The 115343-nt window shown below is 29.7% G+C and carries 112 protein-coding genes and 3 pseudogenes (2 of these 115 only partly in view); 39 read left to right on the top strand and 76 right to left on the bottom strand.

From position 1 onward, the window contains the following. On the top strand, positions 1 to 942 hold the 3' portion of the coding sequence (gene ftsW, locus FBF15_RS04315; protein WP_002853553.1) for a putative lipid II flippase FtsW. Its footprint begins 222 nt before the window's first position; 942 of the gene's 1164 nt are visible here — the last part of the coding sequence; its start codon lies off the left edge, out of view; it ends in the stop codon at positions 940 to 942. Then, positions 939 to 1967 carry an undecaprenyldiphospho-muramoylpentapeptide beta-N-acetylglucosaminyltransferase gene (gene murG, locus FBF15_RS04310; RefSeq protein WP_002852970.1) on the top strand — a complete coding sequence of 343 codons (1029 nt, stop codon included), beginning with the start codon at positions 939 to 941 and terminating at the stop codon, positions 1965 to 1967. The genes ftsW and murG overlap by 4 nt, the downstream gene beginning before the upstream one ends. On the opposite strand, the pseudogene FBF15_RS09430 reads toward murG, so the two are convergent. The 25 genes and pseudogenes from FBF15_RS09430 to ileS all read right to left on the bottom strand — a co-directional run bounded on the left by FBF15_RS09430 (position 1938) and on the right by ileS (position 30342). Next, positions 1938 to 3093: pseudogene (locus tag FBF15_RS09430) on the bottom strand (CynX/NimT family MFS transporter). The gene murG and the pseudogene FBF15_RS09430 sit on opposite strands and share 30 nt — an antisense overlap. Positions 3094 to 3100: 7 nt before the next feature. Beyond that, positions 3101 to 3952 carry an ATP-binding protein gene (locus tag FBF15_RS04290; RefSeq protein WP_002918514.1) on the bottom strand — a complete coding sequence of 284 codons (852 nt, stop codon included), beginning with the start codon at positions 3950 to 3952 and terminating at the stop codon, positions 3101 to 3103. Between the two features lie 62 nt (positions 3953 to 4014). After that, complete coding sequence (locus FBF15_RS04285; protein WP_002852985.1) at positions 4015 to 4905, bottom strand: AraC family transcriptional regulator; 891 nt, start codon at positions 4903 to 4905, stop codon at positions 4015 to 4017. After that, the gene (locus tag FBF15_RS04280; protein ID WP_002852949.1) at positions 4902 to 5507 is read right to left on the bottom strand and encodes a thiamine phosphate synthase; all 606 of its coding nucleotides are present in this window, start codon (positions 5505 to 5507) and stop codon (positions 4902 to 4904) included. Before FBF15_RS04280 ends, FBF15_RS04285 begins: the two co-directional genes overlap by 4 nt. Next, on the bottom strand, positions 5497 to 6642 hold the full coding sequence (thiH, locus tag FBF15_RS04275) for a 2-iminoacetate synthase ThiH (protein ID WP_002852974.1): 1146 nt from the start codon (positions 6640 to 6642) through the stop codon (positions 5497 to 5499). Before thiH ends, FBF15_RS04280 begins: the two co-directional genes overlap by 11 nt. Positions 6643 to 6644: 2 nt before the next feature. Then, entirely contained in the window at positions 6645 to 7421 is a 777-nt protein-coding gene (locus FBF15_RS04270; protein WP_020247017.1) for a thiazole synthase, read from the bottom strand. Positions 7422 to 7423: 2 nt separating this feature from the next. Then, positions 7424 to 8227, bottom strand: coding sequence for a thiamine biosynthesis protein ThiF (gene thiF / locus FBF15_RS04265; protein WP_014516791.1), 804 nt, complete (start codon positions 8225 to 8227; stop codon positions 7424 to 7426). Then, the gene (gene thiS / locus FBF15_RS04260; RefSeq protein WP_002853007.1) at positions 8224 to 8415 is read right to left on the bottom strand and encodes a sulfur carrier protein ThiS; all 192 of its coding nucleotides are present in this window, start codon (positions 8413 to 8415) and stop codon (positions 8224 to 8226) included. Before thiS ends, thiF begins: the two co-directional genes overlap by 4 nt. Then, the gene (locus FBF15_RS04255) at positions 8412 to 9854 is read right to left on the bottom strand and encodes a restriction endonuclease subunit S (protein WP_052803904.1); all 1443 of its coding nucleotides are present in this window, start codon (positions 9852 to 9854) and stop codon (positions 8412 to 8414) included. The genes thiS and FBF15_RS04255 overlap by 4 nt, the downstream gene beginning before the upstream one ends. A gap of 127 nt (positions 9855 to 9981) precedes the next feature. Continuing rightward, on the bottom strand, positions 9982 to 10485 hold the full coding sequence (locus FBF15_RS04250) for a hypothetical protein (protein ID WP_165434582.1): 504 nt from the start codon (positions 10483 to 10485) through the stop codon (positions 9982 to 9984). Beyond that, entirely contained in the window at positions 10485 to 11210 is a 726-nt protein-coding gene (locus tag FBF15_RS04245) for a DUF3800 domain-containing protein (RefSeq protein WP_070299285.1), read from the bottom strand. Before FBF15_RS04245 ends, FBF15_RS04250 begins: the two co-directional genes overlap by 1 nt. A gap of 4 nt (positions 11211 to 11214) precedes the next feature. Beyond that, the gene (locus tag FBF15_RS04240; protein ID WP_052803907.1) at positions 11215 to 13278 is read right to left on the bottom strand and encodes an N-6 DNA methylase; all 2064 of its coding nucleotides are present in this window, start codon (positions 13276 to 13278) and stop codon (positions 11215 to 11217) included. A gap of 9 nt (positions 13279 to 13287) precedes the next feature. After that, positions 13288 to 14385: a succinyl-diaminopimelate desuccinylase gene (gene dapE, locus FBF15_RS04235; protein ID WP_002871776.1), complete on the bottom strand. Its 1098-nt coding sequence runs from the start codon at positions 14383 to 14385 to the stop codon at positions 13288 to 13290. A gap of 3 nt (positions 14386 to 14388) precedes the next feature. After that, positions 14389 to 14988, bottom strand: a complete 600-nt coding sequence (locus FBF15_RS04230; protein ID WP_002779102.1) for a LysE family translocator — start codon at positions 14986 to 14988, stop codon at positions 14389 to 14391. Continuing rightward, positions 14981 to 15682: an NAD-dependent deacetylase gene (locus FBF15_RS04225; RefSeq protein ID WP_002864286.1), complete on the bottom strand. Its 702-nt coding sequence runs from the start codon at positions 15680 to 15682 to the stop codon at positions 14981 to 14983. Before FBF15_RS04225 ends, FBF15_RS04230 begins: the two co-directional genes overlap by 8 nt. Positions 15683 to 15724: 42 nt before the next feature. Beyond that, entirely contained in the window at positions 15725 to 19744 is a 4020-nt protein-coding gene (locus FBF15_RS04220; RefSeq protein ID WP_038401399.1) for an N-6 DNA methylase, read from the bottom strand. Positions 19745 to 19752: 8 nt separating this feature from the next. Further along, the gene (locus FBF15_RS04215; RefSeq protein ID WP_165434581.1) at positions 19753 to 21963 is read right to left on the bottom strand and encodes an endonuclease MutS2; all 2211 of its coding nucleotides are present in this window, start codon (positions 21961 to 21963) and stop codon (positions 19753 to 19755) included. Next, positions 21953 to 22303 carry a hypothetical protein gene (locus FBF15_RS04210; RefSeq protein ID WP_002783335.1) on the bottom strand — a complete coding sequence of 117 codons (351 nt, stop codon included), beginning with the start codon at positions 22301 to 22303 and terminating at the stop codon, positions 21953 to 21955. Before FBF15_RS04210 ends, FBF15_RS04215 begins: the two co-directional genes overlap by 11 nt. Next, positions 22296 to 23594: a UDP-N-acetylmuramate--L-alanine ligase gene (gene murC, locus FBF15_RS04205; RefSeq protein WP_072233184.1), complete on the bottom strand. Its 1299-nt coding sequence runs from the start codon at positions 23592 to 23594 to the stop codon at positions 22296 to 22298. The genes FBF15_RS04210 and murC overlap by 8 nt, the downstream gene beginning before the upstream one ends. A 120-nt stretch (positions 23595 to 23714) precedes the next feature. Then, positions 23715 to 24497, bottom strand: coding sequence for a carbon-nitrogen hydrolase family protein (locus tag FBF15_RS04200; protein ID WP_002888304.1), 783 nt, complete (start codon positions 24495 to 24497; stop codon positions 23715 to 23717). After that, the gene (xseB, locus tag FBF15_RS04195; protein ID WP_002853034.1) at positions 24490 to 24663 is read right to left on the bottom strand and encodes an exodeoxyribonuclease VII small subunit; all 174 of its coding nucleotides are present in this window, start codon (positions 24661 to 24663) and stop codon (positions 24490 to 24492) included. Before xseB ends, FBF15_RS04200 begins: the two co-directional genes overlap by 8 nt. After that, positions 24660 to 26117 carry an IMP dehydrogenase gene (guaB, locus tag FBF15_RS04190; RefSeq protein WP_002856408.1) on the bottom strand — a complete coding sequence of 486 codons (1458 nt, stop codon included), beginning with the start codon at positions 26115 to 26117 and terminating at the stop codon, positions 24660 to 24662. The genes xseB and guaB overlap by 4 nt, the downstream gene beginning before the upstream one ends. Before the next feature lie 9 nt (positions 26118 to 26126). Further along, positions 26127 to 27488 (bottom strand): Asp-tRNA(Asn)/Glu-tRNA(Gln) amidotransferase subunit GatA, encoded by a 1362-nt coding sequence (gene gatA, locus FBF15_RS04185; protein ID WP_038817165.1) that lies wholly within the window; start codon positions 27486 to 27488, stop codon positions 26127 to 26129. Then, positions 27485 to 27595: a membrane protein gene (locus tag FBF15_RS04180; RefSeq protein ID WP_002869114.1), complete on the bottom strand. Its 111-nt coding sequence runs from the start codon at positions 27593 to 27595 to the stop codon at positions 27485 to 27487. Before FBF15_RS04180 ends, gatA begins: the two co-directional genes overlap by 4 nt. Beyond that, a complete protein-coding gene (gene ileS, locus FBF15_RS04175; RefSeq protein WP_038817164.1) occupies positions 27589 to 30342 on the bottom strand; it encodes an isoleucine--tRNA ligase in 2754 nt (917 codons plus the stop codon). Before ileS ends, FBF15_RS04180 begins: the two co-directional genes overlap by 7 nt. 98 nt (positions 30343 to 30440) lie before the next feature. On the opposite strand from ileS, the gene FBF15_RS04170 reads away from it, so the two are divergent. The 10 genes from FBF15_RS04170 (at position 30441) to rpsR (ending at position 37171) form a co-directional block, all read left to right on the top strand. Further along, a complete protein-coding gene (locus FBF15_RS04170) occupies positions 30441 to 31529 on the top strand; it encodes a CinA family protein (RefSeq protein WP_002867182.1) in 1089 nt (362 codons plus the stop codon). A gap of 11 nt (positions 31530 to 31540) precedes the next feature. After that, positions 31541 to 31966: a GNAT family N-acetyltransferase gene (locus FBF15_RS04165; protein ID WP_002777060.1), complete on the top strand. Its 426-nt coding sequence runs from the start codon at positions 31541 to 31543 to the stop codon at positions 31964 to 31966. Between the two features lie 63 nt (positions 31967 to 32029). Further along, positions 32030 to 32650: an NAD(P)H-dependent oxidoreductase gene (locus FBF15_RS04160; protein WP_002852938.1), complete on the top strand. Its 621-nt coding sequence runs from the start codon at positions 32030 to 32032 to the stop codon at positions 32648 to 32650. Beyond that, positions 32650 to 33255 (top strand): NAD(P)H-dependent oxidoreductase, encoded by a 606-nt coding sequence (locus FBF15_RS04155; RefSeq protein ID WP_002867183.1) that lies wholly within the window; start codon positions 32650 to 32652, stop codon positions 33253 to 33255. The genes FBF15_RS04160 and FBF15_RS04155 overlap by 1 nt, the downstream gene beginning before the upstream one ends. A gap of 125 nt (positions 33256 to 33380) precedes the next feature. Next, positions 33381 to 33917, top strand: a complete 537-nt coding sequence (gene pgsA, locus FBF15_RS04150; protein ID WP_002853053.1) for a CDP-diacylglycerol--glycerol-3-phosphate 3-phosphatidyltransferase — start codon at positions 33381 to 33383, stop codon at positions 33915 to 33917. Next, on the top strand, positions 33914 to 35020 hold the full coding sequence (gene rseP, locus FBF15_RS04145) for an RIP metalloprotease RseP (protein ID WP_002867184.1): 1107 nt from the start codon (positions 33914 to 33916) through the stop codon (positions 35018 to 35020). The genes pgsA and rseP overlap by 4 nt, the downstream gene beginning before the upstream one ends. Next, the gene (locus FBF15_RS04140) at positions 35013 to 35879 is read left to right on the top strand and encodes a VirK family antimicrobial peptide resistance protein (protein ID WP_165434580.1); all 867 of its coding nucleotides are present in this window, start codon (positions 35013 to 35015) and stop codon (positions 35877 to 35879) included. Before rseP ends, FBF15_RS04140 begins: the two co-directional genes overlap by 8 nt. An 86-nt stretch (positions 35880 to 35965) precedes the next feature. Then, on the top strand, positions 35966 to 36343 hold the full coding sequence (rpsF, locus tag FBF15_RS04135) for a 30S ribosomal protein S6 (protein WP_002853062.1): 378 nt from the start codon (positions 35966 to 35968) through the stop codon (positions 36341 to 36343). Between the two features lie 8 nt (positions 36344 to 36351). After that, the gene (locus FBF15_RS04130; RefSeq protein ID WP_032591511.1) at positions 36352 to 36900 is read left to right on the top strand and encodes a single-stranded DNA-binding protein; all 549 of its coding nucleotides are present in this window, start codon (positions 36352 to 36354) and stop codon (positions 36898 to 36900) included. A gap of 10 nt (positions 36901 to 36910) precedes the next feature. Continuing rightward, positions 36911 to 37171, top strand: a complete 261-nt coding sequence (rpsR, locus tag FBF15_RS04125; protein WP_002853032.1) for a 30S ribosomal protein S18 — start codon at positions 36911 to 36913, stop codon at positions 37169 to 37171. 59 nt (positions 37172 to 37230) lie between these two features. Here rpsR and lon read toward each other — a convergent pair whose 3' ends face one another. Further along, complete coding sequence (lon, locus tag FBF15_RS04120) at positions 37231 to 39606, bottom strand: endopeptidase La (RefSeq protein ID WP_002885146.1); 2376 nt, start codon at positions 39604 to 39606, stop codon at positions 37231 to 37233. A 16-nt stretch (positions 39607 to 39622) separates the two neighbouring features. Continuing rightward, entirely contained in the window at positions 39623 to 40270 is a 648-nt protein-coding gene (locus FBF15_RS04115) for an outer membrane protein assembly factor BamD (protein ID WP_012006727.1), read from the bottom strand. A gap of 160 nt (positions 40271 to 40430) precedes the next feature. Between FBF15_RS04115 and fliW the strand changes: the two genes are divergently transcribed. The 5 genes from fliW to FBF15_RS04090 are packed head-to-tail and all read left to right on the top strand — an operon-like array spanning position 40431 to position 42958. Continuing rightward, a complete protein-coding gene (gene fliW, locus FBF15_RS04110) occupies positions 40431 to 40820 on the top strand; it encodes a flagellar assembly protein FliW (RefSeq protein ID WP_002852982.1) in 390 nt (129 codons plus the stop codon). Then, complete coding sequence (locus FBF15_RS04105; RefSeq protein WP_165434579.1) at positions 40820 to 41551, top strand: pyrroline-5-carboxylate reductase; 732 nt, start codon at positions 40820 to 40822, stop codon at positions 41549 to 41551. The genes fliW and FBF15_RS04105 overlap by 1 nt, the downstream gene beginning before the upstream one ends. Next, the gene (locus FBF15_RS04100; protein WP_002853046.1) at positions 41548 to 41850 is read left to right on the top strand and encodes a type II secretion system protein; all 303 of its coding nucleotides are present in this window, start codon (positions 41548 to 41550) and stop codon (positions 41848 to 41850) included. The genes FBF15_RS04105 and FBF15_RS04100 overlap by 4 nt, the downstream gene beginning before the upstream one ends. After that, positions 41847 to 42509 carry a hypothetical protein gene (locus FBF15_RS04095; protein ID WP_165434578.1) on the top strand — a complete coding sequence of 221 codons (663 nt, stop codon included), beginning with the start codon at positions 41847 to 41849 and terminating at the stop codon, positions 42507 to 42509. The genes FBF15_RS04100 and FBF15_RS04095 overlap by 4 nt, the downstream gene beginning before the upstream one ends. After that, entirely contained in the window at positions 42506 to 42958 is a 453-nt protein-coding gene (locus tag FBF15_RS04090) for a hypothetical protein (RefSeq protein WP_011989916.1), read from the top strand. Before FBF15_RS04095 ends, FBF15_RS04090 begins: the two co-directional genes overlap by 4 nt. Here the strand turns inward: FBF15_RS04090 and FBF15_RS04085 are convergent. From FBF15_RS04085 to yajC, 15 genes are read right to left on the bottom strand one after another with little or no spacing between them, the layout of a single operon-like run. Beyond that, positions 42955 to 43584, bottom strand: a complete 630-nt coding sequence (locus tag FBF15_RS04085; protein WP_002859147.1) for a uroporphyrinogen-III synthase — start codon at positions 43582 to 43584, stop codon at positions 42955 to 42957. The genes FBF15_RS04090 and FBF15_RS04085 overlap by 4 nt on opposite strands. Next, a complete protein-coding gene (thiE, locus tag FBF15_RS04080; protein WP_002852670.1) occupies positions 43562 to 44194 on the bottom strand; it encodes a thiamine phosphate synthase in 633 nt (210 codons plus the stop codon). The genes FBF15_RS04085 and thiE overlap by 23 nt, the downstream gene beginning before the upstream one ends. Then, complete coding sequence (thiD, locus tag FBF15_RS04075) at positions 44184 to 44996, bottom strand: bifunctional hydroxymethylpyrimidine kinase/phosphomethylpyrimidine kinase (RefSeq protein WP_165434577.1); 813 nt, start codon at positions 44994 to 44996, stop codon at positions 44184 to 44186. The genes thiE and thiD overlap by 11 nt, the downstream gene beginning before the upstream one ends. After that, positions 44993 to 45679 (bottom strand): endonuclease III domain-containing protein, encoded by a 687-nt coding sequence (locus FBF15_RS04070; RefSeq protein ID WP_165434576.1) that lies wholly within the window; start codon positions 45677 to 45679, stop codon positions 44993 to 44995. The genes thiD and FBF15_RS04070 overlap by 4 nt, the downstream gene beginning before the upstream one ends. Beyond that, entirely contained in the window at positions 45676 to 46437 is a 762-nt protein-coding gene (locus FBF15_RS04065; RefSeq protein ID WP_002852748.1) for an ATP-binding protein, read from the bottom strand. Before FBF15_RS04065 ends, FBF15_RS04070 begins: the two co-directional genes overlap by 4 nt. A 1-nt stretch (position 46438) precedes the next feature. Further along, positions 46439 to 49375 (bottom strand): DEAD/DEAH box helicase, encoded by a 2937-nt coding sequence (locus tag FBF15_RS04060; RefSeq protein WP_052803911.1) that lies wholly within the window; start codon positions 49373 to 49375, stop codon positions 46439 to 46441. Then, entirely contained in the window at positions 49375 to 49770 is a 396-nt protein-coding gene (locus tag FBF15_RS04055; protein ID WP_002868630.1) for a polymer-forming cytoskeletal protein, read from the bottom strand. Before FBF15_RS04055 ends, FBF15_RS04060 begins: the two co-directional genes overlap by 1 nt. Then, entirely contained in the window at positions 49707 to 50609 is a 903-nt protein-coding gene (locus FBF15_RS04050) for a M23 family metallopeptidase (RefSeq protein WP_002880806.1), read from the bottom strand. Before FBF15_RS04050 ends, FBF15_RS04055 begins: the two co-directional genes overlap by 64 nt. Next, positions 50596 to 51780 carry a folylpolyglutamate synthase/dihydrofolate synthase family protein gene (locus FBF15_RS04045; RefSeq protein WP_074485579.1) on the bottom strand — a complete coding sequence of 395 codons (1185 nt, stop codon included), beginning with the start codon at positions 51778 to 51780 and terminating at the stop codon, positions 50596 to 50598. The genes FBF15_RS04050 and FBF15_RS04045 overlap by 14 nt, the downstream gene beginning before the upstream one ends. Beyond that, positions 51746 to 53143, bottom strand: coding sequence for a hypothetical protein (locus FBF15_RS04040; RefSeq protein ID WP_002856019.1), 1398 nt, complete (start codon positions 53141 to 53143; stop codon positions 51746 to 51748). Before FBF15_RS04040 ends, FBF15_RS04045 begins: the two co-directional genes overlap by 35 nt. Then, positions 53127 to 53639: an LPS assembly lipoprotein LptE gene (gene lptE, locus FBF15_RS04035; RefSeq protein WP_002852685.1), complete on the bottom strand. Its 513-nt coding sequence runs from the start codon at positions 53637 to 53639 to the stop codon at positions 53127 to 53129. The genes FBF15_RS04040 and lptE overlap by 17 nt, the downstream gene beginning before the upstream one ends. Next, positions 53636 to 56065 (bottom strand): leucine--tRNA ligase, encoded by a 2430-nt coding sequence (gene leuS / locus FBF15_RS04030; RefSeq protein WP_002852890.1) that lies wholly within the window; start codon positions 56063 to 56065, stop codon positions 53636 to 53638. The genes lptE and leuS overlap by 4 nt, the downstream gene beginning before the upstream one ends. Before the next feature lie 9 nt (positions 56066 to 56074). Continuing rightward, the gene (gene secF, locus FBF15_RS04025) at positions 56075 to 57046 is read right to left on the bottom strand and encodes a protein translocase subunit SecF (RefSeq protein WP_002882593.1); all 972 of its coding nucleotides are present in this window, start codon (positions 57044 to 57046) and stop codon (positions 56075 to 56077) included. Then, on the bottom strand, positions 57046 to 58626 hold the full coding sequence (gene secD, locus FBF15_RS04020) for a protein translocase subunit SecD (protein WP_165434575.1): 1581 nt from the start codon (positions 58624 to 58626) through the stop codon (positions 57046 to 57048). The genes secF and secD overlap by 1 nt, the downstream gene beginning before the upstream one ends. Continuing rightward, positions 58619 to 58891 (bottom strand): preprotein translocase subunit YajC, encoded by a 273-nt coding sequence (gene yajC / locus FBF15_RS04015; RefSeq protein ID WP_002786346.1) that lies wholly within the window; start codon positions 58889 to 58891, stop codon positions 58619 to 58621. Before yajC ends, secD begins: the two co-directional genes overlap by 8 nt. Here yajC and FBF15_RS04010 point away from each other — a divergent pair. Then, a complete protein-coding gene (locus tag FBF15_RS04010; RefSeq protein WP_002852744.1) occupies positions 58864 to 60189 on the top strand; it encodes an apolipoprotein N-acyltransferase in 1326 nt (441 codons plus the stop codon). The two genes, yajC and FBF15_RS04010, sit on opposite strands and share 28 nt — an antisense overlap. A 236-nt stretch (positions 60190 to 60425) precedes the next feature. Here FBF15_RS04010 and metK read toward each other — a convergent pair whose 3' ends face one another. Then, positions 60426 to 61622: a methionine adenosyltransferase gene (gene metK / locus FBF15_RS04005; RefSeq protein WP_002852836.1), complete on the bottom strand. Its 1197-nt coding sequence runs from the start codon at positions 61620 to 61622 to the stop codon at positions 60426 to 60428. A gap of 139 nt (positions 61623 to 61761) precedes the next feature. On the opposite strand from metK, the gene sstT reads away from it, so the two are divergent. Genes sstT through aat form a run of 13 tightly spaced genes read left to right on the top strand, consistent with a single transcriptional unit; the run spans position 61762 to position 74010 of the window. Beyond that, positions 61762 to 62985: a serine/threonine transporter SstT gene (gene sstT, locus FBF15_RS04000; protein WP_038816575.1), complete on the top strand. Its 1224-nt coding sequence runs from the start codon at positions 61762 to 61764 to the stop codon at positions 62983 to 62985. Positions 62986 to 62994: 9 nt separating this feature from the next. After that, on the top strand, positions 62995 to 63882 hold the full coding sequence (locus FBF15_RS03995; RefSeq protein WP_165434574.1) for an aspartate carbamoyltransferase catalytic subunit: 888 nt from the start codon (positions 62995 to 62997) through the stop codon (positions 63880 to 63882). 3 nt (positions 63883 to 63885) lie between these two features. Then, on the top strand, positions 63886 to 65607 hold the full coding sequence (locus tag FBF15_RS03990) for a M3 family oligoendopeptidase (RefSeq protein WP_002888328.1): 1722 nt from the start codon (positions 63886 to 63888) through the stop codon (positions 65605 to 65607). Continuing rightward, positions 65601 to 66038: a hypothetical protein gene (locus FBF15_RS03985; RefSeq protein WP_002872542.1), complete on the top strand. Its 438-nt coding sequence runs from the start codon at positions 65601 to 65603 to the stop codon at positions 66036 to 66038. Before FBF15_RS03990 ends, FBF15_RS03985 begins: the two co-directional genes overlap by 7 nt. Then, a complete protein-coding gene (locus FBF15_RS03980) occupies positions 66035 to 68110 on the top strand; it encodes a 3'-5' exonuclease (protein WP_165434573.1) in 2076 nt (691 codons plus the stop codon). Before FBF15_RS03985 ends, FBF15_RS03980 begins: the two co-directional genes overlap by 4 nt. Next, entirely contained in the window at positions 68107 to 68925 is an 819-nt protein-coding gene (truB, locus tag FBF15_RS03975) for a tRNA pseudouridine(55) synthase TruB (protein ID WP_038816578.1), read from the top strand. Before FBF15_RS03980 ends, truB begins: the two co-directional genes overlap by 4 nt. Further along, a complete protein-coding gene (csrA, locus tag FBF15_RS03970; RefSeq protein WP_002852854.1) occupies positions 68919 to 69146 on the top strand; it encodes a carbon storage regulator CsrA in 228 nt (75 codons plus the stop codon). The genes truB and csrA overlap by 7 nt, the downstream gene beginning before the upstream one ends. After that, positions 69143 to 69910 (top strand): 4-(cytidine 5'-diphospho)-2-C-methyl-D-erythritol kinase, encoded by a 768-nt coding sequence (locus tag FBF15_RS03965; RefSeq protein WP_002860206.1) that lies wholly within the window; start codon positions 69143 to 69145, stop codon positions 69908 to 69910. The genes csrA and FBF15_RS03965 overlap by 4 nt, the downstream gene beginning before the upstream one ends. Further along, positions 69907 to 70359: an SsrA-binding protein SmpB gene (gene smpB, locus FBF15_RS03960; protein WP_038816579.1), complete on the top strand. Its 453-nt coding sequence runs from the start codon at positions 69907 to 69909 to the stop codon at positions 70357 to 70359. The genes FBF15_RS03965 and smpB overlap by 4 nt, the downstream gene beginning before the upstream one ends. 10 nt (positions 70360 to 70369) lie before the next feature. Then, entirely contained in the window at positions 70370 to 70972 is a 603-nt protein-coding gene (locus FBF15_RS03955) for a TlpA disulfide reductase family protein (protein ID WP_002860208.1), read from the top strand. Then, complete coding sequence (locus FBF15_RS03950) at positions 70972 to 71262, top strand: ATP-dependent Clp protease adaptor ClpS (RefSeq protein WP_002860209.1); 291 nt, start codon at positions 70972 to 70974, stop codon at positions 71260 to 71262. Before FBF15_RS03955 ends, FBF15_RS03950 begins: the two co-directional genes overlap by 1 nt. After that, on the top strand, positions 71259 to 73388 hold the full coding sequence (locus FBF15_RS03945) for an AAA family ATPase (protein WP_016818198.1): 2130 nt from the start codon (positions 71259 to 71261) through the stop codon (positions 73386 to 73388). Before FBF15_RS03950 ends, FBF15_RS03945 begins: the two co-directional genes overlap by 4 nt. Further along, complete coding sequence (gene aat, locus FBF15_RS03940) at positions 73363 to 74010, top strand: leucyl/phenylalanyl-tRNA--protein transferase (RefSeq protein WP_002853966.1); 648 nt, start codon at positions 73363 to 73365, stop codon at positions 74008 to 74010. Before FBF15_RS03945 ends, aat begins: the two co-directional genes overlap by 26 nt. 22 nt (positions 74011 to 74032) lie before the next feature. On the opposite strand, the gene cetZ is transcribed toward aat, so the two are convergent. The 3 genes from cetZ to FBF15_RS03925 form a co-directional block, all read right to left on the bottom strand. Then, the gene (cetZ, locus tag FBF15_RS03935) at positions 74033 to 75322 is read right to left on the bottom strand and encodes an energy taxis response protein CetZ (protein WP_002882925.1); all 1290 of its coding nucleotides are present in this window, start codon (positions 75320 to 75322) and stop codon (positions 74033 to 74035) included. A gap of 81 nt (positions 75323 to 75403) precedes the next feature. Beyond that, positions 75404 to 76030, bottom strand: a complete 627-nt coding sequence (locus tag FBF15_RS03930) for a MarC family protein (RefSeq protein ID WP_072233188.1) — start codon at positions 76028 to 76030, stop codon at positions 75404 to 75406. Positions 76031 to 76044: 14 nt separating this feature from the next. Continuing rightward, positions 76045 to 76404 carry a methionine-R-sulfoxide reductase gene (locus tag FBF15_RS03925; protein WP_002826104.1) on the bottom strand — a complete coding sequence of 120 codons (360 nt, stop codon included), beginning with the start codon at positions 76402 to 76404 and terminating at the stop codon, positions 76045 to 76047. 89 nt (positions 76405 to 76493) lie between these two features. On the opposite strand from FBF15_RS03925, the gene FBF15_RS03920 reads away from it, so the two are divergent. Then, complete coding sequence (locus tag FBF15_RS03920; protein WP_002870128.1) at positions 76494 to 77291, top strand: ferritin-like domain-containing protein; 798 nt, start codon at positions 76494 to 76496, stop codon at positions 77289 to 77291. Here the strand turns inward: FBF15_RS03920 and pssA are convergent. From pssA to FBF15_RS03825, 19 genes are all read right to left on the bottom strand, one after another. Beyond that, the gene (pssA, locus tag FBF15_RS03915; protein ID WP_002859122.1) at positions 77282 to 78010 is read right to left on the bottom strand and encodes a CDP-diacylglycerol--serine O-phosphatidyltransferase; all 729 of its coding nucleotides are present in this window, start codon (positions 78008 to 78010) and stop codon (positions 77282 to 77284) included. The genes FBF15_RS03920 and pssA overlap by 10 nt on opposite strands. Before the next feature lie 9 nt (positions 78011 to 78019). After that, a complete protein-coding gene (locus FBF15_RS03910) occupies positions 78020 to 78637 on the bottom strand; it encodes a phosphatidylserine decarboxylase (protein ID WP_002866132.1) in 618 nt (205 codons plus the stop codon). Continuing rightward, positions 78634 to 80571, bottom strand: coding sequence for an ATP-dependent zinc metalloprotease FtsH (gene ftsH / locus FBF15_RS03905; RefSeq protein ID WP_002882927.1), 1938 nt, complete (start codon positions 80569 to 80571; stop codon positions 78634 to 78636). Before ftsH ends, FBF15_RS03910 begins: the two co-directional genes overlap by 4 nt. 3 nt (positions 80572 to 80574) lie before the next feature. Next, on the bottom strand, positions 80575 to 81420 hold the full coding sequence (locus FBF15_RS03900; protein ID WP_002852657.1) for a 50S ribosomal protein L11 methyltransferase: 846 nt from the start codon (positions 81418 to 81420) through the stop codon (positions 80575 to 80577). A 22-nt stretch (positions 81421 to 81442) separates the two neighbouring features. Next, entirely contained in the window at positions 81443 to 81835 is a 393-nt protein-coding gene (locus tag FBF15_RS03895) for a chemotaxis response regulator CheY (RefSeq protein ID WP_002866134.1), read from the bottom strand. 112 nt (positions 81836 to 81947) lie between these two features. Then, positions 81948 to 82841, bottom strand: coding sequence for a PDC sensor domain-containing protein (locus FBF15_RS03890; RefSeq protein ID WP_002852871.1), 894 nt, complete (start codon positions 82839 to 82841; stop codon positions 81948 to 81950). Next, on the bottom strand, positions 82841 to 84613 hold the full coding sequence (gene pglF / locus FBF15_RS03885; protein ID WP_038817084.1) for a UDP-N-acetylglucosamine 4,6-dehydratase (configuration-retaining): 1773 nt from the start codon (positions 84611 to 84613) through the stop codon (positions 82841 to 82843). The genes FBF15_RS03890 and pglF overlap by 1 nt, the downstream gene beginning before the upstream one ends. Before the next feature lies 1 nt (position 84614). Beyond that, positions 84615 to 85775 carry a UDP-N-acetylbacillosamine transaminase gene (gene pglE, locus FBF15_RS03880; RefSeq protein WP_038817083.1) on the bottom strand — a complete coding sequence of 387 codons (1161 nt, stop codon included), beginning with the start codon at positions 85773 to 85775 and terminating at the stop codon, positions 84615 to 84617. A gap of 95 nt (positions 85776 to 85870) precedes the next feature. Further along, a complete protein-coding gene (locus tag FBF15_RS03875) occupies positions 85871 to 86497 on the bottom strand; it encodes a hypothetical protein (protein ID WP_237973765.1) in 627 nt (208 codons plus the stop codon). Beyond that, positions 86481 to 87068: a UDP-N-acetylbacillosamine N-acetyltransferase gene (pglD, locus tag FBF15_RS03870; protein WP_038817082.1), complete on the bottom strand. Its 588-nt coding sequence runs from the start codon at positions 87066 to 87068 to the stop codon at positions 86481 to 86483. Before pglD ends, FBF15_RS03875 begins: the two co-directional genes overlap by 17 nt. After that, positions 87055 to 87657, bottom strand: a complete 603-nt coding sequence (gene pglC, locus FBF15_RS03865; RefSeq protein WP_038817081.1) for an undecaprenyl phosphate N,N'-diacetylbacillosamine 1-phosphate transferase — start codon at positions 87655 to 87657, stop codon at positions 87055 to 87057. Before pglC ends, pglD begins: the two co-directional genes overlap by 14 nt. Beyond that, on the bottom strand, positions 87650 to 88780 hold the full coding sequence (gene pglA / locus FBF15_RS03860; protein ID WP_032586283.1) for a N,N'-diacetylbacillosaminyl-diphospho-undecaprenol alpha-1,3-N-acetylgalactosaminyltransferase: 1131 nt from the start codon (positions 88778 to 88780) through the stop codon (positions 87650 to 87652). Before pglA ends, pglC begins: the two co-directional genes overlap by 8 nt. A gap of 9 nt (positions 88781 to 88789) precedes the next feature. Then, positions 88790 to 90931, bottom strand: coding sequence for an undecaprenyl-diphosphooligosaccharide--protein glycotransferase (pglB, locus tag FBF15_RS03855; protein WP_038817080.1), 2142 nt, complete (start codon positions 90929 to 90931; stop codon positions 88790 to 88792). Positions 90932 to 90934: 3 nt separating this feature from the next. Continuing rightward, positions 90935 to 92032 carry an N-acetylgalactosamine-N,N'-diacetylbacillosaminyl-diphospho-undecaprenol 4-alpha-N-acetylgalactosaminyltransferase gene (gene pglJ, locus FBF15_RS03850; RefSeq protein WP_002852870.1) on the bottom strand — a complete coding sequence of 366 codons (1098 nt, stop codon included), beginning with the start codon at positions 92030 to 92032 and terminating at the stop codon, positions 90935 to 90937. Next, positions 92020 to 92949, bottom strand: a complete 930-nt coding sequence (gene pglI, locus FBF15_RS03845) for a GalNAc(5)-diNAcBac-PP-undecaprenol beta-1,3-glucosyltransferase (protein WP_002852770.1) — start codon at positions 92947 to 92949, stop codon at positions 92020 to 92022. The genes pglJ and pglI overlap by 13 nt, the downstream gene beginning before the upstream one ends. Further along, positions 92942 to 94021: a GalNAc-alpha-(1->4)-GalNAc-alpha-(1->3)-diNAcBac-PP-undecaprenol alpha-1,4-N-acetyl-D-galactosaminyltransferase gene (pglH, locus tag FBF15_RS03840; protein WP_072233186.1), complete on the bottom strand. Its 1080-nt coding sequence runs from the start codon at positions 94019 to 94021 to the stop codon at positions 92942 to 92944. Before pglH ends, pglI begins: the two co-directional genes overlap by 8 nt. Beyond that, positions 94018 to 95712 carry an ABC-type lipopolysaccharide transporter PglK gene (gene pglK, locus FBF15_RS03835; RefSeq protein ID WP_165434572.1) on the bottom strand — a complete coding sequence of 565 codons (1695 nt, stop codon included), beginning with the start codon at positions 95710 to 95712 and terminating at the stop codon, positions 94018 to 94020. Before pglK ends, pglH begins: the two co-directional genes overlap by 4 nt. Further along, the gene (gene galE / locus FBF15_RS03830) at positions 95706 to 96692 is read right to left on the bottom strand and encodes a UDP-glucose 4-epimerase GalE (protein WP_052775086.1); all 987 of its coding nucleotides are present in this window, start codon (positions 96690 to 96692) and stop codon (positions 95706 to 95708) included. Before galE ends, pglK begins: the two co-directional genes overlap by 7 nt. 57 nt (positions 96693 to 96749) lie before the next feature. After that, positions 96750 to 97544, bottom strand: coding sequence for a 3'-5' exonuclease (locus FBF15_RS03825; protein ID WP_165434571.1), 795 nt, complete (start codon positions 97542 to 97544; stop codon positions 96750 to 96752). 65 nt (positions 97545 to 97609) lie between these two features. Here FBF15_RS03825 and waaC point away from each other — a divergent pair, with 65 nt between their 5' ends. Genes waaC through FBF15_RS03800 form a run of 5 tightly spaced genes read left to right on the top strand, consistent with a single transcriptional unit; the run spans position 97610 to position 103380 of the window. Then, positions 97610 to 98638, top strand: coding sequence for a lipopolysaccharide heptosyltransferase I (gene waaC, locus FBF15_RS03820; RefSeq protein WP_165434570.1), 1029 nt, complete (start codon positions 97610 to 97612; stop codon positions 98636 to 98638). Beyond that, positions 98628 to 99515 carry a lipid A biosynthesis lauroyl acyltransferase HtrB gene (htrB, locus tag FBF15_RS03815; RefSeq protein WP_165434569.1) on the top strand — a complete coding sequence of 296 codons (888 nt, stop codon included), beginning with the start codon at positions 98628 to 98630 and terminating at the stop codon, positions 99513 to 99515. The genes waaC and htrB overlap by 11 nt, the downstream gene beginning before the upstream one ends. Further along, positions 99512 to 101062, top strand: coding sequence for a glycosyltransferase (locus tag FBF15_RS03810; RefSeq protein WP_165434568.1), 1551 nt, complete (start codon positions 99512 to 99514; stop codon positions 101060 to 101062). Before htrB ends, FBF15_RS03810 begins: the two co-directional genes overlap by 4 nt. A gap of 3 nt (positions 101063 to 101065) precedes the next feature. After that, the gene (locus FBF15_RS03805) at positions 101066 to 102244 is read left to right on the top strand and encodes a glycosyltransferase family 9 protein (RefSeq protein WP_052817115.1); all 1179 of its coding nucleotides are present in this window, start codon (positions 101066 to 101068) and stop codon (positions 102242 to 102244) included. Continuing rightward, positions 102241 to 103380, top strand: coding sequence for a glycosyltransferase family 4 protein (locus FBF15_RS03800; protein ID WP_165434567.1), 1140 nt, complete (start codon positions 102241 to 102243; stop codon positions 103378 to 103380). The genes FBF15_RS03805 and FBF15_RS03800 overlap by 4 nt, the downstream gene beginning before the upstream one ends. Here the strand turns inward: FBF15_RS03800 and FBF15_RS03795 are convergent. The 4 genes from FBF15_RS03795 to FBF15_RS03780 all read right to left on the bottom strand — a co-directional run bounded on the left by FBF15_RS03795 (position 103377) and on the right by FBF15_RS03780 (position 107759). Continuing rightward, a complete protein-coding gene (locus FBF15_RS03795) occupies positions 103377 to 104576 on the bottom strand; it encodes a glycosyltransferase family 8 protein (RefSeq protein WP_052817118.1) in 1200 nt (399 codons plus the stop codon). The two genes, FBF15_RS03800 and FBF15_RS03795, sit on opposite strands and share 4 nt — an antisense overlap. Further along, positions 104569 to 105720: a glycosyltransferase family 8 protein gene (locus FBF15_RS03790; RefSeq protein ID WP_032591573.1), complete on the bottom strand. Its 1152-nt coding sequence runs from the start codon at positions 105718 to 105720 to the stop codon at positions 104569 to 104571. The genes FBF15_RS03795 and FBF15_RS03790 overlap by 8 nt, the downstream gene beginning before the upstream one ends. A gap of 12 nt (positions 105721 to 105732) precedes the next feature. Beyond that, a complete protein-coding gene (locus FBF15_RS03785; protein WP_240694097.1) occupies positions 105733 to 106548 on the bottom strand; it encodes an FkbM family methyltransferase in 816 nt (271 codons plus the stop codon). Between the two features lie 395 nt (positions 106549 to 106943). Further along, complete coding sequence (locus tag FBF15_RS03780) at positions 106944 to 107759, bottom strand: glycosyltransferase family 2 protein (protein WP_165434566.1); 816 nt, start codon at positions 107757 to 107759, stop codon at positions 106944 to 106946. A 58-nt stretch (positions 107760 to 107817) separates the two neighbouring features. On the opposite strand from FBF15_RS03780, the gene FBF15_RS03775 reads away from it, so the two are divergent. Then, positions 107818 to 108768, top strand: a complete 951-nt coding sequence (locus FBF15_RS03775) for a glycosyltransferase family 9 protein (protein WP_165434565.1) — start codon at positions 107818 to 107820, stop codon at positions 108766 to 108768. Here the strand turns inward: FBF15_RS03775 and FBF15_RS03770 are convergent. The 5 genes and pseudogenes from FBF15_RS03770 to gmhB form a co-directional block, all read right to left on the bottom strand. Beyond that, a pseudogene (locus FBF15_RS03770) lies at positions 108754 to 109516 on the bottom strand (glycosyltransferase family 25 protein). The gene FBF15_RS03775 and the pseudogene FBF15_RS03770 sit on opposite strands and share 15 nt — an antisense overlap. Next, entirely contained in the window at positions 109516 to 110076 is a 561-nt protein-coding gene (gmhA, locus tag FBF15_RS03765; RefSeq protein ID WP_023890815.1) for a D-sedoheptulose 7-phosphate isomerase, read from the bottom strand. Before gmhA ends, FBF15_RS03770 begins: the two are co-directional and overlap by 1 nt. Then, positions 110073 to 111458, bottom strand: coding sequence for a D-glycero-beta-D-manno-heptose-7-phosphate kinase (gene rfaE1, locus FBF15_RS03760; protein WP_165434564.1), 1386 nt, complete (start codon positions 111456 to 111458; stop codon positions 110073 to 110075). Before rfaE1 ends, gmhA begins: the two co-directional genes overlap by 4 nt. Next, positions 111451 to 112404 (bottom strand): ADP-glyceromanno-heptose 6-epimerase, encoded by a 954-nt coding sequence (gene rfaD / locus FBF15_RS03755; RefSeq protein ID WP_002872242.1) that lies wholly within the window; start codon positions 112402 to 112404, stop codon positions 111451 to 111453. The genes rfaE1 and rfaD overlap by 8 nt, the downstream gene beginning before the upstream one ends. Then, positions 112405 to 112966, bottom strand: a pseudogene (gene gmhB / locus FBF15_RS03750) (D-glycero-alpha-D-manno-heptose-1,7-bisphosphate 7-phosphatase). Between the two features lie 80 nt (positions 112967 to 113046). Between gmhB and FBF15_RS03745 the strand changes: the two are divergent. Next, entirely contained in the window at positions 113047 to 113349 is a 303-nt protein-coding gene (locus tag FBF15_RS03745; protein WP_002852762.1) for a cytochrome c, read from the top strand. 22 nt (positions 113350 to 113371) lie between these two features. Here FBF15_RS03745 and ccoS read toward each other — a convergent pair whose 3' ends face one another. Next, positions 113372 to 113578, bottom strand: coding sequence for a cbb3-type cytochrome oxidase assembly protein CcoS (gene ccoS, locus FBF15_RS03740; RefSeq protein ID WP_002852798.1), 207 nt, complete (start codon positions 113576 to 113578; stop codon positions 113372 to 113374). Further along, positions 113575 to 115343, bottom strand: the 3' portion of a protein-coding gene (locus FBF15_RS03735) for a heavy metal translocating P-type ATPase (RefSeq protein WP_072233205.1). It continues 589 nt past the right edge of the window; the window shows 1769 of its 2358 coding nt (coding positions 590–2358); its start codon lies beyond the right edge, outside the window; it ends in the stop codon at positions 113575 to 113577. The genes ccoS and FBF15_RS03735 overlap by 4 nt, the downstream gene beginning before the upstream one ends.

The raw sequence follows: 115343 nt of genomic DNA, 5'->3' as shown, positions 1-115343 counted from the left end.
ATTTTGATTATTTCTTTTATCTTTATCATCATTTTGCCATTTTTACCTTCTGCATTAGCAACAGCTAGCGGAGGAGCTAAACGCTGGATACGCTTAGGCCCACTCTCTATCTCTCCTGTGGAATTTTTTAAAATAGGATTGATTTATTTTTTAGCATGGAGCTATACAAGGCGTATTGATGATAGTAAAAAAGCTATCAGACACGAGGCTTTAATTCTTCTGCCTTATTGTATCTTAGCTTCTATAGTTATAGGATATATTTATATCACTCAAAACGATTTAGGACAAAGTGTAATTTCTTTCTTTTTGATTCTAGCTTTAGCTTTTTTTGCAGGAGCTAGTAAAAGACTTTTTGCTTTTGGAACTTTAATCATTATGATGATAGGTATAATGGTAATTTTTAGTAACCAAAGAAGAATTCAAAGAATCGCTTCTTGGTGGGGGAATATACAAGATGCTTTTTTACCTATGCTTCCTGATTGGCTGGCAAATGCTTTAAGAGTAAGTAGCAACAGCGAGCCTTATCAAATTTCACACTCTTTAAATGCTATAGCCCATGGAGGAATGTTTGGCGAAGGCCTAGGACTTGGAACTTTTAAATTAGGCTTTTTAAGTGAAGTGCATACTGACTTTGTTCTTTCAGGAATTACTGAAGAAATAGGACTTTTAGGTCTTGGGGTTATTTGCTATATTTATCTTTGGATGATTTTAAGAATTTTTAGAATTGCAGGAAGATGTGAAGCTAAACAAGATTTTATTTTTTGTTCAGGCATAGCCTTACTTTTACTTTTTTCTTTCTTTATGAATGCTTTTGGTATTATTTCTCTTACTCCACTAAAAGGTGTAGCGGTTCCACTTTTAAGCTATGGAGGAAGTTCAATGTGGGCAATTTGCATAGGCATAGGATATGTATTAATGATTTCAAAAAAGGTTAAATTATGACAATAGCTTTAACAGGTGGTGGAACTGGAGGACATTTGGCCATAGTGCGTTGCTTATTAGAAAGTGCGATTAAAAAAAATATAGAATGTGTATACATAGGCAGTCAAAATGGTCAAGATAAAGCTTGGTTTGAAAATGAAGTACGCTTTAAGGAAAAATTTTTTTTAAGCTCTAAAGGAGTGGTTAATCAAAGCAAATTTGACAAAATCAGTTCTTTACTCCACACCTTAAAACTCTCCAAAGATTGTAGAGAAATTTTTAAAAAATACCACATCCAAGCCGTTTTTAGTGTAGGTGGATACAGTGCAGCTCCTGCATCTTTTGCGGCTTTATTCTCACATTTGCCTCTTTTTATACATGAACAAAATTCAAAAAGCGGCTCTTTAAATATGCTTTTAAAACCTTTCGCTACAAAATTTTTTAGCGCCTTTGAAAAAGAAATTAGCCCTTATCCTGTAGCAGATAAATTTTTTGATAATGCTAGGATTCGCAAAGAATTAAAAAATATTATTTTCTTAGGAGGATCACAAGGAGCTAGCTTTATAAACGAACTAGCTTTAAATTTAGCACCAAAACTTCAAGAACAAAATATCAAAATCATCCATCAATGTGGAAAAAATGATTTTGAAAAGTGCAAAAAACATTATCAAAGCTTAAATATCCAAGCTGATATTTTTGATTTTAGTTTAAATTTGGAAGAAAAAATGAAAAATGCAGATCTAGCTATATCAAGAGCAGGTGCAAGTACTCTTTTTGAACTTTGTGCTAATACTTTGCCCACTATTTTTATACCTTATCCTTATGCAGCTAAAAATCATCAATACTTTAATGCTAAATTTTTACAAGATCAAGCTTTATGTCAAATTTTTATGCAAAACTCTATTAATCTTGATGAATTTTTTAAGTCAATATTAAAACTAAATCTAGAAAATATTTCTACAAGATTGCAAAATATAACCCAAAAAAATGGCGCAGATATGCTAATCCAAAAAGCTTTATTTGATAATTTGACTTTTATAAGATAAATATCCAAAGATATTTACTAAAATTCCAACAAAAACTAACATCAAAATAGCAAATGAAAAATTTTCAAATTTGTCATGCAAAAAACCTATAATCCATTGTCCTTGTGCTGCAATTAAATATCCAAAACCCTGAGCTAAAGCAGAAAGTCTCGCTGCTATTTGAGCATTAGAGCTTTTTTGTGCAATAAAAAGCAACGCAATGCCAAAAACTCCACCCCATGGAAAACCCATGATAAAAGCACTGATAATAATAGAAATTTTACTATCAAAAATAAAGAGCATACCAAAAGCGATCACATACATACTGCACAAACCTGCTATGTAAAAAGTATGTAAATTTTGTCTTAATTTTCCTAAAAGTAAAGGGCCAAAAAGAGACACTGGAGCTGCAACAAGTTGAGCAAATAAAACCATACTTGTAGAAAATTCTTTATCAAATCCTTTTTCTACAACAATTTGAACATACCAAAAAAACAAAGAATAAGCTAAAAAACTTTGAAATCCCATAAAAAGAGTAATTTTCCAAGTTGTTAAATTTATAAAAAGATTGATTTTTTTATGAGCTTTTTTCTTAAATACGAAAAAATCTACCATTTTTAGCTTGAGGATAGTAAACTACTAAAGCTACAAAAGAAAAAATAGCCCAGAAAAACATAGCTCCAGCTAAATCAAATACACTAAGCAAAGGTATAGCTAAAGCAATACCCATAATCGAAGAAATACTCAAAACAAGACTATAAATTCCCATTATACTTGCCATTTTTTTTGGAAATTTTTCTTTAATAAAACTAGGAAGTAAAACATTTGCAATTGCTATACCACAGCCCATTGCTAACATTCCTAAAAATAAGCCATATACACCAAAATAAGAACGAATAATTTCGCCTAAAAAAATTAAAAAAATTCCAAAAACAATAGCACGAATAGGAGAAAAATACCCCACAATAAAAGAAATACTTCCAAAAGCTATCAAAGGAAGACTTGTAAGTATGCCTGCTACGGTTGAGTTTAAATAATACTTATCTTTAATAATATCAATAATAGGCCCCACTGCAGTAATTGGGGCTCTAAGATTAAAAGCTACAATAATAACATTAATCCAAAATATCTTTTTAAAAGAAGCCATAAAAGCCTTATTTGTTAAGTTCTACTTTGAATATTTTACCTTCTGCCATCTTAGGAATCCATAAAATATTACCTTCAATAAATATATCTGCAGGACCTTTCATCAAAGGAAGTTCAAGTTTTACAGATTTAACATTATCTAAATTATAAATATATCCATTTAGATTATTTCCCCAAGAACTTACCAATAAACCATCTTTATAAGGAACTATTCCATCATAAGATTCTTTTTCATTTTTAATTATACTGAGTTCTTTTGTATTTAAATCATAAGCCATTACAACACCGCCACTTACACCATCAGGATGATAACCAGCTATAAAAAGCTTATGTTTTTTTCTATCTAGATATAACCCATTTGGACCGCCAAATTTTGCTAAATCAAGTTTTAATAATTCATCATATTGCTTAGTTTTTAAATCAACCTTTAAAATAAGCCCTGTGCCAGTATCGCTAACCAAAAGCGTATTGTCGTCTAATTTTTCTATGTCATTTAAAAAGATTGCACCTTTAATAGGTAAATTAAAAATTTCTTTTTTAGTTTTAAGATCAAAACCACGTAAAACATCGATATCTACCACATAAAGAGTTTTTCCAATCTCCATCATGCCTTTTGGTGCATTAAGATGGGTTAAAAATTTATATTCTAGCACTTTGCCATTTTTATCAAGCTTAGAAATAAATCCATCATTATCTTTCGCCAAAGGTTCAAGTTTTTCTCCTACATTAGATACATAAACATAGTTTTTATCTACAAAAATACTTTCAGGGCTTTTAAAACCATCAAATTCTTGATATTTTAATTCACTTGCACCAAGCAAACTTCCAAGAAGCGCTAAACTTAAAACATATTTTTTCATATTTTCTCCTTTATTTAAAAATATTTTCATTGAATTATATTTATTTAGATAAAAAAAATGTGCTAGTTTTTTGATAAAAAATACAAGTTTTTTGTTTTTTGATATTGCTTAGGAGTTTGCTCATATTTCTCTTTAAATCTTTCAATAAACCAAGCTACCGAAGAAAAAGCGCACTCATTAGCTATTTCATTGATATTTTTTTTAGAAAATTTAAGTAAAATCTTTGCTTTTTGCAACCTTTTTTCATCTAACCATTTTTTAGGACTTTGTCCAAAACATTTCTTAAATTCTTTAGAAAAAGTTGCTAAATCTAATTTCGCAAAATTAGACATTTCATTTACGCTTAAAAATTCTCTACCACAATACTCAAAAAGCTGGGAAAGATCAAGGCGAAATTCTTTTAAAATTCCTGATAAAAAACTAATAAAATAAATATTCTTATTTAAAAGCAAATGTAAAAAAATCTCTTCAAATTTCAAACTCACTATAGGATCTAAAATTTGCGTATTTTCTTCAAAATGCGGTGAAAAACTTTCCAAAATTCCTTGCAAAATCTTATCATTTTTTACCCAAAAAATTTCATAGTTTTGAAACTTTTGATCTAGTTTAAAAAAATCTTTATACTTATAAATAAGCTCAATTAAAAATGCATTGTCAAAAAAAAATAAATAAGCTTCATAAACTCCTTTACTAAGTCCTACATTGCTTAAAGTATAGCTCCCAGCTTTTAAAAACAAAGTTTCATAAGAGTTAATCTTATAATCTTTTGATGCAGTGTGTAAAATTTTATATCCTTTGCGAACAAAAGTTAAAAGATGACTTCCTACATTAACAAAAGTAGAATGCGAAGTATCCGTTTGTGTATATTTAGCAAAAGTGCAAGATTTAATTTTTTTATAATTGACACCTTTTAATTGCTTTAAATCTTCTGGTAAAGAAAGAATTTTATTCATCGTAAATTTTGCCTACATTCTAAAAGATACTTTTTAAGATCTTTTTCTTTCATTAAAATTTCACGCATGCAAACACCTACTACATTTATATCTTTAAAATTTTCTATATTTTGAGCATTGATACCGCCTATAGCATAAAGTGGAATTTGACTAAATTCAAGCAAGGATTTTAAAAAATCAATCCCTTTAGGTTCTAAACCCATCTTGCAAGAACTTTCAAAAATATGCCCTACAAAAGCATAATTTACCTTATAGCTCATCGCCTCTAAAAGCTCTTCTTTGCTATGGACTGAAGTACCAAGTATATGAAAATATTTTGTTAATTTAGGTTCTTTTCTTAGCAAAGAAAGCGGTGCGTGAAAATAACGATGTCCCAATTTTAAACACTCCCTATCAAAAAAATGCAAAAAACAAGTCACTTTTTGCTTTGCGCAAATGCTTAAAACTTCTTTTGCTAAGTCATAATACTCAAATTCGCTTAAATCTTTTTCTCTTAAAACTATAGCATCTACCTTAGCCTTAGCAAGTTTTTCAATCTGCTTTAAAAAGTCTATTTCTACACATTTTCTATCGCTTATGGCGATGATTTTTTTATCCCACATAGATACTATCGCTCATCACAGCTTGTAAATTGGATCTTTTAAGCATAGCTAAAATTTCATCTACGCTTCTATCATCTGAAATTTCAAACTGCTCATCACCCTTTTTCTCACCCTTATGCTCACCTATACCCACACTCACTCCTGCACTCATTTTAGTAGCACCAAGCTTGATAACCTCATCTCTAAAACCTATTCTTTCACGACTTGAAATGGTAATGCCCGCAAAAGGCAAAAAGAGTCTATAAGCACAAAGTACTTGCAAAAGGCGTTTTTCACTTACATCTTTAGGATGGATTTTGGCATTATTGATAATAGGTCTTAAACGCGGCACTGAAATAGAAATTTCAGCATGCGAATAAGCTTGTTGTAAAAAATGTGCATGAAGCGCCGTAGCAAGAGCGTCTTTTCTAAAATCATCTATACCCAAAAGTGCCGCAAAAGCCACTCCACGCATACCCGCTTTTAAAGCTCTTTCTTGAGCATTAAAGCGATAAGGAAAAATGCGTTTTTCACCAGCTAAATGAATTTTAGAATATTTTAGAGGATTGTAAGTTTCTTGAAAAACAGTCACATAATCACAACCCTTTTCATGCAAAATTTTATATTCATCTTCATTCATAGGATAAATTTCAACGCCCACAACCTTAAAATACTCTCTAGCTATTTTACAAGCATTTGCTATATATTCTACACTTGCAAACTCCCTGCCCTCGCCTGTTAGCATTAAAATTTCTTCTAAACCACTTTTAGCAATGGCTTGCATTTCTTCGTGAATTTCAGCTTCATTTAGCTTAGCTCTTGCGATTTTATTACCTTTTTGAAAACCACAATAAACACATTTAGAATTACAATAATTTGACAAATAAAGTGGGGTAAAAAGAGAGATAGAATTTCCAAAATATTTTTGCTTGACTTTAGCGGATTTAAAGGCTAATTCTTCTATGAAATCTTCTGCTGCACTTGAAAGCAAGGCTTTTAAATGCTCTATGCTTAAATGTGTTTGATTTAAAGCATTTTTAACATCTTTAGCGCTAAATTGACTCTCATCATAGCTTTGAACTTGACTTAAAACCTTATTTAAAATTTCGCTTTTTATTTCCTGCATGTGAGGTAAATACTGCATATAATCTTGCATAATCAATCCCTTAAAAAGCCTGTTAATGGAGAACTTGCTTTAGCTTTACTCACACTTGCCAAACCTGCCAAAAAAGCCGCTCTTCCCGCATTTACTGCCAAAGAAAAAGCTTTAGCCATCAAGGCTATATCTTTAGCTTCAGCTATGGCTGTATTTACCATCACCGCACTTACTCCCATTTGCATAGCTTCACAAGCTTGTGAAGGACTTCCAATACCCGCATCTACAATGATAGGCAAATCAATTTCATTAAGCAAAATTTGTATAAATTCCTTAGCACATAAGCCTTTATTGCTCCCAATAGGTGCTGCTAAAGGCATGATAGCCGCAGCTCCTGCATCACGCATAGCTTTAGCTGCGTAAAGATCAGCATGCATGTAAGGTAGAGGTGTAAAACCCTCTTTAGCTAAAAGCTCGCAAGCTTTAATCGTTTCATAATTATCAGGCAGCAAATACCTACTATCACTTATCACTTCTATCTTGATAAGTTCTCCACAACCAAGCTCTTTTGAAAGCCTTGCAATGCGTAAGGCTTCTTCAGCGTTTCTTGCGCCTGAAGTGTTGGGTAAAAGTGTGATATTTTTAGGGATATAATCAAGTATATTAGCAATTTCCCCTGTATTTGCACGGCGTAAGGCTAGAGTGATAATCTGTGTTTTAGCTTCTTCTATAGCTGATTTTATAAGCTCTAGCGAATATTTTCCAGAACCTAAAATAAATCTTGAATCAAACTCGTATTTGCCTATTTTTAATTTATCGTTTTTTAAATTTTCTTGCATTTTTACTCCTTATTTGCTAAAAGCTCTAAAACAAGGTTACTTTGATGTCCTGCGCAAATATTTACCCTTGGCGCCATAAGTCCATTTCCTAGCTTAGCACCATTTACCAAATCCCCACACACATAGAAATTTTTAGCAATTTTTCTTGTTTGTATGCTGTTGCTATCACCATAGCCCGCAAGCCCTGAAGCACAGATTAAAACACTATCTTTGTAAAATCTATGAAAATTTTGCGCTATCATCGCTTTTGCGATAGCACTATCAAAGGCTTCACAAACTATATCTATATCTTTAAACAAAGATTTTAAATTATCCTCATCGATTTTTAAGGTACAAATTTCAACGCTGATATAAGGATTAATTTCGCTAATTTGCTCTTTTAAAGCTTCGGTTTTAAACTTGCCCAAATCACTTACACGATAAGCCTGACGATTTAAATTACTAGGCTCAATCACATCAAAATCAATCAACTTTAAATACCCCACTCCACTTCTTGCCAAATTTATCGCTATATGTGATCCAAGTCCGCCTAAACCACACACCGCCACGCGCCCATTTTTAAGTTTATCGTGAAGCTTTGGTGTATGTCTTGCCCTCATCATAGCATCTAGTGCGTCTTTTGGAGGTAAAGTATTTTTTTCTATACAAAAAAGCTCATCATTTTCATTTAAAGCGATATTCTCTTTTGTTGCAAAACCATTGATAATCCATACATCATTTTCATTTTTGCTGATATTTTCAAAAAATTCCAAACTTGTTTTAAAGTCTGTATCAAGTTCTTTGCCATTGAATTTTACTCTCATCATCCACCTCCTACAAAACTTACGATTTCAGCTTTATCGTTTTCTTTTAAAATCAAATTTTCAAATTCACTCTTAGGTATAATCTCTCCATTTAATTCCAAGGCGATAAGTTCTATTTTCAAGCCTTTTTCTTTGATAAAATCCATAAATTTAAGCTCTTTTAACTCAAGCTTTTGTCCATTGATAATCATATTTTTCCTTGTATTTGCTCTTCTACTTTAATTTTTGCATTATCTAATAATTGTTTAGATTTTTTCCTTAAATTAAAGCTTTCTTGTATATATTTTGCAATTTTTTCTTGAGTTGTAGAATCTATTTTAGGGATAAGGATATTTTGCATATCTATTGAAGAAAGATTTGTTTGAACCCCACCTGTACCAATTCTCTCAAATTGCATTTTACAAATAAAAGAATTTAAAAGCAATACCAAAACATCACTATTAAAATTTTTAATCGAAATTTTTAAAATCCTTTGATTAACCATAGCTGATATATCATCTCTAACCACACAAGACAAACCAATGCTACCAGACATAGAAATTAAAATATCACCTTTTTTTATTTTATCTTTAGGGCTTAAATTATAAGCTTCATTTTTAAGATAGATAACATTGCTTAAATCTAGCGTAGCATTTTTTATATTATTAATCCTAATTAATACAAGCTCTCCAACATCTTGGTAGTCATCACTTGAAAATGCAAAACCACTTGAAATATCATTAACTAAATCTTTTAAATTACAAAAGCCATCTTTATAACTTCTAATCATCTTTTCTATGTCTTCATATTTACTTTGATAATATTCAGAATCCAATCTTCCTGTTTTTAGAAAAGATTCTTTTAATGTGTGTATAGAGATATTTGGTGAGTTTGTAGGATTATTTGTTTTAGAATCTAGCAAACTTTGCAATGGATTCTTTGGATCAAGTCCTAACTCAAGGTATAAAGTTTCCTCTGCTTTTTTATATAACTCCTTACTTTCTTCTAATGCCTTATGAGAATCTTTTACCAAATTTTGAATTTCTAACTGAAATTTCATAGGGAAAATGGGAATTTTAATTTCTTTTAATTCTTCAGGATTTACATTTGTTTGATTAATTGATGGTCTAGCCCTTCTTCTTATCTCTTTTTTACCAATATGCGTATTTAAAAAAACTGTAAGATACTCTGGCAACAGAATTTCCTTATTGCAAACAAGCCTTACTAAATATGAAGCAAAAACAAAGTTTTCTCTATTGTTATAAAAAATTCCTGTTCTGCCCACAAACTCATAGGAATTTGTTCTATTAAACAAAACATCTCCATAATTTAACCTAAAAGTTTGCAATTCATTTTTATCAATTAAAGCATATTTTTTGACTTCAAAATTACAAAGCATATTATCAATGTCATTCATTCTATAAATAGGGACACCATCGCCCCCTTCATTCATATTTATTGAAATACCATATTGAGATTTTAATAAACATTCTCCTATTTTTTTATAGTTCAACTTATTGTTATAGATAAGCTTCATTGTCCAAAAACTATCATCTATGCGAAAATCTATATTTTTTTTCACTTCACTAAGCTTTAATACACTTACTTCTAAATGTGGATATTTTTCCTGCAAAGTTTGGTTTAGATTCATTTTATTCCTTTTTTTTTATTTCAATCTAAGTAAAAAATATTTATAATTATAAAGCTCAACTACCGGTGGTAGAAAGAGATGGCTAGCTTTTATGCTTCTTGCAGATGCCTAAATCTGCACCAAACCCCTAAAACCATTCGCAATTCTTTAGCTCTATATCATTTCCGTTTATATAATTTCTATATCTTTTTTCATAAATATTTTTATTATATCCTTTATCTATATAGAAACTTGTCACTAAAAATGAACTACTTCTGCCTAGCTTTTGTAAAATAACCATAAAATTATGGTTATGTAACCACAAATAAAAACGGATTGCCCGTTTCTCTTTATAATAAAAAGCTTTAATTTCGGGATGAGTATGATTGATAATAATTTGTTTAATCCAATTTATTCTGCAAGCTCTTTGGCTATCAAACTCCCTTGTTTTATTTTGTTTGTTTTCTCGTGTTGTGATATGCCAAAATATCTTTTCTTTCCCCTTATGCTTCTTATGTGATTGCGGATCTATATAAATACAACCTGCTAAATACAATGGAGCCTCAATAAAGTCTTGTTTGAAAATTTTATAAGCTAAGTCAAATTTTTCATTTTCACATTTACAAGTGCTAAAATCCAAGAGATGATACATTATTGTTCACCTTTACCCAATTGAATCCTAAAAATATTACATTTATTTTCCCAAGGTGGCGTTCCTGCATCCAATTCAATATTTGCCAATGTTTCAATTTTATTTATAATATAATTTTTTATTTCACTTACATGCTCTATATCATTTCTTGCTTTGTATGAAATAGCACCTATTAACAAATCCACAAGTTGAACAATATTTGATTCATGTGATTGAATTGTAAAAATTTTTATATTTACTGATTGTTTAAATTTATTAAACAAAACTTTTTCCAATCCTTTTATTTTATCTCCACTCTTCGTATCTTTATAATCAAGATATATTTTTATTTTTGTATCAATATCTATTAAATTATGCAATACTTGATAATACATTTTATAATAAAATAAATCATGATCTCCTTGATTGTAAATATCATGTTGCAGAATGGTTTTATTTGGAATTAATACAGCTTTAAACCACATATATACAGAAGAAAAAAAGAATTCTAATAATTCATCATAAAAACCTTTTTGACTTAAATTTAGTTTTGTCCATTTAATTTCTTTATTATATTTATATTTATGCTTTAAATATTTAATTGTTTTATTAATTTTAATAATTTCAGATGATGGAACTTTAAGCGCTCCTAATACCATAACCCTTGAACACAAAGTTGGATTATCTTTGTAAAATAAATGATTGCTTTCATCGCAAAAAATTTTAAATTCTTTCATATTATCCATTCACTTATTCTTTCCAAAAACTCAAATTTTCTGCTTTTGCAAATTCAATAAAAGCTTCAGCTATGCCATCTTTTTGCAAGTCTTTATATTTTTCTACATTTAATCTATATTCTTGTATTCTTTTGTCAAACTCTTCTTGGCTTTCATCTTTTTGTTTTATAGGCTCATCTCCTTCTAAATGCGGATGAAATAAATCATGTTTTACTACTAAATGATCATGAGAATCTAAAAGTGGGTAATAAATCTTTTCGCCTGAATTATCTTTGCTAGGCTCATTCATAGTAGCAAAGAAGATATTATAGTCCTCACACTTTGGACATAATTTATCATCCCATTTTTGTAAAAATAAAACACTTGTTTTTGTCCCCGTGTGTGGTTTAAAGACATTTCCATGAAGTCCTACAACCGCTAAGATTCTAGCTTTTTGTGCGATAAATTCTCTTATATATTTATCGCTTGAATTATTAAAACGCCCTTGTGGTAATACAATAGCCATTCTGCCACCAGGACGCAACATATCTAAATTTCGTTCGATAAATAAAATATCTCTTCCTACCTTACTTTGAGGTTTGCCATTTTCTTTTTTGCCTAGCTCATATCTAGCTAAAATTCTACTCTCTTTTATATCTCCTGCAAAAGGCGGATTTGCCATTAAAACATCAAAATTAAAATCCCTATTTTGATTTTTAGTTACTCTTAAATTTTTTAAGCGTTTAAAACCTTCAAAATACACATCTTGCCAATCTTCATCATCTTTTACCCACTCATCCCATCTATCAAAGTCAATGGAATTTAAATACAAAACATTTGTATGCCCATCACCTGCAATTAGATTAAGCATTTTTGATACGCGCACACTCTTTTCATCAAAATCTATACCAAACACTTTTTCTTTTACATAATCTTGACACTCAGAAATCTTTTCTTGGGCTGTAAAGAGATGACTTGCTTCTATGCCTCTTTCTTTATAAATTGAACGCCACACATAAAAACAAGTATGTATCGGAAATCCACAACTTCCACTTGCAGTATCTATCATACTTTCATCTTTTTTGGGATTTAGCATTTTTACACACATATCTATTACATAACGCGGAGTAAAATATTGCCCTTTTTCACCTTTTGAGGATTTATTCACTAGATATTCAAAAGCATCATCAATCACTTCTAAATTTGAGTTAAATAACTTTACATTTTGCAATGATGATACACATACACTTAGGTGCGAAGGAGAAAGTTTAATTTTCTCATCATTATTAAATACACCTTCCCATTTTTTCTTTGCTTTATCAAAGAGTTTTTCTATTTTTTGCTTAAGTTCAGAATCAGACTCTCCATAATTTCTAAACTCTAAGCTCTTTGTTCTATCTCTTGCACCCTCTAGCTCATCAAAAAGTTTTATAAATATAAGCTTAAAACATTCTTCAAATACATCAACTCCAGCATTTGCCAACACCTCATCTTCCATTTCTGTAACTAAATTCTTTAAACTTCGCTTTTGACTTTTTAAAATATCTTCTTTAATCAAATCATCAAAGGTAAATTTTACTTTCAACAGATCCGGTAATGTCTGGTTTGATGCAGGAATATTTGGAATAGATTCAAAATAATTTGGATCTTTTCTATGATAATAGCTAATTTCTTTACCATTGCACCACACAGCCATAGTTGCACCTGTAGCATTACAATAACTTTTTAATTGTTCTTTACCATCTTTCAACTTTGGCTTTTTTACTTCTATAATGATGTATGGGACTGTGATTTGGATTTTATCCATTATCACAATATCAGCCCTTTTTACTTCGCGTCCAAAATGTACACCAAATTCAATTTTTATCATATCTTTAGGATAGTTATATTCATTTAAAAGCTTATCGATATAAAGCTGACGCACAATTTCTTCTGGCGTAAGTTTAATTTCTTTATCGCGGATAAGGCAATTAGTATAGTATATAATTTGGTTATTTTTGTTTGTTTTAGCTATAATTTTAGTTTCCAATTCAGCAATAGCTTTTTTACCAAATAGATCTAGCTTGTAATCACTATCTTTTAAAATTTCCTCAATCATCCTAAACCTTTAAAAATTTTCTATCAAGTCTTTAAAAACAAGACAAAGTTTTTCAAATTCTTCTATACTTACCCTTTCATCAATAGCGTGAATTCTATCATTACAAACCCCAAATTCTACTACCTTTACACCGTATTTTGCAAAATACCTTGCATCACTTGTACCGCCTTTGGTATTAAGCTCTGGCACTTCATGAGTGATTTTTTGAACACTTTCATTCATTTTTTGAACGATTTTATTGTCGATATTTGTCAAAAAAGCTTCGCTTGATTGTTTTAGCTCTAACTCATAGTTTAAACCATGACAAATTTTTTCTACATAACTTTTTACATCTTCTAAGCTTGTATCAGGGGAATTGCGAACATTAAACATAAGTTTTAAATCATTTGGAGTAACATTACACACCCCCATACCTCCACGAATATCAGTTATAACGATTTTTGAAGGACTAAATTCAGCACTTCCAGGATCAAGATCAAAACCCGCTAAAAGCTTTAACACTGGTGCAAAATCATGCACAGGATTGATACATTTTTCAGGATAAGCAACATGCCCTTGTTTTCCACGGATTAAAAGTTTTCCATTGATAGAACCACGACGCCCTATTTTAATACTATCGCCGATTTTTTTAACACAGGTTGGCTCTGCAACCACAGCATAATCAGGTAGCATATCTCTTTCTTGCATCCATTCTAAAACAGCCTTAGTTCCATATATAGCTTCGCCTTCTTCATCACTTGTTAAAATAAGACTAAGTCTAGCTCCTTTAAAATCCGCATTCTTTACCGCATCTACAAAGGCTGCTACTCCGCTTTTCATATCTTGAGCACCCCTTGCATAGATAAAGCCTTCTTTTTCCATAGGCACAAAAGCATTATTACTCCAACCCTCGCCTGCAGGCACCACATCTACATGCCCACCAAAAGCTAAATGCTCGCCTTCATCTTTAAATTTTTTAGTGAGTAAAAGGTTTTTAATGCCTTCTTTTTCTATAAAAAAAGCTTCAAAATCACTCAGTTCCATAGCGATGAAATTTAAAGCTCCATCATCATTTGGCGTAACAGATTTAAATTTTAAAAGTTCGATTAAAAATTCTTTTGCATTCATTTTTTATCCTAAGAAAGTTTTATATAATAAATTAAGAGCAAAATACTCTATAATTATAGCTGAAATTATATTGATTATAAAAACAACTTTTGCACTAAAAACATGACTATATCTTGCCACCACAAAGGCTAAAGCACTTACCCAAAAAAGTATAGCCACAACAAGCCCTAAAGTCATCAAATAAGCATGATCGCTGCTTAAAACCACACTTGCAGCACTAAGCCAAAATCCTATCACAAAAGGATTTGAACCATTTAAAAAAGCTCCTTTAATATAACTTTTCAAAAGACTTTCTTTAAATTCTTTATGCTCTAAATTTAAGCTTTCTTTCTTTTTTCTTAGCATCAAATACGCCATATAAGTTAAAAAACAAAAACCAAAAATCGCCAAAAAACGCATAAAAATGACATTGTCTAAGAAATTTAAAAGCCCAAATTGAAGCAAAAAAAGATAAAGCATATCTATACTAAATGCTCCAAGTCCTACAGCTATGGAATTTTTAAAAGCTTTTAGTGCATAAGTTAAAATCAAAATATTTACAGGTCCAAAAGGCACACTCACTCCAAAGCCCAAAAAAACTCCACTTAAAAAAGAATCAAACATTACCATCTTTCATAAAATTTTCTATATCAAGTGCGATTTTATCAATAGCGCTTATAATATCTTCTATATAGATTTTATCAAAATATCGCTCTAAATTCACATCTTTTTCATAAATATTTAAAATACTTTTTTCACACATTGAAGCATACTGCCCCACAGGCAAAACCGCCCCACTTGTGCCTATGCTAATAAATAATGAAGTTTGATGAAGTAAAGAATAAAGCGTAGCATAAGCAGGAGCTTGCTCTTCAAACATGACTATATTGTGTCTTAAATCCTTACTTTTGCATTTTGGGCATTGTTTATCTGTGAATTTTTCATAGCCTATATTAAAAATTCCTTCACATTTTAGGCAACGAAGTTCGGGCAAAAAGCCATGCAAATGTACTACATCTTTACACCCTGCACGCTCTAGCAAATCATCTACATTTTGCGTGATGACAAAAAGGTTTTTACCCCATTTTTCTTTTAACTGTGCGATTTTTTCATGGGCGTGATTTGGCTTTACATTTTGAAGTTGTGCCCTTCTTGCATCGTAAAAATCAAGTACTTTTTTAGGATTTTTTCTAAAACCTGTTGCAGAGCAAACCTCCATCACATCGTATTCTTCCCAAAGTCCATCATTATCTCTAAAAGTTTTAAGCCCACTTGGAGCAGACAAACCCGCTCCGCTTAATATCATAATGTTTTTCATCGCTAAACCTTATAAAATTTACAAAGTTTAGCGAAAAATGCTTTAAGAAAATAAATATTTTTGCAAGATTTTTTCTTTTTCTTTTTCTAAAAATTCTAATTTAAGATTAAGAAGATCAATTTGTTGTTCTACTAATTCAATGTTTTGAACAATTTTTTCTTGAATTTCTAACGGTGGGAGTGGGATTGTAAGATTTTCATAAAAACTTATAGGAACTCTTTTGTGTCCACTTGCTCCAGTCATAGCAAGAGCTGCTTTTTCTCTTATATTTTGTTGATTTAGATTATAGAATAAGAAACTACTATCAAGCCCTGTTTTTGCTCTAAAAATATGAAATTCTGTGCTACCAAAACCTATGTTATTTGTTAGATTTTTTGCGATAGCACATTTACCATTTTCCATGCAAGGAGTAATTTTTGCAATCAAAATATCATTTTCTATAAAATATGTGTAGCCTTTTCTTACTTCGTTTAATGACCTATCTATCTTACTTTGAATATAACCCTTATCTGAAACGCTAGCCATTTCTATAAATGAGACAAGCATATTTTCATCAAGTTTTGATATTTCTTTTTTGCTAGGATTAAGTTCCATATATTGTTCATTCTTTAAAGAAATTCTCTTCCAGCCATCTTTTGGTGGAGTTGAGAGAGTTTGTAAAAGCTCTTGTATAGTTTTAGAAAAGTTTTTAAAAGCATTAAAATCTTGCTTTCTTTCCTTGCTTTGAGTTTCTTCAACTAATACTTCAGAATGACTGATTTGTTCTTCAATTAGCGAAAGCAAAAGATTAAAATCAAGCTTAGATTCTAATTTTTGCAAATTTTCTAAAATAGAATTTAGTTCATATTCTTGATTGTCCTCTATAATACCAGATTTTTGAAGCATTGCTTTGATTAGCTTTTGATACTCTTTTATACTCAAGCTTAAAGTATTATGCTGCTCTTCTATCTTTTCACACTCTGCTACGATTTGTTTTTGAATTTCAAGCGGTGGAAGTGGGATTTTAAAACTATAAAAAATATTAGTATCAAACTGTGGATACTGTTGTCCTTGTTTATATAGTTTTTGTCCGCAAATTTCTAATAAAATATACAAAAAATCAAAAATAATCTTGCTTTTATCTTTAACACTCAAAATATGATTATTTGCTGAAACAAATTTACCTTTATGTTTTTTAATATTTGCATATCTTGCCACTCCTAAAGTAATTACTTCACCTTCGTTTATAAATTGTCCAGCTGTTTTTTCATCTGTCCACCATTCGTAGTTTTTAGAACTTGGTAAAAGTTTTACATTTCCACTGTTTAAATTCATTTTTTCGATTTCTGTCGCACTAGCTTGATTTCTAATTTTATTTAAATCACACACTTCCCCTAATCTCACCAACTCATACTTAGAATTCTTAAAAGGATTTAACTCATCTCTTGATTTTACGTTTAAACTTATAGCTTTATTAAATTCCACTTTTTCAAAATCCATCATATCAATAAGCCTCGCTTTACTAGCATAGCCTTGCAAATCTTTTGGTATATCGCTAAGAGTTTTTAAAAATGCTTTACAAATTAAAGTATTAAGCTTAGTTTCATTTTGCGGATTGCCTCTTTCAAAAAGTGGGCTCAAATAAGGCTCGTGCAATTCTTTTAAACCTTCATCACCTTTTCTATTACTCCACTCATAACCTAAAAATTTCTTTTGTTCTTTTATATCACTTGGAGATTTTATGATTAAAACTTCTTGATTAAGACTTAGACAAAAATAAAGCAATTTATCCTTTTCTATTGCTTGAGTATAAGCTAAAAAGGCTTTATCTTCTAAATCTTGCTTATCTTTACTTTCTTTATAAATTTTAGATTCTTTAAGTTTTTTATAATCACTTGTTTGCCTAAATGCATTGCGATAATCTTTAAAGGCTTCTAGCTCTGCAAGTTTAGAATCTAAGTTTCCATTTAAAAAATTGCTATAAAGCTCTTTATCAAATTTTCTAAAATCACAATACGCACTTAGATAATTTTGATAAAAGTTTTCATTGTCTTTTAAATTTTCAGCTTCTATGCGTTCTTTAATCAAACTATAATCTTGAGAAATAAGATGATTTTCTTGTTTAAAAGTTTCTTTTTTGCGTAAAAATAAAATAATCGTATTTGTCCCTGTTGCTCCAAATGTTTGATTACCTAGCTCTACAATGGCAATAAAATCAAAATTTTGAAATAATATTTCTCTTGTATTTTTATAAATAGAATCTTTATTTAAAATAGAACTTGGTAAGATAATAGCAGCTTTAGCATTATCATTTAAAATTTGATTTGCTCGCTCACAAAAAAAGCATTCGATAGAATTATTTGTTTCTATGTTTATATCATCGTTAAAAAGTTTATAGGTATTCTTAGATTTATCACTTAAAGTTTCTAAAAATCCTTTTACAGAATAAGGCGGATTTGCTATAAGCAAATCAAAACTATTTGATTCTATTTGTGGTTTTGCTTTTTCTCCTTCTAAATTATTTGTATTTGCTAATTCAAAAGAAGCAAGTGCATCAGCGTATAAAATATTGATTTCATTTTGTCCATACATTGCACTTGATACCTTAGAAACCTTACTTAAGCGATACTCTTTTTCAATACCATAAATATTTTTATAATGCTCTTTAAGCTCATCTTCTGTTAGATAACGCTTAAGCTCATTGGCATAGGTGTTTAAAAAATGTCCAGCACCACAAGCATAATCAATCACCCTTAAAGCTTTAGAGTTTTTGCTTAACATTTCTTGAAGCGGTAAAGAATACATAATAAATTCACAAATTTGAATAGGGGTAAAAAACTGCCCTTCATCTTGCTTCATACCTTTTTGCAAAAAAAGTTCAAAAAGATTGCCTAAAAATTGATTTGTAGAGTTTTGGGTAAGCTTGTAATTTGCAAAAAGCTCTACTATTTCTTTTAATACAAGTGCATTTTTTAAGAATAATTCTTTATTATGCACTTCTAAAAATGCAAAATCATTATTTGAATAAAATTTTAATTCTTTGATGTAATTTTGCATTACTTCTTTTAAAGTTTTTATCTTTAATTGCTTAAAGTCTTTTTCTATATCTTCATTAGATACAAAGGTAATTTTCTCTCCTAAGAATTCTTTCATAGCTTCTTTATAAAGCCACATTAATCTATCTTGCATATTTGCATAAGTATCTGCCATTACACCAAAATATCCAAATTTGAGATTGTTTTTATTAAAAGTTTCATCATAAATTTTGCAAAGAAAAATATTTACAAGTTTATCAAAGGCATTTTCCTTGCCTGATATATTATGCTTGCGTAAAATTTTTGCAAATTCGTGATATTTACCTTCTTCTTTAAGTTCCTTAAGATTATCAAAAGTTGGAGTAATTTCTAAAATTTTATAAGCATTGACATTTTCTTCAAAAATACCTTGTTTAAAATATTGCAGTTCATAACTTTCTTTCCAAGTTTTAAAAAGTTCTATATTGTTATTAGATTTTTTATAAGAATTTTGTAATTCCTTTTCTTTTAGATATTCTTCGTTATCGTAAGCTTGTATGATGTAATTTTTATATTCTAACTTATCGCTAAAATCACTTGTATAAAGACAAAGATATTTTACACCTTTTTCTTGCTGAAAATAAGAAAAAAGCTGCCCGCCATCTTCTTGCATTCTATTCCATTCTTTTATAAATTCACTATTTTTAGAATCTGTGGTTTTACATTCTATAATCAAATAAGGATTGTTTTCATTATCCTTTACTAAAATATCAGCCTTACCACCTTTTTTATCCCTGCCAAGATTCCATTTTGGCTCTAACTCTAAATATTCAGCCTTGTAACCTTTTTCTAAAAGTCTATGCACACATTCAAAAACTACAAAATTTTCAGGGTGTGAAAAATTAGAAGTAGTTTTATCGTGAATTTTTATTTCTTTTGGGTAATTAATACTTTGGTTTTTATAATCTATTAAAAGTGTGTAATTATTGATTGTTTTTACATAATTTTCATTTTTATTTTTAAAGCCTAAGTTTTCTAGAACTTGTTTTAAATTATCTTTTGTAATCATTTATTTCCTTATAATCTCACCACCTTAGCACCAAAGCCACCTTGATTGATCGGTGCGTCATTAAAGCCCTTGACACTTTTGTGAGTTTTTAAAAACTCTCTTACAGCAAAGGCAAGCTTTCCTGTTCCTATACCATGGTAAACTAAAACTTCATCAAAGCCTGCAAGCAAAGCATCTGAAATAAATTTATCAAGCCTTGAAATAGCTTCATCACTCCTAAGCCCATGCAAATCCAAGCTAACGCTAAGATTAGTCGGTTTTGCCACACTAATGCTTGTTTTTGGACTTATTTTAGGTGTAGGAGTGCTTTTTTTAAGCAGTTTTAAAGGCACACGAAGTTTGATCCCATCACTTTCAACCATAGCATCGTTTTTAGAAATGCTTATGATTTTACCCTTAATTTTTTCATATTTTACAAAATCCCCCACACGCAATTCTTCGTTTTGCTCCATACTTGGCAAGATGATTTCTTTTTTAAGTTCATTGGCTTTATTAAGACTTCTTTGCTTATCTTTTGTGTCTTTAAGCTGTATGGTTTTTTTAGCTTCTTCTATGGCTTTGTGCAATTTAAATTCTAAATTTCTCAAACTCGTACGAAATTCTTGTTCATTTTTTTCTTTTTGCTCTTTTAAAGAAAGTAAAATTTCATCGACTTTTTGCTCTTTTTTCTCAACATTTTCAAGCTTAGCTTTTAGTTCTAATTCAAGATTGATATTTTTACCCACAAGCTCTTCTAAATTTTCTTTATCCTCGCCATAAAGCTTTTTAGCCTCGCTAACTAAATTCGGCGGAATCTGATAACGCAAAGCGGTTTCAAAGGCATAAGATTTTCCTATAGTACCTTTTAAAAACTCATATTTTGGGCGTGAAAGCTCTTCATCATATAAAGCAGCAATGAGTTCAACTTGCTCATTTTTTGCTAAAAGCATGGCAAGGCGTTTGTGGTGTGTAGTAATGATGATTTTAAGATTATTAGCTATGAGTTTTGAAATTAACACACTATACAAACAAGCCGCTTCTTCAAAATCTGTTCCAAGCTCTATTTCATCGATACCTAAAAGCAAATTTTTCTTAGAAAAAAGCCTGGAAAAGTGCAACATTCTTCCTGCAAAAGTTGAAATGTCGTTTTTAACATTTTGCGGATCTTCTATGATGGCATCAAATTCTTTAAAAGTACCGATTTTACTTTCATTTGCTTTTATATACATAGGCAAAAGATGTTTAGCTAAAAATGCTGCGCTTAGCATGGATTTTAAAAGCATGGATTTTCCGCCTGCATTTACCCCTGTGATGATTAAAACTTGTTTTTTAAATTCCAAACTCACGCTTTTTGGATTTTTTAAGGCAGGATGAGCGAAATTTTTAAGCACTAAATCCTTACTTTGATCACACAAAACAAATTCAAAATCCCTTTTTTTAGCAAGCAAAACCCTAGCACTATAATGGTCAAAAAGATCAAAGGCTGTATTGATAAATTTTAAAAAAGGTAGATTTTTTGCTAAAAAAGCTGAGAAATTTTTAGCGTATTCATAATAAATTTCTTCTTTTTGATTTTTGATTTTTTCTATATCATTTTGCAAATTCTCAACACTTAAAGGCACGATATAAAAGCCACCGCCATTACTTCTGCCTATGATTTTTGCTTTAATAGCGTGATTAAACCCGCCTCTTACAAGCAAGGCTTCAAGATTGTTTATAAGATGGATTTGTGTATCGATAAGATAAGGCATCAAAGCTTTTGTATAGCAAAATTTCTTAAACTCAGCTATTATGCTTTCATTTTTTAATCTTAGAGCGGCATTAAGATTTACAAGTCTTTCATCTAAGCTTTCTTTTAATTCCCCTTTTTCATCGAAATTCAAACAAAGCTCCAAAGCCCCGCTAACAAATTCTATCTTTTGCAACCAAGAGTCTAAATTTGTTCCTAGTTTTAATTTTTTTAGCTTTTCAAAATAACGAAAAATTTTTACAAATTCAAAAATTTCATCTAAATGTAAAATTCCTTGCTTGCTTAAATGAACTAAGGCTTTATCAAGATTGCTAAGCTCTGGTATAGTAGGAAATTCCACCTCGCAAAGCTCATGTATACGTTTAAAATGAAGATTAGAATCTCCTTGCAAAAAAATCTCCTTATCTCTTGCAAAAAGGGCTTTAAACTCTTCTAAATAGCTGTTTAAATCAAGCTTTGAGATCAATTCTTCTTTTGTATCATTCATCATTTAACCTACAATCTTTAATATCTATGATTAAAGAATTAAAACTTTGATTATTATCCTTTGAAATAAAACTTCCTGTACCAAATTCATAATTAAAATACGCCTTAGAAACATTGATATCTTTACATAAAATATTTTTATTTTGATTAAAAGCTACGATAATATCTGTTCTTAAATGACTTTTTTGCGTGTTTTCAAATTCAAAAAATACCGCTAAAACAATAAAAATCACAAGTAAAATACCAAAAAAAGGTTTAGTTTTTTTGCCTAATTTTTCACGCAAAGCAAAAGTGATTAAGGCTAAAATTAAAATAATTAAAAAATATAAAAAAAACCTACTCATTTTTTTGCCTTAATTTATTACTGATATCTCCTGCACCAAAACCTATAATAAGCCCTTCTTCAAAAACTTGCCCCTTAGAAGCTACCAAAAATTTACCCTCTCTTTTGATATCTTCTACAAATAAAGCCTTAGGAAAAACCGCTTCTAAATCAAGCCCTATAGGCTCTTCTCCTGCAGTATAAACAGGTAAAATTATAAGCTCGTCTACACCTTCAAAAGCCTTTGCAAATTCCTTTAAATTTGCAGCCAAACGCGTGTAGCGGTGGGGTTCAAAGATAGCTGTGATTTTCTTATATCCGCCTAATTTTGCGTATTGTTGTGCTGCACTTAAAGTCGCTTTTATTTCGGTGGGATGATGACCATAATCATCGATTAAAACCAAATTTTCATCAGCATGTAAAATATCAAAACGCTTTTTAATACCTTGATAATTTTTAAGCCTAGTTCTTATCGTTTCTATATCTAAGAAATTTAAAGCCGCCAAAATCGCCAAAGACGCATCAAGGGCTAAATGATACCCCATGCCAAAAACCTTAAATTCACCTAAATTTTTCAACTCAAAGCTTGTAAAAGGTTTGAAATTTTCTATACGCATGGTGCAGTTTTTGATATCTTTGCTCGGATAAAGCTTGGTTGACTCATTTTTATAATTTTTCAAAAACTCATCTTCAGCATTAATCACGCGAATTTTAGCCGTATCTAAAAACTCCGCATAAGCATGATGGAGTTTTGAAACTTCATTGCCATAATGATCTAAATGCTCTGCTTCTGCATTAGTAACTATAGCCAAATAAGGATTTGAATTTAAAAAAGAACTATCGCTCTCATCAGCTTCAAAAACAAGGTTTTGGCTTTCTTTATAAATCATATTTGAACCAAATTCTTTTAAAATCGCTCCGATGATCACAGAAGCATCACCAAGCAAAGAAGCCAAAATACTTGAAGTTGTGCTTTTTCCATGTGCTCCTGCAACTGCAAAAACGCGCTTATCTTCTAAGATAAGAGGTAAGGCCTCCTTGCGTGAAAGGCATTTAATGCCTAATTCTTTAGCGTGTTTAAATTCAGGATTTTCTTCTTTGATAGCAGCAGAATAAATAACTAAATCTTTGTTTAAAATATTGTCTTTATGATGAGGGATACTGACCTTAACCCCTTCTTTTTCTAGTTCTTTAGTGATTTTACTCTCTTTAAGATCACTTCCGCTAATTTTAAAACCTTTTTCTTTTAAAAATCTTGCTAAAGCGGAAATTCCTATACCGCCTATGCCGATAAAATGGATATTTTGCATCATTTAAACCTTTATACTTTAAAGGCTAAATTTTAGCACTTTTTTACTAAAAAGAAAATATAAACCTTAGCTTCTATCAGCTCTAGATAACTTTTATAAACTTATAAATCTATAAGTATAAATTTAATTTTTAAATTCTTTTATTATCTTATCAAAACCCCAAAGTTTTCTTGCTTCATCACTTTTTTTAGGCTCTATAATAAGCATTTCTTCTTCAGAACCCAATTTACTTTCTATCTCACCAAAAGCATTAATAAACAAAGTATCGCCGTAAAAATTCCACTCATCTTTTGTTTTGCCTATGCGATTTACTCTTAAAATGCTTGTAGAATTTAAAAAAGCTCTTGTTTTTAAAAGTTCTTCCCATCTTTGTTTGCTTTCAAAGGTACAAGCACTAGGAACGATAACCAAATCAATTTTTTTCGCCATAATCTGTTGCCAAAAAATATCAAAATGTGTCTCAAAACCAAAAAGCAAAGCACATTTTAATTTTTCATAATTAAAAGTAAAAATTTTTAATTCTGATGGAGTTTTGTTGCTGAAAAATTTTTCTTCATTCCAATGTTCATAAGGCATTAAAATTTGCTGTTCATAACTTTTCACACCATTTGGAGTAACTTTTAAGCAAAGTTTTTTATAACTTTTAGCTTCAACGCTTACATAAGGAGCGATAATTTCTAATTCGTATTTTTTAGCAAGTTTAATCAAGCTTTCTTTTTTAGCTTCGCTTTGTTCTTTTATCATATTTTTTGGCATATGCAAAAGTTCTGTAAAAAAACTGTTGATCACATATTCTCCCAAAACTACTAAATTTACTCCATTGTCTTTTGAAGCTTTAAGATAATAATCAAGCCTTGATTCACTTAAAGCTAAAGTTGGAAACTGTAAAGCTGCTATTTTACTCATCGATTTGCTCCACTTCTAATTTTGCTTTTTCAAGCTCAAGTCTTGCTTTTTTGATACTCTCTAAACCTTCTTTATAAATTTTTACACTTTCATCTAAGGCAAGCTCTTGATTATTTAATTTTTCCAAAGATTCATTAGCGTGTTTTAAATTTTCTTCAAAACTCATTGATGATTAACCTTGTAGTTTGGTGCTTCATGAGTGATAGTAACATCATGCACGTGACTTTCTTTAAGCCCTGCAGTGGTAATTTCAACAAATTCGGCTCTTTTTTGAAAATCTTCTATATCTTTAGCCCCAACATAACCCATAGAAGAACGCAAACCTCCTAAAAGTTGATGCACCACGCTTCTTATACTTCCCACATAAGGAACACGCCCTTCTATACCTTCAGGAACGAGTTTATCTTGAGCAGTACCTTGCTGAAAATATCTATCCGAACTTCCCTTTTGCATAGCCCCAAGTGAGCCCATACCACGATAAGACTTATATTGTCTTCCTTGATAAGTAAAAAGCTCTCCTGGACTCTCATCCGTTCCAGCTAAAAGCGATCCTATCATAACAGAACTCGCACCTACAGCTAAAGCTTTTGCGATATCACCTGAATATTTAATCCCGCCATCAGCTATCACAGGAACGCCAAATTTATTTGCTTCTTCCACGCACTCATCAATGGCTGAAATTTGAGGCACGCCCACACCTGAAACAATACGTGTAGTACAAATACTTCCTGGCCCAATACCTACTTTAACCGCATCTACTCCTGCTTCACAAAGTGCTTTTGCTGCAGCTGCAGTGGCGATATTTCCTGCGATAAGATCTAAATTTGGATATTTAGCCTTAATTGCTTTTACTGTATCAATAATACCCTTAGAATGCCCATGCGCAGAATCAAGCACAACAACATCAACGCCTGCTTCAACTAAAGCATTCACACGATCCATTTGCCCTACTCCTATAGCCGCACCCACGCGTAATCTTCCAAAATTATCTTTATTGGCATCAGGATATTCTTTGCGTTTTTTAAGATCTTTTATAGTGATAAGTCCTTCCAAGCGTCCTTGTTCATCAACTATAGGAAGTTTTTCTACTTTGTTGGTGCTGAAAATTTTTTCCGCATCATCTAAAGTACAACCCTTTGGAGCAGTAATTAAAGGCATTTTAGTCATAACATTTTCAACCAAATTTGAAAAATCACTCTCAAATCTTAAATCACGATTGGTGAGTATGCCTATTAGTTTCTTATCTTCATCTACTACAGGAACACCTGAAATTCTATACTCTGCCATAATTTCTAAAGCTTCCGCAACACTTGCCTTAGGACTTACAAAAATAGGATCGATAATCACCCCGCTTTCGCTTTTTTTCACTCTTTTTACTTCTCTAACCTGTGAGGCTATATCCATGTTTTTATGAATCACTCCAAGCCCTCCAAGTCTTGCCATCATAATAGCAGCCCTGTGTTCAGTAACTGTATCCATAGCCGCAGAGATTAAAGGCATATTTAAAGTGATATTTTTTGTTAATTTAGTGTGAATTTTTACTTCCTTAGGTAAAACTTCAGAATACCCAGGACGCAATAATACATCTTCAAAAGTTAAAGCTCTTTTTACAATTTTCATCTTTCATCCTTAATGTTTAATCATTTGTTCTAAACTTAAAGCCCCATCTAACAAGGTTTGTTCATCATAAGCTTTGCAAATCAGTTGTGCTGATATATTAAGCCCTTCTTTATCTTTTGCAACAGGCACACTAATGCCTCCAAGTCCTGCTAAATTTACAGAGATAGTATAAACATCTTCTAAATAAGTTTGCATAGGGCTTTTTTGAGTATCAAATTTAAAAGCCGTTGTAGGCGTTACAGGCATAAAAATAAGATCACAATCTTGCAAAATTTCTTCATATTTTACCTTAATAAAAGCTCTAGCTTTTTGTGCTTTAATATAATACGCATCATAATATCCACTGCTTAAAACAAAAGTTCCTAACAAAATTCTTCTTTTTACTTCTTCTCCAAAACCTTCGCTGCGTGTATTTACATACATTTCTTTTAAATTTTGGATATTTTCAGAACGCTTGCCATAACGCACCCCATCATAACGACTTAAATTTGCACTTGCTTCAGCTGTTGCGATGATATAATACGCTGCGATATCAAACTTAGAATCAAGCAAATTTTTATATACAATCTCATGTCCATTAGCTTTTAACATATCTATGGTTTTTAAAAGTGCGTTTTTTACTTCACTATCTGCATCATTGACATAATTTTCAATCACTGCAATTTTTAATTTTTTATTTGCATTTAAATTTGGAGCGGTTTTGATAAACTCGATATTTGCACTCGTGCTATCCATTTTATCATATCCTGCGATCGCATCATATAAAATTGCCGCATCTTCTACATTTTGCGTTAAAACCCCAATTTGATCCAAACTTGAAGAATAAGAAGCTAAGCCATAGCGACTCACTCTTCCATAACTCGGTTTAAATCCTACGCAACCACAAAAAGCTGCAGGCTGACGTACAGATCCTCCTGTATCAGAACCCAAACTTGCCAAAGCCAAGCCACCCGCTACCGCAGCAGCACTTCCACCACTTGAACCACCTGGCACACGCTCAAAATTTAAAGGATTTAAAGTTTTGCCATAATAAGAACTCGCTGTTGAACTTCCCATAGCAAATTCATCCATATTGCAACGCCCAAAAGGAGAAAAACCATTAGCTTTTAAATTAACAATCACACTTGCATCATAAGGAGCGATATAACCTTGTAAAATCTTACTCGCACTAGTAAGCTCCCAGCCCTTTACGCTGATATTATCTTTTATAGCTACAGGCACACCTTCACCTGAAACACTTAAGTCTTTATCTAAAAATTGTTCGATATAAGCACCTATTTTTTTTTCTTTTTTTGCTTTTTCATTGAGTTCTTTTTTTAAATTTTCAAGTTCTTCTTTGGAGTATTTTAAAGCTTCTTTTAAAGTTATCATTTATTTTCCTTTGTTTTTTTGATCAAAAATACTGCTAAAGCACTAAAAGCCAAAACCACCGCTATAGTTGTGATGATAATGCTATTTGGAATAGGATTTTCTAGCATTGAATCCCTTTTAAAACTTCTTCACATCTTAAACAAGGTGTTTCTTCATCTTTACTTTGAAGTTTCCAACATCTTGGGCATTTACAAAGTGAAGCTTTGGTGATTTTAAATTTCTCATTCTCTACTTCAAATTCAGCCAAAATTTCTTCATTTTCATTGCTGATTTGACTTACCATAAACCAATCGGCTAATTCCTCATTTGGGAATTTATTAAAACTGATGTTTAAATTTAATTCCAAAGTAGATTTAATGATTTTATCTTTTTTAAGTATATCAATCTGTTCAAAAAATTTCTCTCTAGCACTCATTAAAAATGTATCATCTATACCAAAATCATAATCAAAATCCTGAGTTAAACTTAGATCAAATACATCTTTTGCATCACCTTTGATTAAAACATTAGCATGTTCTAAAGCCTCATCTACACTATAGCTTAAATTTGGAGCAAGTAAATTTAAAAGCTCTTTTGCTATCAAAGCCATAGCCACTTGAGCAGATTTTCTTCTTTGGGCATTTTCGCTATCACAATAAAGTCTATCTTTACTGATATCAAGATAAATCCCACTTAAATCCGCACTTAAGAAATTTAAAAGCAAACTAAAACCTTTAGCAAATTCATAAGCAAAAAATGCCTCTTTGCTTGCTTTAAAAACTTTAGTTGCACGGCTTAATATCCATTTATCAATAAAACTAAATTCTTTAACTTTTAAATCTTTTAAATCATTGGTATTGGCAAGTAAAAATCTTATAGTGTTTCTTATTTTGCGGTATTGTTCGCCTACTTGTTTTAAGATATTGTCTGAAATTTTTAAATCACTTGAATAATCACTTAAAAGTATCCAAAGTCTTAAAATTTCAACTCCATAGGTTTTTGCTACATATTCAGGAGCAATCACATTGCCTTTAGATTTAGACATTTTTTGCCCTTTTTCATCGGTGGTAAAACCATGAGTTAAAATGCTTTCATAAGGTGCACTTTCATTGATCGCTGTACCTACAAGCAAAGAGCTTTGAAACCAACCCCGATGTTGATCGCTTCCTTCTAAATACATACTTGCTCTTTTTTCTCCTGTGTCATAAAGTCCGCTATTTAAAACCGCATTAAAAGTACTTCCACTATCAAACCAAACATCTAAAATATCATATACTTTTTCTAAATTTTCAGCGTTGTATTTTGAATTTGTAGGAATTAAATCTTTGATTTCAAACTCCCACCACGCATCAGCGCCATGTTTTTCAAAGATAGCTGCTACAAAGTCAAAAAACTCATCATCAAAAATCACTTCTTTAGTGTTTTTATCTCTAAAAAAGGCTATAGGCGTTCCCCAGTCTCTTTGTCTTGAAATACACCAATCTGGGCGATTTTCCACCATAGAACCTATTCTTTTTACCCCACTTTGCGGATAAAAGGTTGTTTTTAAAAGTTGTTCTTTTGCACACTCTCTTAAAGTTTTTCCTTGAAGTTTTGGTTCATCCATTAAAATAAACCATTGTTTAGTAGCTCTATAAATCACAGGCTTATGCGTTCTCCAACAAAATGGATAAGAGTGTATAAATTTAGAAGAATGTAACAGTTTTTCGCCTAAAAGTTCTAAAATTTTTTCATTGGCCTTAAAAATATGAAGACCTATAAACTCTTCAAGCAAATGAGAAGGCAAAAGCCCTTTAGCTCTTAAAGTTTCATCATAACATCCACTATCATCAACAGGCATTAAAACCTCAATGCCATATTTCAAACAAGCATAATAATCATCTTCGCCATGTCCTGGTGCAGTATGTACAAGTCCACTTCCACCATCCATCAATACATGCTCGCCCATAATTAAAACAGATTTTCTTCCATTTAAAGGATTGATAGCTTCAAGTTTTTCAAATTCTTTTGCGTTTAGTTCTTTTTGAATTTCTCCACTTGTAAGTCCTTTTTCTACCATACTTTTAAGTAAAGCACTTGCAAAAATCAAACCCTCTTTGGTGATCACATAATTTTCATTAGGATTTAAAGCTATAGCTTGATTAGCCACCAAAGTCCAAGGCGTAGTTGTCCATATCACTGCGCTTGCTTTTGAAACGCCTAATTTTTCGCAAGCTTTTACATCTAAATCAAAAGCCACAAAGATAGAATAATCTTCTTTATCTTGATACTCTACTTCAGCTTCCGCTAAAGCTGACTTTGCCGCCCAACTCCAAAAAACAGGCTTAGAACGCTCGCAAAGTAAGCCTTTTTTAGCAATCTCGCATAAAGTTCTATAAATCGCTGCTTCAAACTCAAATTTCATAGTTAAATAAGGCTTATCCCAATCTGCAATAATGCCTAAATTTTTAAATTCTTCTCTTTGGATATCTACAAATTCACTCGCATGTTGTCTGCAAAACTCACGAATTTCTTTTTTACTTAAGCTTTTTTTCTTTTCTCCAAGCTTTACTTCTACTTGTTGTTCTATAGGCAAACCATGACAATCCCACCCTGGAGTAAAACGCACACTCTCACCTTTAAAATAATGCGTTTTGATAATAGTTTCTTTTAAAATTTTATTTAAAGCATGTCCTATATGGATATGTCCGTTAGCATAAGGGGGGCCATCGTGTAAGGTAAAACTTTTTTTCGCATTTTTGCGATTTTCTTTCATTTTTTCATAAGCATAATTTTGCTCAAACCATTTTTTAAATCTTTGCGGTTCAAGTTCCGCTAAATTCGCCCGCATAGCAAAACTAGTACTGGGCAAAAGTAGAGTTTCTTTGTAGTCCATTTTTTCCACCTAATTTTTAATAATCTTAAATTCTACTCAAATTAGCTTTAATTTCTACTTTGTTTTTGGCTATAATTATAAGAAAAAAAGGAAAATTTATGAAACATTTGCTTTATCTTATAGGAGATGAGCTTACTATAAACGAAAAATTCAAAAATTATATTTATAGAACTTATGAAGAAAAATTTAAAGAAATCAACGAAATTCGCATACAAAATAAAACCGATAAAGATTTACCTTTTTTACTTGAAAATCTCTTAAATCAGTATGATTTTATCACTTTATTTACAAGCTCTTTGCATTATGCGACTGTTGCTAAAATTTTAGCAACTTTAAATGATGATAATCTTATCTTAAAAGATGATACCTTGGTTCCAGATAAAGCAGAATTTAGTAAAAATAGCTTTGTGTGTAATTTTTCAAATTCAAAAATTAATGTCGTTAAAATAAATCCAAGCGAAAAATTACCCAATCTTCTTGGGCATATAAAATTAAATTTTGCATATTTTTGCATTTTTGGCATGGATGATGAAAGCGCTATATTGCTACTGCAAACCCTAACAAAATCTTATGAGATAAGTATAAAATCAACCAAGCTTTTAGATAATCTTGTGCTTATTAAGGCCACTTGCGCTAATTTTGGAAAACTTGATGGTTTTTTAAATAGCGTAAAAAATCTTTTTGGACAAAAGGTATTTTTAGGTAAAGATCCCATACATTTTATAAGCTCTAAACTTTTAGAAAAAAAATTAAAAATTTCTTTTGCTGAAAGTTGCACAGGTGGACTTTGTGCAAGTACCTTAACCAAAATTTCAGGTGTAAGTGAAATTTTTGAAGGTTCTATTGTAAGTTATTCCAACCGCATCAAACACGAATGGCTTGGAATTAGCGAAAGCGTCTTAGAAAATAATGGCGAATACAGTGAACGTTGTGTTTATTTTATGCTAAAAGGTATTTTTAAAACAGCTAATCCTGATTTTGCCTTAGCTGTTAGCGGAGTAGTTGGCGAAAAAGATGAGGGAAAAATAAAATCAGGCACTATTTATATAGGTGCAATGTTTAGAGATGGAACTTTTATCCAAGAAACGCTTTATTTAGATGGAGATCGTGAATTTATGCAAGAACAAGCTGTTTTGGCAACTTTTTGCTTACTTTTAAAATTAAAACCTGAAATTTTTGAAATTTAAGGGATTTAAAAATGAAAGAAATTAAGCTAAAAGAAGACTTGGAAAAAATTTATCCCTTGATAAAACAATTAAGAAATAACCTATCTTTGAAAGATTTTTTAGACAAAATCCAACTTGCTACACAAACTCAACATTATAAACTTTTTGCCTATGAAAATGAGGGAAGCTACAAAGCAGCTTGTGGAGTCATGCCCTTTAATGTACTTTATCATAATCATTGTCTTTATATTTGTGATTTTGTCGTAGATGAAGCTTTAAGAGGAAAAGGTATAGGTCAAGCTTTTTTGAAAAAAATCCAAATTTGGGCAAAAGATCAAGGATATGAAGAATTAGAACTAAGTTCAAGTTTTTTTAGAACACAAGCTCATGAATTTTATATCCAAAAAATGGGTTTTGAAAAATCCGGTTTTGTTTTTAAGAAAAATATCAAACTATAATATTTTTTGATTAAGCTTTGCATTTTATAATTAATATTATTATTTTTGATTTTAAGGAATAAAATGAATTTTAAAGAACTAATTTCAAAACGCAGAGCTTGTAAACTTTTTAATGATAAAAAAATCAATGAAAAGGATTTGCATTTTATCTTAGAAAGTGGAGTCTTAGCCCCAAGCTCACATGGATTTGAGCCTTGGAAATTTGTAGTATTAGAACAAAAAGAACACAATCTTAAACTCTCAACCCTATGTTACAATCAACAAAATGTAGCAAGTGCAAGTCATAATATTATTTTTCTAGCAAGAAAAGATCTTCAAAGCAAAGATGAATTTGCACAAAAACAAGTGCGTCGTTTCTCAGGTTCTAGCGAAGAAAATTTTCAAAAAATTTTAGAAATTTATACTCATAAAACCAATGCAATGAATGATAATGAACTCTATCATTATGCACAACTTCAATGCTATCTTGCTATGATGCAAATGTCACTAGCTGCAATGAGCTTAGGTATTGATTCTTGCATGATAGGTGGCTTTGAAAAAGCTAAGGTTGATGATTTTCTTAATTTAACTTATCCTTTTGAAACTGCCGTAATTTTATCCTTAGGATATAAAGCCCACGAACCAAAATATTCTACTCAACGCTTAAATTTTAATGAAGTCGTCGAATTTTACAAGGAAAAATAATGAAAAAAGAACTTGAAATTTTTAGCACAAGATATTCTTGTAGAAATTTTAAAAATGAAAAACTCAAAAAAGAGGATTTAAATTCTATTTTAGAAATAACAAGATTAAGCCCCAGTTCCTTAGGACTGGAACCTTGGAAATTTATAGTAATGCAAGATGAGAAAAGAAAAGAAGAACTTTCTAAAATTTGCAACCAACAAAAACATGTAAAAGATTGCGCTGCATTAATTATCATCATTTCAAGACTTGATTTTTTAGATTATTTTGAAGAAAAACTTAGAAAAAGAGATATGAGTGAAACAGAAATTCAAAAACGCTTAGATGCTTATATGCCTTTTTTAAAATCTCTGAATCAAGAACAAAAAATATCTTATGCAAGAGAACAAGCTCATATAGCTCTAGCTAGCATACTTTACAGTGCTAATGCTTTAAATATAGCAAGTTGCACTATAGGTGGTTTTGATAAAGAAAAGCTTGATTCTTATTTATCACTTGATATTCAAAAAGAAAGATCAAGTTTGGTGGTAGCTTTAGGATATTGCAACGATGAAAAAAATCCTCAAAAAAATCGTTTTAGTTTTGATGAAGTTGTAAAATTTATTTAAATTTTGCTTTTAAGCAAAATTTAAATAAAAATAAACTGATTCTTTTTTTGTATTTTTACTAAGTCTTTGCTTAAATTTTATACAATTTTGATTATAATTTTACATTTAATTTCACAAGGCTTGTTATGAATTTACCCAATATCTTGGCGATTTTTAGAATGGTTTTAGCGCCTTTGCTATTTTTTTTATTAATTCATCATTTTGAAAATATTCATCAAAGTTGGATTAACTATTTTGCTGCTTTAACTTTTTCATTAGCAGCTTTAAGTGATTTTTTTGATGGATACATCGCAAGAACTTGGAAACAAACTACAAAACTGGGTGGAATCTTAGATCCATTAGCCGATAAAATGCTTGTTTTAGCAGCTTTTTTAGGGCTTTTACTTACAGGAAAAGCTAATGAATGGGTAATTTATATTATACTAGTAAGGGAATTTTTTATCACAGGTTTTAGAGTTGTAATGATTAGCGAAAATTTAAATGTCAATGCTTCTTTTGCAGGCAAACTTAAAACCGCTTTTCAAATGACTGCGATAGGATTTTTAATCATGGAGTGGATAGGCGGTGAAATTCTACTTTACATAGCTTTGATTTTAACTCTTTATTCTGGATTTGAATACATCTATACTTATATAAAAGCTCAAAAAAAAGGAGAAAAATGAGATCTTTATTATTTTTAATTGTTATTTTGATTTTGGGAATTAAATTTTATTCTATTGAATTTTTAGCAACTGTTTTAGTCATCTCATTTTTAATTTTCTTTCACGAATTAGGACATTTTTTGGCTGCAAGATCTTTGGGTGTAAAAGTTGAAGTTTTTAGTATAGGATTTGGAAAAAGTCTTATAGAGCGTGAATTTAAAGGCACAAACTATCGCTTAAGCACTTTACCACTTGGAGGATATGTTAAACTTAAAGGACAAGATGATATGCGTCCTGGTTTTGAAAATCTAGACAAAGATAGCTATAGCATTTTAAGTCCTTTAAAAAAGATTTATATTCTTTTTGCTGGACCATTTTTTAATCTAATTTTAGCTTTTTTTCTTTATATTATCATAGGAAATTTAGGTCTAAACAAACTTGCTCCGCAAATAGGAAACATAGCGTCAAACTCTGCTGCACAAGAAATAGGACTTCAAAAAAATGATACTATCTTAGAAATTAACGGTATAAGAATTCAAACCTTTGATGAAATTTCAAAGCATTTAAGTTTAGATCCTTTGAAAATATTAATCAATAGAGAAGGAAAAAATTTAGAATTTATTTTAACTCCAAAAATAGGACAAGGATACAATGACTTTGGACAAATCGTTGAAAAACCTCAACTTGGAGTCAGTCCAAATGGGACAAGCACTCTTGTAAAACACCAAGGTTTAGAAAGTTTTAAATATGCCGCACAAGAAAGTTTTCAAGCTTCTACACTCATCATCAAGGGTATTGTAAAACTCATAAGTGGTGAAGTTGAAGCAAAAAATTTAGGCGGTATTATCACCATGACTGAAATTACCTCAAAGGCTGCACAAAATAGCTTTACTTTGCTTTTATTTATCACTGCTTTAATTTCTATAAATTTAGGCATTTTAAATCTTTTACCTATTCCTATGCTTGATGGAGGACATATACTTTTTAATCTTTATGAAATGATTTTTAGACGCAAAGTTCCACAGCGTACTTTTGAATATTTAAGCTATACAGGCATGGCAATACTTTTAAGTTTAATGCTCTTTGCAACTTATAATGATATATCAAGGATTATAGGTGAATAAAAAATTTTCCTACCCTATTCCAAATTTTACTGATAGAAGAAAAAGTATAATCTTTTGGCGCTATTTGCGTTTTCAAGCAAGAAAAATTTTATATTTTCCTCAAGTAAGACTTCTAGAAAAAACGCTTAATAAAGAAAAAAATAAACATTTAAAAGACTTTTTCTCTCAAAGACCCTATGCTTGTTACAATACTACAAGAAGATTTTGCGATAAAAGTTTTAAAGCAAATGAACGTGTTAAAACACTTATTTATGATGTTGATAAGGGACTCGCTTGTTTTAAATTTCTTCCCGAGGAGCAAATAATTTTTTCTTTTGATGAAGATTTTGAGCTTTTTTTAGGATATAACTATAATGTTTGCGAAGAAGGTTTTTGGGCTTTTTCTTTAAAATTTAAAAAATACACAATCTTACAATGTAATTTTTGCTTTACTTTAGAAAACAATCTTCTACTTTCTTGTATACAAGGACATAAATACAAAGATTTTAATATTTTAGAAATTAATAAAATTTTAACTAAAAAATGTCATGGTTTGCGCCCTGTTGCTTTACTTATAGAATGCTCTAAGATGCTTTGTGAAATTTTAAAACTTCAAACTACTTTAGGTGTACATGAAAAAAATCAAATCCGTTCTCAAAAAGGAAAAGAAAAAGGCTATTTTGTAGATTATCAAAAAATTTGGCTAGAAAATGGTGGAGAATTAATAAAAATCAATAAACACAAATACTATAAACTCCACCACTCTCAAAAAAACCTAGAAGAAATCCCTTCGCAAAAACGCTCCATGTATAAAAAACGTTTTGCTATGCTTGAAGAAATCAAAACAAATTTAGATAAAACCTTAAGTATTCAAGACTAATTAAGTATATTTTGATATAATCTAGTCTTGCTTTATGCAAAATCCTTGCTCATAAAAATGGGCTTTAACATCCATAAGGAGAAAAGATGAAACATTATGAGGTTTTATTTATCTTAAAACCAACACTTACTGAAGAGGAAGTGAATGCGAAGTTGGAATTCGTTAAAGAAGTCCTAACCAAAAATAGTGCAGAAATTGAAACTGTTGTTCCAATGGGTACTAGAAAATTAGCGTATAAAATCAAAAAATACGAAAGAGGAACTTATTTTGTGATTTATTTCAAAGCTCCTACAAACTTGATCGCTGAGCTTGAAAGGGTGTTAAGAATCACTGAAGAAGTAATAAGATTTTTAATCGTAAAATATGAAAATAAAAAAGAAATTGCAGCTTGGGAAAAACTAAGCCACGGGATTAAGCAATCTAAAAAAGAAATTAAACCTTTAGATGCTCCTGAAATTCAATAAGGAAAAAGATGTTTAACAAAGTTGTTTTGGTTGGAAATCTTACACGTGATATAGAAATGCGTTATGCACAAAGCGGTAGTGCTATTGGAGCTTCCGCTATAGCAGTAACAAGAAGATTTACCGCAAATGGAGAAAAAAGAGAAGAAACTTGCTTTATTGATATAAGCTTTTATGGTCGCACCGCAGAAGTTGCAAACCAATACCTTACAAAAGGTTCAAAAGTACTCATAGAAGGACGTTTGAGATTTGAACAATGGAGTGATCAAAATGGACAAAATCGCTCTAAACATAGCATTCAAGTTGAAAATATGGAAATGCTTGGCAATTCCAATGCTCCACAACAAGGTGGTTTTGGCAATAATAGCTTTTCAAACAACAATTATAGTGGAAACTATGAAAATCAAAGCTATGATCCTTATATGAGTGAAAATCAAAATTTTAATAAAGCAAAAGCAAACCCTACTCCACAAAGAAACCAAAACCCACAACACGAAGAAAAATTAAAAGAAATTGATATCGATGCTTATGATAGCGATGATACTAATTTACCATTTTAAAGGATAAACTATGGCAGAAAAAAGAAAATACTCTCGCAAATATTGCAAATACACTGAAGCAAAAGTTGAATTTATTGATTATAAAGATACAGCAATGTTAAAACATGCTTTATCTGAAAGATTTAAAATCATGCCACGCCGTTTAACAGGCACAAGCAAAAAATACCAAGAAATGGTAGAAGTTGCAATCAAACGTGCAAGACATGTAGCTCTTATCCCTTATATAGTGGATAGAAAAGAAGTAATCAATAATCCTTTTGAAGGACTATAATCTTTTAAAGCAAACTTGTAAAAAGTTTGCTTTCTTATACATTTATTCTCAAAATAAAGTTAAACCAAAGTATATTCTAAAACATCACTGAAAGTATCAACAGCAATGATTTCCATATTGTCTCTAACCTCACTAGGAATATCTTTTAAATCTCTTTCGTAATTTTTTCTTGGAATTAAAGCTGTTTTTATATCTGCTTTATAAGCTGCAATTAATTTTTCTTTTAATCCGCCTATTGGTAAAACTTTTCCTTTTAAATCTATTTCACCCGTCATTGCAACATCTGCTTTAACCTTTTTATCACTAAAAATAGAAGCAATAGCTGTGCTTATCGTAATACCTGCACTTGGGCCATCTTTTGGAGTAGCTCCATCTGGCACATGTATATGAATATTATAACTATCATAAACATTAACTTTAGGATCAATAATTATTTTTTTAGGTATTTTTATTTTTCCTTCATCGATTAAAACTTTTATCATGCTAAAAGCAATTCTAGCTGATTCTTTCATTACATCACCCAAACTTCCTGTGAGCGTTAATTCTCCTTTACCTTTAATTTTTACAGCCTCTACTTTTAAAACATCTCCACCTACGCTTGTCCAAGCCAAACCATTGACCTGACCTACTTGATTTTCTCCATTATTTTTTTCTATTTCAAAAACTTTTTTATCTAAAAATTCATTCAAATTTTTTGTATTAATAATGACTTTTTTAATATTTTCTAAAAGTAGTTTTTTAGCACTCTTACGACACAACTCTGCCACTTTGCGACGCAAATTTCTAACTCCTGATTCACGAGTATAATCGCTAATGATTAGCTCTATAGTTTCATCATCAATAAATAATTCATTGGATTTTAAGCCATGTTTTTTAAGCTCATCTGGAATTAAATATTTTTTCATTATATGAAATTTTTCACTTGGAGTATAAGAGCTAAGTTCTATAAATTCCATTCTATCTCTTAAAGGTGCAGGAATATTGCTAATATCATTTGCCGTTGCTATAAAAATGACTTTACTTAAATCAATATTAAAATTTAAATAATAATCCCTAAATTTAGAATTTTGCTCTGGATCTAAAATTTCTAAAAGCACCGCACTTGGATCGCCTCTAAAACTGCGATTTAATTTATCAATTTCATCCAATACAATTACAGGATTAATTTGTTTTGCCTCTATGAGTCCTTGAGTAATACGTCCAGGCATAGCGCCTATGTAAGTTCTACGATGACCACGCAGCTCATTAACATCTTCAAGTCCACCTAAGGCTATACGAATAAGCTCTCTTTTTAAAGCTTTTGAAACAGAATTTGCCAGTGAAGTTTTACCCACGCCAGGAGGCCCATAAAGACAAAGTATAACTTTAGCACCATCTTTTTCTGCTATTTTTCTTTTTTCTAAAAGCTCCCTAACTGCAAAATATTCTTCTATGCGTTCTTTTGGTTTATTTAATGCATAATGATCATGGTTGAGCTGTTTTGAAACTTCCTTAATATCAAGTTTTTTCTTAGAAATTTTTTCAAAAGGAACATCTAATGCTGTTTCTATGTAAGTTTGAATCATCGATGCTTCGGAATTATCTTGATGAATGCGTTCGAATTTTTCAATTTGTTTTTTGATTTCTTTATAAGCGTCTTCGTGCATAAATTTCTTCTTTAACTCCAGACGCTTTTGATACTCTCTAACCTCATCTTCTTTTTGCGTATCAGAACCAAGCTCTTTTTGAATTTGTCTTAATTGTTCTTTTAAAAAATATTCTTTATTTACCTTATCAATACGAGAATGTACTTTATTTTTAATTTCTTTTTGAATTTTATTAGCTTCTATTTCTTGAGCAATTAAATCTATTAATTTTACTAATTTTTGCTCAAGATCTGTTAAAACAAAAAACTCATAAGCAACTTGTTTTTTAATACGCACAGTATTTAAAATCAAATCGCAAATCCTAGATGCATCAAAACCTTCTTCAATTGTTCTTAAAAGATCTGGAGAAAAATAATGACTAATATTTGCCAAATTTTTTACTTTCTCTTTTAAAACTTCAAGAAGTGCTTCTTTTTTAGTTCCTTCTAAAAAGTCTTCTTTTATAAGTTCTATCTTGGCTTCTAAAGGTTTATTAGAAATTTGCTCTATAATTTTACCCTTGGCATATCCTTGAAAAAGTATTTTCACTCTTCCATCAGGCAAAGGAACTTTTCGCATGATAGTCCCAATCACTCCGCAATTATAAATTTCATCAAAATTTCTTCCATTTTCCAACTTTGAAGGTGCAACAAAAAGCATGCTATCATTTTTAATCGCGAGATCTAAAGCTTTCATATTGGATAAATCGTTAATAAAAATAGGAGTTATCATAAAAGGATATAAAAATAATTCATCTTCAACCAATACTGGTAAATTTGCTGGATAATTTTGTATCTCTTCAATCTGCATTTATTTTCCTTGTTTATTAAAATCTTTCAAATATACTTCTATACCAAGGAAGCTCAGGTTTGATAATACTTTGCTGGTAAAATTCACTTTCTTGAAGTCTTTGTTTATAAATTTGTGCACTTTCATCATGCCCTATGCGCTGGTATAGATTTTCTATAGTACTATTAAGATAAAAAACCGCTAAATTAAATTTTGTAAGCATTGTTTGAACCAAAGGTTCATATTCTGTATAAGGATAATCTTTCAAAAAAGTATCTATTTCTTTTTGGCTTTCAAGCATTAAAGCCTGATTACGATTTGGCACTGCAAATGCATCAAATTTTGCCTTAATTTTAAGATAACGAATATAATCAGCATTGCGTGAATTTCCAAATTTTTTATTATATTCATCTAAATAAAATTCAGCTAACTTATATTCCTCTTCATCCATATGAGCTTGTGCTAAAATAATTAAAGTAGTTTCTAATAAAGGATCGGCAACATGCTCACTTGCCATACCATTATAATGATCATCAGCTTTTTCCAAATCCTTGTCCTGCAAATCTTTAATAATTTGCTTATACCACTCACTAGCACTAAGATTGTATAAACCTTCATCATTTTTCGTACTACACGCACTAAAAAAAATACTTAAAAAAACCAATAAAAAAATACCTTTTTTCATACTTCACCTTGATTTATATTCTCAAAAATATATATTTTAACGATTTTATAATTATGTTCTTCTAAAATTATAATAAAATTAATTAAATAATTTAAAATTTTGGAATGATTATTGCTTATTTTATGTTAAAATATTAAACATTATAACTTGAGGAGAAAACATGACCCTAGCTGTTAAATGCCCTATCTTAGGTTTTGAAGAAACCAAAAATATGGAATTTTCAACTATCGATGAAGTATTTGTAAGACTTAAAAGTCTTGATGGTAAAGACTTTTCTTTTGTTTTAATTAATCCTTATTTGATTAGACCTGATTATGAATTTGATATACCAACTTATTATCAAGAGCTTCTTTCTTTAACACCTGAATCTAATATGAAAATTTTTAATATAGTAGCCATAGCAAAAAGCATTGAAGAATCGACAGTGAATTTTCTAGCTCCAGTAGTCATTAATCTTGATAATAATACTATGGTACAAGTGATACTAGATACAGTTAATTATCCCGACTTTTTTCAAGCTGATCAAATTGCTAATTATATTAAAAAATAATGCTCTATATACTTGCAAATGGATCTATGGCAACAGCCTTAGCCTATGGGTTAAAAGATGATTATGAAATTTGTATAGTAGGAAGAAGTATAGAAAAACTTCAAGCCCTCGCCAAAGAAGGCTTTAAAACCTTACTTTACGAAGATTTTAACATAGAAGGTAAAGATGTTATTTTAGCATTTAAACCTTATGCTTTAGAAAATATTGCTCAAATGCTAAAAGGACAAGCACGTATCTTAATCTCTGTTTTAGCCAATGTTGATTTTGAAAAACTACAAACCATCAAAGCTCAAAATTATGTTAGAATAATACCCAATACAGCAGCTAAATACAAGGCTTCAACCACACCATATATACTTAAAAACTCTCATTTTGAAAATGAAATTTTAGACATTTTAAAAACTTTTGGCTCGGCTTATAAATTAGATAATGAAATACAAATGAATGCAGCTATGGCGATTAGCGGCTGCGCTCCTGCTTTTTTAGCACTTATAGCAGAAAGCATTGCTAATGCTGGAGTTTATGAAGGTTTGTCAAAAGAACTTAGTCTCAATCTTACGCGCTCTTTATTTAAAAGCTCTAGTGCTTTACTAGAACATGAACATCCAGCTATTATCAAAGAAAATATTTGCTCCCCTGGCGGAGTTACAATAAAAGGCATAAAAATACTCGAACAAAAAGGAATTCGCGGAAGTTTTTTTGAAGCCATAAATGCTAGCAGCGCTAAATGAAAAAGGCTTTCATACTTATAGAAAGCATTAGTGCTATAACGATCATATCTTTAATTTTCATTGGCATTTTTTATTACTATATTCAACTTTACAAAAACTATGAAAATTTAAATATTTTTGAAAGACTCTATAAACTTCAAGAAGAATTATATGAAAAGCCTATTTTTAAAACCATCATACTTCAAACTTCAGCCTTAAAACCTATAGTTTTACAAGAACAGTTTGTTAATGACGGTATATTTCAATTTCAAAAATTATACTTTCAAGATCAAAATTATAGCGTTTATTTTAAAGAATGAGCAAAGCTTTTACACTTTTTGAACTTATAATATCACTAATACTTTTTACTTTTATAACTAACTTACTTTCAAAACCTTTAATGGATTTTTATCATTTAAATTTTACTGCTTTACATACAAACAATCTTATCACTCAAACACATTTAAACTTGCTTAAAATAGAAAAATTAATACAAAATTGTATTAATATTACATTTTCACAGAATACATTAAAATGTCTTTTAAAAGATGAGTTAATTAGCCTAAAAGATAATAAACTTTATCTTATTAATTCTGCTCTTATTTTAGAAAATAATCATACACTTTATTCACCTCATTCTGATTTTAAAACACAACTCCAAAATAGAAAAGATTTATATAACGACAATGAACATATTAGCTATGCTTATAAAATTAATAAGATTGAAAAAATATCTATCTTGGAAAATGGTATATCTGCAAATTTTACAGGCAGTTTTATTCCTTTGCAAGCTCAATTAGTTATCAAATTGCAAAATGAAGAACTTATATATGAAATAAAGCCAAAATTTAATGAACAATTAAGCCAACAAGGATTGATTTCTAAAAACATAAGCTCATTTAACCTGCAAAACAATAAATTAAAAATTTGTCTAAAAAGACAAACAAAATATTGTCTTAAAAAAAGAATTTTACTATGAAAAAAGCTTATGTTTTAATTTGGACAATTTTTTTAATACTACTAATAAGTCTATGGATGAGCTTGACCTTAAACATATCCAGCTATACTCCAAAAATAATCCAAGATAGTTATTACTACCTTCAAGCTCAAATTTTAAGTCATAATGCAACACAATTTTCTAAATATTTTTTATATCAAGCAAGGCAAGAAAATAAAGAATGTTTAGATAATATATATTTTAATTACACAAAAGCTTTGATTAAAATAAAATATTTTTATCCTATTGCACAATGTGTTAATTTTAAATTTTCCAACTTCAATCCCGATGCAAATTTAAACAAAGATGGTGTTATCATAGCCCACATTAGTATTGCTTTAAATCGTGATAAAAACGTCAATGATGAAATTTTACTCACAAAAAGCATTATTATTTATCCCAAAGAAAATTTTTGGAATTTAAAAAATTAAACCAAAGTCTTAGCGAGCTTAACACAGTCTAAAAGACTTTGATTTTCGCATATATAAAGATTTTTAAAATTTAAAAGCTTCTTTGCTGTGCTTTGCCCTATAACTACAACCTTATCTTCTTCTTTTAAGCTATAAAATTTTAAAAAATTTTCTACACTTAAAGGAGAGGTGAATATAAAAATAGCAGGATAGATAAGCTTTTTGTCGCCTTTTTTAAAAACATTTTCATAAACAATCATTTCATCTAAATCCACACCTACATTTTTAAGATCCAAATTTAAAGTTGAAACAATATTTTTAGCCCTTAAATACAAACATTTTTGCATTTTTAACTCCTCTTTAAATTCAAGAAAAAGATCTTTTCCATAAGCCTTTGATGGAATTTTAATCTTTTTAAAACCTAAATTTTTAGCGTATTGAGCTGTACTTTGTCCCACAGCGTATAAATTGAGTTTGAAATTTAAAGTGATTTTTGCATGTTGTAAAGCTTTTAAAGCATTTTTTGAAGTGCAGATTAAAGCATCATACAAACTCAAATCCACACTAAAATCATAAAAAACAATCTCATTTAAAATAAGATTTTCCACCCCTTCAAAAGGAGTTTCATTTAAGAGATAAATTTTCATAGATTTTACGCTTTAGCTCTTTAGCTGCCAAAAAAGCATCTTTAGCATCCATGATCGCCCTAACCACAGCCACACCGCTTAAATTTATACCCTTTAACTCAACAAGTGCTTCTTTGTCAATCCCACCTATGGCTACAACCCCTATAGGGCTTTTATCACAAATTTGACTTAAAAGCTCAAGGCTTAAAAGCGAACTTTCTTTAGTAGGCGTTGCCTTAATAGCTCCACAACCTAGATAATTTACTCCTTGTATAAACTCAAGTTGTTCTAACTTTTTAAGACTTAAGCCTATGATTTTTTCATCTCCTAAAAGCTTTCTAGCTAATTTTGCTTCTAAATCTTCCTGTCCTAAATGCACCCCATCAGCATCTAAGGCTAAAGCTATATCCACCCTATCGTTAATCAAAAAAGGTATTTTATAAGACTTGCAAAGTTTTTGCACCTTTAAGCCTAGTTTATAAAATTCTCTTGCATTAAGCTCTTTTTCACGAAGTTGTATGATACTTACTCCGCCTTTTATAGCATTTTCTAAAGTATTTAAAAAACACTCCTCGCTTTTATTTCCCTTAGTAGCAACCAAATAAAGGCTAAGATCTAATTTATTTTTCATCTAGAAACTTGAAAAAATGATTTGTAGGACCACAACCTTTTCCAAGATTAAGTGAATAATAAATCGCATTTCTTACATACTCTTTAGCTTCACTAACAGCGTGAAATAAATCCTTGCCTTTAGCTAAATTACTAGCAATAGCCGAAGAAAGCGTACAACCTGTACCGTGAGTATTTTTAGTTTCTATGCGTTCGCCTTTTAAAATATAAATTTCTTTTCCATTATAAAGCACATCATTGGCATTTGCTTCACTATGTCCGCCTTTAAGTAAAACTGCCTTAGCCCCCAAGCTGCATAAATGCTTAGCTGCTTTTATCATCTGCTCTTCATTAGTGATCTTAAAACCACATAAAAACTCTGCTTCAGGAATATTAGGAGTAAGAATGTCTGCAAATTTTATTATAGTTTGTTTGAAAAAATCACAATTTTCTTGCGGCATTAAAGCATGGCCATTTTTGGCAAACATTACAGGATCAATAACTACATTTTGAGGTTTAAACTCGCTTAAATTTTTAGCTACACAGCTCATTAATTCACAAGAACCTATCATTCCGATTTTAGTTGCCTTTGGCACTATATCTTCAAACACGGCAAGCATTTGTTCATCCACGCTTTGAGTAGGTATATCGTGTACAGAAATCACCCTTGCGGTATTTTCAGCTACCACACTTAAAACCACACTCATACCAAAAAGATTGTGTGCACTAAAGGTTTTAAGATCGGCTTGTATCCCTGCTCCACCACTACAATCACTCCCTGCTATAGTTAAAACAGGTATAAGTTCACTTCCTTTTGCTTTCATAAATCTTCCTTTAAAATTTTGATCCATTCTTCACCCTTAGGGCTTAATTTTTGTCCTTTAAAACTCTGTTTTGCAAAAGCTACAATCAAAGCATGAAAAATTTGATAAAGTTCGTAAAGTTTGCATTTTTTTCCTAAAATTTTATACAAATTTTCTTGCTCACTCTCTATGTCACTTTGAAAAAATTCTCTTAATTCTTCATAATTTTCAAACTCATAACCTAAGTAAAAAGCCAAACGCAAACTATAATTATCTACAACCAAAATCTCTCTTTTGCAAAGATAGTTTAAAATACTATCAACGCTTTCAAAACCTAAACCTTTGATATTTAAAAGCCATTCTCTGCTTGCATTTGTTTTAAAATTTTCTAAATTTTCATAAGTGTTTATGATACTTTCTACCAAACCTTTTAAACGCTTAGTTTTGGTATTATAAAATCCGCTAGGCTTAATTAAAGTTGCAAGTTCTAAATTGGATAAAGTATTGATTTGTTCTAAGCTTGCAATATTTTCTTTTTTTAAATTTTCTAAAGCTTTTAAGACATTTTTCCAATTTGTATTTTGAGTTAAAACGACAGAAATTAAAAGCTCAAATTCACTCAATCCTTGATTTTCAAGCCAATCAAAATCATGATAATTTAAATCCAAATTTAAAAGCTTGGTAAAAATTTGTGCTCCAGTCATTTAAAATTCTCCTTAAAAGCTAAATAAAATTGCTTTGCGGTACGACCACTTCTACTTGCTCTTAGAGTAGCAAATTCTTTAGCTTTAGCGTGCAAAAGCTCTTTATCACAAGAATAATCTTTAAAATAAAAATCTATCATCTTTAAATACTCTTCTAAATTTCCCTGATAAAAACTTAACCACAAACCAAATCTATCACTCAAACTTAATCTTTCTTCAGCAGCATCGCTTAAATGAAGTTCTGTATGTGTGATTTGCGTATCAAGATTATCAGTAATGCTTTCACTTAATAAATGCCTACGATTTGAACTCGCATAAATAATTACATTATTTGGGGCTTTTTCTATGCTTCCCTCAAGTAAAGGTTTTAAAAATTTATAACTATCATCTCCCTTTTCAAAAGAAAAATCATCACAAAAAAGTATGAATTTAAAATTTTCTAATCTGATTTCATCGATGATATCTGCTAAGGCAAATAAATCTTCTTTATTTAATTCGACAAGTCTTAAGCCCTGTTCTTTAAATTCATTAAATATAGCTTTAATTAAACTTGATTTTCCAGTGCCCTTAGATCCCCATAAAAGTGCGTGATTTGCTCCCTTATCTTGAATGAAATTTAAAGTATTTTCATAAAGTGCTTTTTTTTGACTTTCCATACCTACTAAATCTTTTAAAGCAATAGGATCGATTTCAAAAATAGGCTTTAAATAATCTTTTCTTGCTCTATAAATTGCTGCATAAGTTTTATTCCAATCCATTTTAAGCCTTTCTTAAATGCGTTAAAATTGCCTCTAAAATATCATCATCATCTTTGCTTTTTGCCTTGATGAGTTCTTTTTCATCATTTAAAGCAGTAAATTGAATATTTTGCTCATAGTTACTAATGCTTTTAAATTTATTTAAAGCTAAAATTTTAATAGTAATCAAAGATAAAAATTGCTTAGTATAAATGTCAATTTTTCCAAAGCGATCTTCAATTTCACCTTCGATCTCATAAACCTCATGAACTTGCTCACACTTGCTAAGTCTTCTATAAAGTTCTAATCTTAAGCGATCTTCGCTGATAAGTTCGCTGTTTAAAAAGGCATTAACATTGAGTTTTAAATCAAGTTTATTTTCTTTTTGATCCACTTCATTTTTACTTAAAGCATTAAGTTCATCTTCTAACATTTTAAGATATAAACTATATCCAATTTGCTCAATATGTCCACTTTGATCTACGCCTAATAAATTTCCACCGCCACGAATTTCAAGATCATGATAAGCCAAAATAGAACCTGCGCCTAAAAAAGAATTACTTTCTAAGGAAACTAGACGCTTTAAAGCATCTTTTGTGATAGCATTTTTATCTTCAATTAAAAAATAACAATAACCTTGCTTATCACTTCTTCCTACACGCCCACGCAATTGATGCAAATCAGCCATGCCAAAACGATCGCTTTTTTCTACTATGATAGTATTTGCATTTGGTAAATCAATCCCACTTTCTACGATAGAGGTACTTAAAAGCAAATCATATTCTTTGTTTTCAAATTTCAACATTTCTTCTTCTTGCATCTTGGCATCGATTTTAGAATGTAAAATCAAAATACGCAAAGTAGAAAAAAGTTCTAATAAATGCTTTTTACATTGCTCTATACTTGCAATATGATTATGAATATAAAAAATTTGCCCACCACGTCTTAACTCTCTTGCTATAGCTTCTTTTAAAAGTGCGTCATCATTTTCTTTGACAAAAGTTCTTACATCCATTCTATCTTCTGGTGGAGTTTGCAAAACACTATAAGATTTTATAGAACTTAAAGCTTGATTTAAGCTTCTTGGTATAGGGGTTGCTGACATGGATAAAATATGTGAATTTTGAGTGATTTCTTTAAGCTTTTCTTTTTGCTTCACTCCAAATTTATGCTCTTCATCAATAATAACAAGGGCTAAATTTTCACATTCTACACTTAAAAGTGCATGAGTTCCTACAACTACACAAGCTTTATTTTCTTTTAAATTTTGTAAAACTTGTTTTTTTTCTGCACTACTTGTAAAGCGATCCAGTTTAAAAACCTTTATATCAAAAGGATCAAAACGCTTTTTTAAGGTTTTATAATGCTGATGAGAAAGCAAAGTCGTAGGCGCAAATAAAAATGCGCAAAATCCACTTTTAACTACTGGATAAATAGCATTCATAGCGACTTCTGTTTTTCCAAAACCCACATCACCACTTAAAAGCCTATCCATGACTTTTCCACTTTGAAAATCTTGCAAAATTTCATGACAGGCTTTATCTTGATCGCTTGTATAAATAAAACCCGCACTAGCTATAAAATCAGTCTGTCTATTTAAATCCACTGTAATTTTTTTTGCTTGCACCAAAGATCTTTTAGCCGCCATAATAACAATTTCAGAAGCTATGGCTAAAAGTTTAGTCTTTAATTTTTCTTTAAGTTTAATAAAGCTTGTTTTACCTAGTTTATCTAAGCTTGGAATAGATCCACTCACGCCCAAATATTTATCAATTAAATAAAGATTTTCCACTGGTAATAAAAGCTTGTCAGAATTTTGATACTCTATAGCAACAAACTCTTTTTTTGCTCCGCTTATCACTATCATCTCAAGACCTAAAAATTTACCTACCCCATAATCTTCGTGTACTATATAATCCCCATTTTTAAGCTCATCTATAATCAAACTAGCTTTTTTTCTTGTTTTTTGTTTTTCTTTTTGATTTAAAGAAATGATTAGCTCTTCAGGACTAATAAGATTAAGCCTTAAATCACTTTTTACAAAATGGATATTTTGAGTATCTTCAAGCTCCAAAGCTTTAAACAAAGCTTCGTTTTTAGCTAAAAGTGTGATTTTTTTATTTTTATGAAATTCAAAAAAATCTTTATTGTAAGAACTTTGCAATTCTTTAAATTTTTTAGCTTGAGGTAAAATTTTTGCATTCACAAAACTTATATCTTTTTCATATTCATTAATATCAAACTTTTCACAAGCTAAAAAATCAAGCTCCAAATAATCAAAAAAATCATCAATACACCAAAACCCTAAAGAATTGATATCATGTATTAAAGTATCGCTTTGAAAATCTTCTAATTTATCCTTAAAAATTTCATAATTTTCTTTGTCAAAATATTTTAAAAAAGGACAAATTTCAAAATGTTCCAGTTCATTAGGGATAGACTTTTGACTTTGCAAATCAAAATATCTTATACTTTCAATCTCTTCGCCAAAAAGCAAAATTCTAATAGGATTTTCTTCATTGATACAAAAAATATCAATAATATCCGCACGAATTGAAATTTCACCTTTATCCTGAACTATATCTACAAATTCGTATCCCAATCTTGAAATTTCATCTTCAAAACATTTCAAATCAAAATTTTGTTTTTTATCGATATGATAATTTTGTAAATGTTTTTTTGAAGGAAGTTTTTTTAAAACAGTATTTAAAGGAGAAATAAGGATTTTTTTTTCTTCTTCTTTATGATAAGCATTTAAAATCTTACAAAGATCAAAAAGTTCTTTAGAAAAAGCCCTTAAATCATCTCCAAACTGCGCTCTAAAATCAGGTAAAACAAAGGTTTTTAAACCCTTAAATCGTGAAACTTGAGCGAGTAAATCTGCTTGTTTTTCATCTTTACAAAGAAAAAGTTCACAAATTTTTGGATTTTGTAAGTATTCATAAAATGAAGCTTGCATTATTCTTCGTTGTTATTTTCAATAAGTTTGATAGTATCTTCTTTAATTTTACTAGTTCCATTAAAGCGACCGCCATTTTCTATAGAAATTTTTTGCGTTGAAATATCACCATTAACAACTCCGCCCGCTAAAATTTCTAAACTATTAGCCTCAAGTTGCCCTTCAAAATACCCATTTACTACAATTTTATCTGCTTGTAATTCACCTTTTAAATTTCCATTTTTTCCGATAACCACAATGCTTTCAGAATGAATAATGCCACTTAACTCTCCATCAACATGGAGCATAGAAGCAAAATAAAATTTACCCTCAATTCTCGCACCTGAAGAAATTACTGTTGTTTCTGAGCTAGAGCTGGATGTTGGGCTGATACCGCCTTTATTAAAGATTGCCATGGAACTCTCCTTTCTTGATTAAAAAAATCATTCATATTTTTTCTTTGCAAATTTAAAAAATACAAAGGTTCTAAAGTTTTATTAATAAACCTTACCTCATAGTGCAAATGCGGCCCCGTAGAAAGACCTGTATTGCCACTATAACCTATCAACTGCCCTTTATTAACAAATTGACCTGCTTTGACCACTTCTTTGCGCATCATATGAGCAAATACTGTTTTAAAACCAAAATTATGCAATAAAATTACATTATAGCCATAGCCATTATCACTATAACCTGAAAATTCCACTACTCCACTTGCTGGTGCATAAATAGGAGTACCAATTTCCGCTCTTAAATCAATGCCAGGATGAAATTCTCTTCTTTTTAAAAGAGGATGCTCTCTCCAGCCAAAATTTCCTGTAATGCCTTTATTTTCAATAGGCCATCCATTAGGAATTTGCCCCAAAATTCCAAGTTGCTGCTCATTGGTAAGCTGAAGATTATCAAGTCTTGCACTAATTGTAAGATTATTTTCTGCTTCTAAGCCCAAAGCCTCTTCAAAAGAAGCTATTTTATCTTCTATAGCTGCATACTGCTGAGTTTTTTCTTCTATGCTTTTTTGCATTTGCGAATTAGATAATTCCAATTCTTTGCTTTTTTTCAAAAGCTCCTCACGCTTTTCACTGATATCACTAAGTTTGCTATCAAGATATTTGATATAAAAACCACTAAAAACTAAAAATAAAACAATAAAAGCAATAGTATAAAAAACTATTTTTTTGATTATTTGATTTAAATAAAAATGTCTTGAACCGTTAATATCTGTAATGGTAATAGTGAATTTATTTTTTACCACACCACTCCTTTAAAAAATTTTCTACCAACATAAAAGAACCAAAAACTAGATTTTTTTTATTCTCTTCTAATTTTACAAATTCTTTGCATTGTATACCTAGCTTTGATGCAATACTATAAATTTCATCATCAGCCAGCTTTCGTTCTGCGCTTTTATATTTATATATTTGTATTGTATCAATAATAGGCTTTAATGTATTTAAAATTTGAAAAATATCCTTATCCAAATAAGCATTATAAATAAGATTTATTTTTTCTCCTTGAAATTTATCAATCATAGCCTTAGCAGCCATAGGATTATGACCCACATCAACAAAAAAATTTGGAGAAATTTCTTGGCATCTTCCTTGTAAATTTAACTCTTGCAACTTTTTTAAAGCTTCTAAGGTTTTTTCTTGCGAAGTTAAAATTTCACAAGCCTTTAATGCAAGCTTTAAATTATGCTTTAAAAAACAAGGTAAAACAAACTTTTTACAATAAATCTCAAATTTTTCTTTCAAAAAAGGATTTAAAGAAGAAACTTGCAAATTAGCTTTTTTTAAAAAAGCAATTTTTTTTGCTAAATTTAAAACATTTTGCTCTTGCTCATCACTTATAAGCGCTATAGGCGCCATAACTTTAAGCTTGGTTCTTGCAATATCTTCTAAAGAATTGCCCAAAATTTGAATATGGTCAAATCCAATTCTTGTAAAAATATTCATTCTTCTTTCAAAAACAGAAGTAGCATCATATTCTCCACCCACTCCTGCTTCTAAAACAATGAAATCGCATTTTTGAAATAAAATCATAGCTAAAAAAGTAGCATATTCGAAATAACTTAATTTTTGCAAGTCTTGTTTAAAAATTTCTTCAAGTCTTATATGAGCTTGTTCTAATTCTTCATCATTTGCAATCTTACCATCAAGATAAAATCTTTCATTAAAACTAAAAATATGCGGGCTAGTATAATGCCCTATTTTATAATTTAAATTTTCTAAAAGTTGGGTTAAATATCTACCCGTGCTACCTTTACCATTTGTGCCTATAAGCTGGATTATAGGAATATTTTTAAAATATTTCTTATATTTTTCATACATTCTAAACATCAAAAAACGATCAATTTTATCGTAATTTATACTTTTTTGAGCTAAAAAATTCTCAACTTTCATTATATTGTTCATTAACCGCTGCAATTTGCTTTATTAACTCATCTAAAATATTAATACTTGGTTTACTTTGCTTATCAAGATAAGCCACGTGAATTTTAGGAGTTATAATATCTTGCTTATAAATAAATCTAAAATTTTCTATAGTTTTAAGATTTGTATTTACAAGCTGTGTAATTTCATCTTTGCTTTTTCCTGGCGAAACAATCAAATAACTCTTTTCATCTATCATCCACAGTTCATCAAATTCACTACAAGAATCTTTTAAAATTTTTTTAAATCGAACAAAAATTTCATTCAAACTTCCCATACCATATTTTTCCATAATGAAACGGTAATTTACTATAGAAAATAAAGCTAAAGAATAATTAACCTTATACTTATTGAAATTTTCATCCATTTTATCAAGCTCTTTAAGAACACTCCAAGCCTCTCTCTCTTCTAAGCTTTGCGTGAATTCAATTTGATTATTTAAAGATGTAATTTTTTCTCCAAGTTGTTTAAATTTTAGTTTTAAATCCTCAAAACTAAGTTTTACTTCCCCATTTTCATCTGGTTTTAAGGTATTGATAAAATCCATATTTTTTTCATTCGATTTATTAAGTAAGACAAGCAATTCATAGATTTTTTTTAGATTATCGTTAAAAAAATTTAAATTTTTTTGGACATACATATTATCAACCATTATGCGATGATTTATAAATTCCATTAGTTCATTTTTAAAATTTTCTTCGCCTATTACAAAAGGCTTTTGTGTTAAATTTTGTATAAAACCTTGAATTTTTAAATCTTCTACCAATGAAGGATTTAAACCCAAGCATAATAATTCACTAAAGTGCTCATAACTACGCTCTTCAAGCTTGACTAAGAGTTTTTTAATCACGCTATCATAATCATCATATTTACTAATGCCATATTTACGAGCTTGTTCTTCTAAGTCATTTTCATCATAATTTCTTTCAAGCTCTTTCCATTTTTTAGTAAGCAAGTAAATACTTTCACTATCCATAGTTTTAGAAATTCTAATCGAAGTCACCTTAGCCAAATCTCTTATCTTTTTATCCTTACTTATTTGCAAAGTTTTAGATATGGTATATAAAAAATCAAAAAATTCACTAAATTGTTTTCCGCTTTGTCTATTTAAAACAGAAATTAAAAAACTAATTAGTTCTTCTAAACTTCTTATAGTTTTAGAATTTAATTCTTGTTGATAAATCGGCAAAAGCAAGGTTTTGTATTTGTCAAGTTTAGCTTTATTTGAGCTTGTGATACCATATTTTAAAGATAATTCTTCAAAAATTTCCGTATAATTTTCAGGAGTTGGTTTTAGTTTTCTTTCTTTTAATGCAATTAAAGTTTGCTTTGCTATTTCATTAGTATTTGGAATCACGTTTTTGCCCTTTAATAGCAATTACAGAAATAAACTCATCAAATGCCTCGCTTGAAGCTGCTCGAATAGCCTCATACCTTGCAGAATCACTAATAATACTATTTGGAGAAATTTCAAAATTATAACTTCCACTTGTACTAAAAGCCTGACTTGAACCATCTTTAAAGACAACATTAAAATCTAAATTTAATTTAGCTTTATAACTAATAACATAGCCATTTTTATCATAAGCTAAAGGAATAAATTCTAAATTATTCATTTTAACATTAATTACATCATCTGCCTCGTGTTTTAAAGCAAGTTTACGCCCTAATTTTGAAATTACCATTTCTTTTAAAGTATCGGCAACATAGATACTATTTTTTGGGTCTTGTTGACTTAATTCAACATTAACATAAACCTTCTCATCGAAAATATTATTAGCGATTTTTGATGTAGGAATATATCCACAAGCACCTAAAAATAAACCTATACAAAAAATTAAAATCTTTTTCATTTAATCACTAGATTAACTAGCTTTCCTTCCACATAAATTTCTTTAACTATACTCTTACCTTCAAGCCATTTAGCAGTATTTTCTTTTGCAAAAGCTAAAATTTCTTCTTTGCTCGCACTACTTGAAATTTCAAATTCAGCCCTTTTTTTACCATTAATACTTACAGCTAAATTTAAAGTATCTTTTACAAAAACCTCTTCTTTAAGTTCTAATTTTTTGAAATTTTTACATTTAAAAAGCTCCTCGCTAAGCTCAAAACAAACATGAGGAATAATAGGCTCTAAAATATTTAAAATAATATAAAAAGCCTCTTGCTCCAAAGCTTCATTTTTACAAAGTGCTAAAGCATTTAAAGCTTCCATACAAGCTGCAATTAAAGTATTAAAAGCAAAACTTTGATGATAAACTTCAAAAGATTTTTTCAAAGCTTCATATACCTTTAATCTTGCATATTTTTCTTCTTTGTTTAAATTTTCTTGTTTTAATTCTACAAGCTCACCTTTTTTAACATTTTGCGCCCTATCATAGAGTTTGCAAATAAATCTATAAGCCCCTTCAACCGCATCATCATTCCATTCAAGCTCTTTAGCCGGAGGCGCAGCAAAAAGTATAAAAAGTCTTGCGGTATCAGCACCGTATTTTTCTATAATCTCATCAGGATCTACAACATTGCCTTTTGATTTTGACATTTTAGCACCATCTTTTAACACCATACCCTGAGTTAAAAGTCTATCAAAAGGTTCATTTTGTGTTAAATAACCCAAATCTCTTAAAGCTTTTTGGAAAAATCTCGCATAAAGTAAATGCAAGATTGCATGTTCAATACCACCTATATATTGATCCACACTCATCCAATACTTTACACTTTTTTCATCTAAAGCTTTTTCCTGCCAAGTTTTCTCATCACTTGCAAAACGTGCAAAATACCAAGAACTTTCAAAAAAAGTATCTAAAGTATCGCTTTCTTTTTGAGCCTCTTTACCACATTTTGGACAGATACAATTTTTCCAAGTTGGATGTTTATCAAGTGGATTACCCTCACCTGTAATTTGCACATCTTCGGGCAGAGTAATAGGTAAATTTTCTAGTTTTTGAGGTACTATACCACAACTTTGACATTTAATCATAGGAATAGGCGCACCCCAATATCTTTGACGCGAAACACCCCAATCACGAATTTTAAAATTTACAACCCTTTTTCCTATATTTTTAGCTTCAAACTGAGAAATGATTTTTAATCTTGCTTCATTACAATCAAGATTATCAAATTCTTGACTATTAATTAATTTTCCTAATTTTTGCATATAAGGTAAATTTTCTTGAGTTTGAATAACTTGTTTGATGGCAAGATTATATTTTGTTGCAAATTCAAAATCTCTTTCATCATGAGCTGGAACAGCCATAACCGCTCCACTACCATAATCAGCCAAGACAAAATTAGCCACCCATAAAGGAATTTTTTCTCCGCTTAAAGGATGAATGGCATAAATTCCTAAAAAATAACCTTCTTTTTCAGAACTTTGTCTTTCTCTTGGGCTTTGATTTTGAATAACTTTGATTTTATTTAATACATCTTGATTTAATAAATTTTGTGAAAGCAAATTTTGAACAATCTTATGTTCTGGAGCTAAAGCGATATACGAAACTCCATAAATTGTATCTGCTCTTGTAGTAAAAACTTCTAAAGAACTTTCTTTGGTTTTTTGCTTACTTTCTTCGTCTAAATTTAAAGAAAATTCCAAACCTTCGCTTTTACCAATCCAATTTTCTTGCATAGTTAAAACTTGATTAGGCCATTTATCTTTTAATTCTTCTAAATCTTTTAAAAGTTCCTCAGCATAAGCAGTGATTTTTACATAATAACCTGGCATTTTTTTCTGCACCACTTCATGACCACAACGCCAACATTTTCCGTCTTCAACTTGCTCATTAGCCAAAACCGTTTGATCTTGTTCACACCAATTTACATTTGCTTCTTTAGTGTAAATCAAACCTTTTTCAAACATCTTAATAAAAAATTCTTGCTCAAATTTTGTATAAAGTGGATCTGAAGTAGCAAGCATTCTTTTTTTAGAAAAAGAAAAACCTAAAGAAAAAAGTTCTTTTTTCATATAAGCTATATTTTCATAAGTCCATGACTTAGGATGAATTTTATGTTTAATAGCTGCATTTTCAGCAGGCATGCCAAAACTATCAAAACCTATAGGATGTAAAACATTAAAACCTATCTTGCGATAATATCTTGCTAAAGCATCACCTATAGTATAATTTCTTACATGCCCCATGTGAATGCGTCCGCTAGGATAAGGAAACATCGATAAAATATATTTTTTAGGCAAATTTAAGTCATCTTTTGGCTCAAAATATTCATTTTCATCCCAAATTTTTTGCCATTTTTTTTCTATTAAACTTGCTTCATAAGCCATAAATTCTCCTTACACAGTTCCTTTTTCATACATTGCACGATTGCGTTCTTTATCTTGTTTTCTTTTTGCTTTTTCAATTTCTTTATTTCTAAACTCAAGCACACTAAATTTAAACCATAATAATGTCGGACTTGCAACAAAAATAGAGCTTAAAGTTCCCGCTATAATACCTACAATTAAAGCCAAAGAAAATCCTTGTATCATTTCCCCGCCAAAGAAATAAAGTATCACAACAGTTGCTAAAGTTAACCCTGAAGTTAAAACCGTTCTTGACAAAGTTGCTGAAACACTTTCATTGATAATAGGTGCAAGTTCGGTTTTTTTACTTGTTTTAATACCTTCTCTGATTCTATCAAAAATAATAATTGTATCATTCAAAGAGTACCCAAGCACAGTTAAAACAGCAGCCAAAGTATCTAGATTGACATCAATTTTAAATAAAGAAATTGCCCCTAAAGTAATCACAACATCATGAATTTCACTGATTATAGCCGCAAGAGCAAAACGCCACTCAAAACGCAACGCTATATAAATTAAAATTGCTATCAAAGATACAGCTATAGCCATAAGTCCTTTATTTCTAAGTTCATCACCTACTTTTGGACCTACCACATCAGCACGACGCACTTCAAATTTTCCCGTATCCTTTAAAAGAGTGCTTATATGCTCACCTATATCATTGCTTACATTATCATTACTTCCTAAAAAGCGTATGATTACTTCTTCATTGCTTCCAAATTCAGTTACAGATAAATTTTGAAAAGTTCCTTGATTTTCTAAAATTTCTCGAATTTGTGTTATAGGAGCTGCATTTTCATATTTAAGCTGAACTAAAGTTCCTCCGCTAAAATCAATGCCATATTGCAAACCCCTATCCCAAAGCAAATAAATAGAACCAAAAAACAAAATAAAAGAAAGAGAAATAGCAGCAAAACGCATTCTCATAAAATCATAAATTTTCTTTTCGCTAAAAAACTGCATTATCTTCTCCTGTAACCAAACCAAAATCTTGTATTATTACTTTTTTCTATGCGTTGCATAAAATAATCAAACATTCCGTGAGTTCCTAAAATAGCTGTAATCATAGAAACAACAATACCAATTCCCAAAGTCACAGCAAAACCTTTAACTGCTCCTGTTCCATAGGCATAAAGCGCTACCGAAGTAACTAAAGAAGTGATATTTGAATCTATAATCGCACTCATAGCATTTTTATAACCTTGTTCTATACTAGCTCTTATATTTACTCCATCTCGCAAGAGTTCTCGTATGCGCTCATTGATAATCACATTTGCATCTACTGCCATACCCACAGTTAAAACAAGTCCTGCCATCCCTGGTAAAGTTAAAGTTGCTCCAAACATAGCCATAACAGCCACTACTACCAAAACATTAACTAACATTGCAATATTTGCAAAAATTCCTGCCACACCGTAATACATCATCATAAATATTACAATAAAAGCCGATGCACCAATTAAGGCTATCATACTCATTTTAATACTATCAGCACCTAAAGATGGTCCTATGCTTCTTTGTTCAAGTAATTTTACAGGCGCAAGCAAAGCTCCACTTCTTAAAGCTACCGCCACATCGCGTGCTTCTTCTTGAGTAAAAGCTCCACTGATTTGCCCACTACCTCCGCCTATGCGTTCATTGATAGATGGAGCAGAATATACTTTATTATCAAGTACAATAGCAAGACGCTTTCCAACATTTGCTCCTGTATAATCAGCAAATTTTTTAGAACCCTCAGCATTTAAAGTAAAATTAATCACAGGATAATTACTCTTATCGCTAAGTCCTACTCTAGCATCAGTAAGCATAGATCCATCTAAAATAGGTATACTTTTTAAGGTATATTTTAAATTTGGATTTCTAGAATCAGGCACTAAAATCAGTCCATAACTCGCAGCCTCAGCATCACTCATTGTAGAAGCTTGACCCATTTTAGAATCATCAACTTCCATAAGTTGCAAATGTGCTGCTTTTGTGATGCGTTCTTTTGCTCTTAATTCGTCTTCTTTGGTTTTAATCCCAGCAAGTTCAACCAAAATCTTATCATCACCTTGTTTAGCAACTGTTGGCTCTGCTAAACCAAATTGATCAAGCCTATTTCTTATGGTTTCAACTGCTTGTAAAAGTGCAAAATTTTCTATATTTTTTACTTCTTCTGAGGTAAAAGAAATTTTATAGTGCATATTTTCACTTTGTATATTAATTCCTTTTATTTCTTTAAGCAAATTTTCAACTTTTGCAACATCCGCATTATCGAGCAAAGTAAATTCTAAAATATCATCATGGGTATTTAAGCCATCATTTAAAATATTTTCTTTATTAAAAGAATAACTCAATGAAGATGCAATTGATTTTATTTTAGATTTTACAGCTTCTTCATTATCTACACCTAAGAGCATATAAAGCCCACCTTGCAAATCAAGACCTAAATTAATCTTCGCACCACGTTCTGACTGCAAAAAAGAAGGGAGTGAAAAAGCCACTCCAAAAATAAATACCGCCATAAAAATAATCAAGCGATAATTGATTTTAGAATTACGCATCAATTTTCTTTGCTATAAATTCTCTTGAAATTTTTGCAGTAACATTATCTTCATTAAGCTTAACTTTGATAAAATCCTCCTCTGGTTTTACGACTTCACAAATAAGTCCGCCATTAGTGATGATTTTATCTCCTTTTTGCAAAGACTCAAGCATTTGTTTATGTGCTTTTGCTTGTTTTTGTTGTGGTCTAATTACCAAGAAATAAAAAATTGCAAATAACACTACAAGAGGTAACAATGAAGTTAAAATTGAATTTTCTGCCATATTTTTCCTTTATTCCAAAAAAATTAAACACTAATTCTATCATTTTTAAAATAATAAAAGTCTTTTTTATTGCAATTTTACTTTCAAATTCTATTTATCTATCATTTTTTGAAAATATTTTTACACAAACCATTAGTCCATTTTTAGCTATTTGGGGGTTAGTTTTACTTCTAAAAAGTAAAACTTCTAAACAATATTTTTGGATAGGTTTTTTTGTAGGGATTCTTTGGTTTTGGTGGATTGGTTTATCTTCAATTTATTTTAATCTAAACTATTTAGTACCAATTATACCAATTATCATTGGTTTTATTTATGGGTTACTTTTTAGATTATGTTATTTATTAAAATTTGATTTTTTAAGGCTTTGTGGAATTTTTTGCATAAGTTTTATCCATCCTTTAGGATTTGATTGGTTTAATTGGGGGATTTTTACAGTTTATGGTTTTTTTGACCCAAGTTATCGTGGCATTATTTGCATATTTTTAATAGCATATTTCATCTATGAGGGTTATATATCAAGATATTATAAAATAGCAATTGTTCTTATTTTATTCTTTAGTGGATTTCAATATAATGAAAAACAAGCTCAAACTCTTAATTTAAACTACAAACTCATCAATACTAATATCTCTCAAGATCAAAAATTTTTACAAGAAAATTTAAAATCAAATTCTGATATCTTAATTCAAGATATACTTCAAGCTATAAATGAAAAAAAAGAACTTGTAATCTTGCCTGAAACCGCTTTTGCTTTTGATTTAAAAAATACCAAATATGAGCTTATGCTTAAAGAATTATCTTATAAAATCACCATTATTACAGGAGCATTTCATGTTGAAAAAGAGCATACTTATAATAGCACTTATATCTTTAAAAAAGGCAATGTCTATATTTTAAATAAGCATTTTTTAGTTCCCTTTGGTGAAGAAATTCCATTTTTTAAAGACTTAACAAAAAAATATTTTCTCAAAAATATTGAAGAATTTTCCAAAGGTCCTATACAAAGCAAATATAAATTAGATAATCAAATTATCACAAATGCAATTTGTTATGAAGCTACCAAAGAACAAAACTATCAAAATTCACAAATTATTATAGCCCTAAGCAACAATGCTTGGTTTAATAATAGTAGCGAATACAAACTCCAGCAACTCTTAATGAAATTTTATGCAAGTAAATATGGGGTTAGTGTTTATCATGCTACAAATGGCAAAGAGAATATAGTTATACTCCCTAAAAAGCTTTTAAGCAAAGATTGGAAAAATTTATCCAAAGAAATATTTAATGATAAAAAATAATATTAAAATTTTAATTTTAAAGTAATTTAAGTTATTTTATATTATAATTCTGTCAAACAATATTTTGACTTAGAGGGGTTTTTACCCCAAAGCTAAATTAATTTAGCTTCCTTCCTAACTTTTATATTTATGAGGGATATTGAAAAATATCCCTCTAAGTCAAAAATTAATATAACTTTATTAATTTTTTATAATTATACAAGCCTTGTTTAAGCTTGTATAATATTGTTAATTTTTTAAAGTAGCTTTTTAAACTGTTCTAGAGCATCAAGTTTTTCCCAAGGATAGTCCTTTTGTCCTACTTGCCCACGAGCTGCTACATCCGCATAAAGAAAAGTTTCTTTACTTGGTTTATCCAGATGAAATTTATCACGGATCCAATTTGGCGTTAAAGAGAAATTTTGCATTACAAAATCACTTAAAACATCGTCATTTACACTGGTATTTGTGCCCATACAATCCACGCTTACCGAAGTAGGTTTTGCAACACCTATAGCATAACTAAGTTGAACTATACATTTTTTAGCAAGCCCTGCTGCAACTATGTTTTTAGCCAACCATCTACCTGCATAAAGTCCACTTCTATCAACTTTAGTATAATCTTTGCTCGATTGCGCACCACCACCTATTGGAGAATAACCTCCAAAACTATCTACTATAAGTTTTCTTCCTGTTAAACCACTATCATGTAAAGAAGAATGATTAACATATTTACCAGTTGGATTGATTAAAATTCTAGTTTTATTAGGATCAAAAAGTTCTTTTGGTAAATTACTATCTAAGATAAGTTTCATCACTAAAGATCTTAAATCTTCTATTTTCATACTTTCAACACAAGGTGCAGAAACTACTATAGTATGGATACTTTGCGGTTTGCAATTTTCAAAATTCGCCTTAGTGCCATAATCAATAGTTACTTGAGTTTTAATATCCACTCCAAGTTCATGTGGATTTGCTTTTGCATAAGCATAAACTCTATCGCATAGCATTCTTGCATAACTAATAGCTGCTGGCATGTATTCTTCAGCTTCGCAACTTGCAAAACCAAACATAATACCTTGATCACCTGCTCCTGTTTCGCCATCTTCTTGATCGACACCTTGATTGATATCAGGGCTTTGTTCATTTAAAAACACCATAACATCAACTTCATCAGGATGCAAACACTGCTCTTTGCTAAAATGCCCTGCTCCGTCATAACCAATGTTTTTTAAAACATCTTTAACTAAATTATCGTAATCAGCTTTACTAAGTTTGTGATTTGACTTAACTTCGCCTCCTATCACAACCTTATTTCCTGCGACAAAAACCTCGCTCGCCACCCTTGAATTTTTGTCATTTTTCAAGAGTATATCCACTATCGTATCAGCGATTATATCAGCACACTTGTCTGGATGACCTGCACTTACGACTTCTGAAGTGAATAGATACATAAAAAGTCCTTTCATTTAAAATGAACCACAATTGTATCCAAATAAACTTATCAAAGCTTGATAAATTAAAAATTCTCTAAAATTAAGCAAAAGTTAGTTAAAATCAACTTCTGATATAAAAAATATTTAAAAGGTTTTTATGTTTTCTAAAATCATTCAAAGCTACGCTAAAGGCAACCTCATAGTTCAAATTTGTATAGGTATAGCACTAGGAATACTTATAGGCATTAGTTCTAAAGAAATATCTGAAATTGCAAATTTACTTGGAATACTTTTTACAAGTGCCTTAAAAGCTATCGCTCCTATGCTTGTTTTTATTTTAATTTTAACCTCAATTTGCACTAAAGATTTTTCTCAAAGTGGTGCTAAGATCAAAAATATTATTATTTTATATATAGTAGGCACCTTTCTTGCTTCAGCTTGTGCGGTTCTTGCTAATTTTTTCTTTCCCGTAAAGCTTGTTTTAGATGGAGTTCAAACTGCTACAAACTCATCTCCAACCCACATGAGTGATATTTTCAAAGATCTTTTATTTAAAATTGTCGATAATCCCATAAATGCTCTTTCAAGCGGAAATTATTTAGGAATTTTAACTTGGGCAATAGCTGGAGGTATAGCATTAAAACACTGTTCTAACGAAGCAAAACAAGTTTTTATAGATATCAATGAAGGGGTTTTAAAAATCGTTAAATTTGTAGTAAAACTTGCCCCTTTTGGAATTTTTGGACTTGTGGCTAATTCTGTAGCACAAACAGGAGCACAAGGTTTGCTAAGTTATGTAAAACTTTTAATTTTACTTGTAGCTACTATGCTTTTTGTTACTTTTGTTATCAATGCCTTAATAGTCTTTTTTTATACAAGAAAAAATCCTTTTCCTTTAATTTTTATCTGCTTAAGGCACAGTGCATTTTTTGCCTTTTTTACAAGAAGTTCAGCGGCAAATATTCCTGTAAATATGGCACTTTGCGCTAAACTTGGCATAGATAAAGAATTTTATAGCATTTCTATACCTTTAGGAGCTACTATCAACATGGCAGGAGCAGCAGTTACTATAGCTATTTTAAGTCTTACTGCAGCCAATACCGTTGGTATAGAAATCAGTCTTTTACAAGCCTTTTTATTAAGCATTATTGCCACTTTTGCAGCTTGTGGGGCTAGCGGAGTTGCGGGCGGATCTTTACTGCTTATACCTTTGGCTTGTTCTTTATTTAATATAGACTATGATATTGCTATGAAGGTAGTTGCCATAGGTTTTATTATAGGGGTTATTCAAGATAGTGTTGAAACTGCTTTAAATAGTTCTACAGATGTTCTTTTTACAGCAATTTGTTCTAAAAATGAATTAAATTACAATATCAAATAAGGTAAAAACATGCGTCATCTCATCACTACAAAGGATTTTAATAAAGTCGAAATTATGGAGCTTTTTAAAGAAGCAAGTGATTTCTTAGATGAAAAACCTAGAACTTTTCTTGAAGGAAAAAGTATCACGACAATTTTTTTTGAAAACTCTACACGCACCCTTTCATCTTTTGAAAGCGCTGCAAGAAGATTAGGTGCTAGGGTTTTACGCCTTGATGTTTTAAGATCAAGCTCTAGCAAAGGAGAAACTCTTTATGATACTGCTGCTAATTTAGATGCCATGAGTCCTAATGCTATTGTTGTAAGACACGCAAACTCAGGAGTTCCTTTGATATTAGCAAAGCATATGCATTGTCCAGTTGTTAATGGAGGAGATGGAAAACACGCCCATCCTACCCAAGCTTTGCTAGATTTATTTACTATTTATAATCATTTTCAAGGCGATGTCGAAGGTAAAAAAATTTGCATCGTAGGTGATATTAAAAATTCCCGCGTTGCAGCGTCCAATATAGAACTTTTAAGCAGGTTTAATCTTGATATTACCCTAGTAGCTCCACCACATTTTATGCCTAATACCCATCTTAAAAAACATTATAAGCTTGATGAGAATATCATAGCAAATTCAGATATTATCATGAGTCTTAGAACACAAACAGAAAGACATAATAAAACCGTTTATGCTTCACTTAAAGACTATGCAAATGATTTTTGCATTCAAAAAAGCTTAGTAAAGGATAAAAAGCTTATTTTACTACATCCAGGCCCTGTTAATCGCAATATTGACATAAGCGATGAAATGATGAGCGATGAAAGGACTTTAGTTTTAAAACAAGTTAAAAATGGAGTGGCTATTAGAATGACTGTTCTTAAAAAACTCATACTAGAAAATGAAGGATAAAAAATGTTAGAATGGGATTTAAGTGCTTTATTTCACGATAAAGAATCATTGCAAAATTTTACACAAGATCAAATCCAACAAAGTTTAAATTTCAAAAAAAACTATGAAAATAAACTTTATACATTAAATGCTAATGAGTTTTTGCAAGCTTTAAAAGATTATGAAAATTTAAATCAAGCTCTTGGTAAAATCATGACTTATGCTTATTTGCTTTTTGCTAAAAACACTCAAAATGGTTCTTTTTACGCACAATACGAAGAAGAATGCAAAAAAATAGAAGAAAATTTACTCTTTTTCGAGCTTGAATTTTGCGAGTTAGCTCCTGAGAAAAGTCGAGAATTTACAACTTTTTGCAAAGATTATGATTTTTATCTTTCTAATTTATTGCAAAACAAACGCTATAATCTTAGCAAAAACGAAGAACGCATTATGCTTTATCTTTCAAATACAGGTGCAAATGCTTTTAGTAGACTTTTTGATGAAAGTATGAGTGCTTTAAAAATCCCTTTTGAAGGTAAAAAACTTAGCGAAGAAGAAATTCTAAGCAAAATGTATGATGAAGATAGAAAGATACGCAAAAAAGCTGCTAAAAAATTCAGTAAAGTTTTGCAAAAAAATAGCAGACTTTTAAGTTTTATTATCAATATGATAAAAACAGAAAGAAAAAATATAAGCTTATTAAGAGGTTATGAAAATGCTGAAATTTCAAGACATATCAGCAATCAAATTTCACAAAAAAGCGTTGATTCTTTGATAGCAAGTGCGCAAAAACATTTTAACTTAGTATCGCAATTTTACAAAAGAAAAAAACAAATTTTAGGCTATGATGAGCTTAAAGACTATGATAGATATGCACCCATAGGAAAAGAAGCAAGTTTTGATTTTAAAACAAGTAAAAATATTGTTTTAGAGGCATTTCAAGCTTTTTCTCCGCAATTTTATAATATAGCAAAAAATGCTTTTAATCAAGGCTGGATTGATGTTTATCCACAAGAAAATAAACAAGGGGGTGCTTTTTCACATTCTGCAACTTCTGATGCACATCCTTTTGTTTTATTAAACTACACCGATAAAAGGCGTGATCTTTTTACACTTGCACATGAATTAGGACACACCATCCATCAAAAACTTTCTTATAATGTAAGCTATTTAAATCAAAACACGCCTTTAACCACCGCAGAAACAGCTTCAGTTTTTGCTGAAATGCTCGTATTTGATTTTATTAAAGATAAGTTAAAAAAAGAAGAACTCCTATCTTTATATGCAAATAAAATCGAAGATATTTTTGCAACTTTTTATAGACAAATTAATTTTACTTGTTTTGAAAGACGCTTACATGCTCAAGAAAATGAACTTAGCACCGAAGAAATCAATAAAATTTGGATGGAAGAATCTCAAAGGATGTTTCAAGACAGCGTAAAACTTACAAAAAATTATGCTTCTTGGTGGAGTTATATTCCTCATTTTATCCATTCTCCTTTTTACTGCTATGCTTATGCCTATGCACAACTTTTAGTTTTAGCTCTTTATGGACTTTACAAAAGTAAAAAATGTGAAAATTTTAAAGAACTTTATATCAAAATGCTTTCTTTAGGTGGAAGCGTGAGTCCAAAAGAACTAGTAGGAATGTTTGGATTTGATATAGAAGATGAAAATTTTTGGGAAATAGGCATAAAAGAAATTCAAAAACTCATCAATGAATTCATGGAGTTACAATCATGCTAGAAACAATCTTAAAAAATGAAAATTTTATCCATACCATGCAAAAGCATTGTTATGAAGTTATTTCACACCTTATAGAAGAAAATATAGAATTTTCCATAGTTGCAAATACAAATTTCATAGATTTTAACCCTGAACTTCCCAAAGAGCTTGATATTAAACAAAATCCTTATGCTCTTTTTGCTCTTGGAGGATACACCTTTGAATCCATACAACTAAATAAAGATTTCATTCAATTTCACGCAGGTTTTGGAAATGATGATTTTGATAGTTTTGTAAAGGTTGATTTAGGAGCTATCACGCAAATTCAAATAGAAAATAGCATTTTATTTGTTAATTTTAGCCTTTATAAACGCGAAGATAGTAAAAATTTACAAAAATCTAAAAATATATTTTTAAATAATCCAAAAAATAAAGATATTTTCAAAAAATGAATCTATTTGAAGATTTAAATGATAATCAAAAACAAGCGGTAAGTCACATTGATGGAGCTATGCTTATCCTAGCGGGTGCAGGTAGTGGAAAAACCAAAACTATTACCACTCGTCTTGCTTATCTTATCGGTGAAGTAGGCATCCCCTCGCATAACACTCTTACTCTTACTTTTACAAATAAAGCAGCTAGTGTTATGCGTCATAGAGCATTAAATTTTCTGCAAGGCAATCACAATCCTTTGCTTTGTACCTTTCATAAATTTGGACTTTTATTTTTAAAACTCCATTTTGAAAGATTGGAGCGTAAAAATAGTTTTATTGTTATCGATACAGATGATACAAAAAAAATAATTAAAGACTTAATCCATGATAAAAACAAAGATAATGTCTATGATATTATCAAATACATATCTTATTGCAAAAATGAAGACAAAAGAGTAAGCAATGTCTTTGAAGATTTAAATTTACTAAAAGAACATAATTTTGAAAAATATCAAAATGAATACAAATTTGCCAACTATTACCGTGCTTATGAAGAATACTTATTAAAACAAAATTTTGTAGATTTTGATGATCTTTTATTGCTAAGCAATCTCATTTTAGAAAATGATATAAATTTTGCCAAAGAACAAAGCTTACTTTATAATTACATTACAGTTGATGAGTATCAAGATACCAATACCTTGCAATATAAAATTCTAAAAAATCTATGTTGTATGCATGAAAATATCACAGTTGTTGGTGATGATGATCAAAGTATTTATAGTTGGCGTGGAGCAAAAATTGAAAATATTTTAAATTTTCAAAACGATTTTAAAAATGTTAAACTTGTAAAACTTGAACAAAACTATCGTTCAGTAGGGACTATTTTACAAGCAGCAAATAATCTCATATCTCACAATGAGCAACGACTTGGAAAAACTTTAATCTGCACTAAAGATACTGGGGAAAGTATTAAAATATTAAAAAACGAAAACGAAAAAGATGAAGGTTTATATATTGCTCAAGAAGTGAAAAAATTGCTAAATTCTGGAGTAGAAGCTAAAGAGATCGCCATTTTATTTCGAGTTAATGCACTATCAAGAGCAATAGAAGAAGCATTTATGAAGAAACAAATTTCTTATAAACTACTTAATGGTATGCGTTTTTATGAGAGATTAGAAATAAAAGATTTAATCTCGTATCTTAGACTTATCTTAAATCCAAGCGATGATTTGTCGTTTAAACGTATTATTAATCGCCCCAAAAGATCCATAGGAGAAAAAGCCCTAAAAAATTTAGAAGAATATGCAAAAAAACGTCAAATTTCACTTTTTGATGCCCTATGCGAAAGCGATGGTGGTGTAGGAATTTTAACAACAAAAAAAGCACAAAATGAAGCAAATATTTTTATACAAAATATTCACACTCTAAAAAGCTACGATAATGCAAAAAAGGTTTTTGACAATATAGAAGAATTATTTAAAATTAAAGATTATTTTTCAGAGCAAGATGATGGAGATGAAAGAATCAGAAATCTTGATGAGTTTTATGCTAATCTAAGAGAAAAACTCAAAGAAGATCCCAAAGCTTCTTTAGAAGATCTACTTAGTGAAATTTCTTTATTAAGCGATCAAGATAATTTAGATGAAGAATGTGTTTGCTTGATGAGTATTCATGCTAGCAAAGGTTTGGAATTTGATTATGTTTTTATAATAGGCTTTGATGAAGGATTTTTTCCTTTAAATAGCGAAGAAAATCTCGAAGAAGAACGCCGTCTTGCTTATGTTGCCATCACTCGCGCCAAGAAATTTCTCACAATAAGTGTTGCAAATTCTCGTTTTTATCATGGTTCAAGAGCAAACATCAATCCTAGCCGCTTCTTAGAAGAAAGTAAATTAATCAATGAAAAATCAAAAAATCAAAATATACAAAAAACTAGTTTTTGCAAAGGAGATCTAGTTAAACATAAAATTTTTGGCATTGGCAGGGTTGTTGAAGTTAATAAAAGCGGAAAAGAGGAAAAGCTTAATATTAATTTTGGTGGCATAATGCGTGTAATCATGGCAAGCTTTGTGGAAAAAGCAGTATGAACAAGATCTTTGCAGCCTTTAAACCAAGGGGTTTGAGCTCTAATGCCTTTTTAAGCACTTTAAAGAAAAAATATAAAAATAAAAAAGCAGGATATTCTGGCACTCTTGATCCTTTCGCCAAAGGGGTTTTAATCGTTGCATTTGGACAATACACAAAACTTTTCCGTTTTTTAAAAAAAACTCCAAAAACCTATAAAGCTACTTTATGGCTTGGAGTTTACTCTTTAAGTCTTGATGATCAAAATATAAAAGAAATTCAAAATATAAAAGAATTTGATCTTACAAATTTAAAACAAATCATTAATCAAATGCAAGGAATTATCTCCTATACACCACCGCAATTTAGCGCCAAAAGAATCAATGGAACTCGCGCCTATGAACTTGCAAAAAAAGGTATAGAAGTAAATTTAAAACCTTGTCAAATGGAAGTATTTGATTGCAAGATTTTAAGCTATAATCATCCTTTTTTAAATATCGAAATCACAGTCAGTGAAGGTGCTTATATAAGATCTTATTGTGAACTTTTTGCTAGAAAACTAGGTATTAATGCGACTTTAAGCTCTTTAGAGCGCATTAAAGAAGGTAAATTTGTTTATAATAATGAGAAAAGCTTAAATGTGTTAAAATACATTGACCTAAAACCAAATTTTATCAAGGATTTAAATAAACTAGAAAATGGTGCTAAAATTTTTGTCAAAGAATTAGATTTTCATGATGAAGGAGATTATTATATTGAAACAGAGAAATATTTTAGCATAATTAATATTAAAGAAAATACAGTAAAATATCTTCTAAATAAGGTTGAAAAATGTTAATATTATCAAGAAAAGAAAATGAAAGTATAATTATCGGAGAAGGTATAGAAATCAAAGTCGTTCAAACAGGGAAAGGATATGCCAAAATAGGCATAGAAGCTCCAAAATCCCTTATGATACTTAGAAAAGAACTTGTTCAACAAGTAAAGGATGAAAATTTACATTCTGTTGTTCAGAATGATATTAAACTTGATGACTTAAGCAAAAAACTAATCAAATGAAAGCTTACGCTAAAGCAAATATTTTTTTAAAACTTACCGGTTTTGACTCAAGAAAATATCATCTTTTAGAATCACGATTTATACTTTTAAAAGATCTTTTTGATGAGCTTGAGCTTGTTGATAAAGAATCAGACTCTAAAAAAGAATTTGAAATCATTAGTAATTTTAAATGCGAAAATAATATTATTCAAAAGGCTTATTTGCTACTTTCTAAAAGATATAATAACGAATTAAAAGAATTATTTAGCAAAAAAAGCCTAAAACTCACAAAAAATATCCCAGTATGTGCTGGACTTGGCGGTGGAAGTAGCGATTGTGCGAGTTTTTTACTGCTAATAAATGAAACCCTAAATTTAAAATTAAACCTACAAGAACTTATAAATTTAAGCATGCAACTAGGAAGTGATATTGCTTTTTTTTTAAGTGGCTTTCACTCTGCTAATGTAAGTGGCTGTGGTGAAATTATAAAAGAATTTGAAGATGACATACCTAATTTAAAATGGACTTTTCCACAAATATTTTGCCAAACTAAAGCTGTTTATGATGAATTTGATAGAGAAATATTTGACTTTCAAAAAAACAATAATCAAGCGCAAATCTACAAAAAACTCAGCACAAAAGAGTTGTTACAAAACTTTAAAAACAAAGAATTAAATGATTTATTTACTCCTTGTGCAACTTTATATCCTAAAATGAAGTCTTACTTGCAAGAAGATTTTTTTCTAAGCGGTAGCGGTAGTAGTGTTTTTAAGGTTGATCAATGAAAATTATTGCGAGAAATAAAAAAGCTTTATTTGATTATAGCATCATAGAACGCTTTGAAGCCGGAATTGTCCTTAAAGGAAGTGAAGTTGTAGCCTTAAGAGCAGGAAGAGCAAATCTTAAAGACTCTTTTGTTCGCATTATAAAAAATGAGATTTTTTTACTTAATTCTCATATTTCATTGCTTCATACTACACATTCTTTCTATAAACACGAAGAAAGAGGTGCTAGAAAGCTTTTAATGCATAGAAAGCAAATTGATAAATTATTAGGTAAAGTAAGTATAGAAGGATATACTATCGTTGCATTAGATCTTTATTTTAACACAAAAAATAAAGTAAAAGCTACCCTTGCTTTAGCTAAAGGGAGAAATTTGCACGACAAGCGTGAAACTTTAAAGAAAAAGCAAGCCGATTTAGAAGCTAAAGCTGCTATGAAAAATTACAAATAAAGGAAAATAAATGAAAAAAATTTTAGCCCTAATTTTAATAAGTTTAGCATTTTTTCTTAATGCTTGCTCCAAGGAAGAAGAAATTCAAAATGATTTTATGTTTGAAGAGTATCACAAAGGAGATAAAATAGTCTTAAATAGTGTAAATGGTGGAAGCAAAACTTTAATAAGAACAGATAAAGGTTTTGTGGTAGAAGGAGAGGAAGGAAAAGTTCTAATGTTTGATTTTTTTGGCACTTTTTGCACCCCATGTAAAGAAGAAGCTTTAGATCTTAGCAAACTTTGGAAAAATAATTCTAGCAAATTTATCATTATAGGACTTACACATTTTGAAGATGTTAGCGATGAAACAGTTAAAAAATTCGCGGATGATTATGGTGCTTACTATTTTCTAAGCAATGGCAGCTCTAATGATCGTATTATTGCTCAAATTTTAAAAGATATAGACTATCAAAATATGGAGCAACTTCCTTTTAAAGTTGTTTTAAAAAATGGAATTTATCAAAAAATAAGCGATTACTGGAATAATAATACTCCAACAAATTTTTATCTTGGTAAAATTCCAACAGAACTCATGCAAGAAGATTTAAATAAAATCTACAAAGGAAAATAATGCCAAAAACCCAAACTCTAGAGCAAACAAAACTTAGCGAACCAAAAATGTATAAAGTTATACTCTTAAATGATGATGTAACAACCATGGATTTTGTTATAGAAATTTTGATGAATATTTTTCATCAAAACCTTGAGAAAGCAAGTCAAACAATGTTAGAAATTCACCACAATGGTTCTGGAATTTGTGGCATTTACACCCAGGAAATAGCTCTTTCAAAACAAAAAAAAGTTATAGATTCGGCTAAACTTGCCAATTTTCCGCTACAAGCAAAGGTAGAAGAAGAATGAAATACCAAGAAAATTTACAAAAATATCTTGATAATGCCAAAAATCTAAGCTTAATAAACCACCATGAATTTGTTACCTGTGAGCATGTACTGTTTGCATTACTAAAACTAAGCACTGATTTTAAGGATATATTTGAAGAATTTTCAGATGGAGATCTTGAACTTCTAGAAACTGAATTAAAAAATTACATTTCTCAAAACAATCAAGTTATTAAACAAGAAATAGAACCTACAATATCTGTTGTTTTAGATGAAATCTTACTTTCATCTAAAAATAAAAATAATGAAATTAAAATTATAGATTTTTTAGAAAAGCTCATACACGATTCAAGAAGTTATTCTAGCTATCTCTTAAAAAAACACAACATAAATCTTAACAAAATTCAAGAACTTCAAAATCATGAAAATATACAAAATTTAAGCAACCACACAAGTGATTTAACACTTTTAGCTCAAAATGGCACGATTGATCCTTTAATAGGAAGAAAATTTGAACTTGAAAGAATGATGCAAATTCTTTCACGTCGCAAGAAAAATAATCCTATTTTAGTAGGAGAAGCAGGAGTTGGCAAAACGGCCATTGTAGAAGGATTAGCATTGGCTATTGCGAAAAAAAAGGTGCCTAAAAACTTACAAAATGCAAAAATTTTTAGCCTTGATATGGCTAGTATACTTGCGGGAACAAAATACCGTGGAGATTTTGAGAAAAGAATTAAAGAAATTTTAAATGAACTTGAGAAAATACCTAATGCTATTTTATTTATTGATGAAATTCACACTATAGTAGGAGCTGGAAGTACAGGAGAATCTCATACTGATTTTTCCAATCTTTTAAAACCAGCTCTAAGTAATGGAACTTTAAAATGCATAGGTGCAACAACTTTTATGGAATATAAAAATACTTTTGATAAAAATAAACCCCTAAGTCGCCGTTTTGCTAAAATAAATGTAGATGAACCAAGCCAAGAAGAAAGCTTGCAAATTCTGAAAGGATTAAAAAACAAATATGAAGAATTTCATCATATAAAATTAAACGATGAAATTCTTCAATATGCTGTAATTTGGGGTAAAAAATTTTTTAATGATAAATTTTTACCTGATTGTGCTATAGATCTGATCGATGAACTTGGGGCTTCTTTTGCTTTAAATCCAAAAGCTAAAAAAAATGCCAATTTAAAAGATTTAGAAAATGTTTTAGTAAAAATGACCCACCATCATAAAATGTTTGAATTCGATCAAAACAAAGCTTTAATGAATTTAAAAACAAATTTAAAAGCAAAAATTTTTGGCCAAGATGAAGTTATAGATAGCCTTGTTTCATCACTTAAGCAAAGTTTCGCAGGATTTAAAAATTCCAATACACCACGCGGAGTGTTTTTGTTTACTGGATCAAGTGGAGTTGGAAAAACAGAACTTTGCAAATCTTTAGCTGAATTTTTAGGTTTAAATTTAGAACGCTTTGATATGAGTGAATATGCAGAAAAACATGCTATAAGTAAACTAATAGGATCTCCAGCTGGATATATAGGTTTTGAAGAGGGTGGACTTTTAAGCAATGCTATTCGCAAAAATCCTTTCAGTCTTGTTCTTTTTGACGAAATAGAAAAGGCTCATCCTGATTTAAGCAATACCTTTTTACAGATTTTTGACAATGCTGAACTCACCGACAATAGCGGTCTTAAAGTAGATTTTAAAAATACAATCATTATTATGACATCTAATCTAGGACTTAAAGAAAGCAATGAGCTTGGTTTTTTAAGTAAAAATGAAGAAAAAAGTAATCGTGCTATCAAAGACTTTTTTGCTCCAGAATTTATTAATCGTATTGATAAAATTTTACATTTTAATGATTTAAACGATGCTATACTTGTTAAAATTATCGAAAAAGAACTTGATGAAATTTCTAAAAATTTAAATAATATAAAGTTATCAGTGGATGATAAAGCTAAAATTTATTTAGCTAAAAAAGCCTATAATAAAGAATTTGGAGTAAGGCTTTTAAAACGCATAATTTCTGAGGAGATAGGAGAAAAAATCAGTGATGAAATTTTATTCGGAAAGCTTAAAAAAGGCGGTATAGCTAAAATCAAACTTGGTAAAAATGGAAAGCTCGAATTTATATTCTAAATTACTCAATGCACCTAAAAATGCTCCTGTATTTTTAAGTCAAAATTTAGAAGCTGATTTTATTGTAAAAGCTTATACTTTTGGTCTATTCCCATGGACAAGTAAACCTGTAACTTGGTGGTGTCCAGATCCTAGATGCATTTTAATTCCAAATCAAATTCACATCCAAAAAAATATGAAAAAATTTATTAATCTCTATCAAATTAAACTTGATTATGATTTTTTAAAATTAATTACATTATGTCGCGATACACGCTCTCAAAGCTGGATAGATGATGAATTTATTACCACTTATTATAAGTTATTTACCCAAGGCTATGCACATAGCCTTGAACTTTATGAAAATAATGAACTTATAGGTGGAATTTATGGTTTAATTTTAGGCAAGGTTTTCTTTGGTGAAAGCATGGTAAGCATTAAAAAAAATGCATCTAAAATTGCTATGATTAAACTTTGTGATTTATTAAAACCTTATGATTTTATCATAGATTGTCAAGTTTATAACCAACATTTAGAATTTATGGGCGCTCATAATATTTCTAGGAAAGAATTTTTAAATATTTTAAAAGAAAAATGCAACCAAGAAAGTGGTTTTAAAAATTTTAAAGATTTAATTACTTAAAAAATAAGCGTGAAAATCACGCTTATGACATCGCTTTAGCAACTTCAGCAGAGCTTTCACGAATTTTCTCCATACACTCTCTTGCTTCTTTTGCAAGTTCAACACTCTGATTAACATCCTCTAAACCGCTTTTAATACTCTCAACCACTTGTGATGTAACATTACGAATAGAATTAATCGTAGTGGTAATTTCATTAACCGAATGCCCTGTTCTTTCAGCTAAATTTCTTACTTCATCAGCAACAACAGCAAAGCCTCTACCATGTTCACCAGCACGTGCTGCCTCAATAGCAGCATTTAAAGCAAGCAGATTAGTTTGATCAGCGATATCACTAATAGTCTGAATAATAGATTTAATTTCATCTGATTGTTGATTTAATGAGGAAACAAGATTTGAACTTTGAGACATCATATCAGCAATATTCTGAACATTTGAAACAGTGTTTTCAATTACACGATCTCCATCTTGAGTAAGATTATCATTTTTTTCTGCAAGTTCGCTTATGAGGCAAAGTTTTTCTTGATCTTTTTTAACTTGTTCGCTTATATCTGTAGCAAATTTAATAACCTTGTAAATTTTTCCATCATCATTTTTAACCGGATTATAACTTGCTTCAAGGTATACTTTTTTATTATTTCTTCCGTATCTTATATATTTACCTGATTGAAATTTGCCCTCTCTTAAATCTTCCCAAAATTGAACATAGTCCTTAGAGTGTCTATAATTAGAATCACAGAACATGCTATGATGCTTTCCTTTAATCTCATCAATATTAAAATCCATAGTTCTTAAAAAATTTTCATTAGCCGTAATAATAGTCCCATCAGGTTTAAATTCAATAATAGCCATAGAACGATTAGCAGCAGCAATAGTATTTCTAAGATCAAGCATTTCATAATGTCTTTGAGTTATATCATTGGCAAATTTAATAATTTTATAAACATAACCATTATTATCACTAATTGGAAGATAATTTGCTTCTAAATAAACATCTATCCCTCCCTTAGCTATACGTCTAAAAAGACCACTTCTAGCTTTTCCATCTCTTAAATCTTTCCAAAAATCATTATATGCTGAAGAATTAACAACTTCAGGCAAACAAAACATACTATGATGCTTACCCTTGATCTCTGAAAGGGAGTATTTCATAGTTGTTAAAAAATTTTGATTTGCCTCTAAAATAACGCCATCGGTGGTAAATTCAATTACCGCCATAGTATTCCCAATAGATCTTAAAATATCTTCTAAACCATTACACTTTTTTTCAAGTTGTTCAATTATTTCAGTATTATTTTTCTTAGCACCAAACATAAAACTCACCTTTTTAATAATAAATTATTTTAAAATTATATCATAGTTTATATAGTATTATTTACTTAAAATTATATTAATTTATAAGTTAAATATATCCTTTAAACCTATAATAATCATCTTAAACCCCATAGCAGCAATAAATACTTGTGCTATACGAGAAAAAACATGTAAAATCAGTTTTCCAACTATTTTTTCTATAGTAGCTGCAAAATGAAAAAGTATAAACATAAAAATAAAAGCTATCATCACCCCACCAAGAGCAACATCAAGCCCACCATCTTCGGCTATAACAATAACGCTAGCTAAAGTTCCAGGCCCAACAAGCATAGGAAATGCCATAGGTATTAAACTCTGTCTTAAAATTTCCTTATCATCCATATCTTGATAAGAACTAAAATCCTTAGTTGCAATTTTTGTTGAAAAAAGTAAATTTTTAATAGCCATTATAATAAGAACCAAACCACCAGAAACCCTTAAATCATCCAATGAAACTCTAAAAATATAGTTCATAAATAAAGGTCCTGATGATAAAAACACCAAAACTATAGTAAAAGCTGTATAGAGAATAGTTCTAAAAAGTTTTTTTCGAAGCATTAAAGGCAATCCATCACTCATAGCCAAAAATTGAGTTAAATTACCAAAAGGATTTAATATAGCAAGTAAAGTAATTGCAGCAAAAAACATCAAATAAAGCTCAGAACCCATACTAGAAAACACTATCAATCCTTAGTTTTTACAAATTCCAAAGAAATAGAATTTACACAATGTCTTACATTTTTAGCAGAAAATCCTTCTCCTTCAAAAACATGACCTAAATGTCCATTGCAATTTGCACATACAATCTCGGTTCTAATCCCATCTTTATCAGGAATTCTTTTAACAGCCCCTTTTATTTCATCATCAAAGCTAGGCCATCCACAACCTGATTTAAATTTATCTTCGGATTTATAAAGCGAAGCTCCACATTGCTTGCATTGATAGATTCCTTTTTCATAAAAATCATTATATTTCCCACTAAAAGGAGCTTCTGTTCCTTTATTTAAAATTACTTTTTTTTCTTCTTCATTTAATTCTTTCATGATCTACCCTTGTAAAATAATTTTTATATTATATAATTAAATTTTCAATTTTAAATGATAAATTTTTATAATTTTCAAGAAAGTTTTAAATGCAAAAAGAATTTTTTCAAGAACTTCAAGATATTTTATATGAAAAAAATATAACTATAAAATTTCACTCTTTTCAAAATTTTTATGAAGACTTTAAAAGCCACAAATTGATTTTTAATCACGAGCATCAAAGCATTTTCAAAAAAAATACATCACAACAAATTACCTTGCTTCATCCTACGCGTATAAGAAGGCCTAAATTTGTCAATTCAACTCATGCGCTTGCTAAAATAATTCATTCAGTCGCTCATATAGAATTTAATGCAATTAACCTGGCTTTAGATGCGAGTTATCGCTTTAAAAATCTACCTTTGCAATTTTATTACGATTGGCTGGAGGTAGCAGATGAGGAAATTAAACATTTCAAACTTTTAAATTCAGCACTTAAAGAACTTAGTTACAAATATGGAAATTTTCCAGTGCATGATAATTTAGAATCTGCTCTAGAAGCTACAAAAGACTCTTTAAGCTTTAGAATGGGAGTAGTTCATAGAGGTTTAGAAGCTAAAGGGCTTGATGCCAACCCCTTTGTTGTTCAAAAACTTCAAAGTTCCAATCATTCCATTAAAAATCTTCTAATGGAATATCTTGAAATTATACTTAATGATGAAATAAAACACGTTAAAAAAGGAGATACTTGGTGGAAATTTGCAAATCAAAACAGGTATGATTTTATTGAGCTTTGCAAAACATTTAAACAATTCTCTCTTGCGGGAAAAAAACTTAACATTCAAGCAAGAATCAAAGCTGGCTTCACTCAAGAAGAATGCGAAGTCATTGAAAAATTTTACTCTTGATTTCTTATCTTAAATTTTGAAACGATAATGGTATATAAAACCCGAATAATTCCATAAAGCACATACAAGCTTGCTAAAATTACTAAACTTTCAAGAGGGTAAAGATATAAAAATGAAAATATTATAATTAAAATAATCAAAACTTTTAAAACACTAGAACGATTAAAATCAAGCTTTTTAAAACTAGGATAACGTATATTACTTACCATTAAAAGCCCTAAAATTGCTTGAAGCACCAAAAAAACTACGCCATAAGGCTTTAAAAAATCATAACTGATAAACGCATAAGTCCATATAGCACTCACAACTGCTGCAGTAGGTATAGGAAGACCTATAAAAACGGAGGGTTCATAAGTGCCTGTGGTAACATTAAATCTCGCCAAACGAATAGCTCCAAAAACCACAAAAAAAGCTGTAATCAAAGATCCAAGTTTTCCAAAATCATAACCTATCGCCATATAAAAAAGAACCGCTGGAGCAACTCCAAAAGCTACTAGATCAGCCAAAGAATCAAATTCTACTCCAAATTTTGAAGTAGAATTTGTAAGTCTTGCAACACGGCCATCAAGCCCATCGCAAATCAAAGATAAAATAATATAAATCAAAGCTGTATAATAATTTCCATGTATTGAAGCTATAATAGAAATAACCCCTAAAAAAGCTGAAGCAGCTGTAAAAAGATTGGGTAAAATATAAATTAGTTGCGGTCTGTTATTCATTATTTTTCCTTACGCAAAATAGCCTAGCAATGAACCTGCTTTAATTTCATCATTTAAGCCTATATGAATTCTAGTATCTTTTGGTAAAAGTAAACTTATAGAGCCATTAATTAAAAAACCCATTCTATCTCCTGCTTTTAAATCATGAGAAATATTATCAAGCTTTAATTTTCTATCAAAAGAACCTGCATAGATTCGCAAGGCTATCGTTTTATTCTCTTTAACTTTTGCCAAAATAAAAGCTCTTTCATTCATCATTTTTGCAGATTTTAATTCACTGCACAAAAAAAGCCCATGTCGTAAACGAATATCTATTATAGACATTGCAAAAGGTGTATTAAAATTCCCAGCATCATAAAGAGCATTTTTAATAGTAATTTCAACACATTCACCCAAATCTTTATGATGAATATTTTCTATTTTAGTAACCCTACCATCCATAGGTGCAAAAATAGCTTTTTCATCACTACAAACAAGTTCTCTTTTGGGCGCTCTAAAAAGAAAAATACAAATTACAATTAATGCTAATAGCAAGATGGAAAAAGAATAAAAAATCCACACAAAAATAAAAATTAAGCTTAAAATAATAAGACTTAAATATCCATCTTTTGCAATAAAATCTTTCATTCTTCTACTTTAACTTCAGTTTTAACTTCTTCGAGTTCTTGTAAACGAGTTGGTAAACCATTTTGATCCTCAAACTCTTTAATAATCTCACGCACTTTATTACCTTCAATAGTTTCTTCTTCATAAAGGGCTGCAACCATAGTCTCAATCGCTCCCTTATAAGTATTTAAAGTATCTTTAACATCTTTATAGCGTTCATCTAAGGTTTTCTTTACATAATCATCTAAAGATTCTGCCATCTTTTCAGAATAGTCTTTTATAGTTTGCCCACCACTTAAGAAAGTATTTCTTTGTTTTTCAAGCACCATAAGTCCTGCAATTTCACTCATACCATACATAGAAATCATAGCTTTTATGATATCGGTTGCTCTTTCTAAATCATTACTTGCACCCGTTGAAATTTCACCTATAAATACTTCTTCAGCCGCACGACCACCCAAAAGTACATCTACTTCAGCGATAAGTTCATGTTTTTGCATTAAAAATTTATTTTCTTCAGGGGTGTTTAATGTGTATCCTAAAGCCGCAAGACCACGTGGAATCACAGAAACTTTACTTACACGCTTTGCACCTTTGGTAGTTTCAGCAATCAAGGCATGACCACATTCATGATAAGTAACAATTTTCTTTTCTTTTTCATTAATACGACGTGATTTCTTCTCAAGTCCTGCTATAGCTCTTTCAACAGCTTCAACTAAATCATTTTGTTCTACATATTTTTTAGAATCCCTACCCGCTAAAAGTGCTGCTTCATTAATAATATTTGCAAGATCAGCTCCTGCAAGTCCTGCGGTTAAACGTGCTATATCTTCTACTTTAACTTTTGGGGATATTTTGACATCTTTCATGTGTACTTTTAAAATATCACACCTACCTTTAAAATCAGGTTTATCAACTAAAACTTGTCTATCAAACCTTCCTGGTCTTAAAAGCGCTGCATCTAAAACTTCTGGGCGATTTGTTGCTGCTAAAACAATGACTGGGGAACTTTCTGTCCCAAAGCCATCCATTTCAGCCAAAAGCTGATTTAAAGTTTGCTCTCTTTCATCGTTTCCACCCATCATGCCACTTGCTGCACGACTTTTACCAATAGCATCTATTTCATCTATAAAAACAATAGCAGGAGCTTCTTTTTTTGCATTTTCAAACAAATCTCTCACACGAGAAGCACCTACACCCACAAACATTTCTATAAAAGATGAACCTGAAACACTAAAAAACGGCACATCAGCTTCACCTGCAACTGCTTTTGCAAGCAAAGTTTTTCCTGTACCTGGAGGCCCAACAAGTAAAAGCCCTTTTGGAATTTTAGCTCCCAATTTAATATATCTTTCAGGATACTTTAAAAAATCTACAATTTCTTTTACTTCTTCTTTAGCTTCTTCAACACCAGCTACATCGCTAAATTTTACTTTAGGTTTTTCTGAATTTACAAGCTTCTTAGAACTTCCTATACCCAATATAGAACTTCCCATATTTTTTTGCATACGACTTGCCAAAAACATCCAAATACCAAAGAAAATAAATACTGGCAAAACCCATGAAAAAAGTATATCCGTAAACCAATTTGTTTCAGAATACGCACCATAAGCGATATTTTTACTATCTAGTAAACTCACAAGCTCAGGATCATTAACTTTTTTTGCTGTATAAACAGTATTGTGAGAGCTTGAAATCGCTTTGATTGTTGTTTGTCCTATACTAACTTGATTGATTTGTCCACTTTCAATAAGCTTTTTTAACTCAGAATAAGGGACATTTTTATTTACTTCATTGCCATTCAATGCCCCGCCAAAAGAACCATTGCCATCAAAAAATCCCTTAAAAATAATTATCATTACAATTGCAAAAATCGCAAAAATAAAAATGGGATTTTTGTTAAAAAAATTATTACCCTGCGGATTACCCTTATTATTTGGGGTATTATTATTCATTACTTATCCTTTTTTATTATTTTTATATACAAAACTACACCACTCATTGATTTGCATTTCATCAATGAGTTCCAAATCTTGAAATTTTTCTTTAATTCTTGTTGAATATTTATCTAAAATTCCTGACAAAATAAGTATAGCATTATCTTCTAAATGGTTTTTAATATCTTTTTCTAAAATTAAAATCACATCTGCAATGATATTTGCAACAATTAGATTATATAAACCATTTGCTTTATCTATAGATCCACACCAAGCCTTGTGAAAATCGACACCATTTAATCTTGCATTTTCTAAAGAACTATCAATAGCCAACTCATCAGTATCACAAATTTCAACATTACAGCCAAACTTTGCCATAATAATACCCAAAATTCCACTACCACAACCAAGATCTAAAGCTCTTAATTTACTTTTAGAAAATTTTTGTAAAAATTTTACACAAGAATATGTGCTTTCGTGATGTCCTGAGCCAAAGGCTAAGGCTGGATTAATCTTTATATTTATACAATTCTTCTTTTCTTCTTGCCAAGTTGTATGGATGTAAACATTATCCACTAAGATAGGTTTTATGCCTTTTTTATATTCTTGTATCCAGTCCTTGTTTTCTTTCTCTACAAGACTTAAATTAGAAATAATTTTATGATTTAAATTGAAAGTAGTTGTAAGTTTTTGAGCAAATATTTCAAGTGCCCATGAAAACTCTTCTAAACTCTCATGGGATCTAATGTAAACACCATTATCTTTCTCTTCTATGGCTTCTATACCTAAATCAAAAGCAAAATCAAGAAATAAATTTTTATACTGCTCTTCTACGATAAAGAACAATTCATAATATTTTTTTTGCATTTAGAATTTTAAAAATCAGCCTTTACTCAGCTGCACCTTCTCCACTTCCTGTTCCTAAAACATCTTCAAGTTTTTCCTTTAAAACTTGTGGAGTAAAAGGTTTTACAATATAGTTATTTACGCCAGCTTTTAAAGCAGTAATCACTTCAGCTTTTCCGCCCTCAGTTGTAACCATGATGATAGGCATATCTTCATATTTTTTCTCTGCTCTTACTTTTTTTACCAACTCCAAGCCATTCATTTCTGGCATATTCCAATCTGTAATTAAAACTTTTACATCTTCATTTTTAGTTAATAAATCCCAAGCTTCAACGCCATGCTCAGCTTCTAAAACATCATCGTGTCCAAGTCTTGTTAGGGTATTTTTAATAATCCTTCTCATAGTAGAACTGTCATCAACAACTAACAATTTCACAATTTCGTCCTTTCAAAGTTTTTATAGTTTTATTTTACCCTTTTTAGCCTTATTAATCAAGCTAAAAAATTTTAAAAAACAGCATTATATCATCTTTTACTTAAATTTTTACTCAAATATTATTATTTTTATACTTAACCGTAAATAAATATACACTTAAACCTAAAAGAAGCAAGCTCACTCCACCGATAAGATAAATCGCATAAATCATCTGAGAAAGATCACCAATAGCAAGTTTAAATACCAACATCAAAGCTTCTATAGCTAAAGCAATGATAATAGAACCCAAAAATCTCACCATAGTTTTTTGAATTCCACCTTCTTCTTTTTTCGTCCTTCCTAATACTTCTTGTTCGATCAAAGTTTTTGCCAAATCAAAAATAGCTAAAGCCAAAGTTATAGCGATGGTACTTTCAAACATATGTTCTATACCTATAGCTTGATTATCAAAAAGACTAAAAAAACCTTTTTGAAATAAAAAACAAGTAATCACAAATAAAACCAGTGCGAAGCAAAAATATACCAAACGACTAAACTGAGTAAAAACAAATTCAAATTTTCCTGCTTGAATAATCTTTAAAATATCTTCAAGCTTGATATCAATACAAACAACAAAAAGCAAGTTATTTTTATCATCGTAAATTGGCATAGAAGCTGTCACGCAAAGCTCATTATTTAAAACCGAAGGATAAGGATCGCTCAAAACACATCGTCTTAATTTTACAGCTCTATAAAAATAAGAACGAGTACTTCTATCCTCACCCTGCCCTATTTCATGAGCTTTATTTAAGGAAATCGCATTTTCTATTTGCATACCTGAAATATCTAAAATATACAAAGCATCAAAAACAACAACTTCATGAGCTATTTTATCCAAAGCTGTTTTAATCGTTTCAAGGTGAATATCAGGAAGTTTATTAGGCAGATTTCTTGTTAAAATATAACTCATATAAGCTCTAGCACGATAGCGATTATCTTCAAATCTTTGTATATCTTTTATATACATTATACACCTTCTTTATTGTGTTTAAATTCAGGTACAATCTTTAATAAAGCCTCTGAAATATCTTCACATATTTGTAAATTTTCTATCTCTTTATTAAGCCAATCAAGATCAACCTTCTCATTCTTTGCTACAAAAATACTCTCATATTGCGTTTTAGCATCATTTTCATCAATCAAAAGCTCTTCATAAAGCTTCTCACCTTTTCTTAAGCCTGTGATTTTAATTTCTAAATCATTGCGATTAGAAAGTAAAAGCATTTTTTTAGCTAAATCTATGATTTTCACAGGCTTACCCATATCCAAAACAAAAAGTTCTCCCCCTTTTGCGATAGCTCCAGCTTGTAAAACAAGTTGCACTGCCTCAGCCACAAGCATAAAATAACGCACTATATCAGGGTGCGTCAAAGTTAAAGGCTCATTATTGGCAATTTGTGCTTTAAATTTCGGTATCACACTACCACTAGAACCTAAAACATTACCAAAACGCACACAAGCAACTTCAAAATTTTCATCACTCATACTTAAAGTATAAAGCTCACAAACTCTTTTAGTGCAACCCATAATATTTGTTGGTCGCACTGCTTTATCTGTACTTATCATCACAAATTTAGCTACTTTATTTTCTTTAGCACTGTCGCATAAAATTTTAGTTCCTAAAATATTATTGATTACTGCTGAATGTGGATTTTGTTCGCAAAGAGGCACATGTTTATAAGCGGCTGCATGTAAAATAAGCTCAGGTTTATAAGTTTTTAATACCTCATCTAAACTTTGCTTATCTAAAATACTCAGTAAAATAGGAGTAATTTTTTCTTTATATAAATTTAAATCATCATTGATCTTATAAAGATTATACTCACTATGATCAACCATAATAAGATGCTTAGCACCAAATTTAATACATTGCTTACAAAGTTCACTGCCTATAGTTCCACCTGCTCCACTTACCAAAACTACCTTGTCTTTTAAAAAAGCCGCCACAGCACTATCATCTAAATCTTTTGGTTTTCTAGCAAGCAAGTCTTCTATACTGATATCTCTTGCTTCGTTTCTTGTAAAAGAAAATATTTTTACATCACAAATACCATAAGCTACAAGTTCTTCAAAAAGTTTTTTAAGCTCTTCTTGTTCAAGTCTTAAAGCAATAATGGCAGTTTTTACCCCTTGTTCTACATAAGATTTTATTCTTTCTTTTTCTTCTACAACAAATTTATCACAATAAGTCCCTATAAGCTCTTTTCTCGCATCAACTACACCCACAGGAAAAAGCCCTAAAGAACCTTCTTTTGCACCTTTTAACAAATGCAAAGCCTTAGAAGTTGCCCCTACTACAATACAAGGAGTTTCTTCTTCTTTCATTTTAGAAGGTTTAAAATCCACAAGCATTCTTTTGCTAATTCTTAAAGTACCTATAAACATATAAGAAAGAACAAAATCTATCACAATAGCACTTCTTGGAAAAGGATTAAAAAAATCACTAAAAAAATAAAAAATAAGAAAAAAACAAAACTCAGCTAAAAGCAAAGCAATAAAAATTTTTCTTGCTTCATTGAGAGAAAAAAATCTCCAAGCTACTTTGTAAATTCTAAAAACAAATAAAAATGAAAGTTTTAAAACAAGCAAAATAATAGCAGAAACCATCATACCATAATAAAAAATGCTCGGAATATCTCCACTAAATCTCAAAGAAAAAGCCAGATAAACGCTAAGTAAAATTAAAACAATATCTGAAATTAAAAAAAATGCTAATCTTTTGCTTTTATAAAAAATCATTTTAAGCCTTTATGCTCTTTAAGATCAGTTTTGAAATTTCATAAACATCATTTTTACTCATCGCCGTACCACTTGGCAAACAAATTCCTTTTTGGAAAAATAACTCACTATTGCCATTAAGATAAGCCTTAGCTCCTTTAAATACTTCTTGAGCGTGCATAGCTTTCCATAATGGTCTTGTTTCTATTTGTTCATTTTTCAAATCTTCTATGAGTTTTGAAATTTTTGGATGCAAAGTAATATTTTTTTGACTGATATTTATATCTTTTTGACAAGAATTAAGTTCATTTTTATCAAAATCAATCAAAGCTGTACTTAACCAGCGATTGCTTCTTGAATTTTCTAATTCATCTAAAAAGCTAAAACACTCTCCTAAAAATTCTTTATACCACTCATAAATTTCTCTTTTTTTAAGCACTCTTTGTTCTAAAACCTCCATTTGCGCTACGCCAATAGCTCCTAAAACATTGCTTAAGCGGTAATTATAACCATAATCTAAATGTTCATAATGCAAACAATTTTCCCTAGCTTGAGTGCTATAAAATCTTGCTTTTTCAATCTTTTCTTTATTTTTTCCTATAAGCATACCTCCACCTGAAGTGGTGATAATTTTATTGCCATTATAAGAATAAGCTCCAAATTCTCCAAAAGTTCCTAAAGCTTTATTCTTATAAAAACTTCCTAAAGCTTCAGCAGCATCTTCGATTAAAACAATTTCATTTTCTTTGCAAATTTCAACAATTTCATCCATTTTAGCCGCATTGCCATAAAGATGAGTTAAAATCAATGCTTTTGGTTTTTTTTCACATTCTTTAATAGCAAGCTTTAATAAATCTACATCGATATTATAAGTTTCATCACAATCTATAAATACAGGTTTTGCTTTAAGATAACAAATAGGTGCTACTGAAGCGATAAAAGTAAAAGAAGAAGCCAAAACAATATCATCTTGTTTTACCCCTGCCACCCTTAAAGCTAAATGCAAAGCCGCTGTGGCTGAATTTAAAGCTAAGGCATTTTCACTTTTACTGTAAGCCTTGACACTTTGTTCAAAGCGATTTACAAATTCACCCAAAGGTGCTATATAATTGCTTTTGAAAACTTCTTCTATGTATTTTAATTCATTACCACCCATATGCGGAGGAGAAAGAAAAAATCTCATGATTTATCCTTTGTGTAAAACAAAATTTTTATAAATTGACTCTATTTTACCTAAAAAAATTTACAAAGATTCAAATATTTAAATTCTTTTTATAGTCAAAGCTTGTTTTCATACCAATTTTTAAGCTTTTCTAAGTCTTCTTTTTTATAAATACTTTCAAAGCATTTAAGGAGTATTTTATTTTTTGTTTTGATAACAAAACAAACTTCAACTTGATTTAAAAATTTCATTTTTTCTATTTTAACAATTTCTAAATCTTCTCGTTTTATAAAATACATATAAAAAAGATTAAATTTACTAACTATATAAATTCCATTTTCACAAACTATTGCTAAATTTATAACATATATCAACAATAATAACATACCTGTTATCACAGAAGAAACTGATACTTGCAAACTCCAAAGTGTTTTTAAATTTTCATTTTCTAATTCAAAGAAAAAAAGAAGTTGATAAAAACCTTCAAAATTATACCAAATTCCTATTAATCCACCCAAAAAAGCAGCAATACCTGTATATTTTATAATCCTACTATTTTTAGAATTTACATTTGCTTTAAGACTAAAAAGTTTTTTGTGTTTTAAAGAATTTTTCAAAGGAAATATGTAGCATATTAGACATATGGTTAGTAAATTAATGACAATCCACCCCAAAGGCGAAGGATTTACTATATAGTGAACAACAAGATTGTTATTAAAATGCAATTTACATCCTTTTTGCAGGTATTCCTATAAAAACACCTTTTTCATCTTGATTTTTAACTAAAGTTGCTCCACCACCTAAAATACTATCATCTGCTAAGCTTAAATTAGGCAAAACACAAGAATTAATCCCTAAAAAACAATTTTTACCAATTTTTACATTACCTGCGCATTTAGCCCCTACACTCACATGAGAAAATTCCCCTATCACACATTCATGTTCAATCACACTTGAAGTATTCAAAATCACGCCTTTTTCTATTTTGGCTTTAGCATTAATTACCACGTAAGGCATGATTAAAATTCCTGCATTTTCTTCTATACTTGCACTAGGACTTATAAGTGCGCTTTTATGGATAAGATTAACGATTTTAAAGCCATTTTCTAAAATTTTTTGATAAATCTTTTTTCGAATTTCATTGTTTCCTATGGCTATAAAAATATCATATTTTGGCAAGGTGCTTTCAAATTTCATTCCTTTAAGATCATCTAAAAAAACACATTCTTTATAACCCATATTTTTAGCCACATCTTCACAAACAAGCCCATGACCACTAGCACCATAAATATAAATTTTTTCAGTTCTTGCCATTAAATTTCCCCGTTGTAACATGTCCTTCTTTGCTTACCCCACTTCGTTTTAAAACCTTTAAGGCTGTTAAAAACATGATTTTTAAATCAAGTAAAAAAGAAATATTTTTCACATAATACACATCAAGTTCAAATTTTTTCTGCCAAGAAATAGCATTTCTACCATTTACCTGCGCCCATCCTGTTATACCTGGACGCACTTTATGACGCAATTTTTGCTCTTTATTGTAAAGAGGCAAATACTCAACCAAAAGAGGCCTAGGTCCCACAAAACTCATATCCCCTTTTAAAACATTAAAAAGTTGCAAAAGCTCATCCAAACTTAAGCTTCTAACGATTTTTCCAAAAGCTTTCAAACGCAATTCATCACTTAATAACTCACCCTTTTCATCTCTTTCATCGCTCATGGTTTTAAATTTATAAATTTTAAAAATTTTTTCATCTAACCCGGGACGATTTTGGGTAAAAATCACACTTCCTTGAGTGATTTTTAAAAGTAAAGCAGTGATTAAAATCACCGGAGAAAAAAGCACTAAAAGTACTAAAGCTAAAATAAAATCAAAAATTCTTTTAAAAACTTTTTCATACATTCTTAATTACCCTATCATAAAGTTTTAAATAACGCTGTGCGATATTATTTTCATCGTATTGTAAAGCATCTTGGGCGGCATTTTTAGCTAAATTTAATCTTAATTTTTCATCTTCTAATAAAAGTGAAATTTTTTCGCTTAAATCCTTAGCATTTTTTGTTTTTGCCCAAAGTCCATCATAAGCATTAGAAATAGCCTCTACACAACCTTCACAATCGCTCACCACTATAGCCTTACCACAAGCTTTTGCCTCCAAAACACTTACAGGAAAGCCTTCTTTATAGCTTGGCAAAACAAAAATATCACAATTTTGCAAAAGTTCTACGATATCACTTCTAGCACCCAAATAATGCACTGCGCCAGAGTTTAAAAACTCCAAACTCGCACAAGAAGGATTTTCATCTCTTCCACCAACTAAAACAAAATTTGCTTTGTCTTTTAGCATAGTAGCACTTTCATAAAATTCTTTTACACCTTTATGCCATAAAGCTCTTGCTATCATAAGTACAATGGGTTTTTTATCTATGTTTAAATTTTTCCAAAAAAGCTCTTTTTTTTCCGATTCTACATAAATAGGAAAAAATTTTTTTAAATTGATCCCTACAGATTTTATCACGCAAATTTTATTTTCTTTAAGTCCTAAATTCCGCATAAACTCAGCATTACTTTCATTGACAAAAATAAATTGGTGTGCAAATTTAAAACTTAATTTATAAAGACTATTAATAACAAAACGCACTAAATTTGCCTTAAAACCTTGATCTATATAAAAAGATCCCAAGCCTTCTACTAAGGCAAAACGATAAGGAATTTTTGCCCATTTTGCTGCTAAAATTCCAAAAGTATTGCTTTTGTGTGCCGCACTTTGAATAAAATCAAGATTTAAATTTTTCAAAACCTTAGCAAGATAAAAAAAATTCTTTAAAACCACAAAAGGATTTAAACTAGCTCTTGAAAACTCATAAACAATTACTTTTAAGCCAAGATCTCTAAGTTTTTGCGTGTATTCATCTTGCGGCACTATAACAAAAACTTCGTCTTTTCTATCTTTTAACGCTTTTATAATAGGCATTCTAAAATGATAAATACTCGCTCCTGCATGTGATAAAAATCCTATTCTCATTTTCAACCCTTAAATTTTAAGTTTAAAAACTTTAGCATCTCTAGAATTAATCACCAAGTCAAATAAATTCTTATCATAATTTCCCAAAAAAAACATTTGCACATAAGCACTATTAAACATGGTTTTATCCATTAAAATAAATTGTGCGTAAGGAATAGCACTATCCTTTAAATAAAAAATATAAAACTGAGCCTTATCATCAATTGGAGTGATTTTGTATTCACCTTGTTTAATAGAATTAATCTCTACGATACTATTTACAGAAACCACATTATCGCCTATTTTAAAACTTCTAAAATCATCGCTTAAAACCACTCCGTTGCTAAGATAAATTTCTCCATTTTTAACATCAAGTGGATAAGCTGTGCTAAAGGTAAAAGGTTTATCCAAAACTCCTGTATCTAAATTAATAAAAGAAAAACTAGCCACCGTAGAAAAAATCAAAGACATTCTAGCGGGCATATAAAGATAAATATCACGAGTTTTTGGTGTATCGATTTTAAAATCAGGTTTTGATAATGAAGCTAGAAATAAATCCACATTGCTTTGATTATAATCTTTCATCATGGCTTGTAAAATGTCTGATTTTAAAATATCATTTTGCGGAGCATAAAAGCTTTTTTCTGTATATTCTACACTAAGTCTTGCCATATTAGCTGCAGCTTGTTCATCTTTACTTAAAGAAAAAGAAGGGAAAAAATTATCCTTACCTAAATGCTTTCCACCATCTACTAAAGTTTTCACATCGCTATAATAACGCACAGGATAACCATAATCCCACCAAGTTACCACATAATCTTCTCTATTGGCTATATTTTTTAATTGATTTAATAATGATGCTTCATTTTGAGAAAAAACTGTTGGCGCTTTATAGTTGTAAATATGGATAAATACTGGAGCCAAAGTCAAAATAGTTGCAAAAACAATACAAACATTTGAAGTTAATTGGCTATATTTTTTAACCAATATAGCCTTAAACTCGCTCAATAAAAAACCAAATCCTAAAGCCATTACAGGTACAGAATAAATGGTAAATCTAAGTCCTCCTTTTAAGGCTAAAAACCCAAGCACCAATATAGGTAAAGCCATAATCATACTTTTATGTTTTCTCAAAAGCCATACAAAACCAAACAAAGAAAACAAGAAAACAATTTCACTACCACTAATTCTTCGCATAAATTCGCTAAAATCTACATTTTCAACTTCTTGTATGGTTTGATTAACATTAAAATACATAAAGCCCTGTGTTAAATTCGCACTTTCATCACTTCTAAAAATATAAAATTTAAGCTGATAAAGTATGGGATCAACCCCACCGCTTAAAATCAAAAATATCAAAGTTGCACTACCTAAAATTCCTATAATCATAAAATTTAAGCGTTTTTGCTCTAAAGCAAATAAAGCAAAAAGTATTACTATAATGACACTTTGATAAAACCATGCTATATTTGAAAGAGTAAGAGAAGACAAAATCACAGCTATATAAAAAATCTTTTCTTTTCTATGAAAAATAAGTGTATAAATTAAAAAAAGTCCAATTAAAGCTACATTTAAAGTATAACTTGAAGGATACCACCAAAGATAAATTCCTATAAATAATGGCAAGGCAATCAATGAAAAAAAGTCTTTTTTTAAAATCATTCTTACCATAAAAAATAAAATAAACATAGGTAAAACAATTACCAGCATATCCGTATCATAATACCCACTCATAGTGCGATTATAATAACTGTTTGCTACACTTGCTAAAAGAGCAGCTACAAAGCCCATTAAAGGGCGTTTGTATTCATTAGCTAGTAAAATAATAGGAATCACCACCAAAGAAGATAAAAAAGTACTCATATATAAAATGATACTTTCAAAAGAAAAAGGTGTGATTTTATAAAGCCAATAAGTAAGAGTAGATAAAGAAGATCCATAATAACTCAAATCATTAGGCTGATGAAAACCTGCTATCATATCTCTTGCGCCCTCAGCAAAAGCATAGCCATCGTTTGAAATGATCATTAATTGATTATTGAAAAAATACTCGTTAAACTCACTTGCCCACCAAACCCAATAAAACCTGCAAAATACACTAAAAACATAAGCTAATACAATCATCGCAAACAAAACTAAATAAGGGTTTTTTAAATACTCTTTTTTCAACATCTTTTATCCTAATAAATATTTCAAAGCATCGCGTGCAATTTTTACTTTATCAAAGGCTTTAGCCCTAGTTTTAGCTTTGTTTTTATACGCTTTTCTTAATTTATCGTCTTCAAGCATAGTTTTTAAACCCTGAAACATAGAGTTTTCATTATCTACTTCTACTAAAAGTCCAAATTCATCATCGCCAAAAAGCTCTCTTGCACCACTTTTATGATCAGTGCAAACCACCGCACAAGAACAAGCCAAACTTTCGATTAAAACATTTGAAAAACCTTCAAACACAGAAGCAAAAGCAAAAAATTCGCATTTAGCCATGTATTTATAAGGATTATTATCAAATCCTAAAAGCAAAACCTTTTCTTCCAAATTTAATTCTTTAATCAAAGCTAAAAGCTCATCCTTAAGCACACCTTCACCTAAAATCACAAGCTTTAAATCTGTTTTCAATCTCGCATAAGCACGAATTAATAAAGCATGATTTTTACCTTTATCAAGCCTGCCTACACTTAAAATAAATTTATCTTTTAAAGCTATGTCTTCAAGGGCTTTTTGCCCTATGTTTTCTAAATCGATGGCATTGTATAAAATTTCACATTTTTTTGGACTTATACTAAAATTTTGCACTAAATCTTCTAAATTTCCCTTAGAATTAGGCAAGATTAAATCAGCTTTTGGGTAAAGCAAAGAAATTAAAAATTTATTTACCAAAGAATTAAAATTATTTTTCATATACATCACACTTGGCGTAGTGCATTCATTGATCACAAGGCGAGTTTTGTTTCCAAACATTCTTGCCATTAAAGCTATATAATTAGGTCGATTTAAAAAAACAAATTCTGTATCAATACCTAAATTTCTGCAAAGTTTTTTGTATTTTAAAGCCAAAAAAGGTAGTTTTAAAAATTTCAAAATAGGATTTTCACTAGGTTTTGAACATTCTAAAAAATGAATTTGACACTCTGGAATTTCATAAGAAATTTTATCATTCATCAAGATCAAATGCACTTCAAATTTCAAACTTAAAATAGGCAATAAAGTCGCCACAACTCTTTCAGCACCACCACTTCCTAAAGAATAAATAAAAATGCCTAATTTTTGCATAAAGCCACCCGAATTTTTGATAATTTTTCAATCATATTATTTGGAATTATACTTAAAATGAGTAATATCAAAGCAGGAGCGTTGATTTTTATACTTAGGCTTTTAAACAAACATTTATAAAGGGCTTTATAATTTTTTGCAAGTTTTGCATAATAAGCTGCCATTTTATAATAACTCGCACAAGTTTTTTTATAATCTTTATCCTTACTCATTCTAAGTTCATTTTCTAAAATTTTAGCAAGCTCTAAATATCCCAAATACACCCTATAAGCATTTTTACTCGCCCCTAAAGTCACGCTATCTTGCCTAAAAATTCTATAAATCCTAAAAGCCTTATGGATATAAAAACTTTTTTCTTTGTATAAATTTACCCAAAGCGTGGCTTCATTGCCATAAAATTCTTCATTAAAACGCTTATTTTCAAGTAGGGATTTTTTAAAAACAGAAAAAAACTCTCCGCTAAATTTAGCCATTAAAAAATCTTTTTTAGAAATTTCACTATCTTTTTCCAAGCCCTTGCCGCTAAATTCCTTGCTTAAATTTCCTTCTTTTTCTATCAAACAATTTCCAAAAACATGAGCATAACCCTCATTTGCTTTTTGCATCAAGGTACTTAAAGCCCCGGATAAAAGCTCATCATCATCATCTAAAAAAGTTACAAACTCGCCACTTGCTTGATCTAAGCCATTGTTTTTATTGCCATTTGGACCTTGTTTGTAATTTTGATTTAAAAAATACTTAATGCGATCATCATCTTTTTGTAAATTTTGCACCACACTTTTAGTATCATCGCTAGAATTATCATCGCTTACAATAATTTCTAAATCTTTAAAATCTTGATTTTGTATGCTTTTAATAGCCTTTTCTAACAAAACTTGACGATTAAAAGTTGGTACTATAACAGAAAGTTTAGGCATTTTTAACCTCGGCTATAAGCTTAAGCCATTCTTCTTTGATATGAGAAATTTCAAAGTCTTTACACCTTTGTTTGGCATTATTTACAAGTTCTTTTCTAAAATTTTCATCATTTAAAACAAGTTCAAGTTTTTTAGCAAGTGCTATTTCATCATCACAATCTACCAAAAGCCCATCATGATTATCTTTGATTAAATCCTTAGCACCATTATAATAAGAACTTGAAATTCTACAAACCTCAAAATACAAACTTTCAATTAAAACCGTTGGCAAACCCTCTACAAAAGAACAAAGGCAAAGCACTTTTGCTTTTTCATAAAGAGCCTTGACATTTTCAACGCGTCCTAAAAAATCAACTTTTATTCCTAAAGATTTTACCTTGTATTCAAGTTCTTGTCTTAACTGTCCATCTCCTGCTATAACAAATTTATAATTTTCTTGTAAATTTTTATCCAAATGCGCTATAGCTTTTAAAAACATTACAGGGTTTTTGTTGTGATCTAAACGCCCTATAAAAAGAACCAAATTTTCCTTTTCAAAACTAGAATCAAAAGAAATTTCATCGCTAAAATGACAAGGGTTTAATAAAAGCTTAACCCTTTCTACAAATCTTTCATAATACACCTTATCACTGCTTCCAAGCACACTTAAAGCATCACAAAAAGGATAGCTTACCCTTCTTAAAAAACGCCAAATTTTAGGTTTTAAATACGCTTCATTACTATGCTCACTTATAATGAGTGGAGTTTTAAGCCCTATTTTCGCAGCAATACAAGCAATATTAGTCGTATCCAAAAAAGAAATAAAAACATCAGCCTTACTTTCTTTCAAAGCCTTTCTTAAAGCAAAAAATTTCTTAAAACGACTTGCGATTTTATGATAAAGCGTGTCAAATCTAAATTGTTCCAAACTTGTAACTTTAACTTCATTTTCAAGCTTATAAAAAGATTCTCCTGCATGAAATTTAATAATACTTACTTCATGCTCTTTGCAAAGTGCATTAGCTAAGGTTACTAAAGCACGCTCAGCACCTCCTGAATTTAAAGTTGCGATAATAAAGCTTATTTTCATCATTTCTCCTCTTTAAGCTTACCGTGTTCTAAACGATAAACCTTATCACATTGTGTTATCGTAGAAAGGCGATGTGCGATAATAATCATGGTTTTATCTTTAGAAATTTTATAAATTTCATCCATAATTTTTGCTTCACTTTGAGTATCAAGCGCAGAAGTTGCTTCATCAAGCACTAACATTTCAGGCTCTAAATATAAAGCTCTTGCTATAGCTATGCGTTGTTTTTGTCCCCCGCTTAAATTACTCCCCCCATCGCCCACTTTTGTTTGCACTCCTTGAGGTAAATTTTTTATAAAATGCTCTAAATTTGCTTGTTTGATAACCCTATTAAGTTTTTCTTCATCAACCGCATCTCCAAAAGTGATATTTTTAGCTATACTGTCATTAAAAAGATAGATATTTTGCGGGATATAGCCTATTTTTTGGCGATAATTTTTTGTATTATTTGCATTTAATTCTTGCTCATCAATTAAAATTTGCCCTTCTTTTGGTTTTAAAAGTCCTATGATAAGATCTACTAAGGTACTTTTTCCACAACCACTCTCCCCTATAAAAGCGATTTTTTCGCCTTTTTTAATATTTAAGTTAAGATTTTTAAATAAATATTTTTTTCCCTCATAACCAAAGCTAAGATTGCAAATTTTAAGCTCTTGATTAAAGCTTAATTTTTCCTCGCCCAAATTTTCTTCTTCTTGTCTTAAATTTTGATAAATAATATCCAAAGAAGAATGATAATAAAGCAAATCATGATAACTTGTAATAATACGATTTGCACTTGGCATTAAGCGATAAAGCGCTAAAACAAAAATAGAAATCGTGGATAAAATACCTGAAATATCACTTTCATTTTTCAACACCAAAAATACCACGATAAAAACAAGTACACAAAAACCTATTCCTTCAAGATAAATTCTAGGCACCGCAGCTACGCTTTCGTTGGTAATATTTGCTTTAGAAAAAGCTTCACTTTGCGCTTTAAAAAGACTTAATACTCCATCTTCTTTGGTTTTAAGCTTAATAAATTTGAAATTATTTAAATTTGTATTTAAAATTTCAAAGAAATTTTTCATCGCTTCTTCGCGTCTTGCTCCTGCTTTTTTAATGATAGGGCTTAAAATTTTCACTAAAATAAAGGCATTTAACACCATAAAAATACTTAAAAATAAAGTGATTTTATAATTAATCAAAAGCATTAAAGCATAAAGCAAAAGCACTACAAAAATTTCACTCATCAAAAGCAAAAATGATGAAATCATAGTGCTTAGATTATAAACTTCTCCTGTAATAGACTTTAAAATTTCAGATTGATTTTTTTGAGTAAATTTTTCATAATTAATATTTAAAAATTTAGAAAAAACCTTATAAGCGATCGCATGATAACGCCCTTTAGAAAATCTTGCCAAAAGATGAAAATAATACGCATTTAACAAAGCTCTAAACACATAAAAAACAATAAGCCCCACTCCAAAATAAACAATGATTTCAAAAACAGGGATATTAAGATATTCTTTTAGGCTGATTAAATATTTATTACGATCAAAATAAGAAAAATCACTAGCCAAAGTGATAAAAGGCATTACTAAAGAAATTGCAAAAGTTTCTATAAAAGAAACAAATATTGAAAAAACAAGCAAGAAAAATAAAAAATTTTTATCTTCCTTGCTTAAAATAAAAAAAAGTTTTTTTAACACTGTTTTTCCCAATCAAAAGCAGATTTGCAAATAAGCTCTAAATCATCATATTTAGGCTGCCAAGAAGTAAGATTTCTGATTTTACTTGCATCAGAAATCAACACACTAGGATCACCTGCACGGCGTGGGGCAAGTTCTACTTTAAAATCCACTCCACTAACTTTTTTCATCGCTTCAATCACTTCTTTTACGCTAAAACCATGCCCATAACCTACATTAAAAACATTACTTTCATTCTCTTGTAAATAATCCAAAGCCGCTAAATGCGCACTTGAAATATCATCTACATGGATAAAATCTCTTATGCAAGTACCATCTTTTGTATCATAATCATCGCCAAATATGAAAAGTTTATCACGTTTTCCTGCGGCACATTCAGCTGCAACTTTTATGAGTAATGTTGCTTTTGGATAGCGTTGTCCTAAAGTATAATCCATACAAGCACCTGCAACATTAAAATATCTTAAAATACAATGCTTAAATTCAGGATTTGCCATACTCGCATCACGCAAAACCTCTTCACTCATAAGCTTACTACGCCCATAAGGATTAATAGGTGCTAAAGGGCTTGTTTCGCTCACAACAGGAGTTTGTGGTTCGCCATAAGTGGCTGCCGTTGAAGAAAATATAAATTTATTTACTCCAGTTTGCAAACAAGTTTCGATGAGATTTGTCGTATTAACAGTGTTGTTTATATAATATTTTAAAGGATTTTGCATACTTTCAAAAACTTCAATGCTTGCTGCAAAATGCACAATAGCGTCAAATTTTTCTCTCTCAAACAATGCTTTTACGCCTTGAAAATCACTTAAATCTTGTTCGAAAAATTTAAAAGCTCTTATTTTTTGCAAATCTTCTATTGCGATTTTAGAACCCTTAGAAAGATTATCTAAAACACAAATTTCATGATCTGTTTTTAAAAATTGTCTTAAAGTATGAGAACCTATATAACCTGCACCACCGCTAATAAGAATTTTCATCATCATTCCTTTTTCTAAAAATGTCAAAAATAAATTTTAATATATTTTCTTAAATACTTAAGATCGAACTTTTGAAATTTCACTCTCACAAGCTTTTGCAAAAACTTCTGTATAAGAACGATCTGATTTTTTTGCACGCAAGAAATCTCTCATATAAGAAAGAAAATCAACATAATCTTCTTCATCAACATTAGCTTTAATAAGTTCATATTTTAAAAAAAGCATATAAGTGTTTAAAACATCGCCTTCGCAATATTCGTGGATTTTTTCAAGTTTATTTTCATAAAAAAGTTTCATTACCTCATCGCCATGCACATCATATTTTCCTGGCAAACCCACCATAGAACAAAGTGTATCAAGCTTTATTCCACGTCCATTAGATCCCAAGGATTCTAATAAATCACAATGTTTTAATTCTGAAAATCTTGTTTTATAATTATTCCATTTATCACTTTGAGTATCTAAATAAGTTGCTGCCTTTAAATTGTATTTTAAAGCCCTTAAAACAAGAACAGGCATATCGAAATTTTTACCATTAAAACTGACTAATTTTGGCTCATAATTTTCTATAAAATTAAAAAAATTAGCAATCATTTCTTTTTCATTTTGTCCATCAATTTTATTTACTTTGATAAATTTTCCAAAATTATCACTTAAAACCGCACAAATACTGATAATTTTATGATAAGGCAAAGGCAAAAACTCACTCCCACTTTGTTCTTTTTGCCACTGAAGTGCTTTTAAACTTACCTCTAAATCACTTCCTTCAAAACCCAAAGTTTTGCGGATAAGCTCAACATCTGGCACACTCTCACAATCAAAAACACAAATATAACCTTCATTTTTTGCCATTTTTAACCTTTTTTTAAATAATTTCGCTAAAATCATAGCAAAAATTTTAAAATATTAGGCTTTTAATGAAAATAGCAATTGTTCGTTTGTCAGCACTTGGTGATATTATACAAAGTGCCGTAGTTTTGCAATTTATCAAAAATTTTAAAAAAGGTATAGAAATTCATTGGTTTGTAGATGAAAAATTTGAAGGCATACTTAAAAACCATCCTTTAATAGACAAACTCTATGCCCTGCCCTTAAAAGACAAAAAAATTTTAAAAAGCCTAAAAATTCTTCTTAAAGCAAGAAAAAACAACTATAATGCAGTAATAGATCTACAAGGGCTCATAAAATCTGCTATTGTAAGTCGAATTTTAAGTAGAAATAATTTTGGTTTTGATAAAAATAGTCTTAAAGAAAGTTTTGCTCATAATTTCTACAACCAAAAACTTGAGTTAGATTACAATGAAAATGTATTTGTAAGATACTTAAGTCTTACCTCCTTTATGTTAAATACTGATTTTAATGTCAAAAATTTAGCCTTTAAACAAGATATTTTTAGCGTAGATGAAAATTTAAAACAACTCTTAAATAATAAACTCAAACTCGACAAAAACGAAAAAAACATACTCATACATGTGGGCTCAAGTGTAGAAAATAAAATCTATCCTAAAACCAAACTTGCTATACTTTGCAAACTTTTAATCAATGAATTTCAACAAACAAAAATTTGGCTCGCTTGGGGAAATGTAAAAGAATACGAATTTGCTAAAGAGGTTTTAAATCTTAGTGGTATTGATGAAACACATATAGAATTAGCGCCAAAATTTAATCTTGAAGAGCTAATGGCTTTTACAAAAATGATGGATCTTATCATAGGAAATGATAGCGGTCCAACACATTTAGCTTTTGCTTTAAATAAAGCATCTATTACGATTTTTGGTGCAACACCAAGCTACCGCAATGCTTTTCAAACTCATATCAATAAAATCATTGATACAGGTAAAAAAATTCAAAATGCCAAGCATATCGATAAAAGTGATTTTTGTATCACGCGTATAGAAGAAGAAGATATCTTCAATCTTGCCAAAGGCTTACTTAATGAAAAATAGCGATAGAATATATCTTAGTCTTTATTATATTTTGAAATTTTTTATTACTTTTATGCCTGAGTGTATCTTGCATTTTTTAGCTTTGATTGTAGCAAGAATCACTTTTTATCTTAACAAAAAACATCGCAAAATCATCGATACAAATTTGCAAATCTGCTTCCCTCAATACACTCAAAAAGAACGCGATAAATTGTCTTTGAAAATTTATGAAAATTTTGCTCAATTTGGAATTGATTGTTTGCAAAATCAAAACACCACCAAAGAAAAAATTCTCAATAAAGTAAATTTCATCAATGAAAATTTACTTATAGACGCTCTAGCTTTAAAGCGTCCTATTATCTTCACAACTGCACACTATGGAAACTGGGAAATTTTAAGCCTTGCTTATGCGGCTAAATATGGTGCGATTGCCATAGTAGGAAAAAAGTTAAAAAGTGAAGTTATGTATGAAATTTTAAGCCAAAGTCGCACCCAATTTGACATAGAACTTATCGACAAAAAAGGCGGTATAAGACAAATGCTAAGTGCTCTAAAAAAGGAGAGAGCTTTGGGAATTTTAACTGATCAAGACTGTGTAGAAAACGAAAGCGTAAGATTAAAATTTTTTAACAAAGAAGTGAATTATCAAATGGGAGCAAGCCTTATCGCACAAAGAAGCAATGCTTTGATCATCCCTGTTTATGCCTATAAAGAAGATGGTAAATTTTGCATAGAGTTTTTTAAAGCAAAAGATTCTCAAAATGCAAGTTTAGAAGAACTGACACTTTATCAAGCACAAAGTTGCGAAGAAATGATTAAAAAAAGACCTTGGGAATACTTTTTTTTTCATAGACGCTTTGCAAGTTATAATGAGGAAATTTACAAGGATGCAAAATGAATCTAAAACAAATAAGCGTTATTATCATCGTAAAAAATGCTGAGCAAACCTTGCTTGAGTGTTTAAATTCTTTAAAAGGTTTTGATGAAATTATTTTACTTAACAATGAAAGTAGCGATAATACCCTAAAAATAGCTAATGAATTTAAAAAAGATTTTGCTAATTTGCACATTTATCACAGTGCTTTTATAGGTTTTGGAGCTTTAAAAAATCTTGCTTTAAGTTATGCAAAAAATGATTGGATTTTAAGCATTGATGCTGATGAAGTGCTTGAAAATGAGTGTATTAAAGAGCTTAAAAATTTAGAACTTCAAGAAGATAATATCATCACACTTAGTCGTAAAAATCTCTATAAAGGCGAATGGATAAAGGCATGTGGTTGGTGGCCTGATTATGTTTTAAGAATTTTTAATAAAAATTTCACTCGTTTTAATGATAATTTAGTACATGAAAGTCTTATTCTACCAAGTAATGCTAAAAAAATTCATCTTAAAAATGGATTAAGGCATTATGCTTTTAGAGATATTTCCCACCTAATTGACAAAATGCAGTACTACTCAAGCCTTTGGGCAAAACAAAATATACACAAAAAAAGTGGTGTTTTAAAAGCAAATTTAAGAGCTTTTTGGACTTTTTTTAGAAATTATTTTTTAAAAAATGGCTTTTTATATGGTTATAAGGGTTTTATAATTAGCGTTTGCAATGCCTTAGGGACTTTTTTTAAATACATGAAATTATATGAACTTCAAAAGCAAAAGCCAAAAACTTGCGCTTTAATAATAACAACTTATAATCAAAAAGAACGCCTTAAATTAGTGCTTGATAGTGTTAAAAATCTAGCCTTTTTACCCAATGAAGTTTTAATCGCAGATGATGGTAGCAAAGAAGATACAGCAAGGCTTATTGAAGAATATCAAAAAGATTTTCCTTGCCCTTTAAAACACATTTGGCAAGAAGATGAGGGTTTTCGTGCTGCAAAAAGTAGAAATAATGCTATTAAAGCTTCTAAAAGTGAATATATAATTTTAATTGATGGTGATATGATTTTAGAAAAAGACTTTGTAAAAAATCATTTAGAATTTGCGAAACGCAAAGTAATTTTACAAGGTTCAAGAGTAATTTTAAATAAAAATGAAAGCGAAGAAATCTTAAAAAACAATAATTATAGTTTAGCTTTTAATAAAAAAGATTTTAAAAGTTCTAAAAATTCTTTTTTAGCTAAAATTATCTATAAATTTTCAAAAATAGAGCAAAAATTTTTTGATACCAAGGAAATAGTAAGGGGCAGTAAAACCTGTAATATGAGTTTTTTTAAAACTGATTTTGATGAACTTGATGGTTTTAATGAAAATTTTATTGGTTGGGGTAGAGAAGATAGCGAATTTGTTGCTAGATTTTTATTTAATAAAGGTATTTTTAGACGCTTAAAATTTAAAGCTATTGCTTATCATATTTATCACGAAGAAAATAGCAAAAAAATGCTTGAAAGCAATCATAAAATTTATTTAGATACTATTAAAAATAAAAATATTTCTTGGTTAGGATAAAAAATGAGAGTACAACTAAAAGAACTTGTTAAAGGGTATATTTATTTTGGTTTACTGTTTAGAATTAAAACAAATTATAAAATAATGAAAATTTTAAAACCAAATAACAAATCTTACAAAATACAGCTTAATAATAAACAGTATGCAAAATCATTAGCCATTCACTTTAGTGCTGGATTGGGTGATTATTTAATGTTTCGTCCGTTTTTAAAAGAAATTAGAACCTATTATAAAAATTATCGCATTAGTATTATTGGAGAGCAAAGTTTTAAAGACTTATGTTTAGAGTATGACAAAGATAGCATTGATGAATTTATTTATTTCAAACAAAATATGGGTTTTAATGCCTATGTCATGCCAAATATCAATTATGATATTTTAATTTCAGCTTTTCATAAACTACATGAAAACACGGAAAACAATGTAAATTGTATCCAAGCTAAAGAAAAAATTGGTCTTATTTATGGTTGCTCTGAACTAAGTCTTAATGACAGGGAACGCATTGCAAATACAGTATTTACAAAGGCTATTTATTTAAAAAAACAAGAAGATTTTCAAGCCTTACATTACAAAGAATTTTTTGAAATCTTATTTAATAAAACCATAGATTTTAAAATTAATTTAGAATTAAATATGCAATATTATAAAAATATTAATTTTAATTTCGATACAAAATATGCTATTATTTTTGCAGGCTCAAAAGACAAAGCAAGAATTTGGGATGCAAAAAATTATGAAAAAGTTTGTGAATTTTTATATAAAAAATATGGCATTATTTCTTTTATAGCAGGAAGCAAAAATGAAGAAAAAATTGCTAGAAAAATTATTAATTCAAAACAATACATTATATCAATTTGTGGAAAATATAACATAAAAGATATTGTTTATATCACCAGCAAAGCTAAACTAGTAATATCAAATGACAGCGGCGGTTATCATCTAGCTTGCAATGTTAGCAAAAATATTATTTGTATTTCTAGTGGTGCTTGTTTTGCCGAAAATGTAAATTATCCCAAAGAAGTATTTTTAACACAAAAAAACATATCTACACCTATCGCACAAAAAGCTTTAGAAAATAAATATTCAGAATATTGGAGATTTGATAAAAAGCTATTAAATACAATAGAAGCTAATGAGATTTGTAAGTTAATAGATTTAAAATATTCAAAGGAGTTGCAATGAAAAAAATCATACTCACTATACAAGATATAAGCTTAGGTGGTGGTGGAGAAAGAGTTGTGGTTAATCTTGCAAACGCCTTTTCTGATTTAGGTTACAAAACACAAATCTTAAGTATTAGCTTTCAAAACAAAAAAATTTCATATAAACTCAATGAAAATGTGGAGCTTATAATTTTAGATACAAATAATCAACTAAGCTTATTAGTTAGAATATCTAAAAAAATTCCAAAGAATATTTTTCATATCTTTAAAATATTTTTCAAAATTTACACCAATTATAAATTAAATAGAGTAAAAAAAGAATTATTTTCATTTAAGTGGAGTAAAAATGACATAATTATAGATAATGTTTTGCAAAATAATTACTTTTTACCCGCAATTAAAAAAAACAAAGATTTAAATATATTTAAATTAATCCATTTAGATTATGATAATTTTTATAGACACTGTAAATATATGAAAGATTTAAAATACTATAAGTCATTAATATTATTATCCAATAAACAAAAACATTTATGGGAAAAATCAAACAATAATATTTACAATATAGCTAATTTTATCCCCTTTACACCATTAAAAACAAGCAATTTATCGCAAAAAGTCGTACTTAGTGCGGGAAGAATGGATAAGGGCGATCAAAAGGGTTTTTTAAGACTCATTGATATATGGGAAATAATACAAAAAGATGAAAATTTTAAAGAATGGAAGCTTCATATCGTAGGAGATGGGCTTTTAAAAGAAGAAATTCTTCATAAAATACAAGCTAAAAAATTAGAACATTCCATTATTTTACTGCCTTTTAATCAAAATATAGAAGAAGAATACTTAAAAGCAAGTATTTATGTAATGACTAGTCATTTTGAAGGTTTTGGAATGGTTTTAGCTGAAAGTGCAAGCTATACCATTCCAAGCATTGCTTTTGATATCAATACTGGTCCAAGCGATATCATAGATAATAAAAAAAGTGGGTTTTTAATAGAAGATGGAAATTTACAAGAATTTGCAAATAAGCTTAAGATATTAATGCGAGATGAAAGTTTAAGAGAAAAATTTGGCAAAAACGCCAAAGAAAAAGTACAAAAAGAATTCAGCCAAGAAATAATTATGCAAAAATGGGAAAAACTTATAAATTCTTAAAATTTTGATTTGTGGGCGTATTTCTCATACATTTTAATCATTTTATATGATTTTAAAATAATATTAATTACGCCTTTTTGATGCTTTCTAGCATACAAAACCATTTCTCCAAGCATACAATAAAGCCCATATTTTTCATCATTTAAATCTTTTGCGAACTCCATTAACTCTTTATCCTTATCTGTTTTAAGAAGTTTTTTTATACTAAATATTTGATATTTTTTACAAAAATAATATAAGGTATAACCAAGTCCTGCATAAAGTAAATAATCTTTTATTTCTTTTTTTTGTTTTGATAATTCTTCTTTAAAAACAGGTGTTGCCTCTGCTATATCCCACCAATAATCATTAATATTTTTTCCATAAAAATCTTTATAAGAATGTAAAAATCTCCACGGCTTTTCACCATAGTGCAATATTTTTGGATTTTTCATACTTTGAATAAATTCTTTTCTTGTATAATTTAATCTATTTTTCTTTTCATCTTTGCATACAGTATATAAAAGTGTGATAATATTAAAGTTATAAGCAAAATCAAGTTTTAAAATTTTATCCTTGGAAATAGTTGCATTTAATAAATCCTGATCAGCTGCTTTAATATAAACGCAATTTTTAGCTAATTCTTCACACTTTTGCTCAATAAAAGCTTTTTTATATTCTTTAAGATTAATTAACAAAAATCCTGAGTTAAAATAATTTTCATCAAATTTTAAAACTCTTTTTTTACCATCTTCCATAAATTTAATTTTTGCTTTCTTGCTTCCTGGATCACCTACTACTGCTATAATATTATCTTTTAAATCTATGTAAAAAAGCTCTCTAATATCACACATACAAAGCATATCAGAATCCAAATACAAACACTTATCAATGCTATCATCAAACAAAGAAATAAATTTCAATCTATAATAAGGAAGTTTTAAACTATGTGCAGCACCTGAACTTGGAAAATTTTTAAATTCATCATCTTTCATAATGTGAATTGATATTTTACAAGGATAAATCTTACTTAGCTCATTTTGTAATTTATCTAATTTTTCTTTTATGCTATCACTTAAAAAATCGCTTAATATATGAAAATGATAAATATTATTTAAAAAATCGTTATTAGCATTAGTATTTTTAATAATGCTAGTAATTAATACTACAGTATATTTTATATAATTTTCATCAGCACTAAATATAATATTATACATTTATTTTATTCCATAATATTTGCATTTTTCTTCTTAATTTATATTTTTTTCTTTCAATTATATTTAATTTTTCGGCTAAAAACTTAATATAATTCACCCAAGAAAAATCTTCATTTTTCAACAAAGCCAATTCTTCTTTAAAACATAATACTTCAAATGCTTCTTTCCACCACATTGAAAAAATATCTTTTGAATATATAATCGGTTGATAATTTGAATTTAAAAAATAATATCTTGCCCAAGGTTTTTCCGAATAATGCAAAATAAAAGGCTCGTTTAAAGCCTCAATAAATTGCTTTTTACTATACATCATACCTACTTCTTTAAAATAATCTAATTTAGAAAAACTAGAAATTTCATCTTTATAAATAATTTTAAGATAATTTGTAGCATAACACACTGTAAAAAAATTAAAAGACAAAGGTAGTTTGATGTAATTTTCTTTAATTACTATATTTAAAGCATCTTGATCTGGTAATATACACTTATAATATTTTAAAATATATAAACATTTTCTTTCTATATTTTGTCTACGCCATTCTTTCAAGTTGATAAGCAATAATCCAGAGTTGAAATATTCTCTAGAAAATTTTAAAAAACCTTTAAATAAATATTTTAATTTTCTAAATTTTAAAAATCTAATATTCCAAGTAGCAAAATCAGTAACCGCAGCTAAAACCTTGTCTTCTAAATCAACAAAAAATAATTTTCTTATATCAGATAAGCAAAACATATCCACATCCATATAAAGACATTTTTCTACATATGATGGCAATATAGAACCTATCATTAATCTATAATAAGCTACAAAATTACCCTTCCAATGTAAAAAATTTCTAAAATTATCATTATTAATAATGTAAATTTTTATATCACAAGGATATAACCTTGCCAAACTTTTTTTTAAATCTTCTAACCTATTTCTTGTTTCATCTGAAAGAAAATCACTTAAGATATGAAAAACATACCCTTCTTCATTTTTACTATAAGCAGTTTTAATATTAGGATATGCATCAAAAATATGATTTTCTTTGCAAATTTCAGCAAATGTTTTAGCCGTATCAGTGTGTTTTACAATGCTAGAAATCAAAACAGAAGCATATTTTGCATAATCATCATTAAGATTTAAAACAATATGAAACATAAAAATCAACCTCTAAACAACTTCACACATAAGCGCTGTTTCTGTGCTAATATCTCCATCCACTGGTTTAAATATTTTAATTTTATATCCCAAATCCCAAGATTCTACCAAAGGTTTAATTTGAAAAAAGTCAGAATAATTATGATAAATACTAATAAGCATAGCAGGTTTTTGTGTTTTAATTGTATTAATTGCACCTTTTAAAAATTCCTGTTCAAAACCTTCTATGTCCACCTTGATAAAGCCAACTTCTATATTATGTTTTTCTACAAAATCATCTAAAGTTATTATTTCACATTGTTCAATATTATCACCATTAACACTTGATGAAATTAAACTAGATCCGCCACCGTTTACTGTAATATTTAAAATTTCATTCTTACTTCCTAATCCTTTATTAATTGGAACAATTCTTGAAGAATTGTTTAATTTTAAAGTTTTTAACATTAAATCATAATTACTTTTGGTTGCCTCAAAACTATAAATATTTTTTAAAGTAACCTCTTTTTCAAAAAAAATAGCACTATCACCAACAAAACCACCGACATCTATAATGTCTTTATTTTTAATATTATTTAAAGTTAACTCTTCAAATAAATATAAGCCATGTTTATTTAAAAAAACACTAATTTCAAATTGCCTTATAGGTAAAAAATATCCTTTATAGCAAAAAATTGGTTCTTTATTATCTTGTAATCTAAAAATTTCTGAAAAAAAATTATTTTGAATATTCTTTAATTCATTTTTTTCATTATCATCAGCTAAAACAAAACGTTTTGGATTTTGATAAGCTAACAACATTCTTGATATTATTTTATAAAAAAGCATTCTACTTTCTTGGTTTAAATTTTTATCAAATTCTTTAATTTTCAAAAACAATTCCTTATCTAAAGTCATCATTTTTGCAATTTCAAAAGACATAGGAGAATCCAATCTAATACAACAACTATTAATTTTTTTAAGCTCTTTAAAAAAATTATTCTTTACAAAACTAAAAGTATGCCATTTAATACCAAAAAAATTATATATACGCTTTTTTAATTCTAAACCAGCACCTAAAATAAATGTTGTTTTAATTCTTAAAAAACAAAGTTTTTTAAAGATAAAAATTTCTTTATAATGTTCAAAATGATTTTTAATATATTTATACGTTTTATACATTGTAAACTCCACAATAAAAAATATTTAAAATTATAATCAAAAAAAATAAATTTTTATATATGCTATAAATCTAATCTATTTTTCACTCCAGCTTCCTCTCTCTTTAAAACTTCAAATAATTTCTGATGAAATTCATCAAGTAAAAACTCTTTGGATAGTCTTTTTATGATTTCATTACTTTTCTTTTTATCTTTATAATTTTGATTTAAAATTTCTTTATTTTTATTCTCATATCTTCCATTTGGATTAAATTCATAATGATAAATACAAGTTTTAAAAACAGCTATTTTCTCGCAAAACATAAAATAAATATAACAAAAAAGCACATCTTCGCCGTAACTCAAACGCTCATCTATTTTAATTTTTTCAAAACTTTTTAAGATGATATCTTTTTTAAAGCACTTCGCCCAAACCGACCAGCAAAAATGCCTTTGTTTGCTTAAGAATTCTAAAAATTCCTTTTGATTAAAAACTTCATCTTGTTTAAAACGATAAAATTGTTTGGTTTTTACTCTATGCACAAAGGCATCAAAACAAAGTAAATCAAAACCTTTTTTCATCTCTTTAAACGCTATTTCACAAGCATCAAGCGTCAAAAAATCATCACTATCTAAAAACATTATAAAATCAGAACTAGAATGTAAAACTCCCAAATTTCTGCTTGCAAAAGTGCCTAAATTTTCCTCATTTTGAAAGATTTTTATCCTTGGATCTTTTTTAGCAAATTCTAAAACTATATTTAAACTATTATCTTTACTTTTATCATCAATAATCAAAATTTCAATATCTTTTAAAGTCTGATTTATACAACTTTGCAAAGCCCTTGAAATAAAATCACAAGAATTAAAAAGCGGGATTATGATCGAAAGTTGTGGCATATTTTTCCTAAATTTTGTTAAAATAATAAAAACAATTCTATCAAAGTTTAGGAAATTTATGAAAATTTTTATACATCTTCCCACTTGGCTAGGCGATGCAGTGATGGCTTCACCTGCTTTATACGCTATAAAAGAACATTTTAAAAATGCCCAATTTATCCTTTATGGATCTTTGGTTTCCACAGCACTTTTTAAAGAATTTCCTAATTCTAAAATCATCATAGAAAATAAACTATCCCGTTATAAACAAGCTCTATCTTTACGCAAAGAACTTGGTAAGATCGATTTTAGCTTTGCTTTTAGGTCTGCGTTTTCTTCTAAGATTATCTTGCATATTCTTAAAACGAAACAAAGATATTTTTTTGACAAAAACAAGCACAAAGAAGAACATCAAGTTTTAAAATACCTTTATTTTATAGAAAACTCACTTGGCATAAAAGCTCATTTTAAAGACTTAAAGCTTCCCTTTAAGCTAAAATTTCAAAGCCCTCTTGTCTTAAAAAATGGCAAAAAAATTCTAGGACTCAACCCTGGCGCAAGCTTTGGAAGTGCAAAAAGATGGGATGCGAGTTATTTTGCTAAAGTGGCTTTAAATTTCAGCCAAAGTCATGAGATTTTAATCTTTGGCGCAGGAAAAGCCGAACAAGAACTTTGTAATGAAATTTATCAAATTTTAAAAGAACAAAACATAAAAGTAAAAAATCTTTGCAATAAAACCACCATCAAAACCCTTTGTCAAAATATCGCTTTTTGCGATCTTTTCATCACAAATGACAGTGGACCTATGCACATAAGTGCGGTTTATAAGGTAAAAACCGTAGCTATTTTTGGCCCTACGAAATTTACTCAAACTTCACCTTGGCAAAATCAAAATGCAAGATGGGTGCATTTAGATCTAGCTTGTATGCCTTGTATGCAAAAAACCTGCCCTTTAAAACACCACAAATGCATGAAAGATTTAAAACCTGAAGTGATTTTAAAGGCAATTCAAAATTTAATTAATATCTAATTTTTTCTTAATGTAAAAAGCATAAGATAGTTTTAAAATATTTCTAGAAAGTCTAAAAATTTCTCTAATAATTTTTCTGTAAAATTTAGCCTTCAAAAATAAACGTCCAGCTTGAGAAATTGAACTTTCTATTCTACAATCATGTTTTAATAATAAAAGCTTTTTAACTATAATTTAACACATTATGTTTATAAAACATATCCATATAATCATCTACAGGATCCAATTTTTAGCATATTTAAGAAATTTCACTGCAGCACTTACTTGCAGTACATAACCTTGAGCTCCAGAAAGTTTTTCAAAACTTAAACAATATCCACTCTCGTTCAAAAAATACAATCTTTTATCAAATAAATAACAAAGTCTTATATATTCATATTTGCTCTTTAATAGCTCATCTATATATTCTACTCCATTATTTAAAAATTCATCACTAAATTCCACATCATCCTCTAGGATGATTATAGGCTCATCAAGCTTCACACATTCTTGCCAAAGTTTATAATGACTAGCAAAACAAGCTTTTTCTCCATCAGAAAGCTCTCTACCCAAAACCCAAGAACCCCACCAAGGAAAATGATCTTTAAATTCCAAATGTTCTTTATTTTTAGCATCAATAGCTTTAAAGAAAATAAATTCTAACTTTATTTTTTAAACTAGGATTTTTTTCAAAAAGCTTTTGAATTTGTTTTTTCATATGCTCTTTTCTATCTAAAGAACGCTCTAAATTTATGATAAAAACTTTCATTAAAAACCCTCATCGATGATCTGACAAAGTGTGTGTATGATTAAAATGTGCATTTCTTGAATTCTAGCCGTATCATCGCTTGGCACAACAAGATTATGATCACAAAGCTTATTCATCATTCCACCGCCCTTTCCACTAAGCCCTAAACAAAGCATATTAAGTTCTTTTGCTTTTTTAAAAGCCTCTAAAACATTGGGACTTTTTCCACTGGTTGAAATGCCGATTAAAACATCATTTTCATTTCCTAAAGCCTCCACTTGTCTTGAAAAAACAAACTCAAAACCATAGTCATTTCCTATAGCACTAAGCGCTGAAGTATCGGTTGTAAGCGCTATACCTGCTAAAGCCTTGCGTTCTTTTTTATAACGCCCACTAAGTTCAGCTGCAAAATGCTGTGCATCAGCTGCACTTCCACCATTTCCGCAAATTAAAATTTTACCACCTTTTTTAAGACATTCACATAAAAGCTCACCTATTTTAGCGATTTGTCCTTTTAAAATTTCACTTTCTTGAACGATTTTTTGATGTTCTTGCCATTCTTTTTCTACTAAATTTATCATTTTTTATCCTTAATCTTTTCTATAATCTTACTCGTACTAAATCCTTCTTCAAAATCGATTAATTCAACTCTTGAAATCAAATTTGAACCTACAACAAGCTTATCTTTATAATCAGCTCCTTTAACCAAAATATCAGGCTTTAAAAAGCTTATAAGTTCTAAAGGTGTGTCTTCATCAAAAATCACTACAAAATCTACAAAATAAAAAGCTGCCAACATACAAGCTCTTTGAAACTCTGAATTTACAGGACGACTCTCACCTTTGAGTCTTTTCACACTCGCATCTGAGTTCAAACCTACAATCAAAACATCGCCCAATCTTTTAGCTTTCTCAAGATATTTTATATGTCCAAAATGCACGATATCAAAACAACCATTTGTAAAAACAATCTTTTTATCATTTTGTTTTAAAAGCGTTAAAAGCTCTTCTTTGCTTTTGATCTTTTTCTCAAAACTCATACTTTTAAAACTTCTAATCTCATCAAAACTCACACTCACACTACCTATTTTACTTACCACAACGGCTGCAGCTTCATTGGCAAGTTCACAAGCTTTAAAAATTTCAATCCCATTTGCCAAACAAAAAGCCAAAACGGCAATCACACTATCGCCCGCTCCTGTTACATCATAAACTTCTAAGGCTTTAGCAGGTGCGATTTTTAAACCCTCATTAAAAAGCGCAATCCCCGCTTCTGAAAGAGTGATAATAGAATAACGCAAAGAAAAATCTTCTTTTAATTTTTTAATCCCTTTTTCTAAATTTTCACCCTCTAAATTTTCAAATTTCAAAGCTTCTAAAGCTTCTTTTTTATTAGGCGTGAGCAAGGTTGCACCGCTATATTTACTAAAATCACTCCCTTTAGGATCAACTAAAACAGGGATATTTAAAGCCTTAGCCTTTTTTATCACAGCCTTACAAACCTTAGGCGTTAAAATACCCTTAGCATAATCGCTTAAAACCACAGCTTTAAAATCTTTAATCTTTTCATCAAACAAAGCAATAAGCTCATTTTCAAGCAAAATCTCACTTGTATCTTCTTCATCTAGTCTTAAAACCTGCTGATTGTGTGCCATAATGCGATTTTTAAAAGGGGTTTTGCGTCCTTTTTGGATCAAAAATTCTCCTTTTAAATTTTCTTGTAAAAATTTCCCACTCTTATCATCACCCACAACACCAAGCGCAAAAACATCAGCCCCTAAACTTTTTAAATTTGCATAAACATTCGCAGCCCCGCCTAATCTTTTATCTTCCTTAAGAGTTTTAGCTACCAAAACAGGGGCTTCAGGACTGATACGCGAACAATCACACCAAGTGTAATTATCCACCATAAAATCCCCTATAATTAAAATTTTAGGTTTTTGCTGGCTTAAAAACTCAAGCATTTACTTCCTTTTCAAAAAGTCTTTTTATCTCATCTAAATAATCTTTAATCCCCTCTTCAAGACTAAATTTTGGCTGATAATCCCAAGTTTGATCTAGTTTTGCTTCAGTATGGAATTGATAAGATTTTACATAAGGATTTGGGATATATTCACAAGGCAAATCAGTCTTTAACTCTTTTTGCAAAATATCAACTATATCTTGAAAGGTTCTTGCTTTACCACTGCCTACATTATAAACCCCACATTTTGAATCAAGGGCGATTAAATTAGCACTAATAACATCTTTAATATAAGTAAAATCTCTATAAATTTGATCACTTCCTTCAAACAATCGTGGATTTTTTCCTGCTAAAATTTGATGGCCAAATTGCAAAACCATAGAAGCGGTTTTGTTTTTATAAAATTCGCCTTTTCCATAAACATTAAAATATCTAAGTCCTACCAAATGAGCTTTATCGTAATATTTTTTCGCTAACTTATCCATCATCAATTTTGAAAAAGCATAAGGATTTTTTGGTTCTTCATCCTTACCTACAGTTTGTGGACTTTTTGCATCACCATAAACCGAAGCTGAACTTGCATAAATAAGCTTTGCATTAAGATCTATGCTAAGTTCTATAAAATCTTTAAAAGTATTTAAATTGGTTTGCAAAACCTTAGTTTGATCAAAAACTGTAGTGTCTGAAATTGCTGCTTGATGAAAAATAATCTCTGGCTTAAAATCTTCAATCTTTTTTAAAACTTTTTCATCGTTAATATCACCTGCAAAAAGTTCTCCATCAAATTCAAGTAAATTTTTAAAATGTCCAAAACTTTGTAAATTTCCATTTTCAAAAGTCGCACTGCTACGCATTTTATCAATGATTAAAATTTCATGTTTTTCTTGCAAATTTAAAGCCAGTTGCGAACCTATAAATCCTGCACCACCTGTGATTGCTACTCTCATTTAAATGTCCTTTTCTTTAAAAAAACTCAAAATTTCTTTTAAATTTTTAAATTGTCTAAAAAAATCGCCTTCTTTTTTTTCTTCATTTACTAAAACCAAAGTGCCAATATTAGCATTTAACCCTGCTTGCATATCGCTTAGATTATCTCCGATAAAAATAGAATTTTTCATATCTAAATTAAACTCATCTTTTGCTTTTAAAAGCATTCCTGCTTTAGGTTTGCGACATTCACAACCTTCTAAATGCGGACAATGATAAATTTTATCAATTTTTATACCTTGTTTAGTAAATTCTTTAAGCATATAATCACAAAGCTTAAAAAAATCACTTTCCTTATAATATCCTCTTGCAATGCCTGATTGATTTGTCGCTATAAAAAGCAAATATTTTTTAGCTAAAAAATATCTACAAAGTTCAAAAATTCCATCACAAAATTCAAAATCTTCTATTTTATAGACATATTTTTTATCTATATTAATCACACCGTCTCTATCTAAAAATAATGCTTTTGTTTTCATAAAAAACATTATAATATAGCTTTTTTGAAAAGAAAATAAACATTATCTTTATTTTCTTAAGATTTTTATAAAAATAAAGATATATAATATCTGGCAATCTAATTTTTACTGAGGAGAAATCAAATGAAAAAATTATTAGTAGTTTCTGCTTTGGCATGTCTTGGTGTTTCTGCTTTTGCTGCAGATGGTGCTACACTTTTTAAAAAATGTGCAGTATGCCATGGTGCAAATGCTGACAAAGTTTACTTAAACAAAGTTCCAGCTTTAAAAACTCTTTCTTCTGCTGAAAGACTTCAATACATGAAAGAATATTCAGAAGGTAAAAGAAATGCTTATGGTCAAGGTGCGATCATGAAACTTAACCTTAAAGGTTTAACTGAAGAAGATTTTAAAGCTATCGAAGCTCATATTGAAACTTTAAAATAATTTCTAAAAAAGGCTTTCCTTTTCAAGAAAGCCTTTTTTTATCCAAAGCTTCTTTTTTACGTCTTTCTAATTCTATAGCATCACGCAAAGAATCCTCATCATCATTTAAAGTAGTAAATTTATAATCATCATCAAATTGCTTATTTTTAATCCCCCAAAGCAAAGTTGCCAAAATGATAAAAAACGCTAAGATAGAAACTCCTATCATCATCATGATTATACTATTCATTCTTTAATCCTTAAAGCATTTAAAACGACTATTATACTACTAAAAGACATAGAAATAGCAGCAAATAAAGGATTTATCATACCCAAAAAAGCCAAAGGTATGGTGCAAGCATTATAAAACAAAGAAAAAGCAAGATTTTGCTTGATAATTTTAAAGGTGTTTTTAGATAATTTGATGGCTTTTTTTAAAGAAAGCAAGTCATTTTTCAAAAGCAAAACATCACTACTTTCTATAGCTAGATCACTTCCTTCTCTTAAAGTCATTGAAACACTTGCGTATTTTAAAGCTAGTGCATCATTTACCCCATCACCTACAAATAAAACTTTGTAATTTTTACTTAAATTTTCTATAGTTTTCATCTTATCTTCAGGAAAACAAGAAGCTTGATAATTTTGAATTTCTAACTTTTTAGCGATTTTTTCCACTGCTTTTTGATGATCGCCACTGAGTATCATTAATTCTTTCTTTTCTTTTTTAAGATAAGCGATAAGCTCTTTTGCACCTTCTCTTAAAACACTATCAAACTCAAAAAAAGCTAAAATTTTACCTTCCTTGGCAAAAATAAAATGCGTATTATCAAATTCTTTAGCCACAATACCCTTTTCTTGCAAAAATTTAGAACTTCCGCCTAAAAGCAACCCTTCATTTAACTCAGCACTTAAACCTTTAGCTTGAATACTCGAATGCTTTTTAAAATCCAAATTTAAATCCTTAGCTCCTTTTTGCTTTAAATATAACACAATATTTTGAGAGATAGGATGTTTAGAAAGTTTTACAAAATTATAAAGCTCGTTTAAATCAAGCGCTTTATCTAAAAAAACCTCTTTAAGTTCAAGCTCTATTTTGGTTAAAATACCCGTTTTATCAAATACCACACAATCACATTTGCTTAAATCTTCTATCACGCTAGAACTTTTAAATAAAATATGCTTTTTTAAAGCCCTACCTAAAGCCACAAGATTGCTCACTGGCGTTGCTAAAGCCAAAGCACAAGGACAAGCGATAATCAAAACTGCAATCGCATTGACTAAAGAAATTTCGAAACTCTCTTCTTTATAAAAAAACCAAAAAGCAAAACAAATAAAAGCGATCAATAAAACCGTTCTAGAAAAATAAGCCAAAAGACTATTAACCAAACTTTCAAGTTTTGCTTTTTTAGAACTTGCAAGTTCTAAAAGCTGGATAATTTGACTGAGTTTTGAATCCTTGTAAAGCTTTGTTGCTTCATACTCCACACTTCCATCAAGCACTATACAAGCTGAAAAAATTTCATCTTCTTTTTGTATGAGTTTTGGGGTATTTTCTCCATTTAAAGAAGAAGTATCCACACTCATTTCACCACTTTTACAAATCCCATCGATTAAAATTTTATCTCCAGTTTTAAGCAAAATTCTATCCCCTAAACAAACCTTTTGAACTTCTTTAGGAGCAAATTCTTTACCATTGAAAACTAAAACTTCATTTTGTAAAAAATCATTAAGCCCATCTATGGTATCTAAAGCACGCTTTTTGCTAAACATCTCAAGATATTTACCTATAAAAACAAAGCAAATTATCATCGCCACAGAGTCAAAATACACTTCCCCTACCCTAAAAAACATGGCCCATAAAGAATAAACATAAGCCAAACTCGCTCCGCTAATCACCAATACATCCATATTTAAACTATGCATTTTTAAAGTTTTAAAAGCACTTTTATAAAAATGAGATCCCGTATAAAAAAGCACAGGAGAACAAAGGATAAATTCAGCAAAATTTAAAATAT

This window comes from Campylobacter sp. CFSAN093233 (assembly GCF_011068165.1).
GTDB classification, from domain to species: Bacteria; Campylobacterota; Campylobacteria; order Campylobacterales; family Campylobacteraceae; genus Campylobacter_D; species Campylobacter_D jejuni.
This window is presented reverse-complemented; position numbering and strand designations above follow the sequence as displayed.

Excerpts from the sequence above, each read along its gene's own strand:
- FBF15_RS03955 (WP_002860208.1), top strand. The coding sequence starts at position 70,370 with ATGAAAAAAATTTTAGCCCTAATTTTAATAAGTTTAGCATTTTTTCTT.
- FBF15_RS04115 (WP_012006727.1), bottom strand. The coding sequence starts at position 40,270 with ATGAAAAAAGGTATTTTTTTATTGGTTTTTTTAAGTATTTTTTTTAGT.
- xseB (WP_002853034.1), bottom strand. The coding sequence starts at position 24,663 with ATGAGTTTTGAAGAAAATTTAAAACACGCTAATGAATCTTTGGAAAAA.
- secF (WP_002882593.1), bottom strand. The coding sequence starts at position 57,046 with ATGCAGTTTTTTAGCGAAAAGAAAATTTATGATTTTATGAGAATGCGT.
- rpsF (WP_002853062.1), top strand. The coding sequence starts at position 35,966 with ATGAAACATTATGAGGTTTTATTTATCTTAAAACCAACACTTACTGAA.
- FBF15_RS04220 (WP_038401399.1), bottom strand. The coding sequence starts at position 19,744 with ATGATTACAAAAGATAATTTAAAACAAGTTCTAGAAAACTTAGGCTTT.
- FBF15_RS03930 (WP_072233188.1), bottom strand. The coding sequence starts at position 76,030 with ATGGGTTCTGAGCTTTATTTGATGTTTTTTGCTGCAATTACTTTACTT.
- FBF15_RS03795 (WP_052817118.1), bottom strand. The coding sequence starts at position 104,576 with ATGTATAATATTATATTTAGTGCTGATGAAAATTATATAAAATATACT.
- guaB (WP_002856408.1), bottom strand. The coding sequence starts at position 26,117 with ATGAAAATTGTAAAAAGAGCTTTAACTTTTGAAGATGTATTATTGCGT.
- ccoS (WP_002852798.1), bottom strand. The coding sequence starts at position 113,578 with ATGAATAGTATAATCATGATGATGATAGGAGTTTCTATCTTAGCGTTT.
- rfaD (WP_002872242.1), bottom strand. The coding sequence starts at position 112,404 with ATGAGAGTAGCAATCACAGGTGGTGCAGGATTTATAGGTTCGCAACTG.
- cetZ (WP_002882925.1), bottom strand. The coding sequence starts at position 75,322 with ATGTTTGGTGCTAAGAAAAATAATACTGAAATAATTGAACAACTTGAA.
- truB (WP_038816578.1), top strand. The coding sequence starts at position 68,107 with ATGAACAAGATCTTTGCAGCCTTTAAACCAAGGGGTTTGAGCTCTAAT.
- ileS (WP_038817164.1), bottom strand. The coding sequence starts at position 30,342 with ATGGACTACAAAGAAACTCTACTTTTGCCCAGTACTAGTTTTGCTATG.
- FBF15_RS04090 (WP_011989916.1), top strand. The coding sequence starts at position 42,506 with ATGAAAAAAGCTTATGTTTTAATTTGGACAATTTTTTTAATACTACTA.
- FBF15_RS04240 (WP_052803907.1), bottom strand. The coding sequence starts at position 13,278 with ATGATTGAGGAAATTTTAAAAGATAGTGATTACAAGCTAGATCTATTT.
- ftsH (WP_002882927.1), bottom strand. The coding sequence starts at position 80,571 with ATGAATAATAATACCCCAAATAATAAGGGTAATCCGCAGGGTAATAAT.
- FBF15_RS04155 (WP_002867183.1), top strand. The coding sequence starts at position 32,650 with ATGAAAAAAGAACTTGAAATTTTTAGCACAAGATATTCTTGTAGAAAT.
- FBF15_RS04255 (WP_052803904.1), bottom strand. The coding sequence starts at position 9,854 with ATGAATCTAAACCAAACTTTGCAGGAAAAATATCCACATTTAGAAGTA.
- murC (WP_072233184.1), bottom strand. The coding sequence starts at position 23,594 with ATGATGCAAAATATCCATTTTATCGGCATAGGCGGTATAGGAATTTCC.
- FBF15_RS03825 (WP_165434571.1), bottom strand. The coding sequence starts at position 97,544 with ATGGCAAAAAATGAAGGTTATATTTGTGTTTTTGATTGTGAGAGTGTG.
- FBF15_RS04180 (WP_002869114.1), bottom strand. The coding sequence starts at position 27,595 with ATGCTAGAAAATCCTATTCCAAATAGCATTATCATCACAACTATAGCG.
- FBF15_RS04245 (WP_070299285.1), bottom strand. The coding sequence starts at position 11,210 with ATGGATAATATGAAAGAATTTAAAATTTTTTGCGATGAAAGCAATCAT.
- pglF (WP_038817084.1), bottom strand. The coding sequence starts at position 84,613 with ATGATTTTTTATAAAAGCAAAAGATTAGCATTTTTTTTAATTTCAGAT.
- smpB (WP_038816579.1), top strand. The coding sequence starts at position 69,907 with ATGAAAATTATTGCGAGAAATAAAAAAGCTTTATTTGATTATAGCATC.
- FBF15_RS03810 (WP_165434568.1), top strand. The coding sequence starts at position 99,512 with ATGAATCTAAAACAAATAAGCGTTATTATCATCGTAAAAAATGCTGAG.
- lptE (WP_002852685.1), bottom strand. The coding sequence starts at position 53,639 with ATGAAAAAGATTTTAATTTTTTGTATAGGTTTATTTTTAGGTGCTTGT.
- FBF15_RS03980 (WP_165434573.1), top strand. The coding sequence starts at position 66,035 with ATGAATCTATTTGAAGATTTAAATGATAATCAAAAACAAGCGGTAAGT.
- FBF15_RS04105 (WP_165434579.1), top strand. The coding sequence starts at position 40,820 with ATGCTCTATATACTTGCAAATGGATCTATGGCAACAGCCTTAGCCTAT.
- FBF15_RS03985 (WP_002872542.1), top strand. The coding sequence starts at position 65,601 with ATGCTAGAAACAATCTTAAAAAATGAAAATTTTATCCATACCATGCAA.
- gatA (WP_038817165.1), bottom strand. The coding sequence starts at position 27,488 with ATGATAACTTTAAAAGAAGCTTTAAAATACTCCAAAGAAGAACTTGAA.
- pglE (WP_038817083.1), bottom strand. The coding sequence starts at position 85,775 with ATGAGATTTTTTCTTTCTCCTCCGCATATGGGTGGTAATGAATTAAAA.
- rseP (WP_002867184.1), top strand. The coding sequence starts at position 33,914 with ATGAGATCTTTATTATTTTTAATTGTTATTTTGATTTTGGGAATTAAA.
- FBF15_RS04060 (WP_052803911.1), bottom strand. The coding sequence starts at position 49,375 with ATGCAAGCTTCATTTTATGAATACTTACAAAATCCAAAAATTTGTGAA.
- FBF15_RS04170 (WP_002867182.1), top strand. The coding sequence starts at position 30,441 with ATGAAACATTTGCTTTATCTTATAGGAGATGAGCTTACTATAAACGAA.
- sstT (WP_038816575.1), top strand. The coding sequence starts at position 61,762 with ATGTTTTCTAAAATCATTCAAAGCTACGCTAAAGGCAACCTCATAGTT.
- FBF15_RS04225 (WP_002864286.1), bottom strand. The coding sequence starts at position 15,682 with ATGAAAAACATTATGATATTAAGCGGAGCGGGTTTGTCTGCTCCAAGT.
- FBF15_RS03995 (WP_165434574.1), top strand. The coding sequence starts at position 62,995 with ATGCGTCATCTCATCACTACAAAGGATTTTAATAAAGTCGAAATTATG.
- gmhA (WP_023890815.1), bottom strand. The coding sequence starts at position 110,076 with ATGATAAATTTAGTAGAAAAAGAATGGCAAGAACATCAAAAAATCGTT.
- pglI (WP_002852770.1), bottom strand. The coding sequence starts at position 92,949 with ATGCCTAAACTTTCTGTTATAGTACCAACTTTTAATCGTCAAGTTTTG.
- FBF15_RS03965 (WP_002860206.1), top strand. The coding sequence starts at position 69,143 with ATGAAAGCTTACGCTAAAGCAAATATTTTTTTAAAACTTACCGGTTTT.
- yajC (WP_002786346.1), bottom strand. The coding sequence starts at position 58,891 with ATGGCAGAAAATTCAATTTTAACTTCATTGTTACCTCTTGTAGTGTTA.
- csrA (WP_002852854.1), top strand. The coding sequence starts at position 68,919 with ATGTTAATATTATCAAGAAAAGAAAATGAAAGTATAATTATCGGAGAA.
- pglH (WP_072233186.1), bottom strand. The coding sequence starts at position 94,021 with ATGATGAAAATAAGCTTTATTATCGCAACTTTAAATTCAGGAGGTGCT.
- FBF15_RS03900 (WP_002852657.1), bottom strand. The coding sequence starts at position 81,420 with ATGCAAAAAAAATATTATGAATTGTTCTTTATCGTAGAAGAGCAGTAT.
- FBF15_RS03745 (WP_002852762.1), top strand. The coding sequence starts at position 113,047 with ATGAAAAAATTATTAGTAGTTTCTGCTTTGGCATGTCTTGGTGTTTCT.
- fliW (WP_002852982.1), top strand. The coding sequence starts at position 40,431 with ATGACCCTAGCTGTTAAATGCCCTATCTTAGGTTTTGAAGAAACCAAA.
- secD (WP_165434575.1), bottom strand. The coding sequence starts at position 58,626 with ATGCGTAATTCTAAAATCAATTATCGCTTGATTATTTTTATGGCGGTA.
- thiS (WP_002853007.1), bottom strand. The coding sequence starts at position 8,415 with ATGATTATCAATGGACAAAAGCTTGAGTTAAAAGAGCTTAAATTTATG.
- FBF15_RS04055 (WP_002868630.1), bottom strand. The coding sequence starts at position 49,770 with ATGGCAATCTTTAATAAAGGCGGTATCAGCCCAACATCCAGCTCTAGC.
- murG (WP_002852970.1), top strand. The coding sequence starts at position 939 with ATGACAATAGCTTTAACAGGTGGTGGAACTGGAGGACATTTGGCCATA.
- thiF (WP_014516791.1), bottom strand. The coding sequence starts at position 8,227 with ATGATGAGAGTAAAATTCAATGGCAAAGAACTTGATACAGACTTTAAA.
- FBF15_RS04270 (WP_020247017.1), bottom strand. The coding sequence starts at position 7,421 with ATGCAAGAAAATTTAAAAAACGATAAATTAAAAATAGGCAAATACGAG.
- FBF15_RS04165 (WP_002777060.1), top strand. The coding sequence starts at position 31,541 with ATGAAAGAAATTAAGCTAAAAGAAGACTTGGAAAAAATTTATCCCTTG.
- FBF15_RS04215 (WP_165434581.1), bottom strand. The coding sequence starts at position 21,963 with ATGATGAATGATACAAAAGAAGAATTGATCTCAAAGCTTGATTTAAAC.
- FBF15_RS04100 (WP_002853046.1), top strand. The coding sequence starts at position 41,548 with ATGAAAAAGGCTTTCATACTTATAGAAAGCATTAGTGCTATAACGATC.
- FBF15_RS04095 (WP_165434578.1), top strand. The coding sequence starts at position 41,847 with ATGAGCAAAGCTTTTACACTTTTTGAACTTATAATATCACTAATACTT.
- dapE (WP_002871776.1), bottom strand. The coding sequence starts at position 14,385 with ATGAATGCAAAAGAATTTTTAATCGAACTTTTAAAATTTAAATCTGTT.
- FBF15_RS03990 (WP_002888328.1), top strand. The coding sequence starts at position 63,886 with ATGTTAGAATGGGATTTAAGTGCTTTATTTCACGATAAAGAATCATTG.
- FBF15_RS03890 (WP_002852871.1), bottom strand. The coding sequence starts at position 82,841 with ATGTATATAAAAGATATACAAAGATTTGAAGATAATCGCTATCGTGCT.
- lon (WP_002885146.1), bottom strand. The coding sequence starts at position 39,606 with ATGCAGATTGAAGAGATACAAAATTATCCAGCAAATTTACCAGTATTG.
- htrB (WP_165434569.1), top strand. The coding sequence starts at position 98,628 with ATGAAAAATAGCGATAGAATATATCTTAGTCTTTATTATATTTTGAAA.
- pssA (WP_002859122.1), bottom strand. The coding sequence starts at position 78,010 with ATGAATAACAGACCGCAACTAATTTATATTTTACCCAATCTTTTTACA.
- FBF15_RS03800 (WP_165434567.1), top strand. The coding sequence starts at position 102,241 with ATGAAAAAAATCATACTCACTATACAAGATATAAGCTTAGGTGGTGGT.
- thiD (WP_165434577.1), bottom strand. The coding sequence starts at position 44,996 with ATGAAAGCAAAAGGAAGTGAACTTATACCTGTTTTAACTATAGCAGGG.
- FBF15_RS04210 (WP_002783335.1), bottom strand. The coding sequence starts at position 22,303 with ATGAGTAGGTTTTTTTTATATTTTTTAATTATTTTAATTTTAGCCTTA.
- FBF15_RS04160 (WP_002852938.1), top strand. The coding sequence starts at position 32,030 with ATGAATTTTAAAGAACTAATTTCAAAACGCAGAGCTTGTAAACTTTTT.
- galE (WP_052775086.1), bottom strand. The coding sequence starts at position 96,692 with ATGAAAATTCTTATTAGCGGTGGTGCAGGTTATATAGGTTCTCATACT.
- pglC (WP_038817081.1), bottom strand. The coding sequence starts at position 87,657 with ATGTATGAAAAAGTTTTTAAAAGAATTTTTGATTTTATTTTAGCTTTA.
- FBF15_RS04085 (WP_002859147.1), bottom strand. The coding sequence starts at position 43,584 with ATGAAAATTTATCTCTTAAATGAAACTCCTTTTGAAGGGGTGGAAAAT.
- FBF15_RS03805 (WP_052817115.1), top strand. The coding sequence starts at position 101,066 with ATGAGAGTACAACTAAAAGAACTTGTTAAAGGGTATATTTATTTTGGT.
- FBF15_RS04065 (WP_002852748.1), bottom strand. The coding sequence starts at position 46,437 with ATGGATTGGAATAAAACTTATGCAGCAATTTATAGAGCAAGAAAAGAT.
- rpsR (WP_002853032.1), top strand. The coding sequence starts at position 36,911 with ATGGCAGAAAAAAGAAAATACTCTCGCAAATATTGCAAATACACTGAA.
- metK (WP_002852836.1), bottom strand. The coding sequence starts at position 61,622 with ATGTATCTATTCACTTCAGAAGTCGTAAGTGCAGGTCATCCAGACAAG.
- FBF15_RS03925 (WP_002826104.1), bottom strand. The coding sequence starts at position 76,404 with ATGAAAGAATTAAATGAAGAAGAAAAAAAAGTAATTTTAAATAAAGGA.
- pglD (WP_038817082.1), bottom strand. The coding sequence starts at position 87,068 with ATGGCAAGAACTGAAAAAATTTATATTTATGGTGCTAGTGGTCATGGG.
- pglA (WP_032586283.1), bottom strand. The coding sequence starts at position 88,780 with ATGAGAATAGGATTTTTATCACATGCAGGAGCGAGTATTTATCATTTT.
- FBF15_RS04230 (WP_002779102.1), bottom strand. The coding sequence starts at position 14,988 with ATGTTTGATTCTTTTTTAAGTGGAGTTTTTTTGGGCTTTGGAGTGAGT.
- pglJ (WP_002852870.1), bottom strand. The coding sequence starts at position 92,032 with ATGCAAAAATTAGGCATTTTTATTTATTCTTTAGGAAGTGGTGGTGCT.
- rfaE1 (WP_165434564.1), bottom strand. The coding sequence starts at position 111,458 with ATGCTTGAGTTTTTAAGCCAGCAAAAACCTAAAATTTTAATTATAGGG.
- FBF15_RS04285 (WP_002852985.1), bottom strand. The coding sequence starts at position 4,905 with ATGAATAAAATTCTTTCTTTACCAGAAGATTTAAAGCAATTAAAAGGT.
- pglB (WP_038817080.1), bottom strand. The coding sequence starts at position 90,931 with ATGTTGAAAAAAGAGTATTTAAAAAACCCTTATTTAGTTTTGTTTGCG.
- FBF15_RS03910 (WP_002866132.1), bottom strand. The coding sequence starts at position 78,637 with ATGAAAGATTTTATTGCAAAAGATGGATATTTAAGTCTTATTATTTTA.
- leuS (WP_002852890.1), bottom strand. The coding sequence starts at position 56,065 with ATGGCTTATGAAGCAAGTTTAATAGAAAAAAAATGGCAAAAAATTTGG.
- pgsA (WP_002853053.1), top strand. The coding sequence starts at position 33,381 with ATGAATTTACCCAATATCTTGGCGATTTTTAGAATGGTTTTAGCGCCT.
- FBF15_RS03945 (WP_016818198.1), top strand. The coding sequence starts at position 71,259 with ATGAAATACCAAGAAAATTTACAAAAATATCTTGATAATGCCAAAAAT.
- waaC (WP_165434570.1), top strand. The coding sequence starts at position 97,610 with ATGAAAATAGCAATTGTTCGTTTGTCAGCACTTGGTGATATTATACAA.
- FBF15_RS04130 (WP_032591511.1), top strand. The coding sequence starts at position 36,352 with ATGTTTAACAAAGTTGTTTTGGTTGGAAATCTTACACGTGATATAGAA.
- FBF15_RS03785 (WP_240694097.1), bottom strand. The coding sequence starts at position 106,548 with ATGCTTTTTTATAAAATAATATCAAGAATGTTGTTAGCTTATCAAAAT.
- FBF15_RS04010 (WP_002852744.1), top strand. The coding sequence starts at position 58,864 with ATGAAGTTAAAATTGAATTTTCTGCCATATTTTTCCTTTATTCCAAAA.
- thiH (WP_002852974.1), bottom strand. The coding sequence starts at position 6,642 with ATGCAAGATTATATGCAGTATTTACCTCACATGCAGGAAATAAAAAGC.
- FBF15_RS03775 (WP_165434565.1), top strand. The coding sequence starts at position 107,818 with ATGAAAATTTTTATACATCTTCCCACTTGGCTAGGCGATGCAGTGATG.
- FBF15_RS04070 (WP_165434576.1), bottom strand. The coding sequence starts at position 45,679 with ATGACTGGAGCACAAATTTTTACCAAGCTTTTAAATTTGGATTTAAAT.
- FBF15_RS04200 (WP_002888304.1), bottom strand. The coding sequence starts at position 24,497 with ATGAGTAAAATAGCAGCTTTACAGTTTCCAACTTTAGCTTTAAGTGAA.
- FBF15_RS04280 (WP_002852949.1), bottom strand. The coding sequence starts at position 5,507 with ATGTGGGATAAAAAAATCATCGCCATAAGCGATAGAAAATGTGTAGAA.
- FBF15_RS03790 (WP_032591573.1), bottom strand. The coding sequence starts at position 105,720 with ATGTTTCATATTGTTTTAAATCTTAATGATGATTATGCAAAATATGCT.
- FBF15_RS03920 (WP_002870128.1), top strand. The coding sequence starts at position 76,494 with ATGCAAAAAGAATTTTTTCAAGAACTTCAAGATATTTTATATGAAAAA.
- FBF15_RS03780 (WP_165434566.1), bottom strand. The coding sequence starts at position 107,759 with ATGCCACAACTTTCGATCATAATCCCGCTTTTTAATTCTTGTGATTTT.
- aat (WP_002853966.1), top strand. The coding sequence starts at position 73,363 with ATGGAAAGCTCGAATTTATATTCTAAATTACTCAATGCACCTAAAAAT.
- FBF15_RS04290 (WP_002918514.1), bottom strand. The coding sequence starts at position 3,952 with ATGAAAAAATATGTTTTAAGTTTAGCGCTTCTTGGAAGTTTGCTTGGT.
- FBF15_RS04250 (WP_165434582.1), bottom strand. The coding sequence starts at position 10,485 with ATGTATCATCTCTTGGATTTTAGCACTTGTAAATGTGAAAATGAAAAA.
- FBF15_RS03950 (WP_002860209.1), top strand. The coding sequence starts at position 70,972 with ATGCCAAAAACCCAAACTCTAGAGCAAACAAAACTTAGCGAACCAAAA.
- thiE (WP_002852670.1), bottom strand. The coding sequence starts at position 44,194 with ATGAAAAATAAATTAGATCTTAGCCTTTATTTGGTTGCTACTAAGGGA.